The 91,278-nt window shown below is 67.9% G+C and carries 95 protein-coding genes, 2 tRNA genes and 1 pseudogene (1 of these 98 only partly in view); 47 read left to right on the forward strand and 51 right to left on the reverse strand.

From position 1 onward, the window contains the following. The 3 genes in view from AB0F51_RS08095 to AB0F51_RS08105 are tightly spaced (at most 59 nt apart) and all read right to left on the reverse strand, a layout consistent with a single transcriptional unit that may run on beyond the window. A protein-coding gene (locus AB0F51_RS08095) for a hypothetical protein (RefSeq protein WP_360275835.1) crosses the window boundary here: on the reverse strand, positions 1–164 show its 5' portion. Its footprint begins 964 nt before the window's first position; only the first 164 of its 1,128 coding nucleotides appear in the window; the start codon lies at positions 162–164; its stop codon lies beyond the left edge, outside the window. Further along, the gene (locus tag AB0F51_RS08100; RefSeq protein WP_360275838.1) at positions 161–847 is read right to left on the reverse strand and encodes a hypothetical protein; all 687 of its coding nucleotides are present in this window, start codon (positions 845–847) and stop codon (positions 161–163) included. Before AB0F51_RS08100 ends, AB0F51_RS08095 begins: the two co-directional genes overlap by 4 nt. 59 nt (positions 848–906) lie before the next feature. Continuing rightward, positions 907–1,971: a LacI family DNA-binding transcriptional regulator gene (locus tag AB0F51_RS08105; protein WP_360275840.1), complete on the reverse strand. Its 1,065-nt coding sequence runs from the start codon at positions 1,969–1,971 to the stop codon at positions 907–909. 88 nt (positions 1,972–2,059) lie between these two features. Here AB0F51_RS08105 and AB0F51_RS08110 point away from each other — a divergent pair, with 88 nt between their 5' ends. The 3 genes from AB0F51_RS08110 (at position 2,060) to AB0F51_RS08120 (ending at position 6,905) form a co-directional block, all read left to right on the forward strand. Further along, on the forward strand, positions 2,060–2,689 hold the full coding sequence (locus tag AB0F51_RS08110; RefSeq protein ID WP_360275843.1) for a DUF624 domain-containing protein: 630 nt from the start codon (positions 2,060–2,062) through the stop codon (positions 2,687–2,689). Between the two features lie 57 nt (positions 2,690–2,746). Further along, the gene (locus AB0F51_RS08115; protein WP_360275846.1) at positions 2,747–4,234 is read left to right on the forward strand and encodes a DHA2 family efflux MFS transporter permease subunit; all 1,488 of its coding nucleotides are present in this window, start codon (positions 2,747–2,749) and stop codon (positions 4,232–4,234) included. A 247-nt stretch (positions 4,235–4,481) separates the two neighbouring features. Continuing rightward, on the forward strand, positions 4,482–6,905 hold the full coding sequence (locus tag AB0F51_RS08120; protein ID WP_360275848.1) for a Tex family protein: 2,424 nt from the start codon (positions 4,482–4,484) through the stop codon (positions 6,903–6,905). A gap of 132 nt (positions 6,906–7,037) precedes the next feature. On the opposite strand, the gene AB0F51_RS08125 is transcribed toward AB0F51_RS08120, so the two are convergent. Next, positions 7,038–7,313 (reverse strand): heavy metal-associated domain-containing protein, encoded by a 276-nt coding sequence (locus AB0F51_RS08125; protein WP_360275851.1) that lies wholly within the window; start codon positions 7,311–7,313, stop codon positions 7,038–7,040. Then, positions 7,310–7,699 carry a nuclear transport factor 2 family protein gene (locus tag AB0F51_RS08130; RefSeq protein ID WP_360275854.1) on the reverse strand — a complete coding sequence of 130 codons (390 nt, stop codon included), beginning with the start codon at positions 7,697–7,699 and terminating at the stop codon, positions 7,310–7,312. The genes AB0F51_RS08125 and AB0F51_RS08130 overlap by 4 nt, the downstream gene beginning before the upstream one ends. Before the next feature lie 61 nt (positions 7,700–7,760). Here AB0F51_RS08130 and AB0F51_RS08135 point away from each other — a divergent pair, with 61 nt between their 5' ends. Both AB0F51_RS08135 and AB0F51_RS08140 read left to right on the forward strand, forming a co-directional pair. Then, a complete protein-coding gene (locus AB0F51_RS08135; RefSeq protein WP_360275857.1) occupies positions 7,761–8,330 on the forward strand; it encodes a TetR/AcrR family transcriptional regulator in 570 nt (189 codons plus the stop codon). Positions 8,331–8,438: 108 nt separating this feature from the next. After that, complete coding sequence (locus AB0F51_RS08140; protein ID WP_360275859.1) at positions 8,439–8,669, forward strand: hypothetical protein; 231 nt, start codon at positions 8,439–8,441, stop codon at positions 8,667–8,669. Positions 8,670–8,674: 5 nt separating this feature from the next. On the opposite strand, the gene AB0F51_RS08145 is transcribed toward AB0F51_RS08140, so the two are convergent. Both AB0F51_RS08145 and AB0F51_RS08150 read right to left on the reverse strand, forming a co-directional pair. Continuing rightward, positions 8,675–9,451: a GNAT family N-acetyltransferase gene (locus tag AB0F51_RS08145; protein WP_360275862.1), complete on the reverse strand. Its 777-nt coding sequence runs from the start codon at positions 9,449–9,451 to the stop codon at positions 8,675–8,677. Between the two features lie 34 nt (positions 9,452–9,485). After that, positions 9,486–9,902, reverse strand: coding sequence for a helix-turn-helix transcriptional regulator (locus tag AB0F51_RS08150; RefSeq protein ID WP_360275864.1), 417 nt, complete (start codon positions 9,900–9,902; stop codon positions 9,486–9,488). A gap of 66 nt (positions 9,903–9,968) precedes the next feature. Here AB0F51_RS08150 and AB0F51_RS08155 point away from each other — a divergent pair, with 66 nt between their 5' ends. After that, positions 9,969–11,183 carry an MFS transporter gene (locus AB0F51_RS08155; RefSeq protein ID WP_360275867.1) on the forward strand — a complete coding sequence of 405 codons (1,215 nt, stop codon included), beginning with the start codon at positions 9,969–9,971 and terminating at the stop codon, positions 11,181–11,183. Here the strand turns inward: AB0F51_RS08155 and AB0F51_RS08160 are convergent. Further along, positions 11,155–11,592, reverse strand: a complete 438-nt coding sequence (locus AB0F51_RS08160; protein ID WP_360275870.1) for a helix-turn-helix domain-containing protein — start codon at positions 11,590–11,592, stop codon at positions 11,155–11,157. The two genes, AB0F51_RS08155 and AB0F51_RS08160, sit on opposite strands and share 29 nt — an antisense overlap. Positions 11,593–11,668: 76 nt before the next feature. Between AB0F51_RS08160 and AB0F51_RS08165 the strand changes: the two genes are divergently transcribed. The 3 genes from AB0F51_RS08165 (at position 11,669) to AB0F51_RS08175 (ending at position 13,864) form a co-directional block, all read left to right on the forward strand. Then, positions 11,669–13,063, forward strand: a complete 1,395-nt coding sequence (locus AB0F51_RS08165; RefSeq protein WP_360275873.1) for an MFS transporter — start codon at positions 11,669–11,671, stop codon at positions 13,061–13,063. 289 nt (positions 13,064–13,352) lie between these two features. Continuing rightward, positions 13,353–13,553: a hypothetical protein gene (locus AB0F51_RS08170; RefSeq protein ID WP_360275876.1), complete on the forward strand. Its 201-nt coding sequence runs from the start codon at positions 13,353–13,355 to the stop codon at positions 13,551–13,553. Continuing rightward, positions 13,550–13,864, forward strand: a complete 315-nt coding sequence (locus AB0F51_RS08175; RefSeq protein WP_360275879.1) for a hypothetical protein — start codon at positions 13,550–13,552, stop codon at positions 13,862–13,864. The genes AB0F51_RS08170 and AB0F51_RS08175 overlap by 4 nt, the downstream gene beginning before the upstream one ends. Positions 13,865–14,037: 173 nt before the next feature. On the opposite strand, the gene AB0F51_RS08180 is transcribed toward AB0F51_RS08175, so the two are convergent. The 3 genes from AB0F51_RS08180 to AB0F51_RS08190 form a co-directional block, all read right to left on the reverse strand. After that, positions 14,038–14,790, reverse strand: coding sequence for a hypothetical protein (locus AB0F51_RS08180; RefSeq protein ID WP_360275882.1), 753 nt, complete (start codon positions 14,788–14,790; stop codon positions 14,038–14,040). Continuing rightward, positions 14,783–14,929, reverse strand: a complete 147-nt coding sequence (locus AB0F51_RS08185) for a hypothetical protein (protein WP_360275885.1) — start codon at positions 14,927–14,929, stop codon at positions 14,783–14,785. Before AB0F51_RS08185 ends, AB0F51_RS08180 begins: the two co-directional genes overlap by 8 nt. Positions 14,930–15,293: 364 nt before the next feature. Further along, complete coding sequence (locus AB0F51_RS08190) at positions 15,294–16,076, reverse strand: methyltransferase domain-containing protein (RefSeq protein WP_360275888.1); 783 nt, start codon at positions 16,074–16,076, stop codon at positions 15,294–15,296. Between the two features lie 97 nt (positions 16,077–16,173). On the opposite strand from AB0F51_RS08190, the gene AB0F51_RS08195 reads away from it, so the two are divergent. After that, complete coding sequence (locus AB0F51_RS08195; protein WP_360275891.1) at positions 16,174–17,046, forward strand: aminoglycoside phosphotransferase family protein; 873 nt, start codon at positions 16,174–16,176, stop codon at positions 17,044–17,046. Here AB0F51_RS08195 and AB0F51_RS08200 read toward each other — a convergent pair. Beyond that, positions 17,043–18,488, reverse strand: coding sequence for an alpha/beta hydrolase (locus AB0F51_RS08200; RefSeq protein ID WP_360275894.1), 1,446 nt, complete (start codon positions 18,486–18,488; stop codon positions 17,043–17,045). The two genes, AB0F51_RS08195 and AB0F51_RS08200, sit on opposite strands and share 4 nt — an antisense overlap. 97 nt (positions 18,489–18,585) lie before the next feature. Then, positions 18,586–18,960: a nuclear transport factor 2 family protein gene (locus AB0F51_RS08205; RefSeq protein ID WP_360275897.1), complete on the reverse strand. Its 375-nt coding sequence runs from the start codon at positions 18,958–18,960 to the stop codon at positions 18,586–18,588. 117 nt (positions 18,961–19,077) lie between these two features. On the opposite strand from AB0F51_RS08205, the gene AB0F51_RS08210 reads away from it, so the two are divergent. Together AB0F51_RS08210 and AB0F51_RS08215 are read left to right on the forward strand one after the other, a co-directional pair. Continuing rightward, positions 19,078–19,869, forward strand: a complete 792-nt coding sequence (locus AB0F51_RS08210) for a helix-turn-helix transcriptional regulator (protein ID WP_360275899.1) — start codon at positions 19,078–19,080, stop codon at positions 19,867–19,869. After that, the gene (locus AB0F51_RS08215) at positions 19,869–20,369 is read left to right on the forward strand and encodes a DinB family protein (RefSeq protein WP_360275902.1); all 501 of its coding nucleotides are present in this window, start codon (positions 19,869–19,871) and stop codon (positions 20,367–20,369) included. Before AB0F51_RS08210 ends, AB0F51_RS08215 begins: the two co-directional genes overlap by 1 nt. A gap of 40 nt (positions 20,370–20,409) precedes the next feature. On the opposite strand, the gene AB0F51_RS08220 is transcribed toward AB0F51_RS08215, so the two are convergent. Then, on the reverse strand, positions 20,410–21,456 hold the full coding sequence (locus AB0F51_RS08220) for a hypothetical protein (RefSeq protein ID WP_360275905.1): 1,047 nt from the start codon (positions 21,454–21,456) through the stop codon (positions 20,410–20,412). Continuing rightward, the gene (locus AB0F51_RS08225; RefSeq protein WP_360275908.1) at positions 21,453–21,971 is read right to left on the reverse strand and encodes a SigE family RNA polymerase sigma factor; all 519 of its coding nucleotides are present in this window, start codon (positions 21,969–21,971) and stop codon (positions 21,453–21,455) included. The genes AB0F51_RS08220 and AB0F51_RS08225 overlap by 4 nt, the downstream gene beginning before the upstream one ends. Before the next feature lie 177 nt (positions 21,972–22,148). On the opposite strand from AB0F51_RS08225, the gene AB0F51_RS08230 reads away from it, so the two are divergent. Next, positions 22,149–23,357 carry a hypothetical protein gene (locus AB0F51_RS08230; RefSeq protein WP_360275910.1) on the forward strand — a complete coding sequence of 403 codons (1,209 nt, stop codon included), beginning with the start codon at positions 22,149–22,151 and terminating at the stop codon, positions 23,355–23,357. A 69-nt stretch (positions 23,358–23,426) separates the two neighbouring features. On the opposite strand, the gene AB0F51_RS08235 is transcribed toward AB0F51_RS08230, so the two are convergent. From AB0F51_RS08235 to AB0F51_RS08260, 6 genes are all read right to left on the reverse strand, one after another. Continuing rightward, complete coding sequence (locus tag AB0F51_RS08235) at positions 23,427–24,218, reverse strand: hypothetical protein (RefSeq protein ID WP_360275913.1); 792 nt, start codon at positions 24,216–24,218, stop codon at positions 23,427–23,429. Positions 24,219–24,291: 73 nt separating this feature from the next. After that, positions 24,292–25,092 (reverse strand): hypothetical protein, encoded by an 801-nt coding sequence (locus AB0F51_RS08240; RefSeq protein WP_360275916.1) that lies wholly within the window; start codon positions 25,090–25,092, stop codon positions 24,292–24,294. Then, positions 25,089–25,637: a SigE family RNA polymerase sigma factor gene (locus AB0F51_RS08245; RefSeq protein ID WP_360275919.1), complete on the reverse strand. Its 549-nt coding sequence runs from the start codon at positions 25,635–25,637 to the stop codon at positions 25,089–25,091. Before AB0F51_RS08245 ends, AB0F51_RS08240 begins: the two co-directional genes overlap by 4 nt. A 79-nt stretch (positions 25,638–25,716) precedes the next feature. Continuing rightward, positions 25,717–27,066, reverse strand: coding sequence for a GGDEF domain-containing protein (locus tag AB0F51_RS08250; RefSeq protein ID WP_360275922.1), 1,350 nt, complete (start codon positions 27,064–27,066; stop codon positions 25,717–25,719). A gap of 166 nt (positions 27,067–27,232) precedes the next feature. Further along, the gene (locus AB0F51_RS08255) at positions 27,233–28,774 is read right to left on the reverse strand and encodes a helicase HerA-like domain-containing protein (RefSeq protein WP_360275925.1); all 1,542 of its coding nucleotides are present in this window, start codon (positions 28,772–28,774) and stop codon (positions 27,233–27,235) included. Between the two features lie 119 nt (positions 28,775–28,893). Continuing rightward, positions 28,894–29,598 (reverse strand): murein L,D-transpeptidase, encoded by a 705-nt coding sequence (locus AB0F51_RS08260; protein WP_360275928.1) that lies wholly within the window; start codon positions 29,596–29,598, stop codon positions 28,894–28,896. Between the two features lie 130 nt (positions 29,599–29,728). Here AB0F51_RS08260 and AB0F51_RS08265 point away from each other — a divergent pair, with 130 nt between their 5' ends. Then, positions 29,729–30,022 (forward strand): type II toxin-antitoxin system VapB family antitoxin, encoded by a 294-nt coding sequence (locus tag AB0F51_RS08265; RefSeq protein WP_132288237.1) that lies wholly within the window; start codon positions 29,729–29,731, stop codon positions 30,020–30,022. Positions 30,023–30,044: 22 nt separating this feature from the next. After that, a complete protein-coding gene (locus AB0F51_RS08270; protein WP_360275931.1) occupies positions 30,045–30,608 on the forward strand; it encodes a LytR C-terminal domain-containing protein in 564 nt (187 codons plus the stop codon). 3 nt (positions 30,609–30,611) lie between these two features. On the opposite strand, the gene AB0F51_RS08275 is transcribed toward AB0F51_RS08270, so the two are convergent. From AB0F51_RS08275 to AB0F51_RS08295, 5 genes are all read right to left on the reverse strand, one after another. Beyond that, positions 30,612–32,120: a potassium/proton antiporter gene (locus AB0F51_RS08275; RefSeq protein WP_360275934.1), complete on the reverse strand. Its 1,509-nt coding sequence runs from the start codon at positions 32,118–32,120 to the stop codon at positions 30,612–30,614. A 154-nt stretch (positions 32,121–32,274) separates the two neighbouring features. Further along, positions 32,275–32,365 (reverse strand) — tRNA-Ser (locus tag AB0F51_RS08280). A 13-nt stretch (positions 32,366–32,378) separates the two neighbouring features. Beyond that, a complete protein-coding gene (tadA, locus tag AB0F51_RS08285; protein ID WP_360277253.1) occupies positions 32,379–32,813 on the reverse strand; it encodes a tRNA adenosine(34) deaminase TadA in 435 nt (144 codons plus the stop codon). A 28-nt stretch (positions 32,814–32,841) separates the two neighbouring features. Next, positions 32,842–33,342: a tRNA adenosine deaminase-associated protein gene (locus tag AB0F51_RS08290; RefSeq protein ID WP_360275936.1), complete on the reverse strand. Its 501-nt coding sequence runs from the start codon at positions 33,340–33,342 to the stop codon at positions 32,842–32,844. A 69-nt stretch (positions 33,343–33,411) separates the two neighbouring features. Beyond that, positions 33,412–33,606 (reverse strand): hypothetical protein, encoded by a 195-nt coding sequence (locus AB0F51_RS08295; RefSeq protein WP_360275939.1) that lies wholly within the window; start codon positions 33,604–33,606, stop codon positions 33,412–33,414. A 134-nt stretch (positions 33,607–33,740) separates the two neighbouring features. Between AB0F51_RS08295 and upp the strand changes: the two genes are divergently transcribed. Continuing rightward, the gene (gene upp, locus AB0F51_RS08300) at positions 33,741–34,382 is read left to right on the forward strand and encodes a uracil phosphoribosyltransferase (protein WP_360275941.1); all 642 of its coding nucleotides are present in this window, start codon (positions 33,741–33,743) and stop codon (positions 34,380–34,382) included. An 18-nt stretch (positions 34,383–34,400) separates the two neighbouring features. On the opposite strand, the gene AB0F51_RS08305 is transcribed toward upp, so the two are convergent. From AB0F51_RS08305 to AB0F51_RS08315, 3 genes are all read right to left on the reverse strand, one after another. Then, complete coding sequence (locus AB0F51_RS08305) at positions 34,401–35,369, reverse strand: hypothetical protein (RefSeq protein WP_360275944.1); 969 nt, start codon at positions 35,367–35,369, stop codon at positions 34,401–34,403. Positions 35,370–35,448: 79 nt separating this feature from the next. Further along, complete coding sequence (locus AB0F51_RS08310; protein WP_360275947.1) at positions 35,449–36,363, reverse strand: 1,4-dihydroxy-2-naphthoyl-CoA synthase; 915 nt, start codon at positions 36,361–36,363, stop codon at positions 35,449–35,451. A gap of 28 nt (positions 36,364–36,391) precedes the next feature. Continuing rightward, complete coding sequence (locus AB0F51_RS08315) at positions 36,392–37,405, reverse strand: LacI family DNA-binding transcriptional regulator (protein WP_360275949.1); 1,014 nt, start codon at positions 37,403–37,405, stop codon at positions 36,392–36,394. Positions 37,406–37,551: 146 nt separating this feature from the next. Here AB0F51_RS08315 and AB0F51_RS08320 point away from each other — a divergent pair, with 146 nt between their 5' ends. Then, positions 37,552–39,630: a Xaa-Pro dipeptidyl-peptidase gene (locus AB0F51_RS08320; RefSeq protein ID WP_360275952.1), complete on the forward strand. Its 2,079-nt coding sequence runs from the start codon at positions 37,552–37,554 to the stop codon at positions 39,628–39,630. 273 nt (positions 39,631–39,903) lie between these two features. On the opposite strand, the gene AB0F51_RS08325 is transcribed toward AB0F51_RS08320, so the two are convergent. Further along, the gene (locus AB0F51_RS08325) at positions 39,904–40,815 is read right to left on the reverse strand and encodes an NADP-dependent oxidoreductase (RefSeq protein WP_360275955.1); all 912 of its coding nucleotides are present in this window, start codon (positions 40,813–40,815) and stop codon (positions 39,904–39,906) included. Positions 40,816–40,956: 141 nt separating this feature from the next. Between AB0F51_RS08325 and AB0F51_RS08330 the strand changes: the two genes are divergently transcribed. Beyond that, positions 40,957–41,796 carry a helix-turn-helix transcriptional regulator gene (locus AB0F51_RS08330; RefSeq protein WP_360275957.1) on the forward strand — a complete coding sequence of 280 codons (840 nt, stop codon included), beginning with the start codon at positions 40,957–40,959 and terminating at the stop codon, positions 41,794–41,796. Positions 41,797–41,800: 4 nt separating this feature from the next. Here the strand turns inward: AB0F51_RS08330 and AB0F51_RS08335 are convergent, their stop codons facing one another. Continuing rightward, a complete protein-coding gene (locus AB0F51_RS08335) occupies positions 41,801–42,733 on the reverse strand; it encodes a helix-turn-helix domain-containing protein (protein ID WP_360275960.1) in 933 nt (310 codons plus the stop codon). 696 nt (positions 42,734–43,429) lie between these two features. Beyond that, positions 43,430–44,206 carry an SDR family oxidoreductase gene (locus AB0F51_RS08340; protein WP_360275963.1) on the reverse strand — a complete coding sequence of 259 codons (777 nt, stop codon included), beginning with the start codon at positions 44,204–44,206 and terminating at the stop codon, positions 43,430–43,432. Between the two features lie 179 nt (positions 44,207–44,385). Between AB0F51_RS08340 and AB0F51_RS08345 the strand changes: the two genes are divergently transcribed. The 3 genes from AB0F51_RS08345 to AB0F51_RS08355 all read left to right on the forward strand — a co-directional run bounded on the left by AB0F51_RS08345 (position 44,386) and on the right by AB0F51_RS08355 (position 47,334). Then, complete coding sequence (locus AB0F51_RS08345) at positions 44,386–45,237, forward strand: helix-turn-helix transcriptional regulator (RefSeq protein WP_360275966.1); 852 nt, start codon at positions 44,386–44,388, stop codon at positions 45,235–45,237. A 508-nt stretch (positions 45,238–45,745) separates the two neighbouring features. Beyond that, positions 45,746–46,075 carry a PadR family transcriptional regulator gene (locus AB0F51_RS08350; protein WP_360275969.1) on the forward strand — a complete coding sequence of 110 codons (330 nt, stop codon included), beginning with the start codon at positions 45,746–45,748 and terminating at the stop codon, positions 46,073–46,075. Further along, positions 46,072–47,334, forward strand: coding sequence for a hypothetical protein (locus AB0F51_RS08355; protein ID WP_360275971.1), 1,263 nt, complete (start codon positions 46,072–46,074; stop codon positions 47,332–47,334). Before AB0F51_RS08350 ends, AB0F51_RS08355 begins: the two co-directional genes overlap by 4 nt. A 51-nt stretch (positions 47,335–47,385) precedes the next feature. Here AB0F51_RS08355 and AB0F51_RS08360 read toward each other — a convergent pair whose 3' ends face one another. From AB0F51_RS08360 to AB0F51_RS08380, 5 genes are all read right to left on the reverse strand, one after another. Then, positions 47,386–48,105, reverse strand: coding sequence for a GNAT family N-acetyltransferase (locus AB0F51_RS08360; protein ID WP_360275973.1), 720 nt, complete (start codon positions 48,103–48,105; stop codon positions 47,386–47,388). 21 nt (positions 48,106–48,126) lie between these two features. Next, positions 48,127–48,948, reverse strand: a complete 822-nt coding sequence (locus AB0F51_RS08365; protein ID WP_360275976.1) for an adenylate/guanylate cyclase domain-containing protein — start codon at positions 48,946–48,948, stop codon at positions 48,127–48,129. 190 nt (positions 48,949–49,138) lie between these two features. Next, positions 49,139–49,543: a cyclic nucleotide-binding domain-containing protein gene (locus tag AB0F51_RS08370; protein ID WP_360275978.1), complete on the reverse strand. Its 405-nt coding sequence runs from the start codon at positions 49,541–49,543 to the stop codon at positions 49,139–49,141. A 104-nt stretch (positions 49,544–49,647) separates the two neighbouring features. Beyond that, positions 49,648–50,355 (reverse strand): class I SAM-dependent methyltransferase, encoded by a 708-nt coding sequence (locus tag AB0F51_RS08375; protein ID WP_360275981.1) that lies wholly within the window; start codon positions 50,353–50,355, stop codon positions 49,648–49,650. Continuing rightward, positions 50,356–51,564: a riboflavin synthase gene (locus AB0F51_RS08380; RefSeq protein ID WP_360275984.1), complete on the reverse strand. Its 1,209-nt coding sequence runs from the start codon at positions 51,562–51,564 to the stop codon at positions 50,356–50,358. 443 nt (positions 51,565–52,007) lie between these two features. Between AB0F51_RS08380 and AB0F51_RS08385 the strand changes: the two genes are divergently transcribed. Together AB0F51_RS08385 and AB0F51_RS08390 are read left to right on the forward strand one after the other, a co-directional pair. After that, positions 52,008–53,255 carry a glycosyltransferase gene (locus AB0F51_RS08385; protein ID WP_360275986.1) on the forward strand — a complete coding sequence of 416 codons (1,248 nt, stop codon included), beginning with the start codon at positions 52,008–52,010 and terminating at the stop codon, positions 53,253–53,255. Positions 53,256–53,399: 144 nt separating this feature from the next. After that, positions 53,400–54,953 (forward strand): DUF4185 domain-containing protein, encoded by a 1,554-nt coding sequence (locus AB0F51_RS08390; protein ID WP_360275989.1) that lies wholly within the window; start codon positions 53,400–53,402, stop codon positions 54,951–54,953. A 7-nt stretch (positions 54,954–54,960) separates the two neighbouring features. On the opposite strand, the gene AB0F51_RS08395 is transcribed toward AB0F51_RS08390, so the two are convergent. Then, positions 54,961–56,796 (reverse strand): threonine/serine exporter family protein, encoded by a 1,836-nt coding sequence (locus tag AB0F51_RS08395; RefSeq protein WP_360275992.1) that lies wholly within the window; start codon positions 56,794–56,796, stop codon positions 54,961–54,963. 215 nt (positions 56,797–57,011) lie between these two features. On the opposite strand from AB0F51_RS08395, the gene AB0F51_RS08400 reads away from it, so the two are divergent. From AB0F51_RS08400 to AB0F51_RS08425, 6 genes are all read left to right on the forward strand, one after another. Then, positions 57,012–57,746 carry a cupin domain-containing protein gene (locus AB0F51_RS08400; RefSeq protein ID WP_360275995.1) on the forward strand — a complete coding sequence of 245 codons (735 nt, stop codon included), beginning with the start codon at positions 57,012–57,014 and terminating at the stop codon, positions 57,744–57,746. A 106-nt stretch (positions 57,747–57,852) separates the two neighbouring features. After that, the gene (locus AB0F51_RS08405) at positions 57,853–59,016 is read left to right on the forward strand and encodes a Gfo/Idh/MocA family oxidoreductase (RefSeq protein WP_360275998.1); all 1,164 of its coding nucleotides are present in this window, start codon (positions 57,853–57,855) and stop codon (positions 59,014–59,016) included. Further along, the gene (locus AB0F51_RS08410; protein ID WP_360276001.1) at positions 59,013–60,392 is read left to right on the forward strand and encodes a dihydrodipicolinate synthase family protein; all 1,380 of its coding nucleotides are present in this window, start codon (positions 59,013–59,015) and stop codon (positions 60,390–60,392) included. Before AB0F51_RS08405 ends, AB0F51_RS08410 begins: the two co-directional genes overlap by 4 nt. Further along, positions 60,389–61,204 (forward strand): sugar phosphate isomerase/epimerase family protein, encoded by an 816-nt coding sequence (locus AB0F51_RS08415; protein ID WP_360276004.1) that lies wholly within the window; start codon positions 60,389–60,391, stop codon positions 61,202–61,204. Before AB0F51_RS08410 ends, AB0F51_RS08415 begins: the two co-directional genes overlap by 4 nt. Positions 61,205–61,240: 36 nt before the next feature. Next, positions 61,241–61,777 (forward strand): sugar phosphate isomerase/epimerase, encoded by a 537-nt coding sequence (locus tag AB0F51_RS08420; protein ID WP_360276007.1) that lies wholly within the window; start codon positions 61,241–61,243, stop codon positions 61,775–61,777. A 194-nt stretch (positions 61,778–61,971) separates the two neighbouring features. After that, a complete protein-coding gene (locus AB0F51_RS08425) occupies positions 61,972–63,420 on the forward strand; it encodes a diguanylate cyclase (protein ID WP_360276010.1) in 1,449 nt (482 codons plus the stop codon). A gap of 69 nt (positions 63,421–63,489) precedes the next feature. On the opposite strand, the gene AB0F51_RS08430 is transcribed toward AB0F51_RS08425, so the two are convergent. The 3 genes from AB0F51_RS08430 to AB0F51_RS08440 all read right to left on the reverse strand — a co-directional run bounded on the left by AB0F51_RS08430 (position 63,490) and on the right by AB0F51_RS08440 (position 65,059). Continuing rightward, positions 63,490–63,894 (reverse strand): hypothetical protein, encoded by a 405-nt coding sequence (locus AB0F51_RS08430; protein WP_360276012.1) that lies wholly within the window; start codon positions 63,892–63,894, stop codon positions 63,490–63,492. 95 nt (positions 63,895–63,989) lie between these two features. Then, positions 63,990–64,580: a DUF6461 domain-containing protein gene (locus tag AB0F51_RS08435; RefSeq protein ID WP_360276015.1), complete on the reverse strand. Its 591-nt coding sequence runs from the start codon at positions 64,578–64,580 to the stop codon at positions 63,990–63,992. Then, entirely contained in the window at positions 64,577–65,059 is a 483-nt protein-coding gene (locus tag AB0F51_RS08440) for a GNAT family N-acetyltransferase (protein WP_360276017.1), read from the reverse strand. Before AB0F51_RS08440 ends, AB0F51_RS08435 begins: the two co-directional genes overlap by 4 nt. 130 nt (positions 65,060–65,189) lie before the next feature. Between AB0F51_RS08440 and AB0F51_RS08445 the strand changes: the two genes are divergently transcribed. The 3 genes from AB0F51_RS08445 to AB0F51_RS08455 all read left to right on the forward strand — a co-directional run bounded on the left by AB0F51_RS08445 (position 65,190) and on the right by AB0F51_RS08455 (position 68,130). After that, positions 65,190–66,770 (forward strand): alkaline phosphatase D family protein, encoded by a 1,581-nt coding sequence (locus tag AB0F51_RS08445; RefSeq protein ID WP_360276020.1) that lies wholly within the window; start codon positions 65,190–65,192, stop codon positions 66,768–66,770. Between the two features lie 87 nt (positions 66,771–66,857). Further along, positions 66,858–67,733 carry an aldo/keto reductase gene (locus AB0F51_RS08450; RefSeq protein ID WP_360276022.1) on the forward strand — a complete coding sequence of 292 codons (876 nt, stop codon included), beginning with the start codon at positions 66,858–66,860 and terminating at the stop codon, positions 67,731–67,733. A gap of 49 nt (positions 67,734–67,782) precedes the next feature. Then, the gene (locus AB0F51_RS08455; RefSeq protein ID WP_360276024.1) at positions 67,783–68,130 is read left to right on the forward strand and encodes a tetratricopeptide repeat protein; all 348 of its coding nucleotides are present in this window, start codon (positions 67,783–67,785) and stop codon (positions 68,128–68,130) included. On the opposite strand, the gene AB0F51_RS08460 is transcribed toward AB0F51_RS08455, so the two are convergent. Next, positions 68,121–69,473: a hypothetical protein gene (locus AB0F51_RS08460; RefSeq protein ID WP_360276027.1), complete on the reverse strand. Its 1,353-nt coding sequence runs from the start codon at positions 69,471–69,473 to the stop codon at positions 68,121–68,123. The genes AB0F51_RS08455 and AB0F51_RS08460 overlap by 10 nt on opposite strands. 567 nt (positions 69,474–70,040) lie before the next feature. Here AB0F51_RS08460 and AB0F51_RS08465 point away from each other — a divergent pair. Together AB0F51_RS08465 and AB0F51_RS08470 are read left to right on the forward strand one after the other, a co-directional pair. Further along, positions 70,041–71,171 carry an LLM class flavin-dependent oxidoreductase gene (locus AB0F51_RS08465; RefSeq protein WP_360276030.1) on the forward strand — a complete coding sequence of 377 codons (1,131 nt, stop codon included), beginning with the start codon at positions 70,041–70,043 and terminating at the stop codon, positions 71,169–71,171. Continuing rightward, complete coding sequence (locus AB0F51_RS08470; RefSeq protein WP_360276032.1) at positions 71,168–71,770, forward strand: FMN reductase; 603 nt, start codon at positions 71,168–71,170, stop codon at positions 71,768–71,770. Before AB0F51_RS08465 ends, AB0F51_RS08470 begins: the two co-directional genes overlap by 4 nt. Before the next feature lie 606 nt (positions 71,771–72,376). Here the strand turns inward: AB0F51_RS08470 and AB0F51_RS08475 are convergent. Further along, positions 72,377–72,718, reverse strand: coding sequence for a VOC family protein (locus AB0F51_RS08475; protein ID WP_360276035.1), 342 nt, complete (start codon positions 72,716–72,718; stop codon positions 72,377–72,379). A gap of 713 nt (positions 72,719–73,431) precedes the next feature. Further along, positions 73,432–74,208 carry a TetR/AcrR family transcriptional regulator gene (locus AB0F51_RS08480; RefSeq protein WP_360276037.1) on the reverse strand — a complete coding sequence of 259 codons (777 nt, stop codon included), beginning with the start codon at positions 74,206–74,208 and terminating at the stop codon, positions 73,432–73,434. 118 nt (positions 74,209–74,326) lie between these two features. On the opposite strand from AB0F51_RS08480, the gene AB0F51_RS08485 reads away from it, so the two are divergent. The 3 genes from AB0F51_RS08485 (at position 74,327) to AB0F51_RS08495 (ending at position 77,079) form a co-directional block, all read left to right on the forward strand. Next, positions 74,327–75,280, forward strand: a complete 954-nt coding sequence (locus tag AB0F51_RS08485) for an ATP-binding cassette domain-containing protein (protein ID WP_360276040.1) — start codon at positions 74,327–74,329, stop codon at positions 75,278–75,280. After that, positions 75,277–76,068 (forward strand): ABC transporter permease, encoded by a 792-nt coding sequence (locus AB0F51_RS08490; RefSeq protein ID WP_360276042.1) that lies wholly within the window; start codon positions 75,277–75,279, stop codon positions 76,066–76,068. Before AB0F51_RS08485 ends, AB0F51_RS08490 begins: the two co-directional genes overlap by 4 nt. 66 nt (positions 76,069–76,134) lie before the next feature. Next, a complete protein-coding gene (locus AB0F51_RS08495) occupies positions 76,135–77,079 on the forward strand; it encodes an FkbM family methyltransferase (protein ID WP_360276045.1) in 945 nt (314 codons plus the stop codon). 30 nt (positions 77,080–77,109) lie between these two features. On the opposite strand, the gene AB0F51_RS08500 is transcribed toward AB0F51_RS08495, so the two are convergent. After that, complete coding sequence (locus AB0F51_RS08500; RefSeq protein WP_360276048.1) at positions 77,110–77,877, reverse strand: glucose 1-dehydrogenase; 768 nt, start codon at positions 77,875–77,877, stop codon at positions 77,110–77,112. Between the two features lie 70 nt (positions 77,878–77,947). On the opposite strand from AB0F51_RS08500, the gene AB0F51_RS08505 reads away from it, so the two are divergent. Together AB0F51_RS08505 and AB0F51_RS08510 are read left to right on the forward strand one after the other, a co-directional pair. Then, positions 77,948–78,487, forward strand: a complete 540-nt coding sequence (locus AB0F51_RS08505) for a GNAT family protein (protein WP_360276051.1) — start codon at positions 77,948–77,950, stop codon at positions 78,485–78,487. Between the two features lie 64 nt (positions 78,488–78,551). Next, the gene (locus AB0F51_RS08510; protein ID WP_360276054.1) at positions 78,552–78,926 is read left to right on the forward strand and encodes a hypothetical protein; all 375 of its coding nucleotides are present in this window, start codon (positions 78,552–78,554) and stop codon (positions 78,924–78,926) included. Between the two features lie 30 nt (positions 78,927–78,956). On the opposite strand, the gene AB0F51_RS08515 is transcribed toward AB0F51_RS08510, so the two are convergent. The 3 genes from AB0F51_RS08515 to fgd form a co-directional block, all read right to left on the reverse strand. Continuing rightward, complete coding sequence (locus tag AB0F51_RS08515) at positions 78,957–79,532, reverse strand: hypothetical protein (protein ID WP_360276056.1); 576 nt, start codon at positions 79,530–79,532, stop codon at positions 78,957–78,959. Beyond that, entirely contained in the window at positions 79,529–80,356 is an 828-nt protein-coding gene (locus AB0F51_RS08520; protein WP_360276059.1) for a DUF72 domain-containing protein, read from the reverse strand. The genes AB0F51_RS08515 and AB0F51_RS08520 overlap by 4 nt, the downstream gene beginning before the upstream one ends. Before the next feature lie 180 nt (positions 80,357–80,536). Continuing rightward, complete coding sequence (gene fgd / locus AB0F51_RS08525; RefSeq protein ID WP_360276062.1) at positions 80,537–81,541, reverse strand: glucose-6-phosphate dehydrogenase (coenzyme-F420); 1,005 nt, start codon at positions 81,539–81,541, stop codon at positions 80,537–80,539. A 255-nt stretch (positions 81,542–81,796) separates the two neighbouring features. On the opposite strand from fgd, the gene AB0F51_RS08530 reads away from it, so the two are divergent. The 4 genes from AB0F51_RS08530 to AB0F51_RS08545 all read left to right on the forward strand — a co-directional run bounded on the left by AB0F51_RS08530 (position 81,797) and on the right by AB0F51_RS08545 (position 84,568). Then, positions 81,797–82,561: a phosphotransferase gene (locus AB0F51_RS08530; protein WP_360276065.1), complete on the forward strand. Its 765-nt coding sequence runs from the start codon at positions 81,797–81,799 to the stop codon at positions 82,559–82,561. Positions 82,562–82,720: 159 nt separating this feature from the next. Next, the gene (locus AB0F51_RS08535) at positions 82,721–83,302 is read left to right on the forward strand and encodes a helix-turn-helix transcriptional regulator (protein WP_360276067.1); all 582 of its coding nucleotides are present in this window, start codon (positions 82,721–82,723) and stop codon (positions 83,300–83,302) included. Then, positions 83,299–83,961: a hypothetical protein gene (locus AB0F51_RS08540; RefSeq protein WP_360276069.1), complete on the forward strand. Its 663-nt coding sequence runs from the start codon at positions 83,299–83,301 to the stop codon at positions 83,959–83,961. Before AB0F51_RS08535 ends, AB0F51_RS08540 begins: the two co-directional genes overlap by 4 nt. Before the next feature lie 22 nt (positions 83,962–83,983). Next, on the forward strand, positions 83,984–84,568 hold the full coding sequence (locus tag AB0F51_RS08545) for a hypothetical protein (protein ID WP_360276072.1): 585 nt from the start codon (positions 83,984–83,986) through the stop codon (positions 84,566–84,568). 318 nt (positions 84,569–84,886) lie between these two features. Here AB0F51_RS08545 and AB0F51_RS08550 read toward each other — a convergent pair whose 3' ends face one another. After that, the gene (locus AB0F51_RS08550; RefSeq protein ID WP_360276075.1) at positions 84,887–85,369 is read right to left on the reverse strand and encodes a DinB family protein; all 483 of its coding nucleotides are present in this window, start codon (positions 85,367–85,369) and stop codon (positions 84,887–84,889) included. A 684-nt stretch (positions 85,370–86,053) separates the two neighbouring features. Between AB0F51_RS08550 and AB0F51_RS08555 the strand changes: the two genes are divergently transcribed. Then, a complete protein-coding gene (locus AB0F51_RS08555) occupies positions 86,054–87,901 on the forward strand; it encodes a VWA domain-containing protein (protein ID WP_360276078.1) in 1,848 nt (615 codons plus the stop codon). 279 nt (positions 87,902–88,180) lie between these two features. Next, a complete protein-coding gene (locus tag AB0F51_RS08560; RefSeq protein ID WP_360276081.1) occupies positions 88,181–88,597 on the forward strand; it encodes a hypothetical protein in 417 nt (138 codons plus the stop codon). 593 nt (positions 88,598–89,190) lie between these two features. On the opposite strand, the gene AB0F51_RS08565 is transcribed toward AB0F51_RS08560, so the two are convergent. Then, positions 89,191–89,266: transfer RNA gene (locus AB0F51_RS08565), tRNA-Arg, on the reverse strand. Between the two features lie 107 nt (positions 89,267–89,373). Continuing rightward, on the reverse strand, positions 89,374–89,928 hold the full coding sequence (locus tag AB0F51_RS08570) for a hypothetical protein (protein WP_360276083.1): 555 nt from the start codon (positions 89,926–89,928) through the stop codon (positions 89,374–89,376). A gap of 130 nt (positions 89,929–90,058) precedes the next feature. On the opposite strand from AB0F51_RS08570, the gene AB0F51_RS08575 reads away from it, so the two are divergent. Together AB0F51_RS08575 and AB0F51_RS08580 are read left to right on the forward strand one after the other, a co-directional pair. Continuing rightward, positions 90,059–90,637, forward strand: coding sequence for a hypothetical protein (locus tag AB0F51_RS08575; protein ID WP_360276086.1), 579 nt, complete (start codon positions 90,059–90,061; stop codon positions 90,635–90,637). Next, positions 90,634–91,278 (forward strand): annotated as a pseudogene (locus AB0F51_RS08580) (hypothetical protein); the annotation flags it as partial. The gene AB0F51_RS08575 and the pseudogene AB0F51_RS08580, both read left to right, overlap by 4 nt.

Here is a 91,278-nt window from a genome sequence, read left to right on the forward strand (position 1 = left end):
TCGTTGTACTCGATCGTGTTGTCCCACTTGACCGCTCCCCGGATCTTGCGGTCGGGGTCGGCGACCGTCTGCCTGCGGTTCCACGAGGAGTGGTGGGCGCCAGAAATCCGGACCGCCGAGCGAGCCTGCTCGGCCATCAACTCCTTCTGGCTGGTGACCTTCACCTAGCTTCGGGTTCCAGGGAGGTGATCAGCATGTACAGGGACTCGTTCATCTCCAGGATGGACGCCTGCTCGGCCGGCTCGGCGGCTTCGGCGATCCGGGCGATCTCCGCCATCCCCGCTTCCAACTGAGCGATCCGCTCCGCCGGGGTCCCGTAGGCGGAGTCAGCCCTGGCGTGAACGCGGATCGCCTCCGCCATCGCCGGGGACAGCGGCTCGTCGTCGTACTCGAGAACACCCTCGAGGTCAGCGATGAGATTCTCCGCCTCTGTCCGCTCTCGCACATTTTCCAGGCTGGCCGCGAGGCCCTTCAGCCGCGCCACATCCGGCGCGAACTGTGCGGCCGGCTGACTCTCGACCGAAGCGAAAACCCGCTGGTACTCCGCTTCGAACTCTTCGTAGGTCATCGGACACTCTCGCTCAGTTGGAGGGACGTGATCAGCAGCGCGGGCGTGGGCGCGGATGGCGTTGGCCATTGCGGGAGAGAGGGGTGGCTCGTCGTCGTAGGCGAGGATGTCTTCGATGGTGGCGATCTGGTTTTCTGCGGTGCGGCGGTCGGTGGGAGATTCGATCGCGGCGGCCATCGCCTTCAGGCGGGCGACGGCGGGGGCGAACTCGGTGGCCGGCTGGGCTTCTATGGAGTCGAAGAGTTGCTGGTACTCGGCCTGGAACTGGTTGTAGTCCATCCGTGCCTCCTGGTGCTGATCCGTCGGCCCAAATCTAACCGTGGCGCGGCGGCTTCGGGTCAGGCGGAAGCGGGGGGTGTGCCGGAGGAGGAGCGGATTCGGAGGTCGGGGAGGAGGGAGAGGTGCTGGATGGGGGCGGGGGCGGAGTTGAGTTTGTGGAGGAGTAGTTCGCAGGCGGTTTCGCCGAGTAGGGGTTTGGGTGGGGAGACCGCCGTCAGGGGGACGACGGCCAGGGCGGCCGTCTCGTCGTTGTAGGCGACCACGGCCAAGTCATCGGGGATGCGGACCCCCGCCTCCAGTGCTCGTTCGGTCAGGCGGGCGGCGTGCTCGTCGGAGTGGATCAGGACGGCTCGGGCTCCGAACGCGTCGCACTCGGCCAGGAACGCGTCGTGCTGGGCCAGTGTCGCCGGGTCGGCCCCATGTGCGGGCAGCTCGGTCGTGGAGATGAACAGGTCGACGTCGAGCACCTCGGCCGCCTGCTCGATGCCCTGCCGGAGCCAGTACGCCGTGACGCTGGCGTCCAGGTTGATCCCGATCCGGCGATGCCCGAGCGAGACGAGATGGCGCAGCGCGAGCATCGCGCCGTACGCGTGATCCGTCCGGACGTGGTCGTACTCGCGCTCCACATGCGGAAACCCGAAGGCTCGCTCCATCAGCACGACCGGTACGTCGATCGCGTCCAGCGTCTTGCTGATCTCGGCCGCTCGATCGTCACCCAGCGCGGTGCTGAGCAGCAGGCCGGCCACCCCGATGCCGAGCACCTTCTCGATCCGCTCCTGCTCGACGGCCACGTCGTACCCGGAGACCCCGAGCACCAGGCGGGCGCCGTACCGGGCCGCCGTTTCCTCGGCGCCGCGGATCACGGAGGTGTAGTAGAAGGTCGAGCTCGGTACGACGATGCCGATGGTGAGCTGGCTCCCCTGGCTGCTGGGCGCGGCCGCCGGGCTGATGCCGACCGCGCCGCCGTGCACCCGGCGCAGGAGTCCGGCCGAGTCGAGCTCGCCGAGGTCGCGGCGTACTGTGATCGCGGACACGCCCAGCTCGGCCGCCAGATCGCCGACCCGCAACCTCCCGTGCCGGCGCAGGCTGCGCAGGATCTGCTCGTGGCGTTCCGATGCAAGCACGCGGGTCCTCCGGGGATTGTGATCCGGGCCTGAGTGTTTGTGATCATATGATCAAGCGCAGGCCGGCGCCGACTCCCAGGGAGCCTATGTGAGCGATAACAGTGGCCGGACCAACGCTGTCCTGTCGAAGCTGACGGTGATCGGCGACCTGCTCATGCTGCAGATCGTCTTCCTCGTCCTCAGCCTCGGCGTCGTCACGCTGTACCCGGCGGCCTTCGCGCTCCAGCGGGTCCTGCCGGACGCGCTCAGCCAGGACCATCCCCAGCTGCTGCGCCGGTTCTTCGGCCAGTTCAAGTGGGCCTTCCCGCGGTTCTGGCTGACCGGCCTGGCCCTGTACTTCGGCAGCCTCGCGCTCGCGTTCGGCCTGTTCTTCTGGGCGAACACGAACGGCCCGGTCCGGATCGTCGCGCTGGCGATCCTGATCCCGCTGACCGGGATGATCATCGGGCTCTACCTCAGCGCACTCGCCGTACTGCCCTCCGTAGCAGCGGACAGTACGCCGAAAAGCCTGTTCCGCGACGCCAACCTCTTCCTGCTGCGCCGGTCGCTGGCCGTCGCCGGCGGGGTGGTCGCGCTGCTCACCTGGTTCGCGCTGGTTTCCCAGCTGCCGACCCTGTTCGCGATCGGTTCCGGGCTGGTCCCGGCGCTGATCGGCTACTGGATCTCGCGGACCCGGACGAAGGCGCCAGAAAAAACTTCTCCGGACGTGTCAATCTGACTCCCGCTGGTTCGACGTAGAGGTGTAAGGCCCCACCGGACCAGAAGGAGAACTCAGATGCACGCGACGACCGACACCCTGGCGGAGACGCCGGCCACGCAGGGCGGCGGCCGGTCGCGCTGGCTCGCGCTCTACATCCTCTGCGCGGGCATGTTGATGATCGTGCTCGACGTGACGATCGTGAACGTGGCGCTGCCCGCCATCCAGGACGACCTCGGCTTCACCAGCGCCAGCCTCGCCTGGGTCGTGAACGCCTACCTGATCGCCTTCGGTGGCCTGCTCCTGCTGGCCGGCCGGCTCGGCGACCTGCTCGGCCGCCGGACCATCTTCGTCAGCGGCCTGCTCGTCTTCACCGTCGCCTCCGTCCTGTGCGGACTCGCGTCGTCGGCCGAGGTCCTGGTCGCGGCCCGCTTCCTGCAAGGCATCGGCGGCGCGCTGACCTCGGCCGTCATCCTCGGCATGATCGTGACGCTGTTCCCCGAACCGCGCGAGCAGGCCAAGGCGATCGGCGTCTACGCCTTCGTCGCTTCGGCCGGTGGCTCGATCGGTCTGCTCGCCGGTGGTGTGCTGACCCAGGCGATCAGCTGGCACTGGATCTTCTTCGTGAACCTGCCGATCGGCGTCGCCACCGTGGTCGTGGCCCTCAAGGTGATCGAGAAGGACAAGGGCATCGGCTTCGGCCGCGGTACCGACGTACCGGGTGCGGTGCTGATCACCTCGGCGCTGATGGTCGGCGTCTTCACCATCGTGAAGCCGGCCGCCGAGCTCGGCTGGACCGCGCCGCGGACGATCGCGCTCAGCCTGCTGACGCTGACCCTGCTGGCCTGCTTCATCGTCCGCGAGGCGACCGCCGCCAACCCGCTGGTCCCGCTGCGGATCTTCAAGTCCCGCACGCTGACCGGCGCCAACCTGATCCAGGCGCTGTCCGCCGCCGGAATGTTCGGCATCTTCTTCCTCGGCTCGCTCTACCTGCAGCGCGTTCTCGGGTACGACGCCCTGGAGATCGGCCTGGCCTTCCTGCCGACCACGGTCGTGATGGGGCTGCTGTCGGTCCGGTACTCCGAGAAGCTCGTGATGCGCTTCGGCGCCCGTCGGCCGCTGATCGGCGGACTGGTCCTGATCGCCATCGGGCTGGCGCTGTTCACCCAGGCGCCGGTCAACGGCAACTACTTCATCCACGTGATGCCGGTGCTGCTCCTGCTGGGCCTGGGCGGCGGCGTTTGCTTCCCCGCGCTGATGGGCCTGGGAATGGCCGATGTGAAGCCCGAGGACGCAGGTCTGGCCTCCGGCCTGATGGGCACCACGGCCGAGGTCGGCGCCGCACTCGGCCTGGCGGTCCTGGCCACGCTGGCCGCAACCCGCACCGAGTCCCTCGCCGAAGCCGGCAAGCCGACCCTCGACTCTCTGACCAGCGGCTACCACCTCTCCTTCGCCATCGCCGGCCTCCTGGTAGCAGCCGCCGTAGTCATCGCCTGCACCGTGATGCGCCCGACCCGCGCCACCGAGACCCAGGCCGACACCGAGGCAGTCCTCGAAGCCGCCTGACCAGTACTACGACCGCGACGCGCCCGGCCAAACCGCCGGGCGCGTCCGCATGCGCAGCACCGCGGTTCCTCACCTCACCACCGCCCGTCGGCATGCCGGCGGGCGGTGCGTAGTACTGGAATCGGGGTGGTTGTCCACAGGGTGGGGGCGGCGGTCGTCTTCTGTCCGGGGGATAGGGAAGGATGTGCGATGCGGCGAGCGGGGCAGAATGCTCGTCTGTCATCGGATGTAGAGGGGATGCGGGACAGTGGCATTGCAGTCGGTCGAGCAGAGGATCGCGGACGAGCTGGAAGTCGGTGTGAACCAGGTGCGGGCAGCCGTCGGGCTGCTGGACGAGGGCTCAACGGTTCCGTTCATCGCGCGGTACCGCAAGGAGGTCACCGGCGAGCTCGACGACGCTCAGCTGCGCACCCTCGAGGAGCGCCTGCGGTACCTGCGTGAGCTTGAAGAGCGGCGGCAGACCGTGCTCGAGTCGATCGAGAGCCAGGGCAAGCTGGACGACGCGCTGAAGGCGTCGATCCTCGCCGCGGAGACCAAGTCGCGGCTGGAGGACATCTACCTGCCGTTCAAGCCGAAGCGCCGGACCAAGGCGATGATCGCCCGCGAGGCCGGGCTGGAGCCGCTCGCCGACGGGCTGCTGTCCGACCCGAGCGTGCCGCCGCTGGCCGCCGCGACGTTGTTCGTGAACGACCAGGTGGCCGACCCGCAGGCCGCGCTGGACGGCGCCCGCGCGATCTTGGTCGAGCGGTTCGCCGAGGACGCCGACCTGATCGGCGAGCTGCGCGAGCGGCTGTGGACCCGCGGCCGGCTGGCGTCGAAGGTGCGCGAGGGCAAGGAGACCGAGGGCGCGAAGTTCTCGGACTACTTCGACTTCGACGAGCCGTTCACGAAGATGCCGTCGCACCGGATCCTGGCGATGTTCCGCGGCGAGAAGGAAGAGGTGCTGTCGCTGACCGTCGAGCCCGAGCCGGCCGGCGTCGAGGCACCGGAGGGTCCGACGGAGTACGAGGCAACCATCGCCCGCAAGGTCGGCGTGGAGAACAAGGGCCGTCCGGCCGACCAGTGGCTGATCGAGACGGTCCGCTGGGCCTGGCGGACGAAGATCCTGGTGCACCTGGGCATCGACCTGCGCACGCGGCTGCGGCAGTCCGCCGAGGACGAGGCGGTCCGCGTCTTCGCGGCGAACCTGCGCGACCTGCTGCTCGCGGCCCCCGCGGGCACCCGCGCCACGATGGGACTCGACCCGGGCTTCCGGACCGGTGTGAAGGTGGCCGTCGTCGACGCGACCGGCAAGGTGGTGTCGACCGGCGTGATCTACCCGCACGTCCCGCAGAACCAGTGGGACCGGTCGATCGCGACCCTGGCCGCGCTGGCCGCCGCACACAAGGTCGACTTGATTGCCATCGGCAACGGTACGGCCTCCCGCGAGACGGACAAGCTGGCCGCCGAGCTGATCGCCAAGCACCCGGAGCTGAAGCTGACCAAGGCGGTCGTGTCGGAGGCGGGCGCATCGGTGTACTCCGCGTCCGCGTTCGCCTCGGCCGAGCTGCCCGGGATGGACGTCTCGCTGCGTGGCGCCGTCTCGATCGCGCGCCGGCTGCAGGACCCGCTGGCCGAGCTGGTGAAGATCGACCCGAAGTCGATCGGCGTCGGGCAGTACCAGCACGATCTGCCGGAGAGCTCGCTGTCCAGGTCGCTGGACGCGGTCGTCGAAGACTGTGTGAACGCGGTCGGCGTCGACCTCAACACCGCCTCCGCGCCGCTGCTGACCCGCGTCTCCGGTATCACCCCCGGGCTCGCGGAGAACATCGTCATCCACCGCGACCAGAACGGCCCGTTCAAGTCGCGGACCGCCTTGAAGGAGGTGCCGCGGCTCGGCCCGAAGGCGTTCGAGCAGGCGGCCGGCTTCCTCCGCATCCCCGATGGCGCGGACCCGCTGGACTCGTCCAGCGTGCACCCGGAGGCGTACCCGGTGGTGCGGCGCATCCTCGACTCCACCAAGACCGACCTGAAGTCGCTGATCGGCTCGCCACTGCTGAAGAAGCTGAACGCAGCGGACTACGTCGACGACATGTTCGGTCTGCCGACGGTGACCGACATCCTGGCCGAGCTGGAGAAGCCCGGCCGTGACCCGCGGCCTGCCTTCAAGACCGCGACCTTCGCCGAGGGCGTCGACAAGATCGGCGACCTCAAGCCGGGGATGCGGCTGGAGGGTCAGGTCACCAACGTGGCGGCCTTCGGAGCGTTCATCGACATCGGCGTCCACCAGGACGGTCTGGCGCACGTGTCGGCCCTGTCGAAGAACTACGTGAAGGACCCCCGCGAGGTGGTCAAGCCCGGCGACATCGTCAAGGTCAAGGTCCTCGAGGTCGACATCCCCCGCCAGCGCATCTCCCTGACTCTGCGCCTCGACGACGAACCAGGCGCCCCCACCTCCGGCGGCCGCCCCGGCGAAGGCCGCTCGGCCCGCAGCGGCGCCCCTGGCGGTTCCGGCGGTTCGGGCGGCCGCGGGCCTGGTGGCGGTCGCGGTCCCGGTGGCGGAGGTCGCGGCCCCGGCGGCGGCCAAGGTCGCGGCCGACAGGGCGCCTCCACCCCACCGGCCAAGGAAGTCCCCATGGACGAAGGCTCCCTAGCCGACGCCTTCCGCAAGGCCGGCTTCACCGTCCGCTAACCCACTTCCACCCAGCACCTCCCGCCGACCCGGCTCGGTGGGTCAGAGCTTCGGGTACTACGCCGGGCCAGCGCCTCCGCTGGCCCGGCTCCACGATTCGGTGACTCTCGTACTACACCCGGCCGGTAGCCCTCAGGGTTGCCGGCCGGATCCGTTGGTCGGCTTCGCGGGGCCGGACGAGGCTCGCGTCTTGCCTTCCGGGTGATCCGCCAGTTCGTAGCCGGCTTCTTCTAATGCTGTTTGTATTTGCGGCAAGCCGAGCTCCTTTTCGCTTGTCAGCGTGACGGTTCCGGCTGACAGATCCACAGCTACTGCGGTCACCCCGGGCAGGCGCTCAAGTCCTTCGGTTACGAAGGTGACGCAGTGGCCGCAGGTCATCCCGAGCACCTGGAATTCCTGGCTCGTCATCCTGCGACTGCTTCCGGGGTGACGTCGCGGGTCAGCTGTGTGGACCGCCGGAGACGGCCGTCCGGCGTCAGCTCTCCGAACAGGTAGACCTCGGTCGAGACCATCCGCCCCTTCCGCAGTTGAGCATGGATAGTGAACCGCGCGGCCAGCTTCTCCCGCTCCAGCAACGCCTCGTGCACCTCATAGCGCCAGCTGACAAGGTTCTTCCGTACAGGCCGCAGATGAGCGATCAGCTTGTCGCGGTCGATCTCGATGCCATCGGCGACCTGCAGCACGTCGGCCGCGTAGTACCGGTCGACGACCTCAGCCGGCTCGTCCGCCGCCAGCATCTCGCTGGTGAACGAGTTGTAGAACTCCTCGACAAACCTCTCGGCTGTCCGGCTCATCACCCCTCCTCTTACCTCTTACAGTCTGTCAAAGATAACCACGTCCGCTAACCTTGACAAGGTGACAGAGATAAATCAGCCAGCCGGTCGACCCACCCGCCGACGCCGAGCGGACGCCGACCGCAGCCGGACGGCGACCCTGCAGGCCGCGATCTCCGTCCTGGCCGAAAACCCAGAGGCGAGCGTCGAGAACATCGCGACAGCCGCCGGTGTCACCCGGCAAACCGTCTACGCGCACTTCCCCTCGCGCGACGCGTTGCTGATCGCGGTCGCGGACCACCTCACGACCGAACTCCTGGCGGAGTACGAACAACTGGACCTGGAGACCGGTACGGCGATGGACGCGCTGCTGCTCCTCATCGACACCGGCCAAACCTTCTTCGAGCGACACCCGGTGCAGCTCTACCCGGCGGCCGCGAGCGGCGATCCACAACGCCACCAGCCGATCAACGACCTGCTGACCAAGACGATCCGCCGCGGCCAACGCAACGGCGAGTTCACCAAAGCCCTCCCCGCGACCTGGCTGGCCGACGCCACCATCGCCCTCTCCCACACCGCAGCCAACCTCGCACCCCGCAAGTCCACGCCCACCTTGCACACCACCCTCCGCCGTCTCCTCCTCACCGAGTAGCCCCGTCCGGCACCCCACCCAGCGCGGGATCGCAATTCGGTCGCCTGACGGGAGGCCGCGGAGTAAGTTGCGCCTGGGCCAGGCGACGTCGCCGACAGCGGAGGATCGATGATGGACGACCTGCAGATCAGGGCGATGCTCGACGAGGACCCGGCCGTCATGGGCGCCGCGTATGCGCGCCTGGGCTGGGGGAAGATCCGCCGTACGACCATGGCGCTGCGCCGCGGCTACCTGCCGGACGGCCGCGGTCTGATGTACGCCTGGCGGCCGGTGCCGCCAGGCGAAACAGTGCGCCTGGACGACAGCGCGACGCTGATGTTCACCAAGACATTGAGGTAGTGGGGCTAGCGCAGGTCGGAGAGGTGGCCGCCGGGGTCGCCGAGATGTACTGCGTTTGCTTTGGGTTCGAAGCCGATGCGGCGGTAGACGCGGTCGGCGCCGTCGTCGCCGGGGGTCAGCCAGGCGAGGGTTGCTCCGCCGAGCTCGAAGGCTTGCTGCGTCGCGTACGCCGTTGCGATTGCGCCGAGACCCTGTCGGCGGTGGGAGTGCACCGTCCCCACACCAGCCACCTCGGTCACGCCATCCGCAACTGCCGTCCACACGGCGGAAGCAACCGGTACGCCGTCCTTGCGGATCAGCACGCTGGCCCCGTCGACCGGGTCCGGCTTGAAGGGCGTCGCCATGCCTTCGATCTCATACGCGTCAGCGGCGACCGCGTCCACCAGCGCTTGCTCTTCAGGTGAGGTGACAACCGACGCGGTGACGCCCGCCGGCAGGTCGGGCACCTTGAGGTCCGCGGGTTCGACCACCAGCAGGGGCGGACGCGAGACGATCGTCATACCGTTCGCCGCCAGTACCTCGGCCAGGCCGGGGCTGGCTTCCTCGATCAGCTCCACGCTCAGCCAGCGACCCTCCGCTGCGAAGGCTTTCCGGATCGTTTCCAGCGCCCAGGGCACTTCTTCGGGGTCGAACGGCGCCCCCGGCTCGGCGGCGACGCCGCAGGACAGGTACCAGACGTCCTCGTCGTGCAGCATCCCGGCGAGCGGCCCTGCCACGACCTGTCGCCTCGTCCTGGTCAGGCCCTGCAATTGAGCGGATGCGATCCGCGCAGCAATTTCCACCCCTCGACCCTAACCGGGCCGGCCACCCAAGCGCTCAGCTTTTCCCGGCCAGCAACAGGAGATCCAGCAGCCGGTCCAGATCGGCGTCCGCCGGAGGGCCAGGAAGGAGCTCACCGAGAGCGTCGAGGGTTGCGACCAGCCGGCGTTCCACAGTTCGCTTGGTGCTGCCGCGAGCCGTGGCGACCTCTGCGACGACGCGTTTCGCCCGCGACGAGGCGGCCACCAAGTCGGCCGACGTGGACGCCTTCGGAGCTTCCTCGTCGACGATCGTGAGCTGCAGCTGCGCCCCGAGAGCGGCGGCGAGACGCTCCAGCGCCGCGAGGGTGGGGTTGCCGCGACCGTTCTCGAGGTTCGCGATATACGGCACCGACAGGCCGGCGTCGACCGCGACGGAGGCGATCGTGCGCTGGGCCGCTTTCCGGCGATCTCTCAGTTCGGCGCTCAGATCCACACCGGCAGACTATCTCCACAGAACACTGTTGCCAACAAGTGTTTCGTGAAGATAGCCTCCGTCGACGTGAGCATCCTGCGGAACGGCGACTTCCGGAGGCTCTGGATCAGCGGCGGAATCTCCGGCCTCGGATCCTGGCTGCTGGTGGTCGCCATCCCCGTCCACGTGTTCCAGCTGACCGGATCCGCTGCCGCGACCGGGCTCACGGTGGCACTGGAAGCAGTACCCGCACTGCTGGTCGGACCGTGGGCCGGCGTCCTCCTCGATCGCTGGAACCTCCCGCGCGCCATGTGGCTGGCCAACCTCGCCGGCGCGGCGTCGGTCGCCCTGATCCTGTACGCCGATTCGGCCGACCGCGTGTGGATCGTCTACATCGCCGTCCTGGCTGAGAATCTGGCGACGACAGTGTTCCGACCGGCATCAAGGGCACTGACCCCGGCAATCGTAGGCACTGGTAAAGGTCTGGCGGCAGCGAACTCACTGAATGCCTTCTCCGGCAGTGTGATCCGGCTAGCCGCGCCACCACTGGGCGCACTCCTGCTGGCGGGACCCGGGATCAAGTTCGTTCTCGCCGTCGACATCGTCAGCTACTTGGTGGCGGCCGCAATCATTGCCACGATCAAGCATCCAGTCACCGTAAAAAGTGAACCAGATAAAGGATTCTCAGCACTCAGAGAAGGTCTCCGAGGCGTTGCCCGAAGCAAGATCCTCAAAGGAATTCTGCTTGCCAACGGCATCTTTCTGACCGCCAACGCCGGCGCGACCGCGCTCCTCGTCCCCTTCACCGTCGAGCGACTCGACGCACCCGGGGAAACCATCGGCTATCTGATCTCCGGTCTGGGCGCCGGCTTTCTGCTGGGCGCCGCGATCAGCCCGAAAGCCCTGACCTGGCTGGGAACTCGCGACCTGTTGATCACCACTCAAGCAGCAACCGGCGCAGCCTTCTTCGCTTTGTTCAACGCCCCCAACGTCACCTGGGCGATCGTGGCAGCAGCCTTGATCGGCACGCCCGGGAGCATTCTGCTCATCACCGCGGAAACCACCGTCCAGCGAGTCGCCCCGACCGAACTCCTCGGCCGCATCGGTGCGCTCTTCTTCGCGATGGACTCCCTCACCGTCGTCATCGGAGCACTCGCCGCGCCGTTACTCGTGACGCTGACGGGTCTGCCGACCGCACTCAACGTGATCGCCGGCTTCGCAGTACTGGCCGCGCCGGTGACGCTGTTCGCAGTACCGGGTCATCCTGCCAAGCTCAGCCGGATGAAAGAGCCTGCTCCGTGAACTCGGTGCGATTGTCGTAGCTGGCGCGGGCAGCGGCGATCTCCTGCTGATGCTTCTCGGTCCAGGTGACCAGGGACTGGATCGTCGCGTGCAGCGTCACGCCGAGCGGGGTGAGCTCGTAGTCGACGCGGGGAGGGACGACCGGATGGACCGTACGCCGGACCAGGCCGTCGCGCTCCAGCTGCCGCAGCGTCACCGTGAGCATGCGCTGGCTGATCCCGTCGATGGTCTTCTTCAGTTCGGTGAAGCGCACCGTGCGGTTGTCGAGCAACGCGATCACCAGCAGGGACCACTTGTCGCCGATCCGGTCCAGGATCTGCCGGACCTCACAGTCCTCCCGGGTGTCCCACTGGAACGCCTCGGAGGGACAGCAGGAGTAACTCGGTTCCTTTGAAGTGCCTTCTTCCACAATTCCCCATGGTTCCCCACGATGGGATCAGTTACAAGAGATAACTGACCTCACTTCGAAGAACCGGAGCGTTCTCGTGCATTCCACTGTCACCCCGGACCGGCTGACCGGCCGCTCCTGGGCTGTTCTTCTTGTCCTCTGCGGCGCGATCTTCCTGGAAGGCATCGACGTCTCGATGATGGGCGTCGCGCTGCCCTCGATCCGGGCCGAGCTCGGGCTGTCCACCAGCGAGCTGCAGTGGGTGGTCAGCGCCTACGTCCTCAGCTACGGCGGTTTCGTCCTGCTCGGCGGCCGGGCCGCGGACCTGTTCGGGCGGCGCCGGATGTTCGTCACCTGGCTGATCGTCTTCCTGGTCTTCTCCGGTCTCGGCGGCTTCGCGACCGAAGGCTGGGTGCTGATCCTGGCCCGCTTCGTCACCGGCGTCGCCGCGGCGTTCATGACCCCGGCCGGCCTGTCGATCATCACCACCAGCTATCCCGAGGGCCCGCAAAGAAACAAAGCCCTGCTCGTGTACGCCGGTACGGCGGCCGCCGGCTTCTCGCTCGGCATGGTGGCCGGCGGTCTGCTCACGGCGATCGACTGGCGCTGGGTCTTCTTCGCACCGGTCGTGATGTCCGCGCTCATCCTGGCCGGAGCGCTCACCCTGTTGCCGCGCGAAGCTGCCCCGGACGCACGGGACCGTGGTGCCGGCCTGGCCGATGTGGATCTGGGTGGCGCGATCAGTCTGACCGCGGCGATGCTCTTGCTGGTCGCCACGGTGGTTCGCGCTCCCGACGTACCGGTGACACAGACAGTGGGTACGGCGATTGCCGGTCTGGTGCTGCTGGCCGCCTTCGTCGCGATCGAGCGAAGGGTCTCCGCGCCGCTGATCCGGCTGGGTATTCTGCGCAGCGGGTCACTCGTCCGGGCGAACCTTGGCGCGTTCCTGCTGGTCGGCTCGTTTGCCGGCTTCCAGTTCATCGGAGTGCTCTATCTGCAGGAGTTACGGTCCTGGACAGAACTCCAGACCGGCCTCGCGCTGATGGTGATCGGCATCGACTCGATCCTCGCCCCTACGCTGACCCCTTGGCTGGTCAAGCGGTTCGGCAACAGCCGGGTCGTGTTCGGCGGGTTCGCCTTCGCGGCAGCGGGTTACGCATTGTTCCTACCACTGAGCACCGACTGGAGCTACCCGGCCATGTTGCCGTCGCTGATCCTGTTGGGGCTGGCGTTCTCGCTCGCGTACGGACCACTGACCATCGCCGCCACCGACGGGATCTCCGAGCAGGAGCAGGGATTGGCGAGCGGAGTACTGACGACGTCGTTCCAGTTCGGCTCGGCATCGGGACTCGCTGTAGTCGCCGCGGTCCTCGCCGCGAGAGACGAACTGACCGTGGACGGGTTCCGGTCCGCTCTCCTGGTTCCGCTGGGAGCCGCCGCACTCGGGTTGCTCGTGAGCTGGCCCGGACGTCACCGCTCCGTGTCCGAATGAGCGCTCGGAGTTAGCAGGAAGTCCTACAATTCAGCACTTCCCGGAAAGGCTTTCCAGCTGACCGAATCGTTATTGGCAAATTACTGCAAACATTCTTGACAGGCCATAAAGCCGGGCCTCCGGCCAGACCGCTCAGGACACCTCTGACCAGCGGTTTCGTGGTCACGGCCACGCTGCGTAAGGGCTTTGTAAAGGTCCCTGCCAGTCTATTCCGGGGTCCGGCTTTTTACGGTGTTCTTTCCTTGTGCCCAGCGTCGGGCAGCCCCTCGAGAACACGAAGGAACCACCGATGACCGAGTCGATCGAGATTCCCGCCTCGCACCGCCGCGTGCGGGTCTGGTTCGGCGCCACCACGATCGCTGATCACACCGCCGACGCCGACCAGGCCGCGCAGTACGAAGAAGCCATGCGCCGCCGGTTCGCCTCGCTGCGAGTGACCAGCGAGCCCGTTCTCGCCGACGCGCTCGGCGCCCGGGACCTGTCCCGATGACCACCCGTCCGACGCTGCTCGGCTATGTCCGGGCCGACGCACTCGGTTGCGCCGAGGAACTGGCCGCGGCCACGAACTCGCTCGCGGCCTTCGCCAGCGCCGAGGGATTCACCCTCGGCACGGTGTATACCGAGCGCGACGCCGCCGAGTCCGCCGCGTTCCACGCGCTGCTGGACGAGGTGAAGCGGACGGACGTCCGGGCGGTCGTCGTACCGACCCTGCAGCACCTCGGCACCGCCGGGGCGCCGGTCGGGATGCAGAAGGACCTCGAGTTCCACCACGCCCACGTCTGGGCGGTCGACACGAGGTAACCCACAGACAAGCGGAGCTGGCGTCTTGACCCCTGCATCGGCGCCGGTTCCGCTCTCCACCTCCACAGCTGCACCGACTCACGCCGGGCGGTAGTGGACCAATCAAGGCCCCACCGGCTGCTACCGGTGGGGCCTTGTCGTTGGCTCAGGTCAGGTGGCTCAGGTCAGGTGGCTCAGGCCGTGATCGTGTAGCCGTAGCGCTTCATCACCGCGGCGATGCCCTCGTTGAAGATCCCGGTCACCGGCAATCCGAACTTCAGCTGCACCTTCCGTAGTACGCGCTGGAAGTGCAGGTGCCAGGACACCCCGGCCCGCGGGACCGTCTCGGCCTTGGTGATCGCCCCGACCTTCGGATGCGCCGCCCAGGCCACCACGCGAGCCCGATCGGCACCCCACTCACCGGTCATCACGTCATGCGTCCGCGCATACGCCATCGCGGCGAGCGAGATCGAATGATCCGGTACTGCGGGCGGAACCGGGTGCGCCTTGAGATAGAGCTCCCAGGTCATCCCGTAGAAGCCGGGCGGGCCGTCGTCCTTGCCCCGGTTGGCCAGCCCGTTGCGCTTGCGCTTGTACTCGAGGACCTGGATCGCCGCGCCACGGGACAGATCCTTGTCGCCGATCGCGATGGCGTGCACGTGGTACGGCCAGCGCCCCTGCGCCGGCGTCCGCAGCCAGGCGGCGAACCCGACCTGACGCAGCGCGAGCACGATCGCCCGGCGCTGCGCGGGACTCTGTTTCGCCACGGCGATGTCGACCGCGCCGCCACCGTCGTGCGTCCCGGCCGAGGCGGCCACGCCACCTTTGTTGTACGAGCCCTGCAGCAACTTGAACTGCGACCGGTAGATCTTCTCGGCGGCCATCAGCATCGCAACGGTCCGCCGGTTCAGCTGCGTGCCCCGCCAGACGATCCTTGCCTCAGGCATCCGCTGACCCGAGAAGCAGCTCGGCATCCTCCGCGGCCCCGAGTGCTTCCAACTCGTCCAGCTCGGCGTCGGTCAGCTCTTCCCCGTGAATCGTTTCGTCGAAGTCGGCTTCGTCGACCTGGTCGAAGACGTCCGTCATCGCGTTTCCCCTCCCCCTGTACCGCCCGCAGCCACCCCCGGCCCCGGAACCGCCTTTCAGGTTAGGGGCGCCCAGTGTCATCCGTCCATGTCCGGCCGGACGCCCGCTTGTACGAGGAACGTGAAGTTTTCCGTCATCGCGGGTGTGAGCCGCCGCCCCTGGGGTACGAGTAGAGGGTCCCGCGGTTCGGTCGGCCCCATTCGGGCATGGGTGGTGCTCACCGAGCCGCGAGTTCTCCCACTGAGGGGCGGGAGAACGACCGACGGCGGCGGGCGTATCCCACGGTACGCCCGCCCCTGGCCGTCTCACCGCCGGCAGCCACAGCACCCGGCGCCGGCGTGGGACTGTGTGCTGCTTCTATCTGTTAAAGGGCTGAGGCTACGAAGAGGTAGCGGTTGAGGCTGAAGAAGTAGCTGTTGGCGAGGTTGCGGAGGTCGGTGGCCCAGGCGGTGGCTTCTTCTTCTGTGACTTTGGCGCGGCCGGGGACGAAGGCTTCGACGATGTCGATCAGGCCGGCGCTGTAGGTGCGGGCGTCGTAGCCGACGTTGAGCATCGGGACCACCTGGCGGTGCGTGACCGTGAAGCCGGCCTTGTCGAGGGCGTCGCCGAGGGTTCGGGGGAGGTGTGGGTCTTCGAGGTGCTCTTCGAAGGCGGTCAGGACGCGGGCCATGCGGGCGTCGTCGGAGGAGCGCCAGACGATTGAGTCCCAGTCGGTGTCCAGCAGGATCACGCGCCCGGCAGGGCGTAGTACCCGGCGGATTTCGTTGAGGGCGCCCGGTACGTCGTCGAGGTACTCGAAGACCTGGGTGGACACGACAACGTCGAAGCTCTCGGCGCCGTGCGGGATCTGGCCGGCCGGCGCGACCTCCAGCTCGATCTCCGGGCCGTCCGGCACCTTGGCGCGCGTCCTCGCGATCGCCAGCATGCTGTCGCTGATGTCGATTCCGCAGACTCGCCCCTCCGGTCCGACCTCGGCGGCCATCTCGGCGGCCAGCAGTCCCGGTCCGACGCCGACGTCGAGTACTCGGTCGCCGGGCCGGAGCGCGAGCGCGGTCCGGACCACCCTGCGCTGCTCGACCACGTCCGGGGTGGTGTAGACCGATTCGATCTGCCGTGAGACCTGCGGATCGAACTGCAGATTGCTCATTCCCCGTCCCTCCACTGTCCGCCCATGGATCACATCATGGTCCGCCCGGCCGAGAACTGGGAGGCCAAACACACACCAACCCACTACGGTTGATCGAATGATCGAGCTGCCCGAGACCTTCCTGGCGATGCCGCGCTGGTGGTCGGAGGGCGCAGAGTGGCTGGCCGGCCTCCCCCAGGCCGTCGACCAGCAGTGCGACCGCTGGGGACTCGAGATCGACGGCCCGCTGGCTCACGGGTCGAACGCGATCGCAGTACAGGTCAGCCGGGCAGGGCAGCCGCTGGTACTACGAATGAGCCTGCCCGGCCCCGACGTTGCCGGGCAGGCGTATGCGCTGCGTTGGTGGGACGGCCGCGGGACGGTCCGCCTGTACGACGCCGACCTCCCGCACGGAGCTCTTCTCCTGGAGCGACTCGGTAGTTCACTGCTCAACGAGCCGGTCGACGAGGCGATGGTCGTGCTTGGCCGGCTGATGCGACGCCTGGCCGTCCCGGCTCCCTCGGATGTCCCGTCGACCGCGGCGAACGTGAGCGCCCGGGCGGCCGAGCTCGAAACCGACTGGCAGCGCCTCGGCCGTCCCTTCGAACCGAGCTGGCTGGCCGAGGCTCTCGCGATCGCTCCCCAGCTGGCCGAGACCAGTTCGAACCTGACCGCCAATGGTGACTTCCATTCCGAACAGGTACTCCGCGGCGCCCGCGAACCGTGGCTCGTGGTCGATCCCGTGTTGTACCGAGGCGATCCCGACTGCGACCTGGCCCGGATTCTCTGGACTCGCGTGGACGAGATGGCGAACGGCGCCGAGATCCGGGACCACTTCGCCACTCTCGTCAGCGAGGCGGAGCTCGAGCCGGAGCGAGCGCGGAACTGGGTGGTGTTCCGAACCGTCGACTACTGGCTCTGGGGCCTCAACGCCGGCCTCACCGAGGACCCGGAACGCTGCCGCCGGATCCTCGATGCCTTCCTGAACTAGCAGGCGGAGCGCCTCGGCGGAAGCTCCCCGTTGAGCAAGAACCTCCCGATGGCGTCCCGCGCACAAGCAGCGTTGAGGTACGCCGTATGCCCGACCGCATCGGCAACCAGCAAGCGACTCCCGCGAAGCTGACGAGCCAGACCGAAAGCGTTGCTGACCGGCGTCGACGGGTCGTGCGTGGTCGACGTGATGAGGATCGGTGGAGCGTCCTTCACCGGCGTCCGCTGCCACGGGTTGCTCGGCTTGACCGGCCAGCCGGAGCAAGCCGCGGCCATCACCCACGCCTCGACGGCCGCACCGACGCGCGGCGCCACCGCCTTGGCGCGAGCGATGCGCACCTTCGCATCGGCGTACCCCTTCAGCTCGCCAGGGAAGTCCATGCACGACACGGCCGCGTACGCCGTTTCGTAGTTGCCGACGGAACTCGTCGAGGCGAACAACGACCCGTCGCCCTTCACCGCCTGGGCAATGCCCTCGGCCAGCGCGGGCCAGGGGTCACCGACGAAGTCCGTCTTCGGCAGCAGCGTGGGCAGCGTCATCCGCATGGTGTCGCCGGTGACGGGCGCGTGATTGGGGACCTGCAGTGGAGTCTTGTCGGCCTTGGCGGTCACCTTGTCCCAGACCGCGCCGACGTCCTGCCCGTGCAGTGCGCAGTCGGCGTCCTTGTCACACCACTCGGCGAAGCGGTCGAAGGTGTCCTCCATCTCCTTCGCCTCGTCGAGCATGAACCTCTTCGAGCCCTGCGCGTGGTCGACGATCCCGTCCAGCACCATCCGGCCGACGCGTCGCGGGAAGAGCTGCGCGTACGTCGTACCGAGGTAGGAGCCGTAGGACAGGCCGATGAAGTTGAGTTTGTCCTCGCCGAGCGCTGCCCGGATGGCGTCCATGTCGCGGGCGACCGTCCGGGTGTCCAGGTTGCGCATGAGGTCGCCATGTTGCTTGAGACATTTCTCCCCGGTCGCGCGGCTGGATGCGACCATCGCGTCGTACTCCGCTTGGCTCTTCGGGAAGACCGGTACGCCGGGACGCAGGACCGGGCCGCAGTTGAGCGCAGTACTGCTGCCAGTACCGCGTGGGTCGAAGCTGACCAGGTCGTAGCGGTCGCGGTAATCCGGGAACAGCTGATCGGCCAGACCCGCGGCGAAGATCGAGGCCCCGGCGCCACCGGGACCGCCGGGGTTGAAGGTCAGCGAGCCGAGCTTGCGCGTTTGGTCCTTGGCCGGGACCCGCGCGACGTAGATCTCCGTCGTGGCACCGGTCGGCTTCGACCAGTCCAACGGGACGGTCAGCTTGCCACATTGCTCGACGCCGCCCGGCCGGCACGCGGTCCACTTGATCGACGGCGCCGGCTCAGCAGCCGACGCCGTTCCCGGTATCAGTACGCCGATGGTGCCAGCGGCAACCAGTACGGCGGAAAGCCCTTGTTTCCAACGTTTTTCCATGAGCTCGACACTAAGCTCTGGAGGTGGTGACCGGGCATCCCCCATCAGTCGGTCTGCCCGGTTCGACCAAAGTCGTAGACCGACCCTGACCCGACCCTTAGACCAGCGCGTCGTGGGCCGGGGCGAAGTCGTGGAAGCCGACCACCTCGCCGAGCTTGCCGTTGCCGTCCAGGGCGGCGACATCGGTGCCACCGGCAACCGGCTCCTGACCCTCGGCGGCCAGGTGCCAGGACCAGCGGAGCCGGTTGTGGTGCTCGTCGACCTCGCCGGTGAGCGAGAAGACGAAGCCGGGGAACATCTGGTGTGCGGTCTCGACCATCTTGGACAGGCCGTCGTGGCCGCTGACCTCGAAGCTCGGGTCGACGTAGACGCAGTCGGCGGACCAGATCCGCTCGATCAGAGTCGCCCGGGCCTCGGCGTCGGTCTCGTTCCACATCGCGATGTACTGACCGGCGAGAGTGCTGGCGTTCATGGTGTATCTCCTCGGTTTCGGTGCTGCTCGATGACCAGAAGCCTGCCGCCGGATCGCGGGCCGGTCGATGACGTCACAGGTAATGAGGGTGACCACCTCAGCGGTTACGGTCGTGACATGACCGCGATGATCGACGAGACGTTCCAGCGCCCGGTGGGCGAGCTGTTGCGGGGCTGGCGCGAACGCCGCCGGCTCAGCCAACTGGACCTGGCCAACCAGGTGGAGGTCTCCACCCGGCACGTGAGCTTCGTCGAGACGGGCCGCTCCAAGCCGAGTCGCGAGATGGTGCTGCGGCTGGCCGAGCATCTCGACGTACCGCTGCGGGACCGCAACCAGTTGCTGCTCGCGGCCGGCTATGCACCGATCTACTCCGAGGCCTCGCTGCACTCGCCCGCGATGCTGGCGATCCGGGCGGCGCTGCGGCGGTTACTCAAGGCCCACGAGCCGTACCCGGCGCTGGTCGTCGACCGCTGGTGGAACATCGTCGAGGGCAACACCGCCTTGGCGCTCTTCACCGAGGGGGTCTCCGACGAGCTGCTGAAACCGCCGCTCAACGCACTGCGGCTGACCCTGCACCCCGACGGGATGGCGACGCGGATCAGCAACCTCCCCGAGGTCCGCACCAGCGTGCTGACCACCCTCCACCGCCAGGTCGCCAGCACGGCGGACCCCGACCTCCAGGACCTGTACGACGAACTGCGCGGCTACCCCGGCGGCGAGCGCACCGAACTCGCTGCGGGGGCCGAGGTCGTCGTACCGATGAAACTGCGCCGGGACGGTCACGAGCTGTCGCTGCTGACCACGATCGCGACCTTCGGTACGCCGCTGGACGTGACGGTCTCGGAACTCATGATCGAGTCGTTCTTCCCCGCCGACGACAAGACGGCCGAGTACCTGCGAGGACTGTGATGCTGCCGGACGACCAACTGGCCGACACCCGCGAGCTCCATCTGGCCTGGCTGGACTACTACCGCGACACGGTCGAGCGGAAGCTGGCCGGTCTGAGCGAGGAGGAGCTCCTGACCAGCCGGCTCCCATCCGGCTGGTCACCACTGGAGCTGTTGAAGCACCTGGTCTTCATGGAGCGACGGTGGCTGCGGTGGGGTTTCATGGCCGAGCAGGTCGAGCGGCCGTGGGGCGACTCGGGAACCGAGGACGCGCCCTGGCGACTTGAGCCTGGGGACAACCTCGACGAGCTGCTGGCGGCGTTGCGAGCGGGTGGCGAGCGGACCAGGGAGATCGTGACGGGCGACCTGGCGGCGAAAGGCGCTGCCGGTGGACGATTCCGGACCGAAGGCGAGGCGCCGACGCTGAACTGGATTCTCTTCCACGTGTTGCAGGAGTACGCGCGGCACACCGGTCAGCTGGACATCGTCCGTGAACTGGCAGATGGGACCACCGGCGAGTAGAGGTCGAATCGCTCTACTCGCCGGTGGCCCTAGTGGCTACCTACCGGTGGGTGGAGGGGAAACCGGTGGGCAACGAGGGGGTGGGCTTGCCTGGCCAGGTCGGGGTGGCGGTGGGCCAGCTCGGCTTGGGCAGGGTGGGCTTGGTGGTCGGGACCGGCGGGAGGGTCGGCTTGCCCGGGAGGGTCGGTGTGGCCGTCGGGAGCGGGGGCAGGGTCGGCTTGCTCGGCTTACCCGGCAGGGTCGGGGTAGCAGTCGGTACCGGCGGCAGGGTCGGCTTGCCCGGCTTGCCGGGGAGTGACGGCGTCGCGGTCGGCTCCGGCAGTTGCACGCAGGGCGGCAGCTCCGGCTTGTCCGGCACGGACGGAGTCGGCACTGGCGGCAGCGTCGGCTGGCCCGGCAGGGTCGGCTTGGCAGTCGGCAGGCTCGGCTTGCCCGGCAGCGTGGGATTGGAGGTCGGCAGGCTTGGCTTGCCCGGCAGGGTGGGGATAGCGGTCGGCAGCGTGGGCTTGCCCGGCAGCGTCGGCTTCGTCGTCGGCACTGGCGGCAGCGTCGGCTTGCCCGGCAGGGTCGGCTTGGCAGTCGGCAGGCTCGGCTTGCCCGGCAGCGTGGGGTTGGCGGTCGGCAGCGTGGGCTTGCCCGGCAGGGTCGGCTTCGTGGTCGGCACCGGCGGCAGCGTCGGCTTACCTGGCAGCGTCGGCGTGGCCGTCGGCACCGGCGGGAGAGTCGGCTTGCCCGGCACCTTCGTCGAGACCTCGACCTTGACGCTCACCTTGACCTTGGCCTTGACCTTGCCCGGCACGTCCACGGTTGGCAGGCAGGTGGGGATCGGCGTGGGGGTGGCGATGGGCACCTCGATCGGTGCCGGCGGCTTGCCGTCACCGGCCAGCAGGTTGCGGACATCACCAGGTCCCCCGACCGCGGCGGACACTGTTGCGACAGTGCCGGCGAGGACAGTCACGCCCGCCGCGGCCAGTCCTCGGCGGAGCCAGGCAAACCGGCGGCCGCGACGCATCAGGTCGGCCGGGTCGGGCTGCCAGGGCTCCAGGTCGTACTCGAGCGCGCTGCGCACCCGCTGCTCGTCGGTCATGCTTTTCCTCCAACGGTGGTGTCCATCAGGTCGGGTGCCAGACGCAACTTGGCCAGCGCCCGCGATGCGGTGCTCTTGACAGTTCCGACGGCCATGCCGAGCAACTCGGCGGTCTCGGCCTCGGAGAGGTCCTGCGAGTAGCGCAGCGCGACCACGGCACGTTCGCGAACGGTCAGACCGGCCAGTGCGGCCAGCACGGCCTCCCTGGTCTGCACTTCCGCGGAGAAGTCGGCGACCTCGCGGCGATCCCAGTCGTTGTCGACCGGATCACTCGGTACTTCGTTGGACCAGTGCCGGCGGGCCGCGGAGAGGAACCGGTTGACCAGCACCCGGCGTACGTAGCGCAGCGGGTCACCGTCCAGCCGGTGCCACTTCGGATAGGACCGCATCAACGCCTGCTGGACGAGATCCTCGGCCGTGTGCCGATCCCCGCACAGCATCTCCGCGAAGCGGAGCAACTGGGTCGACTGGGCCTGCACGAACCGCTCGAAGTCGGCGTCCGCGGTCCGGGTCATCGAATCTCCTCTGCCTCTGTCACACCCGTTAAACCCGCTGGGTCACCGCCTAGGTTCTGTTCTGTCACCGATTGATCGGAAGAAATTTATTCACGAGCTATACAGAAGGGTGGTTTGTTTGTCACATTGGGTCGCACCGGGTGTGCGCCCGGTGACCTCACCGCCCCGGAGGTACTCATGCCTATCACCACCAGGATGCGAGCCGCTGCCTGTCTTGCCGCGGCCGTCACCCTCGTCCCACTCACCATTGCGGCCGGGCCCAGCTCGGCCAGTACCGTCCACCCCGTCGCCGTGGCCGCCCAGCCCGTCGACGGCTCCACCAACGTCCGCGTCGATGGCCGGCGGATCATCCTCGGCGACGCCCCTGCGTCGATGGGGTCGGCCGAGGTTCGCCAACGCTCCGGCATCGCGAACCTCGCCCCGGTCCAGTTCGCCGCGGCAACCTCAGCCGTCGTCGTCGACTACACCGCCGGTACGCCGGACCGGTCGACGGCTGAGGTCGACGTACGGGCTCTGGTCAAGGACAGGTGGTCGGAGTGGACCCCTGGGAAGGCGGGACAGCCGACCGCACTGCCGGCCGCCAGCGACCAGGTCCAGCTCAGGATCATCGTGATCGCGCCACCGCAGGGCGGCAGCCCGTGGGTCGGCGACGTCAGCGTGCGGCCCACCGACCAGGCGGACCCGAGCCGGATGGCGATCCAGGCCGCTCCGCTGAAGTCGCGGGTGTTCGCGACCCGCGAAGGCCTGGTAGGCGGTACCACGGCCAACGGGCACGTGATCGTCAGCCGGGACCACTTCGTCGCGCTGCCGTCACGCCGGGGCCTGGCGAGCAACGGCTCGGGCAACTACTCGGTCAAGGTGTGCACCGCGAGCCGCTGCGCGTTCGAGCCGGTCTGGGATGTCGGGCCGTGGAACACCAAGGACGACTACTGGAACCCGGCGGCCGTCCGGGAGATGTGGAAGGACCTGCCGCAGGGCCGGCCGGAAGCGCAGGCGGCGTACCAGAGCGGTTACAACGGCGGGAAGGACCAGTTCGGCCGGACGGTCGCGAACCCGGCCGGGATCGACCTGGCCGACGGCACCTTCTGGGATGCGCTGAAGCTGACCGACAACGCCTGGGTCGACGTGACCTATCTGTGGACCGGTGACGGCGGCCGCGGCACCGTCTCGATCTCGTCGGGCTACCTGAACATCCGCAACGCCGCGAGCTCCACCGGCTCGATCGTCGGGATGGCGGGCAAGTCGGCCCAGGTGACGGTCGAATGCCAGACCACCGGGCAGAGCGTCACCGGATCCCAGGGCACCACCAACATCTGGCTCCGCGTCCACGCCGGCATGTACGTCTCCAAAGCCTGGATCAACGCCGGCAGCTTCAGCGCCTGCTGACCTCGAAGGTCCGAAGAACCGAACCCCCGGTTCCTCGGACCCCACCGGGTGTCCGGGCTCGGACCGGTGTTAGCAACCGTGGGAGATCTGTGCGCAGGTCTGCTCGCCCCAGATCAGGTGGAACTCCTTCAGGACCGAGCCGTTTGCGCGTTGGAGGGTCACCTTGATCTTCGTGCGGTTCGCGACTGAGGATCCCGCGACGTACGGCTTTGCCGCGCGGTGCTGCATCAACCAGTAGTCGCCCTGGACGACAGCCTCGGTGGTCACGCCGTCCGGGAACCTGTAGGCGATCTTCGCGACACCGGAGGGCAGTCTGCCCGCGGCCCAGTAGTAGTCGTACTCCTTGCCCTTCACCGGGATGAGGTTGTTCGCCACGGCGAAGGTCTCCGCGGTGACGGACGGCGTCGCAGGCTTCGCCGGCTGCCGCAGTGAGCCTTGGCCGTTGTGGCGCGCGTACGCCGTACTGCAACCGGCCCAATGGTTGCCATCGGCAAGCACCAGGACAGAGCCTGGCTCGCTGTCCAGCCGGGCGGCCACCTTGACTGGGCGAAGTGGCTGGTCCTGAGCGGCCAGCAGCTCCTTGCAGGCTTTGACCGCATCCTTCGGCAGCGGCTTCTCCTGCGGCCGAGCCGGAACACCCAACGGAAGCGTCGACTTACCCTGACGCACGGTCGACGGCGCCGGCGTCGACAAGCCCGTTGTGGGCGGTGCCGGGGTGGATGGGGCCGGGCCGCCGGCTTGGGCGGTCGCGGGCGTGTTGGGTGAGCTGTTCGCCGCGGCGGCGGCCGCGACCGCGACTCCGGCAACAGCCGCCACCGCCAGCCCGGTCACCGCCAGTTGCTTGACCACGTTCTTCCTCATCTGTTGCCCTCCGCAAGTTTTTTCTGCTGTCGGGCTGAAGGACGCACAAGCGACCGGAGAAGGTTCTGCCGGTTCAGCAACCGTGGGTGATCTGCGCACAGGTCTGCTCGCCCGGCTTCAGCGCGAACTTCTTCAGGACGACACCGCTGTCTCCGAGCAGCTGAACCCTGACGCGCTCCGGACTGACCGACGCCTGCGGCCCAGGCAGTGGCACCGAGTGCTGCATCAACCAGTACTTCCCGCTCACCGTCGCATTGACGGAACTCCCGCCCGGGAAGGTGTACCTCACCGTCGTCACCCCGGTCGGCAGCAGCCCCGCGGCCCAGTAGTAGTTGAAGGTCTTGCCCGCCCTGGTCAGTTCGTTGTGCGCCACGGCGAAGGCATCGGTGTCCGAGATCGCCGGCCGCTTGACGGTGCCCGGCTCCCGCACGGCCATGTCGGGACGGTCACCACTGTCACAGGCCGCCCAATGCTTGCTATCGGCAATTACTATCACGGCGCCTCGTGGCGTTGACAACAACGCCTGCTTGGCCGCCGCCGGCCCCAGAACCAGCGTCTGGTCCCGCTTGAGCGCTGACTTGCACAGGGCCACCAGAGCGGGCACGTTCGGTTGCGATTTCGGTGTCGCAGCACGCGACGGCTTCGCAGTGGCGACTGAAGGTTTCGGCTGCTCCACCACCGGGTTTCCGGTCGGCCGCGTCCCACCGAACACACTCGCGGCAACAACCACCGCCAGTACTGCGACCGCTGACGCGCCACCGGTCGCCAGATTCCGTTTGCGGCGCCGACGCGCGCCGGCGATCACCGTCGCCGGGTCCAGTGGTTCGATGCCGGCTGGTGGCCGCAGCGCCTCGCGCAGGTCTTCGTCGTTCATGCCTGTTCTCCCACGTAGCGGCCACTCAGCGAGGGGGCGGCACGCAGCTTCTGCAAGGCCCGGGCATTCGTACTCTTCACCGTTCCGAGCGCGACTCCGAGCGTGGCCGCGGTCTGCGCCTCGGTCAGGTCTTCGACGTACCGCAGAACCACCACTGCCCGCTCCCTTCTGCTCAGCGTCGCCAACGCGCCGGCGATCGCGACGCGGTGCTCAACCCGTGCGAGCGGGTCGGCAACGATCCGGCCGGGCGACGGCGAACCGAACTCGTCGTCGAGTTCGGCCGTCCCGCCGCTCGGTCGCTCGCGCCACAGCCGGCGCCGGATCCACGACAGATGCTGGTTGACGACAGCCTGCCGGACGTACGCGAAGGGGTCGCCGAGCTCGATCCGGTCCCAGCGCAGGTAGGCCTTCTCCAGCGCCGTCTGCACCAGATCCTCCGCCAGCCCGGCGTCGCCGCACAGCATCCGCGCGAAGTGCACCAAGCGCGCGGATCTGGCCAGCACGAAGGCCGTGAAGTCCACATCGCGGCTCTCTGACCGCTGCATCCGTTCTCCCGTCGTTCCAGCCACTCACAGCACAAGACGCGGGCTGTCGGGAAAAGGTTCTGCCGGTCCCGGGAGAGATCTAGCGGTGCTGGAGGTTGGCCGGGGTGGGACGCGGCAGCGCCGGCGTACCGGGTGAATGGTTGAGGCCGAAGCCGACCTTGGGGTCGGCGAGCATGTCGGCGGCCAGACGGACCCGGTCGCGGCCGGCCGCCTTGGCGGCGTACATGGCTCGGTCCGCGCGCAGCAGCAGGTCGTCGAGGGTGCTGCCGTCGGCGGGGTAGACCGCGACACCGATCGAAACGGTCAGCCGGAACGTGTCCGGATCAAGGTCGGGATCATCCAGTACTCCGGCGCACATCGCCGCGAGCGGACTCGAGGCGACCGCGGAGCGGAGCCGGTCGGCCGTCACGGTGGCGTCGTCGAGACCGGTGTCGGGCAGCGCGATGACGAACTCCTCGCCACCGAACCGGCCGATCACGTCCTTGGTCCGGATCGCCGAGCGCAGGATGGTGGCCACCGCCCGGAGCGCCTCGTCACCGACCAGGTGCCCGTGCCGGTCGTTGACCTGCTTGAAGTGGTCGATGTCGATGAGCAGCACGGCCATCGGCTCGCGCTGGGTCCGCGACGTGCGCAGCATCTCCTCGGTCCGCCGGCGCCACCAGTCGACCCGGCCGAGGCTGGTCTTCGGATCGGTCTGCGCCTCGGTCTCCAACTGGCCGAGCAGCAGAGCGCGCTGAGCGGTCAGCGTGATCGGGATCGCCACGAACGCGAACCACGGGCTGACCAGCGTCGCCGCCGCGAGCAGGCAGCCGAGCGTGCCGGCGGTCGCGTCGACGCACAGATCGTCCTTGCCGCCGACCGTGTCCTGCCGGTTGCTGCCCGGCACGATCAACGAGATCGCCAGCCCGCAGAGCAGGGTGTCGGCCGCGGCGTACGCGACGGCTCCACCGGCCATCGCGATGACCAGGCCGAGGTCACTGCTGCCGGCGAGATCGCGGGCGGACAGGTAGACGGCGTGTGCGGCGCCGATCGCGAGCACGTGGACCGAGGTGGAGAACGCCCAGCGGTACGGGATGCACTTCCCGGCCCGGACCCGCCACCAGATCCGCAGCAGCAGGGCGACCAGGATGGCCAGGGCTGGGTGCAGGACCAGCGCGGCCGCGATCATCCAGGCAGGCGCGAGGTCCTTGTGCAGTGCGCCGCCCCGGCGGCGACGGCTCTCCACCCGGCGCGCGCCCTCGACCGAGATCAGCGCCGAAACGGTCAGCGCGAAGACGATGTCGAGCCCGCCCCACGACGGCAGCTCGGAGAACGCCTCGACGCCGTACGCGATCGCGCCCAGGTCGACGAGCAGGACCACTCCGAGCGCCGGGAGCGACAGCGTCCACAGCGCCCAGGACCGTACCGCTCGCCTACTGTGCGCAACCATTACCTCTCACGGTACGACGAGTGAGGGCCCGGTCCCAATCCGCGACGGCGCGGTGACGATAACCAGTTGGAAACGAAATAGGTCGTTCAGAATTCACTCGTTTGATCAAGAATCAATGATCGCCGTACGGACGGTGACTGGTCCATCACCGTCGAATACCGCGGCCTCAGCGCTTGCGGCGGGCGGCGCCGAACAGGCCGCGGATGATCTCCCGGCCGGCCGAGCGGGCGAACTGCTTGAAGGCCGACGAGCCGACCACTTGCTCGACCATCGACTTCTCCTGCTTCTGCGCCCGGGGAGCCGGAGCCGCCTTCGGTTGCGGAGCGTTCTTCGCCTCGGCCTCGGCTTGTTCGGCACCGGCCTGCACCCGCGCCGCCAGCTTCTCGTACGCCGACTCGCGATCGACCACCGCCGTGTACTTCGAGTTGCCTGCCGACCCCTGCACCGAGGCCGCCAGTTGCTCGGCCGTGGCCGGTGCCATCAACGACTGGGGTGCCCGCAGGCGTGTCCACGCGACCGGAGTCGGTGCGCCCTTCTCGTTCATCACCGTCACGACCGCCTCGCCGATGCCGAGCTGGGTCAGCACCTCGGCGAGGTCGTACGACGAGTTCGGGAAGGTCGACACGGTCGCCTTCAGCGCCTTCGCGTCGTTCGGGGTGTGCGCGCGCAACTGGTGCTGCACCCGCGACCCGAGCTGCGCCAGGACGGCGTCCGGCACGTCCTTCGGTGTCTGGGTGACGAAGAAGACGCCGACGCCCTTCGACCGGATCAGCCGGACGGTCTGCGCGATCGAGTCCAGGAACGCCTTGGAGGCGTCCGCGAACAGCAGGTGCGCCTCGTCGAAGAAGAACACCAGCTTCGGCTTGTCCACATCGCCCACCTCGGGCAGGTCGTGGAACAGGTCGGCCAGCAGCCACATCAGGAAGGTCGAGAACAGCGCCGGCCGGTCCTGCAGGTTCGGCAGTTCGAGCAGCGAGACGACCCCCTTGCCGTCACGCTGCTGCAGCAGGTCGGCCGTGTCGAACTCCGGCTCGCCGAAGAACGCTTCGGCGCCCTGGTCCGCGAACCCGATCAGCGACCGCAGGATCACCCCGGCGGTCGCCGCGGACAGCCCGCCGAGCTCCTTCAGGTCGCCCTTGCCCTCGTCGCTGGTCAGGTGCGTGATGACCGCGCGCAGATCCTTGAGATCCAGCAGCGTCAGGCCGTTCTTGTCCGCGTAGTGGAAGATCAGCCCGAGCGAGGACTCCTGGACGTCGTTCAGCCCGAGCACCTTGGACAGCAGGACCGGGCCGAACGAGGTGATGGTGGCCCGGATCGGTACGCCGGTGCCCTGCCCGCCGAGCGCGTAGAACTCGGTCGGGAAGCCGGTCGCCGACCACTCCTGACCGATCGTCTTGGTCCGGGCCAGCAGCTTCTCGCTCTCCTGACCGGGCTGCGAGATGCCCGAGAGGTCGCCCTTGATGTCGGCCGCGAACACCGCGACACCCGCCGCCGAGAGCTGCTCGGCCATCAGCTGCAGCGTCTTGGTCTTGCCGGTACCGGTGGCACCCGCGACCAGCCCGTGCCGGTTCACCATCGAGAGCGGGATCCGGACCGCCGCCGCGGGGTTCGGCGTACCGTCCACCAGCAGCGCGCCGAGCTCGATCGCCGGCCCCTCGAACGCGTACCCCTGCTTGACGGTCTCCACGACATCGGCTGTCTCGGCCATCTCAGCGTGCCTCTCGAACGAACGAAGAAACTCTGTCCCCTGCGCTCGGCATGCTAGTGCCCCGGACCTGAGGTTGGGTGAACCTCACGCCCGGGGCACGGTCGCAGTGCTGCGGAACGTCAGCGGATGACTACCACCCGGGTCGCCGTCGCGGCGAAGGTCCAGATGGTGGCCGACATCGAGGCCGACACCCGGATGCAGCCGTGCGACGCCCGGTAGTTGGTCCCGAGCAGCCAGTCGGGGTGGATCTGCGCGCCGTTGCTCTTGTACGTCGGGATCTGGTGGAAGCCGATCCCGCACGGCGCGAACCGGACGAAGTTGTTCAGGTACAGCCGCGCACCGTCGGTGTTCTTCCGGATCCGGGCCGCCCGGCCACACTTCGGGCCGCTCGTGTAGGTGCCCGGCTTCAGATACGTCGGGTTGTCGATCATGCCGCCCTGGCGAACGATCCGGTTGTACCCGTCGACCAGCCAGACCCAGTTCTGTCCCTGGCTGATCACGATCCGGCGGCCGCTCCCGGTGCGGGTGGGCACCGCGCGGACGTCGCAGCGCTTGGCCGTGGAGGCCAGCAACCGCGAGTACGTCGTACTGTTCAGCGAACCGGTCTGGCTCAGCAGGTTCGCCGACTGGAACCGGACGGTGGCCGCCTGGGTCATCGCGCCGATCTTGCCGTCGACGGGGCCCGCCGTACAGCCGAGTTTGTTCAGCCGGGTCTGGGCCGTCTTGGCCTGGGTCACGGTGAGCGCTTCGGCCGGAATCGTCGTACCGGCCACGGCCACCACGAGGGTGGCCAGACCAGCGCCCCAACGGGTCAGAGTTCTCATTTTTCTCCCCCTACTAGTGCTTATCCTGATCAGACGCCCGGCAACCCCCAAAGGTTGAGCTGCCGGGCCAACTTTCCCGGTGACATTCCTGACCTCTCGCCGACCCTCACACCCCGCTAGACTTCCGTGGGTGATCTTCAAGCGCGTCGGCGAGGAACGGCCTTACCCGGACCACGGGTACAAGCCGAAGGACTGGTCCGTGCTGCCACCGAGGCAGGTGCGGCTCGACCAGCTCGTCACGACCAAGGGCACTCTCGACCTGAACGCGCTGCTCGACGAGGACTCCACCTTCTACGGCGACCTGTTCGCGCACGTGGTCGAGTTCAAGGGTGAGATGTATCTGGAGGACGGGCTGCACCGCGCCCTGCGTGCGGCCCTGCAGCAGCGTTTGGTTCTGCACGCCCGGGTACTGGTCGTGGAGTAGAGATGAGTCGGGGGACTTTCAGATGAGCGCACTCCAGCCGCAGCCGCGACCGCACTCGCGGATCCACTGGCGGACGCCCATCACGATGGTGGTGCTGCTGGGGTTACTGGTCGGCGGGGCCTGGTGGGGCTGGAACTCGCTGACCCAGAGCAGCGCCGAGCAGAACTGCGTCGACACGCTGATGCCGAACGACCGGCTCACCTCGAAGCAGGTCGTGGTGAACGTCTACAACGGCGGCGCCAAGGCCGGTACGGCGCGGGCGGTGGCCGCGGTGCTGACCAAGCGTGGTTTCCACGTGAACAAGATCGCGAACGAGCCCAAGGGTGACAAGGTCACCGGCGTCGTGCTGCGCGGCACGACCGCGAACGCGCCGGAGATGAACCTGATCGCCGGTCAGGTGAACGGCAAGGTGAAGGCGATCGCCGACGCCCGCCCCGACCACACCGTCGACCTGATCGTCGGCGAGGGCTACCCGGGACTCCGTGCCAAGCCGATCCCCTCGATCGCCCTGCCGAAGAACACCACCCTCTGCCTGCCCAGCATCCGCCCGACCCAGCCGGTCCCGTCCGGCCAGAACCCGGGCTGAGTCCTACTGCTGCTCGCGGCCGCGTTCGCCGAACCAGCCGGCCAGGCGACCGGCCCGGCTGACGGCGCGGAGGCGGCGGATCGTCTGCTCCCGTACTGCGCTGGGGGCGACCACCAGGACCGCGTCGCCGGCCCGTAGTACGGATCGGCTCTCGGGGACGAAGGCTCGCTTCTCGCGGATCACCAGCGACACCGACACCCCCGGCGGAAGCCTCAGCTCGCCGATCTCGACGCCCGACAGCCGGGACTCGCTCGGGATCATCACCTGGAGCATGTCGGCGCCCAGCGACTCCAGCGGCGCCACGTCGATGTCGACCTCGTGCGCCGCGTTGTCGTCGAGCACCCCCAGCCGCTTCGCCAGCCACGGCAGCGAGGGACCCTGGAGCAGCGTGAAGACCAGTACGAGCACGAAAACCACGTCGAACACCCGGTCGGCCTGCGGCACGTTCTCCGCCAGCGGGATCGTCGCGAGCACAATCGGTACTGCGCCGCGCAGCCCGGCCCAGCCGATGAACGTCTGCTCCCGCCACGGCACCCGGAACCAGGACACCGACAACGTCACCGCCGCGAACCGCCCGACCACAGTGACCGCGATTCCGATCACCAGGGCGAGCAGTACGTCGTTCAGCCGGATCCGCCCCGGCGAGGCGAGCAGGCCGAGCATCACGAACAGCCCGATCTGGGCCAGCCAGGCGATCCCGTCGACGAACGACCTGGTCGCCAGCCGATGCGGCAACTCCGCGCGGCCGAGGACCAGGCTGGTCACGTAGACGGCGGCGAACCCCGAAACGTGCAGCAGGACCGTGCCACCGGCGTACGAGAGGAAGCAGAGCGCGACGATCGCGAGCGGGTACAGACCGGCGGAGCCGAGCGCGACCCTGCGGATCAGGCCGATGGCCGCCCAGCCGACCAGCAGGCCGAACACAGCACCGATCACGAGCTCGTAGACGACCAGGCCCGCGAAGTACGGCAGGCCGTGCTCCTTGAAGCCGCCGGTGCTCACCAGAGTCACCAGGAGGACCGTCGGGGCGTCGTTGAGCCCGGACTCGGCCTCGAGCATCCCTCGGATGCGGGGACGGATCGGGACGCGGCGCAGTACGGAGAAGACGGCGGCGGCGTCCGTCGGGGAGGTGACGGCACCCAGCAGGATCGAGATCTGCCAGTCGAAGCCGAGCACGAAGTGCGCGAAACAGGCGACCACTCCCACGCTGACGGCGACTCCGACGGTCGCCAGCACGATGCCGATCGGCATCACCGGGCGGACCTCGTTCCACCGGGTGGTCAGACCGCCCTCGATCAGGATGATCACCAGCGCGGCGAACCCGAGCGCGTGCGCGATCTCCGCGTCCTCGAACTGGATCCCCACCCCGGACTCGCCCAGCATCAGACCCATCGCGAGGTAGATCAGCAGCGACGGCAGGCCGAGCCGGCCGGACAACCGGACGGCGATGATCGCCACCAGCAGCACCGCGGCGCCGGTCAGCAGGATCCGGTCGAGTTGGGATACGTCCACAGCGGCCCTCTCGGGTCGGGGGCTGCAGTTTAGTGGAGTGTCGCCTCCGGCAACGAATCATCGGCGCGGAGCCGGACCCGGCGGGAAAAGAACGGAGACCCTGACGCATCACACAGCATCAGGGTCTCCGGCGTAACTACCACCCGAAGGTGGTTGGCGGTGGCGGAGGGATTTGAACCCTCGGAAGGGGGTTGCCCTTCACGCGCTTTCGAGGCGCGCTCCTTCGGCCGCTCGGACACGCCACCGCCGCAGAGGCTATCAAGACCTATGGCCTGTGAAGAAATCGCGTAGCCGCGCACCCGCTTCGTCGGCCATCACACCACCGATGACTTCGGGCCGATGGTTGAGCCGGCGGTCCCGGACGACGTCCCACAACGAGCCCACCGCACCCGCCTTCTCGTCGTACGCCGCGAACACCAGCCGGTCCAGCCGGGACAGCACGATCGCGCCCGCGCACATCGTGCAGGGCTCCAGCGTGACGACCAGCGTGCAGCCGCTGAGCCGCCACTCGCCGACCTGTTCGGCCGCCCGGCGGATCGCCAGCACCTCGGCATGAGCCGTCGGATCCCCGGTCGCCTCCCGCTCGTTGTGCCCACGACCGATCACCCGGCCCTCGGCGTCCACGACGACAGCACCGATCGGTACGTCGGCGCTGCCGCGCGCCAGCTCGGCCTCTTCCAGGGCCAGACCCATCAGCTGGGCCCAGGCCCGGTGTGCGGGGTTAGCCAAGAGCTTCGATCGCCTCGTGGAACTGGTTGCCGAACCCGAGCACGTCGGCGATCTCCTCGAGCATCTCCTCGGGGTACAGGTCGACGTCGTCGATCAGCGCGCCCAGATCCATCGCGCTCATCCCCAGGTCGGAGATGATGCCGAGATCGCCGGCCGGGACCTGCTCGTCGTCGTCATCGGCCAGCGGGATGCCGAGTTCGTCGACGACCTCCTTGGCCAGCGGCCACTCGGTCGCGGCGGTGACGTCGGACAGCAGCAGCCGGGCCCGGCCGCCGACCACCCGGAGCAGCACGAAGAAGTCCTCCTCCACCGAAATCATCCCGATCACGCCGGAATCCCCCGGATACCGGCGCAGCGCCGAGACGAGCGCGGACAGATCGGGTTCGCCCCGCAGTACCAGCGGTGCGACCTGCCAGTCCCCGTCCTCGGTGTAGGCAGCAACCGCGAAGTCGAGTTCGGTGGTGGTCATCGGCCCAGCCGTGGGATCGGACACCTTTGCATGGTCGCAGACTCCTGACCCAGTTTTCGCTTTTTTACCGCTTTTTCCCTTTCTGTTACCCACTCAGTGGTGGTAGGTGGCGCGGCGCATGGCGGCGCGCAGCTGGCGGACCCGGGCCCGGCGCGGGGCGATCCGGTCCCGGAGGGCGCGGGCTTCTTCCAGTTCGCGGAGGAAGGCGGCGCGGCGGCGGAGGCGGTCGAGCTGCTCGGGGGACTTGCCGGTCTTCTCGGGCACAGTTTCGGGCGCTGTCTCGGGCACGGCGGCACCGTCCTCAATCGGTTCGGGAGAGGCGCCCCTGGGGCGGGGGCCGGCTGACCTAAATCGACTGCGCTTTCCACGCTAACAGCGGGCTTGCTTCCCGGCAGCGAATCGCCGACGGTAGCGTTCGCGGCATGCAGATCCTCGTGGTGGACCACCCGCTCGTCGCCCACAAGCTCACCGCGCTGCGGGACGAGCGGACGGATTCGCCGACTTTCCGGCGGCTGACCGAGGAGCTCGTCACGCTGCTCGCGTACGAGGCGACCCGGGACGTCCGCACCGGCCCGGTCACGGTCACCACGCCGGTCGCCGAGGCCGAGGGCATCAAGCTGGCGTCACCCAAGCCACTCGTCGTACCGATCCTGCGCGCCGGTCTGGGCATGCTCGAGGGGATGACGCGGCTGCTGCCGACGGCCGAGGTCGGTTTCCTCGGGATGATCCGCAACGAGGAGACGCTGAGCGCCTCGACGTACGCCGAACGGCTGCCCGAGGACCTGCACGGCCGGCAGTGCTACGTGCTCGACCCGATGCTGGCCACCGGTGGCACGCTGGCCGCCGCGATCCAGTTCCTGGTGGACCGCGGCGCCGACCACATCACCGCGATCTGCATCCTCGCGGCCCCCGAAGGCGTCGAGCGGATCGAACGCGAGCTCGCCGACCTGGACGTCCCCTGCACGCTCGTCATCGCCGGGATGGACTCCCACCTGAACGAGAAGGGCTACATCGTGCCGGGCCTCGGCGACGCCGGTGATCGCCTGTACGGCGTCGCCCAGTAGCCGCTGGACCAGCAGCCGCTAGACCAGCTCGTTGCGGTAGAAGAGGTTGGCTCGGCGGTCGCCGGTGACGCCCGACGCGAAGCCGAAGTACAGGCGGGCGGTCGCGTCGGTCGAGCCGTAGACCGCCATCCCCTCGGCCTCGCGGTAGGTCAGGCTGTTGCCGGCCAGGGTCAGGAACGAGTCGACGATCTGCCCGGCGTTGATGTCGTAGCACCACAGCTTCGAGTTCGCCGCGTCCGGATCAGGCTCACCGGGGTACGCCGTGCCCTCCCAGAAGTAGCAGTACGAGCCGTAGAGGGCCCACCCCTGGAAGGCGACGTCAGGGGTCAACGCCGGCTGCTTGAAGGACGCGAGGACGGTCGAGTAGTCCCCAGCAGAAGCCGCGGCGAGGCTGTAGACGTTGATGCGCATGCCGTCCGGCGACGAGTGCCGTACGCCGAGCCGCCCGTACCGCTGGTCGACCGCCGGCGTCAGGACGCCACCCGTGACCGGCTTCCACTTCGTCACCGAGGACGAGCTCAAGGTGGCGCCGTTCTTCCACGGGAACCGGCAGATCTGCCGGCCTCGCCCGTTCGCGGTGTCCACATCGGTCTCGGTCCAGATGTACGACGTCGTACCGACGGCCTGCGCGCCGATCGAGACGGCATGGCCGAAGCCGTTGAGGTACATGTGGCCGAGCACGGTCCCGGAGAAGCTCAACTGGCTCAGGGTGAGGTCGCCGCTGTTGGCCGGCGTACCGGATCTCAGCTGGCCGGTGAACAGCCGGTTGTTGGGGGTGTCGAACGCGAACGACTGCATCACGGTCGGACCCCACAGCGGCTTGCTGCGGAAGATTTCACCCCCGGCGCCACCCATCTTGAACCGCTTGGTGGTGGGCAGGGCGGTGGCGCGGACAGTGCGGGCGGAGGCGATGGGGAGACCGAGGGAACCGGCGGCGACCAGCGCACCGGCTCCCGCGAGCAGACCACGGCGGGAAAGGTTGTCCATACCGCTCGACGGTAAGTGACTAACCGTGAACTGTCAGTAGCTCGAACAATAATTTCTGTGAACTACTCACGGATGATCGTTAAAACGCGTAAGGATATCCCGACCAGTCCGCCGGCCGCTTCTCCAGGAAGGAGTCGCGCCCCTCGGCCGCCTCGTCCGTGCCGTAGGCCAGCCGGGTCGCCTCACCGGCGAAGATCTGCTGGCCGACCAGTCCGTCGTCGATCAGGTTGAACGAGTACTTCAGCATCCGCTGCGCCGTCGGTGACTTCGCGCAGATCTTCTTGCCCCACTCGAGCGCGACCGCCTCCAGTTCGGCGTGCGGCACGACCTTGTTCACCATGCCCATCCGGTAGGCGTCCTCGGCGGAGTACTCGTCGCCCAGGAAGAAGATCTCGCGAGCGAACTTCTGCCCGACCTGCCTAGCTAAGTACGCCGAGCCGAAACCCCCGTCGAACGACGCCACATCCGCATCGGTCTGCTTGAACCGGGCATGCTCGGCCGACGCCAGCGTGAGATCGCAGACGACATGCAGACTGTGCCCGCCACCGGCCGCCCAGCCCGGTACGACGCAGATGACCACCTTCGACATGAACCGGATCAGCCGCTGCACCTCGAGAATGTGCAGCCGGCCCGCCTTGGCCGGGTCGATCGTGTCGGCGGTGGTGCCCTCGGCGTACTTGTAGCCGTCCTTGCCACGGATCCGCTGGTCGCCACCCGAGCAGAACGCCCAGCCGCCGTCGCGCGGGGACGGGCCGTTGCCGGTGATCAGCACGCAGCCGACGTCGGTCGACATCCGGGCGTGGTCGAGCACCCGGTACAGCTCGTCGACGGTCTGCGGCCGGAACGCGTTACGCACCTCGGGCCGGTTGAAGGCGATCCGGACCACGCCGGCGTCGACCGCCCGGTGATAGGTGATGTCGGTCAGGTCGAACCCGTCCACCTGCTTCCAGGCCGACGGGTCGAAGATCTCGGACACCTGCGCGGAATCAGTCACTCCGCGAGCATATTCACCGATTCCCGGCTCAGCGCCGCTGGGTGCTCTCCCGCAGGACGACCTCGGCCGGGAACGTCTCGGTCCGCGGCTCGCCACCCTCGACCGCCAGCTCCAGCGCCCGGCGACCCATCTGCTCCAGCGGCAGCCGCACGGTCGTCAGCCCCGGCCAGACGTCCCGCAGCGTCGCGATGTCATCGAACCCGGCCACGCCGAGCTGCCCCGGTACGTCGATGCCCTCGGCCCGCAGCGCCGACATCGCACCGACCGCCATCACGTCGTTGACGGCGAACAAGCAGTCGAGATCCGCCTTGCCGGCGATGATCTCCAGCGCGGCCGCATGACCACCGTCCCGCGTGAAGTCCCCAGCCTGTACTGCGACCGGCTCCAGCCCTGACTCAGCCAGCCCTTCGACGAACCCGTCCCGCCGGTCCCGCGCCGTCGCCAGCCCGTCCGGCCCACCCAGTACGCCGAACTTGCGGAACCCCTGACCCACCAGCGACCGGGCCAGTTCGGCCGCGCCCGCCCGGTTGTCGGGCTCGATCGTGTGGGCCGGCATACCGGACTGGCTGACCAGGGCGAGCCCCGCACCGGAGTTCAGGAACGTCTCGATCTCGGTCGCCGTCCGGGCCAGTCCCTCGGCGTCGGTCCGGCGCGAGCCGATCATCACCGCCGCCCGGGCGCGCTGGGCACGCAACGAGGACAGGTAAGCAATCTCACGGTCGGAGTCACGGAACGTGCTCGCCATCATCACCAGCAGGTTGCGCTCGTCGGCGGCCCGCATCACCCCGTTCGCGATCGCCGCGAAGTACGGGTCCTCGATGTCGTGGACCAGGATGCCGACCACGTTGGTGGACGACTTCGCCAGCGCCTGCGCCTGCGCGTTCGGCGTGTAGCCGAGCTCCGCGGCGGCGTCCCGGACGCGTTCCTGCAGCTCCGGGCGTGGCACCCGGTCGCCGCCGTTCAGTACTCGTGAGGCGGTCGCTACGGACACGCCCGCCCGCTGCGCCACGTCGAGCAGTGTGACCGGTGCTCGCAGGTTCATCGCCGTACCCACCTTCTGTGCTCTCCCCCTGGGTGGCGGTCACACTATCGGAAGTGGCCCGATCATCACCGTGCGTGGCAGTGATGTAGGCAGCAAAGTCTCCAGAACCTGGCTTTGCGGCGCTGGAATGACTAGCCTTCCCAGCCATGACGACCGTCCGCGCCAGGAGCCTTCTCCTGGCATCGTCCGCCGCGCTGATATGCCTGGGTACCGTCGCCGGTACCGCGGCAGCCGCGCCTGCGCCGGACGATGCCAGCGGAGTGTTCCCGGCCCGGCAGGGATCCGCGCTGGAGAGCTCCGCGCCGGGCAATCAGACGCCTCCGACGCACGGTTCGGGCCAGGGCGCGGCCCAGGATTCAGGTCAGGCGAGCAGCCAGGCCACTGGCCCCGGCGAGCGCACTCAGGAGCGCACGGCGGCCGCAGTACCGTCGAACGTGGACCAGCGCACGCGCAGTACGCAGCCTGTCTACGACTACGCCAACGCGATCCGCGAGTCCGTCTACGTCGACACCACGATGGACACCGACTCCGACGGCACCAACGACGTGATCGCGGTCGACATCGTCCGGCCCCGCGAGACCGCCGCCGCCGGCCGCAAGATCCCGGTCATCATGGACGCCTCGCCGTACTTCTCCTGCTGCGGCCGCGGCAACGAGGGCGAGAAGAAGACCTACGACGAGAACGGCGTCATCCAGAAGATGCCGCTGTACTACGACAACTACTTCGTCCCGCGCGGGTACGCCGTGGTCGGCGTCGACGTGGTCGGGACCAGCCGCTCCACCGGCTGCGGTGACGTCGGCGGCAAGGACGAGATCGCCTCGGTGGTCGCGGTGATCGACTGGCTGAACGGCCGCAACACCGCCCACACCGGCGACGGCGACCCGGTCACCGCCGGCTGGACCACCGGCTCGGTCGGCATGATCGGCAAGTCGTACGACGGCACGCTGGCCAACGGGGTCGCCGCGACCGGGGTCGAAGGACTGAAGACGATCGTGCCGATCTCGGCGATCTCCTCGTGGTACGACTACTCCCGCTCCGGCGGCGTCCCGTACTCCGTCGACTACATGCCCTGGCTCGGCGACTACGTCGGCCACAAGACGCCGGCCTGCGCGGCCGTCCGCGCCGACCTGGGTGAGCAGGACGACGACGAGACCGGCGACTACACCGCTTTCTGGGCCGAGCGCGACTACCTGAAGGACGCGGGCAAGGTGAAGGCGTCGGTCTTCGTGACGCATGGCCTGAGCGACTACAACGTCCAGACCAACCACTTCGCCCAGTGGTGGAACGCGCTCGGCAAGAACAAGGTGCCGCGCAAGATCTGGCTCGGCCTGGAAGACCACGTCGACCCGTTCGAGTTCCGCCGCAAGGAGTGGGTCGGCGAACTGCACAAGTGGTTCGACTACTGGCTGCAAGGCCTGCAGAACAACGTGATGCGCGAGCCGATCGCGACCGTCGAGACCGCGCCGGACGTGTGGGCGAACTACAAGACCTGGCCGGCCACCCAGAAGACCGTGCCGGTCCCGCTGTCGGCCGGCAAGCTCGGCGTGTTCGGCAAGGGCTCCGTCACCATCACCGACGAGCCGTCGCTGACCGAGGACGACATCGTCGCCACCCCGTCGGAGCAGATCGCCGGACGGCAGATGTTCCTGTCCGCACCGCTACCGGCAGCGATTCGGGTCAGCGGCACCCCGACGGTGACGCTTCGGATCAAGGCCGACGCCTCGACCACGCCGGTGACCGCACGCCTGGTCGAGTACGGCGAGGCCCAGCGGTACTCCGGCATCAGCCGGACCACCAACTCCACCTGCGAGGGTGCGAGCGTGGACTACGACGACGCCTGCTACTTCACCGTCGAGAAGCAGACCGCGAAGACCGACCACGGCATGGTCAGCCGAGGCTGGATCGACGCCGCGCACAGCAACTCAACTGCCAAGCCGGAGCCGCTCACGCCCGGCAAGTGGTCAACCGTCACCGTGCCGCTCCGAGCCCAGGACGAGATCATCCCGAAGGGCCGCGTACTCGGCCTCGCGGTGACCTTGAGCGACACCGAATGGACCACCCCGAACGACACCGGCGCCACGATCGACATCGACCTGGCCAACAGCAAACTGAACCTCCCGATCACGGTCGGCAAGATCACCCCGCCCACCGCCAACGCCGCCCCCCTCGAAGTCACCATCAACACCCCCACCGAACGCCCCAACCTCCGCGACCCGAAGAACTGACGGCCGGACAAGCACCCACGCAGCCTCCGACGCCCGCTCCTCCGTCGCGTGCTCGTTCGACCGCTCCCACCCACCCGGTGCTTTGCGCTCCTTCGTCGCGCGGGTTCGACCACAGGGCGGGCTCGCCGGTCTCGCTGACTTGCGCGGCCTGAGTAGCACCCCTGAGCTGACCCCTCCGTCGCGTTGCGACCGCCCTGCGAGCACCCTGTGAGCACCCGAGCCTGCTAGCCGGCGCCGGTTGGGTTGCCCAAGCAGCTGCGGCCCACTCGCCGACTATGGCCGGAGGATGATCTTGCCGAGGGTGTGGCGTTGCTCGAGTTGAGCGAACGCCTCGTGGACCTGGTCCAGCGAGTACGTCGCGGCGATCGGCACCTCGAGTTCTCCCTTGTCCAGCAGCGCTGCCAGCTCGGTCAGCACCTGCGGGGCATCGACCGCCAGGCAGCCGTCGGCTCGGGTGCCGTGCTTCGCGGCGGCCTCGAAGTCGATCACGGTGTTGATCCGCTCCGGCGGCACCCCGAGATCGATCGCCAAGTCGACATAGCCGTTGCCGAAGGCATCGATGAGGGCGTCCGGAGCACCCAGCGCCTTCCGGAGGTCATTGCCATAAGCAACCGGAGTGACGCCGTGCGCCGACAGCCAGGCATGCTTGTCCGGTCCGGCGATCCCGATCACCTTCGCCCCAGTACGCCGAGCCAGTTGCACAGCGACCGATCCAACACCACCAGCCGCTCCGGCGACAACCACCGTCTCACCCGGCGTCGGCCTCACCGCTCGTACCGCCGCGTAGGCCGCAGCACCGGCTGTGTACAACCCACCTGCCATCTCCCACGAAACGCCGGCCGGCTTGGCGACAACTTGGTTGATCGAAGCAACGACATACTCCGCCTGCGCGGCTCCCGGCGCCGGCAGGAACCCCAGCACCTCATCGCCCACCTCGAACGTCACCACGTCCGGCCCGACCTCGTCGATCACGCCGGCGAAATCCTGGCCCTGTCCACTCGGGTACGCCGCAACCGGGTAGACGCTCTGCATCACCCCCTCGCGGATCGCCGAGTCCAGCGGGTTGATCCCGGCCGCGCGCACCGCCACCACGATCTCGCCCGGACCGGCCTGCGGCTGGGCCACGTCGGCCACTTCCAGTACGCCGACTCCACCGTGCCGGCTGAACCTGATTGCCTTCGACATCTTCGTGCTCCCGTCGTTTCGAGCTGACTTCGACGAAGGTGCCAGCCGGCCGGCGACCTGAGGAGCGGACCGGATTCCCTAGGATCGACAACCCTAGGCTGACGGTTGGTCGCCGCCCGGGCGCCCGTCATGATGGAACGCATGGACCGCCGCCAGCTCGCCGACTTCCTGCGCCGCTCCCGCGAACGGATCAGCCCGCAAGAGGCCGGCCTGCCCACCGGCCCCCGCCGCCGTACGCCGGGCCTGCGGCGCGAGGAGGTCTCGCAACTGGCCGGCATGTCCGCCGACTACTACATGCGGCTGGAGCAGGCCCGCAGCCCACAACCTTCGACCCAGATCCTGGCGTCGCTGGCCAGGGCCTTGCGGCTGACCGACGAGGAGCGCGACCACCTCTACCTGCTGGCCGGCCATCGCCCGCCGGCCGCCCGGCCAGGTGACGACCACATCAGCCCGGGCCTGCTCCGGGTGCTCGACGAACTGACGGAGACACCGACCCAGATCCTCAACGACCTCGGCGACGTCCTCGCCCAGAACGCGATCGCCGACGCTCTGCTCGGCACGATCTGCTCGATCCGCGAAGGCGAGCGGAACTACGTCTGGCGCTGGTTCACCGAGCCCTCGATGCGCGCGCCGTACCCGGCCGAAGAACTGGACGAGCTGGACCACTACCAGGTCGCCAGCCTCCGCTCAGCCGCCACCCGCCGCGGTAACGACGCCGCCTCCACCGAGCTCATCCAGAGGCTGCTGCGAACCAGTCCCCTCTTCGCCGACCTCTGGCAACTGCACGAAGTTGTCGCTTGCCGCCACTCCCAACTCCGCGTCGACCACCCGATCATCGGCCCGATCACCCTGCAGATCGAAACCCTCCTGACCCCCACCGAGAACCAGCGCCTCCTGATCTACACCCCCGCCCCAGGCTCAGAAGACGTCACCCGCCTCTCCATGCTCCGGGTCCTCGGAACCTCCCAGTTCGCCAGCTAGCACCTCAGCTGGGTGCGCCGTCGGCGACGAAGTGCATGGGATCGCCGAAGCCGAGGTCGTCGATTCCCGCGCTGGCGAACGCGCCGACCAGTAGTGATCTGCGGTGGGCGGCGAAGGTCAGCACGTGCGCGACCATTCCGCCGTAGCTGAACACGCGCGGCGGCTCGCAGGTCGTGTCGACGAAGCTGTCGTCGAAGCGGCCCTCCTCGTTCAACTGGTTCACCAGCGCCACGAAGCGCGAACCCGCATCCGCATGCCGACTGCGCAATTCGGCGATCGGCGTGGTCACCTCACGCCCGCACTCCGGCACTTGGAACGGCCGGTCTTCCACCGACGCCAGCCACATCTCTTCCTGCCAGACCAACCGATCCAGCAGGTACCGGATCGACACGTCGTCGTCGATCCCTTCCACCGACATCTCGATCGGCTTGTCCAGCTCCGGGGCCGGCAACCGGCCGCCTCGCTCGATCAGCTCGCCGGTGAGCCACACGTGGTGCTCGACCATCCTGACCAGTACGTCCATCCCTCTCGTCTCCTTCTGCGCAGGCAGGCGAAGACCTGCCGGTGGTTGGAAATGAACTCCACTGGGCGCCGCCAGAAAGAACCGCCGCGACGACTCCCGCCGCCACTCCCGCGGCGACATCCCGAACGCCCGCACGAACGCCCGAGTGAACGCCTCATGCGACCCGTACCCGGCCTCGATCGCCAACTCGAGCACCCCGGCACCCCCGGCCAGCAACCGGTACGCCGCCCGCTCCAGCAACAACCGCCGTCTGAAAGCAGAGGGCGACTCGCCGGCCGCGGCCGCAATCACCCGATCACAATGCGACCGCGACAAATGCACCCGCCCCGCCAGGTCCCCACCACTAGCCTTCGGCTCATCCAGACTCTCCGCCACCGCGGCGACGAACCCGGCAAACACATCCGTGGAGTTCATACCTCCACTCTGCCGCCAACCCACCCCCCAAACTTGATCGTTTTCACCCAACCCGCCCGCCGCCTCGCCAGCCGGCAGCTGACGCGGTCACCCACCGCAGCCTCCGACGCCCGCTCCTACGTCGCGCGCTCGTCCACCACTCCCACCCACCCGGCGCTTTGCGCTCCTCCGTCGCGCGGGGATCGACCACGGTGGTGAGGAGCCGCATCGGTGGGCGGCGGCAGTTCCGCGGCTGAGCGATGTCCGGATCGGTCGAACGTGCGGTGACTGTGTGCCGAACGACAGGAGATACTCCGCATGCAGACGGACCGGCACGCTCACGGACCGGATCGCCGGCCAGAATTCGGGCACCACCTCCTGTCCATCGGCACACAACTGACCCGGACCGCAGGCTCAGAACACCAGCCAGCTTGGCCAATCGGTGGATTGCCCGACCGTCCGTCCATCCCGACGTAGCCACAGCACAGCGCCGACGGAGAAGGCGGCATCGCACGGTTGCGCGGACAGAGCCCACCAGGTTCCGCCCTCCGAACGGGCTCACCCGCCACCGTGGTCAGTTCCGCGCGACGCAGGAGCGCAAAGCGCAGGGCGGGTGGGAGCGGTCGAACGTGCACGCGACGCAGGAGCGGGCGTCGGAGGGCGCGTGGGGAACACCCCACCACCGCCGCTCGGCGTAGTAGGCCGTTCGGTTGGTGGTCAGCTGGTTTGGCCCGTTGGCATGATTGTGAGCTGCTGGAGGTTGACCCGCGGGGGCAAGGTGGCGATGAAGCCGACCGCTTGGGCGACGTCGTCCGGGGTCAGCCACTCCATCGTCTGCTTGGACCCGTCCAGCCACTCCAGCGCGCCCTCATCGGTGACGTGGCTCTGCAGCTCGGTGCCGACAATGCCGGGCTCGAGGGCGGAGACCCGGACCTTCTTCGGCCCCAGCTCAGCGCGGAGGTGACGGGACAGGTGGCTGACGTAGGCCTTGGTGCCGGAGTACACGGCGAAGGTCGGGAAGATGTTCTGTGCCGCGATCGACGAGGTGTTGATCAGGTCCGCCACACCGCGCTCGGCCGCGGCCGCGACGAGCTGTGGCGTGAACGCGCCGATCGCGTTCATCAGACCGCTGATGTTGAGGTCGATCTGCCGCTGCCACTGCTCGGTGGCGCGCTCCTCGATCGGCGCGGGCAGCATGACGCCGGCGTTGTTGAAGAGAAGATCCGCGCCGCCCAGCTCATCAGCGATCCGATCGGCCGCGGCCTGCACAGCCGCGGCGTCGGTAACGTCGACCGCCAGCGCCAGGGCCGTCCCGCCGTCCTTCTCGATCCGAGTCACCAGGTCACCCAAACGATCCGCCCGGCGAGCCAGGGCGACGACGGTCGCTCCCAGCGCTGCCAGGTGTTCGGCGGCGGCCTCGCCGATACCGCTCGAGGCACCGGTGATCACGGCGACGCGACCGGCGAGGGGCTTGGCGAGTTCGTGCATGGACATGTGAGTTCTACCTTTCAGCTTCAGATGGTCCGGCGACTGCCGGCACGTCCAGAACACCAGTTCCTGAAGGCGTTTTGAGCGCTCGAGCAGGCCCTGCCCAGGCAGGCATCGGCGAGGCTGGTACTGCCAGGGCTACCCAGCCGCGTGGATCGAGTACGACGCTCGATCACACTGGAGGCATGGAACGTAGTACCGAGATCGCCGACTTCCTGCGCTCGCGACGAGCCGCCATCTCGCCCGACCAGGCCGGCTTACCCGAGGATGGGCGTACCCGACGCGTGCCCGGCCTGCGTCGCGACGAGGTTGCCCGGTTGGCGGGAGTCAGTACGGAGTACTACACCCGGCTCGAGCAGGGACGGGCCGGCAACCCGTCGGCGGAGGTGCTCGACGCTCTCGCCCGCGCACTGCAGCTGGACGCGGTCGAGCGCGAGCACCTGAGTGATCTGCTCGCCCGGCCAACACCTGCCCGTCGTACGCCGGCCAGTCCGCAGCGCGTCCGGCCCGGTCTCTATCTGATGCTGCAGACGCTCGACCACGTGCCGGCGTTCATTCTGGGGCGGCGTACCGACGTACTGGCGACCAACCGGCTCGCCCGGGAGGTGCTCACCGACTTCGACGCGATGCCGGCGACCCGCCGCAATCTCGCCCGGTACTACCTCCTCGATCCCGAGGCCCGCGAGCGAGTCGGCGAGTGGGAGCGGATCGCGGCCGAGACAGTCGCAATGCTCCGCCTCGAAGCCGGCCGCCACCCGAACGACCGGCAACTCGCCGATCTCGTCGGCGAACTCACCCTGCAGTCACCTGAGTTCACCCGCTGGTGGAACGACCACCGCGTCCTGCGCCGGACTCACGGCGCGAAGACCTACCACCACCCGGTCGCCGGCGAACTGCACTTCGCCTACGAGTCGTTCCAGGTCCCGGGCGACGCCGAACAGACCCTCTGCGTCTACCAGGTCGAGCCCGGCTCCCCCACCGCCGACAGCCTCCGTTTACTCACCAGCTGGATCACCCCACAACCCGCAACAGACTGACCCATCCCCCTGCCACCGGTGCCCAGGCTCTAGCCCGCACACCGCACCACGCATCCCGGCGCGGGGCACCCCAACCCACCACCAGCCGCGTGGCACACCAGGCCAGCCACCACCGCGGTTGAACCGCGCGACGCAGGAGCGCAAACACCGGGTGGGTGGGAGCGCTCGAACGAGCACGCGACGCAGGAGCGGGCGTCGGAGAGCGCGTGGGGCCACCCAACCACCAGCCGCTTGGCACACACACCAGGCCGGCCACCACCGTGGTCAATCCGCGCGACGCAGGAGCGCAAAACACCGGGCGGGTGGGAGCGCTCGAACGAGCACGCGACGCAGGAGCGGGCGTCGGAGGCCGCGCGGGGGAACCGCCAACCGACCGGTCCGTCACGCACCGCGGTCAAACAGCATTGCGTAGTACTCCACAGTGTGTAGTAGTGTGGTCGGCAGAGCACCGCAGGGCCGGTCTGAGGGGTCCGGTCTTGCGGTGCACCTAGCGGAGGTGGTGGAGGCGATGGACCCGAGTCAGCTGCTCAAGGGCGTGCTCGATCTGGCTGTCCTGGCGGTGCTGCGCAACGCGGACGGGTACGGCTACGACGTACTGCGCCGGTTGCGGGCGGCCGGGTTGGAGGATGTCGCGGATGCTTCGGTGTACGGGACGTTGCGGCGGCTGTTCGCGGCCGGTGCGTTGACCTCGTACGTGCAGCCCAGCGAGGAAGGCCCGCATCGCAAGTACTACGGGCTGAACAAGACCGGCCTGGATCTGCTCGCCGAGTCCACCAAGACGTGGAACCACTTCGCCGACACGATGTCGGTGTTGCTGCTCGAGGAGGAGGCGGCGTGAACAGCACTCTGACCGGACCGGTCGCAACCTACCTGGCACAGGTCAGGGCCGAGCTGAGCGACCTGCCGCCGGGTGAGCTGGCCGACGTCCTCGAAGACGTCACGGGTCACCTGACCGAGGTAGCCGCCGAGTTCGAGGAGGAGCCGACGGCCGCCGCGCTGCAGGAGCGCCTCGGCACTCCCCGCCAGTACGCCGACGAGCTGCGCACCGCCGCCGGATACCCACCCCGCACGGCGCCGCCGAAGGTCAAGACCGGCGCCGAGACCGCGTTGACCTGGGGCATCGTGGCCGCGGTCGTCGGACCGTTCTTCCTGCTCATCGGCCTGCTCAACGGCACCGGGGAGACGGTGTTCTTCGGGTTCATCGGCCTGGTCCTGCTGGGCGGCGCGGCGTACCTGGGTGTGCGAGCGCTGCACGGCGCCGATCCGGGCATTGTGTTGCAGACCTCCAGGGGCAGCAAGGCCGCCGAGTCCATCCGCAGCATGGTCGACCAGATCCCGCCGAACGTGCGGCACGAGCTCGTCACGATCGGTCAGCCGGTCTGGTGGGTCGCCCGCGGCCTGGTTGGCGGCGGCGTGCTGTTCGGCATGTCCGGTGCGTCCGCCGTCGCTGTGGTCGGCGCGCTGGCCGGGGCCGCCGTGTCAGTCTGGATCGGCCGCAGGACACAGCAGGACCGCCGCTGGCTCTGGTACGTCGTACCGCTGAACCTGGTCGCCGCCATCATCGTCCCGGCCTGGCTGGCCTTCGGGTTCACCGGCTACTGGCACGACGGCTCGCCGTACAGCAACGACTACCGGGACACGAACGGCAACAGCTACGCCAGCCCGACCGGTCTGACGCTGGACGGGAAGCCGATCGAAAACATCTACCCGTTCGACGATCAGGGCAAGCCGCTGAAGGCACGCCTGTACGACCAAGAGGGCAACCCGGTCAACCTGCGGCTGCTGAACTGCGCGACGACCTACGGCGAGAACGGCACCCGGGACACGGTCAGCAACGCGTTCCCGCTGACCACGGTGGTGGAAAACTCCGACGGCTACACCGACGCGGAGAACTGCAAGGAGACCGACAAGGCGCCGTTCGCACCGCCACCGGCCCCCGCCACCGTCCCGCCGTCGGGCACACCGTCCGGTACGCCGTCCGGCGCTCCTTCCGCCGGCCCGACGAGCACGACTCCCAGCGAGACCCCGACCCCCAGCGGGAAGCCAACGACGCCGGGCAAGCCCGGCGCGACCCTGACGATCACACCCACGCGCTGATCGGCCTCCCGGCACAAGGGTCACGGCGACCCGTACTGACCGAAATCTGGGCTACACGCTGGCCGCGGCAACCTCGCGGTACGTGTAGCCCAGCTTGCGATACACAGCGATCGCGGGCTCGTTGTCGTGGTGGACCATCAACCCCACCTGCCCGTGCCGCTTCATGAGTTCGGCCGTCACGAAGGTGCAGACCTGTCGCGACAACCCCTGCCCCCGCGCACTCGGCCTGGTCGCCACCCCGGCCATGAACCCGATCTCGGGAGCACTCCAAGCGTCAGCCGCGATGCTCAGCAACTCGCCGGCTTCACCAAGGACAGCCGCCCACCGCAGTACGCCGGGAGTGCTCGGCCACGCGAACGAATCCGGCGAAGCCTCGTCCAGCAGCTCCTGTACTCCGCTGTCGCCGTCCAGCCAAGTGGCAGTGGTGGTCCGGGCCGGCATGACCCTGGTCTCCATCCACCCGAAGGCCGCGACGAACGACAGCTCGGGGATCCGCTCGACCAGCTCGCGGATCAGCGGCTCCTCACCGAACAGCCGGAAACCCGGTCCCACCTCGACAAGTGCGCTCCTGACGAGCGGCGCCAAGCCATCGACCGGCCCGCGGACCGTCAGGCGATTGAACTTCGACAACTCGGGAGTGGCCACCGCGACCGCGTCACCGGAGTACCAGGCTCTGACTCGGCCACCCACCTCACCCTGCCCGGCCCACACGATCAGTGGATCCCCGTCGGCTATGGACGCCAGCTCCCCAGCTGTTGAAATCTCATGCACCCGACCATTGTCCCTGAGGCGTCAGTCATGGCTTGAGGCGCGTTGGAGAGCGTACGGCGTGAGGTGGTGGTACCCCCGAACGGAAACGCGCCGAAGCCGACGCAGCCGGTACGCCGGATGGCCGTCCAGCGCGGCAGCCAACTCACGGTCGACCAGCACGCGACCGGGCTTGGCCTCGGATGTCAGCCGGGACGCCAGGTTGACGACCTCGCCGTACACGTCGCCGAGGCGGATCAGGATGGTGCCGTACGCCAGACCGATCCTGAGCTCGGGCAGGTCGCCTGCCGCGGCGACCTCGTCCTGCAGGGCCAGTGCGAGTGCAGCGGCCTGCGCTGGGGTGTCGGTGACGAAGAGGACCTCGTCGCCGATCGACTTGATGATGCGGCCACCGTTCAGCGCGACCACGTCGGCGGCCAGGCCTTCGAAGCGTTCGATCAAGTTGCCCAGTTCAACGACGGACAGCCGCCTAGTCAGCCTGGTGTAGCTGACGATATCGGCGAACCCGACCACCCGGATGCCACGGGACAACTCGTCGGACCCAGCCATCGCACGCCCGGCCGCGGCAGCCAGGTGCCGTCGCCAGACGTAGGTCTGCAGACGTTCCATTGCCGGTAGCAACAAAGAGGCGAGCTCGACCGCTTCGTCACCGGGCAGCTCGGATCCGGCCAGCAATTCAAGAAACATCGCCGACTGCCAGGAGGCCAGCCGGGACTGAGTCTGCCCAAGCTTCCGCGCCAGCGACGACTCGACCGCGGGATCGATGAACCCGTCATCCTCCAACGCCGCAACCAGCCGAAGCGCCTCGACATCGCCGTCGGTAAAGGCGATCTCGTCATCCGGCACGGTCGCAAACCCCAGCGCATGCCACATCCGCTCGGCCCGCGCCCGCGAAACCCCAGCCCGCTCAGAGACCTCGATCCGAGTGAACTTCCGCTCCCCACCCAACAACGCCCGCTCAAAAGCCTGCTGAATCTCCAGGAAATCTGGCTGGTCCGGAGTTTTTCCGTCCGGCGGCCGCGCGGGCGGCGCGGGATCAGGTGGGTTGGGGGCCACGGCGCTCGGCGATGGTGGCGTCTATGGCGTTGCGGAAGTTGGGCAGGCGGTTGGTCAGGTCGTCGAACTTCTCCCGGGTGAAGTGCAGCAACTGCAGCCGGGACTTCGCCGTGACGGTTGCTGTGCGCAACCGGTTCTGCCGGACCGCGACCTCACCGGCGATGTCACCCGGGCCGAGCTCGGCGATCTCCTCACCCTTGACCCGGACCGCCGCCGTCCCGCTCAGGATCAGGTACGCCGCGTCGGGTGGCGTCTGCTCCAGGATCAGCGACCAGCCGGCCGGAACCGAGACCTCTTCGCCGGCCCGGAAGATGTCCTTGATCTCCCGGCCGGACAGATCCGCGAACAGCGGCAGGTCCCGCGGGGACGTCCTACCCAGTGCCACGTCGATCCTCCGAGCCCGCCGGGCCATGACCCAGCGATAGCAGGCCGATGTTTCTCGCCAGTAACTCTAACGTCTCACCGCCCGAAGAGTCACCGAAGGGTGCTTCAGTTCGCGGCGAGCCGGGCCGAGACGAGGAGCAGAGGTGGCCGGCGTCTATGGATGGCGAGGTGGGGATGGGCTGCCACCTGAGCCTCGGTCGGCAGTGGTTCCTGCACAGCCTGTAGCGAGAATCCGTGCCGCTGCAGCGTCGCCAGCGTCGTCGCGAGCGTCCGGTGATACTTCACCACCGGGCGACCGAACCAGGTTCGTTGCCGCGGCCCCTCATCCGCGTAGTCGTCCAGCGTCCCCTCCACCAGCGGCGCGGTCACTACCGGATGCTCGACCGAGAACACGAACCACCCGCTGGGCACCAACCAAGCCGCCACCCGTCCAACCAGCTCCTCGAAATCCTCGACGTAGTGCAACGCCAGGCTGCTCACCACCAGATCCACAGAAGCGGCAGGCAGCTCGAAGTCCGCAAGATCCGCCCGCTGATACCGCACCCGCGGATGCGCCACCGCTCGCGCCAGCATCGCCGCCGACGCATCAACCCCCAGCACCTCAGCAGCACCGCCCGCTTCAGCCTCTGCAAGCCGTACTGCGAGGCCGCCCTCACCACAGCCGAGGTCGATCACCCGCAACCCATCCACCGCCGGCAGAAGCCCCGCCATCGCCGGGATCTCCAGCTCGTCGTTCAACCCACGCTTCTCCCGCCTCAGCTCCCGATACCCGGTCAGGAACGCAGGATCGTCGTACAGGTCAACGCCTCGCATTCACAGCCACCGGGTCAGGTCGTGGACGTCGATCATCGGCAGCTCCCACCGCAACGCGAACTGCTCCAACGTGACCGCATCCGCCATCACCCCGTCCGGCCGCATCACCTCACAACAAACGCCCACCGGCGCCAGCCCGGCTGCAAGACACAGCGCAACCGTCGCCTCCGTATGCCCGCCACGCTCACCCAGCAACCCCGCCCGCGCCGCCAGCGGAAAGACATGCCCAGGTCGCAGAAAGTCCTCCGGTACTGCGTCCGGCGACGCCAGCCGCCGAATCGTCGCAGCCCGATCGGCCGCACTCACACCGGTCCCCGGCAACGACGCCAAGTCGACCGGAACATGCATCCGCGTCCCCTGCCGATCGCCCTCACCCGGCATCCGCGGAATCTCCAACCGCTCCAGCACCTCCGGCGCACAAGGGATCGTCGTGTGCCCACAAGCCTGGGTGAGCAGGAACGTCATCGACTCCGGCCGGAACCGCTCGGCCGCGAAAACCACATCGCCCTCACCCTCCAGCGTCGGATCCCACACCACGACCCCACCGCCGGCGGCCAACTGAGCAACGACTTTCTGTACTCCGACCGGCCCGCTGAGGTGGCCCGCCCAAGGCAACCGCGCCACCGCGTCGAGCAGCGCGGGCCCATGCCCTTCCCGCCCCATCCGCGCGAGGAGGTCACTCTCAATATTGACTCGGTCGCCCACGACGAGCGCGTCGAGATTGGTCTTCTGCAAGGTGGTCGGCACGAGCACCACCGAGAAGCGATCCTTCAGTACTTCGGCCACTGTCACGCTCACTCCGTTCAGCGCGACGGAGGACTTCGCCACCAGACGGGCCAGCAACCGCTCGGCCGGCTTGATCCAGACGCGCCGGCCACTCGGTTCGCCGTCGATACGCAGTACCTTGCCGACGCCGTCGACGTGTCCCTGGACCAGGTGGCCGTCGATCCGGTCACCGGCCGCCAGGGGCAGCTCGAAGTGGACCGGAGTACCGGGGGTGGCGCGGTCGAGAGTGGTACGCCGGCGCGTTTCGTCGGTGACGGTGGCAACCAGCTCGCCCGGTTGGGCCGACTGCATCGTGAGCCGGACGCCGTCCAGGCAAACGGCGCCGCCGGCAACGAGCGGGACGGCGGGGTCGACGGTGACCCGCAGGGACTCCTCGCGGACCTCGGCAATGGTCGCGGTGGTCTCGATACGCCCTGTGAACATACGTTCCTACCTCTGGGTGAAGGAGGGTGCCGACCAGGCACCAGATCAACCAGGGACCCGGTTGGATCCGAGCAGGAGCGGGGTATCACCGCTTGGCCCCGGTGACACCCGGGTCACTCCGCACCACGCGAAGCCGGCGGACCAGGGATCCCTCCCCACCGCCACACCTTGGAATCGCACCACCCGCAGTAAATCACAGCCCTGGGTTACCACCCCCGAAGATCCAACACCCACGAACGCCCCCCAGCACAATCGGGCACAACGCACCGCCGGGCAGCGCAGGCACGACTGAGTGCGACGCACTTCTGTGTCCGGCCCGCACAACCGAGTCCGGCCAGCATGACCGGGTGGTGGGCAGGGCGGCGACGGGGGGACCTTGGGCGGCTTAGCATCGGGGGTTCGTAGGCCGGTTGGTGGCGTACCAGGGCTCAGGGGTGGGCGCGATGCGAGTTGTCATGCTGGGGATGGGTAGCCGTGGGGACGCGTTACCGATGGCTGTGTTCGGGGCGGAGCTTGCCGCGCGCGGCTATGACGTCACACTCGGGCTGTGTTCCGACCTGGTCTGGATCGGGCAGGCGCTCGGTCTTCGCACGGTCGACCTGCGGGTCAGCGCCCGGGACTTCCTGGAGTCGGAGGAAGGGCAGCAGTGGCTGGCCGCCGGTGACTTCCATTCCTACGTGCACTGGTTGATCGACCACAAGCACCGCACCGCCGACCAGTTGCACGCCGACCTGATCGACCTGGCCGCAGGCGCCGACGTACTCATCTCCGGTACTGCGACCGAACTCGAGGCCATCGTGGTCGCGGAGGCCGCCGGCATCCCTTACGCGTCGGTGTACCACGCGCCGATCCGCCGCAACAGCGCGTTCCCGCACCTGCTCGTCTCGACCGAGATCTTCTCGCCCGCGGTCAACCTGTCCACCTACGCCCAAGTGGAGAAGGCCAACTGGCCGGTCTTCGAACCTCTCGTCAACAAACTCCGGGCCCGCCTCGGTCTTTCGCCAACCTCCGAGCCGACCGGCGTACGGCTGGAGAAGACCGGCGCGCTGGAAATCCAGGCGTACAGCCGGCACGTAGTACCGGAGTTGATGGAGTGGGACGACCGTCGGCCGCTGACCGGTTTCCTGTCGCCTTCACCAGAGCAGCGCATCTTGCTGAGTGAGCCCGTCGATCCGGAGCTCGATGCCTGGCTCGACGCCGGAGAACCGCCTGTGTACTTCGGTTTCGGCAGCATGCCTGTCCTGGAGCCGGATGCCGCGCTGGCGATGATCGAGAAAGTCGCCGGCCTGCTCGGCGTTCGCGCCCTCGTCACCCTGAAGGCCGGTACTGCGAACGACAGCATGGTTCGCGTCGTGGGCAACCTCGACCACGACGCCGTACTGCCGCGATGCCGCGCAGCCGTCCACCACGGCGGCGCCGGTACGTCGGCAGCCTCGTTGCGGGCCGGTCTCCCGACGGTGGTCTGCGCCGTCTTCGCCGACCAGCCGTTCTGGGGAGCTCAACTCCAGCGAATGGGTGTCGGCAGCGCCCTCCGCTTCACCGAACTGAGCGAGCCAACCCTGCTCGCCGCCCTGGAACCCATGCTCGCCAACGGCCCCCGCCAGCGAGCCGCCGACATGGCCGCCCTACTCCAAGAAGAAGACGCCGCCACCCAAACGGCAGACGCGTTCGAACAATCCCTCCGCACCTAAGAGCGACCGACCCAGCCCGGCGATGCCTCGGCGGCCCGCTCGGACCTGCTGAGTGTCGAGCTGTTGACCCTTGGTGCTGGGCTGGCTAGCGTAAGCCCGAGAAATCGATTTCCCACGCGCTAGGTGACTGTCGAGGAGTTGCGCATGCCGAAGCGATTGGTTCTGATCCTGCCGTTGCTGCTCGCCGCCGCAGTGTTGCCGGGCGACCCGGCACCACCCGCCCAGGCATCGGTATTGGGCCGGGCGGCGGCCGCTCAGGTTGCGCCTTCGCTGGCCGAGCGGGTTGCCAAGCTCACCGGGCCGGGTTCGATCAACGACACCGAGGCGAGGTTTCAGCTCAAGGCAACGGATCTCGGCATCCTCTGGGACAACGGGTCGGGGGAGATCCTGACTGCGTTCGGCGACAGCTACGGCAGCGGGTGGACCGGGCCGGGTGGCGGTGCGGGTGATCCGGCGACGCTCGACTGGCGGTGCAACCTGCTGTTCCGCAGCAAGGATCGCAACCTCGCGGACGGTATGACTTTGGACAGCGCGGCCGAAGACCGCCCCGGCCATGCCAAGCAGTTCCTCGACTGCAAGAAGATCGACCGCGACGAGCACACTGTCATCCCGACCGCGGGAATCGCCGTCGGCCGCCGGCAGTACGTGCACTACATGTCGGTCAACCACTGGGGGCCGGCCGGCAGTTGGTACACAAACCACGCCGGCTTCGCGTACTCCGACGACAACGGCGAAACATGGACCAAGGACCCGAAAGCGATCTGGAAGAACACCGCCGCCTGGAACAGCAACTTCCAGATGAGCGCACTGGTCCGATCGGCCGGCTACGTCTACATGATCGGTACGCCGAACGGCCGATTCGGCAACGCGCACCTGGCCCGCGTACCGGAGAAGCTTGTGATGTCGAAGAGCTCCTGGCGTTACTGGGACGGCAGGACCTGGTCGAACCGCGAAGACGCCGCAGTACCGATCACGATAGGCCCGGTCAGCGAGGTGTCCGTGCAATGGAACGCACATCTCGGCAAGTGGCTGATGATGTACCTCGACGAGCATCGCGCTTCCGTAGTACTGCGCTCTGCCGCGTCTCTCACCGGCCCCTGGTCGGGTCAGCAGGTAGTTGCCCGGAGCACCGAATTTCCCGGCCTCTACGGCACGTACATGCATCCTTGGTCGTCCGGGGAGGATCTCTACTTCACGATGTCGCAGTGGGATCCGTACAACGTGTACCTGATGCGCACCAAGCTGACCGATGACGGTTTGAAGACCAACCTGGTCAGCGATCCCGGCTTCGAAGGACAGACCGGAGCGACGGTTTCACCACCGTGGCAACTCAACGGCACCGGAGGCGTCGACAAGACCGACCTCGCCCACACCGGCAAGAACAACGCCTATCTCCGCGGCTCCATCGGCTCCCACCAGCTCCAGCAGAACGTTGCCGTACGCCCCCATCACCGCTACCGCCTGTCCGCCTGGATCCGCACCGCCGACAACAACACCGAAACCTCTCTCGGCATCCGCACCCTCCGCGGCAAACCCCTTGCCCAGAAGACCGGCGGCGCGCATCCGCAGTACACGCAGGTAAGCCTCGAGTTCACCAGCGGCCCCGAGTCCCTCCTCCAACTCCACACAGGCTTCTTCGCCTACAACCAAGACACCTGGCTACAACTGGACGACGTAATCCTCGAAGAACTCCGCTAGCCAGCGCCTAGGTCGATCGGTTGCGGCGGGTGCGGTGGGAGCGGGAGCGTTCTTTGCGTTGGCGGATGGGGCGGCGGGGGCCTACTAGGCGTGGGCCGGCTAGGCGGTCTTCCAGGCGACGGGCTTCGCGGCGGATGGGTTGGGCGACGTACTCGCCGAGGATGACGCCTGAGGCGAGGGCTACTCCGATCGCGACTGCTGTGGCCAGGGAGACGATGCCGATCAGGTTGCCGAGGCTCATCAGCTCGAGCAGGCCCTTGTAGATCGTCAGACCTGGCAACAGTGGGACCGTGCCGGAGACGACGACCACGAGTGGCGGTACGCCGGAGCGACGGCCGAGGGAGTAGCCACCGAGGCCGACCACGAACGCGGCGGCCGCGGTCGACCACGCCGGGCCGAACTCCGCTCGCGACATCAACGTGAAGACCAGCGAGCCCACTCCACCCACCACCGCGACCGGCAGGAGTCCCCGCAGCGGCGCGTACGACGCGTAGGCGAACGCGACGGCCATCAGCGCTCCCGAGCCGACCATGATCGGCAGGTTCGCGAGCTGGATGGTTTGCGCCTCGATCGCGACCGGGAGACCGAGTTTGATGCCGAGACTGATGCCCAGGCTGACCCCGGCGATGATGCCGCCGGTGAGGAGCATCGCTTCGAGACTGCGGGCGGCAGCGGTCACGTAGTACCCGGTGATCGCATCCTGGACCGCACCGGTGAGGGCGATGCCGGCCAGCAACATGATGATGCCGGCGGCAACTACCAACGACGGTTTCACCGGCGCGTGGACGGCGTACAGGATGAGGGCGACGGCGGTGGCGACGAATGCGCCGGCCACCTGTTGGTAGAACGCGGGGAGGCGTTGGCGGTTGAACCAGCGGTTGCTGAGTTCGATCACGATCGCGGTCAGTACGGCGACGAGGGTGATCAGCCAGCCACCACCCAGCAACAGGGTGGCGCCGCCGGCCATCACGCCCCAGGCGAGGACTGAGCTCCAGCGTGGGAACGGCGGTCCTGCCGACACGATCCGGGCGAGCTCGCGGCTGGCCTCCTCGCGGGTCAGTTCGGCTCGCGCGAACCGGCGGACCAGCTGGTCGACGGCGGTCAGGCGGGAGAAGTCCTGACCGCGGTACCGGACGACGCGCATGTGCGTCTCCGGCGCGACGTCGGGCGCTTCCTGGTACGAGATCGCGATCGAGGTGAAGGTGATGTCGACTTCGCAGCCGCGCAGTCCGGCGGCGGCCGTCACACCGAGGATCGTTGCCGTCGCGTCCGCAGTACCGGCGCCGCTGGACAGCACCACCTCGCCGATCCGGAGCGCCAGATCAAGAGTCCGGTAAAGCTCCCGCTGCGCATCCCGAGCCTGCTCCTCAGCCGCCCGCAACTCAGCCGACAACTCGTCGACGGACTGCTCCCCCGTCACCAACTCCTCCTGCGCCACCTCCCCCAACCGCCGATCCACCCCACCCCGCCGCTCCCCCCGCCGCCGATCCCCCGCACTCCCCCCACGCCGCTCCCCCCGCCGCCGCTCCACCCCAACACCAGCAGCCCGCGATCCGGCCGCGTCGCCCACCTCCGCGCCATCCTCCGAAGCACCAGTCGGCTCCGTGTCGTCGGCTACTCGTGCGCCGCCGCCTAGCCCGAGTTCGTCGACGGCCTCGACGACGCTCCGCAATCCGGCGTCCTCGGGGGCGTCTCCGTTGCGGGTCTCCTGCGCGACTCGCCGCCCATTCCCACCCTCCGGCGACCCCGGATTCCGACGCTCCTGCGCGCCCGCGTCCTCGGGTGCCGACGCGTCGGCGGGATCCTGGGTCGTGCGGTACACGGGCTTGCCGCGCTTGGCCACCGTGCTCCTTTCGTCGTCTGTCAACGACGCTAACGCCGATCGCCTCGCCGTACCCCATCGGCCAGTTCGCACGCACTCCACGGCGTGCTGTCCGGAATCGGCCTGCAATCGCTTTCCGGTCGACTTCCCCACAGGTTGACTCGCCGTGACGGCCCACCTAAGGTTGCGCTCACAAGCCTTGGAAAGCCCTTTCCCAGGCGACCGAGGAGGCGAGTATGTGCGAGTACGGCCCGGCAGCGGCCCTACCCGGCGGTATCGGCATCTCGCGACTGTCGGTGTACGACATCGAGGCGCCCGACGGACTCGTCGGCGGCACCCCGCACGTCCACCTCGCCTGCTCCGAGGGGTACTACGTGATCGCCGGCTCCGGCGCGGTCCAGACGCTCAACCCGAAGGGCTTCACCGAGACGCCATTGCAGCCCGGCACGGTCGTCTGGTTCGACCCCGGCACGATCCACCGGCTGATCAACGGCGGGGATCTGCAGATCCTCACCCTGATGTCGAACTCCGGCCTCCCCGAGGCGGGCGACGCCGTCCTCACCCTCCCGCCTGAGCACCTCACCGACCGCGAGACGTACCTGAAGGCGACCACGCTCACCGGCGAAGGCGAGGCCCGTACGCCGTCCGCGGTGGCTCGCCGCGACCTCGCGCTCGAGGGTTTCGCCGTACTGCGGGACGCCTACTCCGCCGATGGCCCGTCGGCCCTCGATGCGTTCTACGAGGCCGCGATCCGGATCGTCCAGCCGCAACTCGCCGACTGGCGACGCCGCTGGGAGCAAGGCGCCCGCCGCCTGGCCGATGAGACCGGCGCCGCGCTGGAAGCCCTCGAGGCCGGCAGAGCGCCACATCTGCAGACGGCCGAGTTGCACCAACTCCCCGCCCCGACCGAGTACGGCCGCCACGGCATGTGCGGCCGGCTCGACATCTACGACGTGGGTGAGCGGCCATGACGCCGCCGCGCGCGCACCGGCGTACCGACGATGCCTCGCCGGTTCCGACTGCACCGACCCCCGCCCCACACCCCGCGCAGCCGCTGCGCCGAAGAGAGGTAGCACAGTGAACGATCGACGCGTCGGCATCGTGATGAACGGCGTCACCGGCCGGATGGGCCTGCGCCAGCACCTGGAGCGTTCCATCGTGGCCATCCGCGAGCAGGGTGGTATCCCCGCCGCGGACGGGTCGATGATCATCCCCGAGCCGATCCTGGTCGGCCGCAACGAGCTCAAGCTGAAGAACATCGCCGACAAGTACGGCCTGAGCCGCTGGACCACGGACCTCGCCGAGGCGCTGGCCGAGCCGGATGTGGAAATCTACTTCGACTCGCAGCTCACCCAGCTGCGCGAGAAGGGCGTCCGCGCCGCGGTCGAGGCCGGCAAGGCGATCTACTGCGAGAAGCCGATCGCGGAGGGTCTGGATGCGGCCGTCGACCTGGCCCGGCTGGTTCGCGACTCGGGTCTGAAGAACGGTGTGGTCCAGGACAAGCTCTCGCTGCCCGGCCTCCGCAAACTGAAGCGGCTCGTCGACGGCGGGTTCTTCGGCCAGATCCTGTCGGTGCGCGGCGAGTTCGGCTACTGGGTGTTCGAGGGCGACTGGCAGGAGGCGCAGCGCCCGGCCTGGAACTACAAGGCCGAGGAGGGCGGCGGCATCGTCGTCGACATGTTCTGCCACTGGCGGTACGTGCTCGACCAGATCTTCGCGCCGGTCAAGTCGGTCTACTGCCAGGGCGCCACGCACATCCCGACCCGGTACGACGAGCAGGGTCAGCCCTACACCGCGACAGCCGAGGACGCGGCGTACGGCGTCTTCGAGCTGGAGGGCGGCATCATCGCGCAGCTCAACTCGTCCTGGACGACGCGGGTGTTCCGGGACGAGCTGGTCGAGTTCCAGGTCGACGGGACCGAGGGCAGCGCGGTCGCAGGGTTGCGCAACTGCCGGGCTCAGCACCGTTCCGCGACGCCGAAGCCGGTCTGGAACCCCGACATCCCCGCGGAGTACTCGTTCCGCGACCAGTGGTCCGAGGTGCCGGACAACGAGGTGTTCGACAACGGCTTCAAGGTGCAGTGGGAGATGTTCCTGCGCCACGTCGTCGACGACGCACCGTTCACCTGGGACTTCGTCGAGGGCGCCAAGGGCGTGCAGCTCGCGGAGCTCGGTCTGCAGTCCTGGCGCGAAGGCCGCAAACTGGAGGTCCCGGCACTCGACATCGAGGCGAAGGCATGAGTCTGTCCTTGCGGCTGCCGACCGGTGACGGCGGACTGGAGAGCTACCAGCTCACCGGTACGCCGGTTGCCCACGGCACCTATGAGCCGGCCACCAGCCGACTCGCCTTCGCGGCAGCCCACGTCGTCTCCAACCCACTCGCCGACAACTCCCCAGGCGCCCCCGCAGCCATCGACTGGGACCACACCCTCGGCTTCCGCCACCACCTCTGGTCCCTGGGCTTGTCAGTAGCAGAAGCCATGGACACAGCCCAACGAGGCATGGGCCTCGACTGGCCCGCCACCCAAGAGTTGATCCGCCGCTCAGCCGCCGAGGCGCCGCTCCGCGGCGCCGGCGCGGGCGGTGCGGGAGAAGCGGGCGGCGGCGGGCACGGCGAGGCGACCGGTGGCGCCCCCGCCTCCTCGCGCCCTTCGGGCGCCGCGGGCGCACCTGATGTCCTCGGCTCTGCTGGCGCTGGCGTTCCCGGCGCCCCTGCCGCCTTTGGCGTTGCCGACGGTGTCGCCTCCGATGCCCTCGGCGCTTCAGGCGCGCCCTCCGCTTCGGAGAAGCGGATCGCCGTGGGAGTCGGCACCGACCAGCTGCCGGCCGGGGTGCATCCCTTGGATGCCGTGATTGCTGCCTACGAGGAGCAGTTGGCGCTGGCGGAGGAAGTCGGGGCCCAGCCGATTCTGATGGCTAGTCGGGCGTTGTGTGCTGCTGCTGGCTCGCCGGATGACTATCGGAAGGTTTATGACCGGCTGCTCGGGCAGTCGTCTCGGCCGGTGATTTTGCATTGGCTCGGGTCGATGTTCGATCCGGCGTTGGAAGGTTATTGGGGTGCTGGGTCGCTCGATGCCGCGGCTGATGTGGTGGTTGAGCTGATCAACGACAACACCAGCAAGGTCGACGGCATCAAGGTTTCGTTGCTGGATGCAAATAAAGAAGTTGCTTTGCGCAAGCGGCTTCCGGAGGGTGTCCGGCTCTACACCGGGGACGACTTCAACTATCCGGAGTTGATTCGTGGCGACGGCGAGCGATACAGCGACGCGCTGCTGGGCATCTTCGCGGCGATCGCACCCGCCGCGGCCGCCGCGCTCAAGGCGCTCGACGACGGTGAGTTGACGAAGTACGAGGAGATCTTCGCGCCGACCGTGCCGTTGGCTCGGCAGATCTTCTCGGCACCGACCTACTACTACAAGACCGGAATCGCCTTCCTGGCTTGGCTTAACGGCCACCAGCCCGGCTTCGGGATGGTCGGCGGACTCCAGACCGGCCGGTCGTTGCCGCACCTCGCCGACACGTTCCGCCTCGCCGACGCGGCCGGCGTACTGACCTCGCCCGAGCTGGCAGTCGACCGTTTCCGCAAGCTGCTCATCGTGGGCGGAGTCGACGCGTGAACCGCTACAGCTTGAACCAGGCAACAACGAAGTACTGGCCCCTGGAAGATGTAGTTGCCGCCAGCACCAAAGCCGAGCTGCAGTGGATCGGCCTATGGCGCGAGCCGATCCAGGAGTACGGCGTCGAGCGCGCGGCGAAGCTCGTCGCCGACGCCGGGCTGCGCGTTTCCTCCTTGTGCAGAAGCGGATTCTTCACCGCGACTGACGCCGCCGAGCGGCAGGCGAAGATCGAGGACAACCGCCGCGCGATCGACGAGGCGGCCACCGTCGGCACCGACGTACTGATCCTCGTCAGCGGCGGCCTGCCACCCGGTTCACGCGACATCGACGGCGCCCGCGGGATGATCCGCGACGGCATCGCCGAGCTCGCCCCGTACGCCGCCGAGCGCGGAGTCCGGCTCGCGATCGAGCCGCTGCATCCGATGTTCTGTTCCGACCGCTGCGTCGTCTCGTCGCTCAGCGGCGCACTCGACCTGGCCGAGCAGTTCCCGGTCGAGCAGGTCGGCGTGGTCGTGGACGCGTACCACCTGTGGTGGGACGCCGACGTGTACCGGCAGATCGAGCGGGCCGGCGACCGGATCTGCTCCTACCAGGTGAGTGACTGGGTGACGCCGCTGCCGGCCGACAACCTGCTCGGCCGCGGCATGATGGGCGACGGCTCGATCGAGCTGCGCCGGTTGCGCGAGGCGTGCGACGCCGCCGGGTACGACGGTCCGGTCGAGGTCGAGATCTTCAACCAGGACCTGTGGGACGCGCCCGGCCAGCAGGTCTTCGACCTCGCCCTGACGCGCTACCGGGAACACGTCGCCTGACCCAGCTCGAAGGACACAGCTCGAAGGAGACCCTCCATGAGCGACCGGACCATCCCGGCCGACGGCATCGGCATGCACCTCTATACGATGCGCGAGGCACTCGCCGCCGACTACCCAGGCACGCTGCAGCGACTGGCCGAGATCGGCTACCGCACTGTCGGGGTGAGCGGACGGTTCGGCCACTCAGCGGAGGAGATCCGCTCGTACGCCGATAACCACGGCCACGACTTCGCCGAGGTGGATGGGCAGGTGCTGTTCGACATCCTGCTCGACGAGGTCGAGCCTGACCTGCTCGGGTTCGAGCTCGATCTGTACTGGGTGGTCGACGGCGGCAAGAACCCGGCGGACTACTTCCGCCGCCACCCCGGCCGGTTTCCCGCCCTGCACGTCAAGGACATGGCCGAGGACGGTTCGTTCGCCGACGTCGGTACCGGCACGCTCGACTTCGCGGCCATCTTCGCCGAGGCCGAGTCGGGCGGGGTCGAGCAGTGGCTGGTCGAGCACGACGCTCCCGTCGACGAGTGGGAGTCGGCGCGTACGTCGTACCGGTCGCTGGTGGATCTCCGGTACTGAAAAATCACCCTCCGTATCGGCAAGCGTATTCTCGTCACTGACAGCAGGTGAGCGGCTCCCGTCCGGCACAATAGGGTCGTCCAGGCACACCGGAGAAGGGTTCTTCGGGGCGGCTGGTCTGTCACTCTGTCAGGGGACCCTCACCACGGCGGGGTCTCGTGAGGCCGCCACTGCCGTGACTCCGGAGATCGCGCGTGCACAACGAGCCCACCGTACGGATGACGGCCGTACGCCGTCTCTACGAGGTGAGCGCCCGGATGGGCGCCGGGCGAAGCCTGGCCGAAACTCTGCAGGCCGTGGTCGACGGGGTCGTGGACGGCCTCGGCTTCGGCATCGCCGTGCTGAACCTGCGCCAGCCCGACGGCAAGTTCGAGGTGATCGCGGTCGCCGGCTCGCCGGAGGCCCGGGAGGCGCTGCTCGGCACGATCAGCGCGGCCGACATCTTCGACGCCGAGTTCGCGATCGCGGACAAGTGGGGCGGGCTGCGGTTCGTGCCGCACGAGCGGCTGCCTGAGGGTGAGATCGTCGGCTGGGTGCCGGAGATCCCGGTCTCGACGGCGCCGGACGCGTGGCATCCGCTGGACGCGCTGTTCGCGCCGCTGCACTCACCCGACGGCGAACTGGTCGGGATGCTCTCGGTCGACCTGCCCGAGGACCAGCGTCGGCCCGGCCCGATCCATCGCGAACTGCTGGAGATCTTCGCCACCCAAGCGGGCCTGGCGATCGACAAGGCGCGGCTGACCGATCAGCTGCGGGCCGAGAAGGCGCGGCTGGAGGCGAGCGAGACGACCTTCCGGATGGTCTTCGAGGGCGCCGGCAACGGGATGGCGACGATCGCCTTCGACGGCCCGGACGCAGGCCGCGTACTGCGCGTCAACGACGCCTTCTGCCACATCACCGGTTACACCCCGGCCCAGTTGGTCGGCTCCACCTTCGTCGACTACCTGCGGGACGAGAACGCGGGCCAGACGCAGCGCGAGATCGAGCAACTCGCCACCGGCCGGGGTCCGTACCGGTTCGAGCGGACGTTCCGCCGTACCGACGGCAACGACATCTGGCTGGGCGGGACGGCCGCGATGGTTGACCAAGGCAAGGATCTGCCGCGGATCATCCTGATCCAGATCGACGACGTGACGGCGCGCAAGGACGCGGAACGCGAGCTGCAGCACCACGCGGCGCACGACGCGCTCACCGGCCTGGCGAACCGGCGGCTGCTCCAGCATCACTTCAACGCGGCATTGACGCGGTCGCGGCAGAGCGGGCGGCGCGGGGCGCTGCTGTTCTGCGACCTGAACCACTTCAAGCAGGTGAACGACAAGTACGGCCACGAGGCCGGCGACCAGGCGCTGCGCGAGATCGCCGACCGGCTACTGACCGAGGTCCGGCACGGCGACACGGTCGCGCGGCTCGGTGGCGACGAGTTCGCGATCCTGGCCGAGGACATCGACGGCGACGACCTCGAGGCGCTGATCGGCCGGATCGACGAAGCGATCAGCCGCCCCCTCGAAGGCATCGACGTCCCGGTCACGGCCGCCATCGGCACCGCCGTCGTCGGCCCGTACGCCGCCGCGCTCGAGGAACTCCTCCGCACCGCCGACAACGCCATGTACGAAGCCAAACGCGCCCACCGCGCCACCCATTGAGCCGCTCGCAATCGGGGTGCGCGACGCAGTACCGGCTTTTGCGTACTCCGTTGCCGCCGGCCGGGGCGGCTAGCTAGCCGGCTTCGGAGCCGGCTTCCGCTGACGCCGCTTCTTCTTCGGTGGCTCCGGCTTGCTGTCGTCCAGCCAGTCCTTGAGGATCGAGATGGCCGCCTCGTTGTGCCGCTCGACCAGCGGCAGCACCCGGCCCAGATTGGCGAACGCGAAGATCGGCGTCCAGCGCGCCTTCCCGGCCTCGCTCTTCCACCGGACGGCCGGGAAGTTCGTGATCGCGAGGATCTCGTCCTTGGCGATCCGCCGGCTCCGCAACAACCCGTGAACCTCGATCGCGTCCGCATCACAGACCACCCCGAGCCGCCACCCGAGGAACGCCAGGTAGACCGCGGCCGCCAGACAAACCAGCGCCCCACCGACCACCGCCACCACCGGCAGGTCATCGCGCAACGCGATCACCACAACCCCCACCAGAATCGGCCAAACAGAAGCATTACAGAGCCGCGTGATCAACAGGGGTTTCAGTTCCACCCACCCATTGTCTCGCAGCACCCGAATCAGCCCTTCAGAGGCGCCAAAGCACACAGGTAGTCGGCGGACTCCAGCAGCTCCGCGGTCAACCGCACACCTGTCAGATGCTCGGCCAACGCAAAGGCTGCCTCGGTGTGCAGGGTGTAGTCGCGGTCCTCGCCCGCACGGAGGTCGAAGCCGACTGCTTCCATCACCTCGACCTGACCGTCCGGGTCACTCCCGGCGCGATCGTAGGCGAACAGCGGCTCGAAGGTCAGCCGCATATCGCCGTCCACCATCCAGGAGAAGCGGTCCACCGCGTTGACGTTCTTGTAGTGGGACACCACCTGAGTGCCGGCCGACAGTGGAGCGATCACCTCTTCGGTCACGCCGAGAAATCCGTTGTCCTCGACGAGCAGCGTCCAGCCACCCAGCTCGGTAGCGCCCAGGTACCACCGGCGTCCGCCGTGCTCGTCGGGAAGTGACTCGGTGAACTCGCGCAGACCGGTGACCCGGCCGACCTGCTCACCATCTATCCGGCTGAGCGCCTCCACTGCGCTCAGCCCTCGAACGAAGGTCAGGCAGTAGGCCTCGCTGATGCGGCTTTTCTTGAACCAGACGTAGTCGGTGGCGTTCACGTGCCGAGGGTGGTGAGGGCTTGGTCGGTGAGGCGGTAGGTGGGCCATTCGGTTTGGGGGGTGGCGCCGAGGGACTTGTAGAAGTCGATGGCGGGGGTGTTCCAGTCGAGGACGGACCACTCGAGGCGTTGGTAGTTGTTGCGGACGCATTCCTGGGCGAGGGCGGTGAGCAGTGCCTTGCCGAGGCCGGAGCCGCGGAGTTCGGGGCGAACGAAGAGGTCTTCGAGGTAGATGCCGTGGACACCACGCCAGGTGGAGAAGCTGAGGAACCAGATCGCGTAGCCGACCACCTCGTCGTCGACCGACGCGACATGGCAGAACACGGCGGGCGTAGTACCGAAGAGGGCTGTTCGGAGTTGTTCGGCGGTCAGGTGGCATTGCTCAGGGGCGCGCTCGTACTCCGCCAGCGCGTGCACCAGCTCCACGATCGCCGGTACGTCGGCCGGCCGGGCCCGGCGGATCCGCTCGTCAGTCTGCATGCGGACCATCCTCTCCTGTCATCAACTGCCCGAGATTCACCCGCCGGAGGAACTCGTTTACCGCGCTGTTCACCTGGCGCTTGAAGGCTGAGGGCGCTTCCCCTGCCGATCTGCTCACCGGAGGACCCCCATGGCTGTTTCACGTCGTCGTTTTATCGGGCTTGGAGGCGCGGGCAGCGCCGCGATCCTGCTCGGGACCGGGGCCTGGGACGCCTCGACCACCTACGCCGCCCCGGCCGGCGCCGGCAACCCGTTCACTCTGGGCGTCGCGTCCGGCGACCCGCGGTACAACAGCGTCGTCCTGTGGACCCGGCTGGCTCTCGACCCGTTCGCGGTCGACGGCCGTGGTGGCATGCCCGCCAAGGCGGTCCGGGTGGAGTACGAGGTCGCCCGCGATGCGAACTTCCGGCACGTCGTACGCCGGTCCAGCGTGGTCGCGACGCCCGAGCTCGGCCACTCGGTCCACCCGGAGGTCAACGGGCTGCTTCCGGATCACGAGTACTACTACCGCTTCCGCACCGGCGGGGAGATCTCGACGGTCGGGCGCACCCGTACTACGCCGCATCCGCTCAGCTCGCCGCGTGAGGTGCGGTTCGCGTTCGCCTCGTGCAACGCGTGGCAGGACGGGTTCTTCACGGCGTACCAGCACATGGCGGACGAGGACCTCGACCTGGTCGTGCACCTGGGCGACTACCTCTACGAGTCCGGAGTGAAGACGAACAAGCGCGGTGTCGTGACCGATCCGCGGTTCCACACCGAGACGTTCGACCTGGCCCGGTACCGGCTGCAGTACTCGCTCTACAAGTCCGAGGCGCCGCTGCAGGCCGCGCACGCCGCGCACCCGTGGATCCACACGTTCGACGACCACGAGGTGGAGAACAACTGGGCCGGCGACCTGTCGCAGGCCGACACCGAACCGGACCAGGACCCAGTGATCTTCCGGGCGCGCCGGGCACAGGCGTTCCAGGCGATGTACGAGAACCTGCCGCTGCGGCACGAGCAGATGCCGAAGGGACCCGACGGGCGGTTCCACCGGCGGCTCCCGTACGGACGGCTCGCCGACTTCACCATCCTGGACACCCGCCAGTACCGGTCGGACCAGCCGTGCGGCGACGGCGCCTCGTCCACCTGTGACGACCGGTTCAACCCCGACAACACGATGCTCGGCGGCAAGCAGCGCCAGTGGCTGCTCGACGGGTTCCGGCAGTCCCGGGCGCGCTGGCAGGTGCTCGGCAACCAGGCGCCGATGGGCCAGACCGACTGGACGCCCGGCCCGGAGACCCACGTCTGGCTCGACCCGTGGGACGGTTATGTTGCCGAGCGCAACAAGGTGCTGGCGGCGGCGCAGGACAGCGGCGTACGGAACCTGGTGGTGATCACCGGCGACCGGCACCAGAACTACGCGCTCGAGCTCAAGCGCGACTTCGCCAACCCGGACTCGCGTACGGTCGGGACGGAGTTCGTCGGTACGTCGATCACCAGTGGAGGCGACGGCGCCGACACCACTCCGCAGGGCGTGCAGTTCCTCGAGGCGAACCCGCACCTCAAGTTCTTCAACTCCCAGCGCGGCTACGTCCGGGTCACCGCCGACCGGTACCGCTGGCGCTCCGACTTCCGCGTCGTCCCCTACGTCACCCAACCCGGCGCCCCGATCACCACCCGCGCCAGCTACGTCGTCGAAGACCGCAACCCGCACGTCCACGTCGCCTGAAGGATTGCCTGATTCAGCAGGGCGCCTTCTGGCTCTCAGTGGTTTTTCCTGTTGGAAAACTGAGTCGAGCTGCGGGAGGTTGGGAGTATGGCTTCTGAAACTTCAACTACCCGCAGCATCGGCGACGTCCAGGTCAGCGCGATCGGGCTCGGCGCGATGCCGATGTCGATCGAGGGCCGGCCCGACGAGAGCCGCTCGATCGCGACGATCCACGCCGCCCTGGACACCGGCATCACGCTGATCGACACCGCCGACGCGTACCACCTGGACTCCTCCGACATCGGCCACAACGAGACGCTGATCGCGAAGGCGCTCAACTCGTACGGCGGCGACACGTCCGGCGTGCTCGTCGCGACCAAGGGCGGCCATCTCCGTCCCGGTGGCGGCGCGTGGACGCAAGACGGCTCCCCGAAGCACCTGAAGCAGGCAGCCGAGGACTCGCTCAAGCGACTCGGCGTCGACGCGATCGGCCTCTACCAGTTCCACCGGCCGGACCCGAAGACGCCGTACGAGGAGTCGATCGGCGCGATCCGCGACCTGCTCGACGCGGGCAAGATCCGGCAGGCCGGCATCTCCAACGCGAACCCGGAGCAGATCCGCCAGGCCAACGAGATCCTCGGCGGCCGGCTCGTCTCGGTCCAGAACCAGTTCTCGCCGGCGTTCCGCTCCAGCGAGCCCGAACTCGACCTCTGCGACGAGCTCGGCATCGCCTTCCTGCCCTGGTCCCCCCTCGGCGGCATCTCCGGCGCCTCGGACCTCGGCAAGAAGCACCCTGCCTTCCACACCCTCGCCTCCGAACTGGGCGTCAGCCCCCAGAAGCTCACCCTCGCCTGGATGCTCGCCAAGTCCCCGGTAGTCATCCCCATCCCAGGCGCCAGCCGCCCCGAAACCATCCGCGACTCGTACTCCGCAGTCGACCTCGCCCTCACCCCCGACCAGGTAGCAACCCTCGACGCCGCCTGACCTCGGAATACCGCCTGTACTGCGTGGCGTTGCGTCCTGCGTGGAAGACATGCGCGCGTTGAGCTATGGGCTTGGGCAGCAGTACTTCGACGAGCGGGACTACCGGAACGCGATTCGTTCTCTGCTCCCGGTCGTTGAGGAGACACCGGATGACGTAGGCACTCGACTATTGCTGGCGCGTGCCTATTTCCACAGCGCTTTGCTGAAGCCCGCCGAGGAACATCTGCGCGAGATTCTCGACCGCGCGCCGACCGAGTCGTACGCCCATCTGATGATGGCGCGCACGCTCGAGCGTCAGAGCCGGCATGAGGAGGCCAGCAAGCACCGTCGAATCGCCGCCGCCCTCACCGGCGACGATTCGCTGCTGGCCTCCCACAGTCTCCGCGCTCAGTCCTGACGCGCCCGCTGGGCGGCGTACAGGTCGGTGATCGAGGGGCGCGTGGCCAGTTGGTAGGTGCCGTTTTCGAGGTCTCCCGGGAAGTCGCGCGGTAAGCCACTCCCCGCGGAGGCCAGGCCCTGTACGCCGACAGTGATGCTGCGCGGAGCCACGTCGGCCAGGTCGATCGCGTACGGCGCACCACTCGTGACGCGGACGTTCCAGTGCGCGATGCGTGCGCCGAAGAGCGGTCCCGACGCGGCCGATCCGCCGACCCGGCCGTTGTTGGTGAGCGTGATGTCGGTCCGCGCGTTCTCGAACGGCATCGCGCGATGGGTGTCGAAGGTGCCCTCCGCCATCCGCCCGCGGCGCCACACGTTCCCGGCCGAGAGTCCTTCCAGGTTGAGCCCGTGATGCAGCGCGCCGGCCGGCAGCGGTACGGAGAACTGCTCGATCTCGAACCCGTCCACCAGGTTGTCATGTGATTGCATCCGGCAAGCAAAACTGTGGTGCGCCGAACGGCCACCGACCACGACATCGGTCAGCGTGACGGCCTTCGTGGTGGTTAACCCGAACCCGAGATCGCAGTTCTCCACCCGTACGTCGTCGGCCCAGCAGTCGTGAACCGCCTGAAAACAAAGGCCGTTCGAGCCTGGATGCCGATTGTGGATCGTCATCGTCCGGGGCGCGTTCCGAATCGTCAGCGACTCCACACCGACGTCGTGCACCGTCGGCCCGAGCGCCCGGAATCGTGACGGCCAACTCGGCCGCAGGTCGTACCGCAACGGCTGGGCCAACCTCACCAGGCGATCACCCAACACGGCTTCGATCCGGACCGGCCACTGCAACGTGGCGTACTGCACGTACTGCGCACCCGACCCCGTCGTGAGCTGCGGCGCCTTGACCGGCCAGTCGTACTCGCGAGTCCCGGCAACATCACCGGCCACGTGCCGTAGTACGCCGGCATCCGCTGGATTGTCCGTCTCCAGTACTACGAGGTCGCCCGCCGCGAGGCGACTCGTGTCGGACACCAGCAGCGTGCGTTGGCCGCGTGACGCGGAACCGATCTCGGCCAAGGTATCGCCGAGCAACCAGCCTTCCGAAGCGGCGAAGTTCTCGGCTTCGGACTTGGCCTTGCGCTCGGGCGCGATCACCCAGATCTGCCCACCGGTCCAGGACCAGCGACTCTGCAGGCTCGGCTGAAGATTCGGCCGGTACGACTCCTCGAGCGGCCGGGTGAAGTGCAGGATGGTCCGGTCGCGACCCGATCCCTTCAGCACGACATCCGACCAGTGCATCCACAGCGGGGAGTCGAGACGATACGTCCCCCGGCGGTACGACGATCGTGCCGCCGCCGTGCTCACCGGCGTACCGGACGGCGGCGTTGAACGCCGCTGCGGAGTCGGTGGTGAGGTCGGGGCGGGCACCGAAGTCGGTGACGCGGGCGATGACGCGCGGCCGGCGCGGGCGCTCGCCGCCGCGGTACCCGGCGTGCGAGATGTCCGGGATCAGCGGATGCGTCCCCCGAGCCTCGGCCCACTGATGGAGCAGTTCGGCCGAGATGTCCTTCGGCTTGCTGGTTCCGCTGGATGGGACAGGTGCCGCTGCGGCGGGAAGAGCGGCCACTACAGGGAGTGCAGCGGCGCCACCTAGAAGGTGGCGACGGCTGAGTTTCGGGCGGTGCGGCATGGACGGTACTCCTCGGGGCGGTGAGGGTTTCGCATGGCGGCACCTAGTTTCACTGGACGGGACGGCACTGGCAAGAGCCTGTCCACCAGCCGCCGACTCAGAGCCGGAGTCTCGGGCGGCTTCCGCGAGGATGGTCGCTGACAGGCTCGCTCGGTCCGGTTGCGGGAATGCCGACTCCTAGGTTGGCGTTGACCCGGACAAATAGTTTAATCTTGAATGGTTACTCAGACCAAGGAGTCGAGATGCAGTTCGGTGTGTTCACCGTCGGCGATGTGACCCAGGACCCGGTCAGCGGCCGGACCCTCACCGAGGCCGAGCGGATCCAGCAGATGGTGACGGTCGCCCTCAAGGCCGAGGAGGTCGGCCTGGACGTGTTCGCGACCGGCGAGCACCACAACCCGCCGTTCGTCCCGTCGTCGCCGACCACGCTGCTCGGTTACATCGCGGCGAAGACCTCGAAGATCCTGCTCTCGACCTCGACCACGCTGATCACCACCAACGACCCGGTGAAGATCGCCGAGGACTACGCGATGCTGCAGCACCTGGCCGACGGCCGGGTCGACCTGATGATGGGCCGCGGCAACACCGGCCCGGTCTACCCGTGGTTCGGGCAGGACATCCGCAACGGCATCCACCTCGCGATCGAGAACTACGCCCTGCTGCGCCGGCTCTGGCGCGAGGACGTGGTCAGCTGGGAAGGCAAGTTCCGCACCCCACTGGAAGGCTTCACCTCGACGCCGCGGCCGCTGGACGGCGTACCGCCGTTCGTCTGGCACGGCTCGATCCGCAGCCCCGAGATCGCCGAACAGGCCGCGTACTACGGTGACGGCTTCTTCCACAACAACATCTTCTGGCCGGCCAGCCACACCGCGAAGCTGATCAACCACTACCGCACCCGCTTCGAGCACTACGGCCACGGCGCCGCGGACCAGGCGATCGTCGGACTCGGCGGCCAGGTCTTCATGCGCAAGAACTCGCAGGCGGCGAAGGCGGAGTACCGGCCGTACTTCGACCACTCGCCGATCTACGGCGGCGGTCCGTCGATGGAAGAAACCATGGAGCAGACCCCGCTCGCGGTCGGCAGCCCGCAGGAGATCATCGACCGGACGATGACGTTCCGGGAGAAGTTCGGCGACTACCAGCGGCAGTTGTTCATCGCTGACCATGCTGGGTTGCCGGTGACGACTGTGCTGGAGCAGATGGACATCCTCGGCGAGGAAGTGATTCCCGTACTGCGCAAGGAGTTTGACGCGTTGCGACCGGCGCACGTGCCGGAGGCGCCGACTCACGAGTCGCTGAAGGCAGCGGCCGACCGGGCCGCAGCGCTCGAGACGGTCAGCCCTGAGGTTGTCGGGCTGGAGGGAACGCGATGACGGCGCGAACGATCGCCGTGGTGACGGCTGGGTTGACGACGCCATCATCTACTCGGCTGCTTGCTGATCGGTTGGCGGCTGCTGTCCGCGATCAGCTGGATGGGCGCGGGACGGAGTACCGGGTTGAGGTTTTTGAGCTGCGCGAACTGGCGCACGACCTCACCAACAACTTGCTGACCGGGTTTCCGTCTCCTGAGCTGAGCAGGGTGCTGGATACGGTTGTCGAGGCGGACGGGCTGATCGCGGTCACGCCGACTTTCAGTGCGTCGTACAACGGGCTGTTCAAGATGTTCTTCGACGTACTGGATGACCAGGCCCTGGCCGGCAAACCGGTCCTGATCGCCGCAACCGGCGGCACCGAACGCCATTCTTTGGTCCTCGACTTCGCCCTCCGGCCGCTTTTCTCTTATTTGAAGGCGATTGTGCTGCCGACCGGCGTGTATGCGGCGTCGTCGGACTGGGGAGCTGGGGCAACGAAGCTGCACGCGCGCATCGAACGCGCGGCGACGGAACTAGTCGATGCCATGAGCAACGACCGCCGCCCGACGGTCGACCCGTACGCCAATCCCGTCTCCTTCGAGGACCTGCTCAACAGCTGAGGTATCCCCACGCGGCCTCCGACGCGCGCTCCTACGTCGCCCGCTCGTTCGACCGCTCCCGCCCGCCCCTGTGTTTGGGCGCTCCTGCGTCGCGCGGATTTGACCACGTTGGTGATTGAGCCCGTTTGGCGTGCGCGGGGGCGGTTGGGTTATCCCCGCGCAGCCTCCGATGCCCGCTCCTGCGTCGCGTGCTCGTTCGACAGCTCCCACCCACCCAGCGATTTGCGCTCCTCCGTCGCGCGGTTCAACCACGGCGATGGCTGGCCTGGTGAGCCACGCGGCTGGTGGTTGGGTTGCCCCGCGCGGCCTCCGATGCCCACTCCTACGTCGCGGGCTAGTTCAACCGCTCCCACCCACCCGACGCTTTGCGCTCCTATGTCGCGCGGTTTGACACTGTTCGGTGACGCGGCCACTTTGCGAGGAACCCAAGGCGCAGTTCAGCCTGCTCGCTCCGCGGGCCGACAAGCTACGCACGTCTCCAGTCGAGCAGCTGCCTTGTCGGTCTGCTGCTTTCACAGCCTTGTGGCTCCATCAATCCTGCGTTTTGCGGTTGCGTGAACTGGCAGTAGACGCGGCAGCTCTACCGCCAGCATGCCTGTTCAGCGGTCAGGAGAACGTGCCGGTAAACACGACCCGATTGCCGTCCGGATCCACTACGGACAGGATCCGCGACGAGGTCGCGTCCTGCGGACCGTCGTGGGTGATGCCTGCCTCGGTCAGGCGCAGCGCGAGGGAGTCGAGGTCGGACTCGTCGAGCACCATCGACGAGTGGCCGGCTCGGTCAGGTTCGGCCCAGACCTGAACGCCGAACGTGTCAGCCAGGTGCCATTCGAGCAACCCTGGCATGGGGCGAGCGTCCGGCGAGCGACCGAGAAGCCGCGTGTACCAGTCCTCAGCCATCGCGAGATCGGTCACCGTGGATTGAGCAAGCACCCGTGTGATCGTCATACCGTTCCTTCCACCGTGGCAGGCATGCGGACTTTCCTCTCGGGCAGCAAGAGGGTGACTTTGCCAAGGTAAGGGCTCTGGTGTCGGCCCGGTGGGAGCGGTCGAACGAGCACCCGACGCAGGAGCGGGCACAGGAGGCCGCGCGGGATCAACCCACGCCCTCGAAGCGGGATGGTTATGTGCCCAAGGACAGGAGGTAGTCCGCAGTCGGCCTGGTCCGCACGCTCCGGTGAGCAGGCCGCTGGCCGCAAATTGGGCACTACCTCCTGTTCTTCGGGACAGATCTAGCCGAAGGCCGGGCGCGGAACGCCGGACCGACCAGCCGTTGGCGTCTCACGCAGCGTTCGGACGAACTGCAGGAGGCTGGAACTGCACAGAGGCTGCCGACTCGCACAGCGACCAGGCCGAACCGAACTGCGTTTCGGGTTGCTCGCAAAGTGGCCGGTTCACCGAACAGTGGTCAAACCGCGCGACGCAGGAGCGCCAGACACCGGGCGGGCGGGAGCGGTCGAACGAGCACGCGACGCAGGAGCGGGCATCGGAAGCCGCGCGGGAACAACCCCACCACCGACCGCCCACCCAACGGGCTCCATCACCACCGTGGTCAAACCGCGCGACGCAGGAGCGCCAAACACCGGGCGGGCGGGAGCGGTCGAACGAGCACGCGACGCAGGAGCGGGCATCGAAGGCCGCGCGGGAACAACCCCACGCGCCTACGTCTTACTGCGTTCGGCGATCAGCAGCGCGGTGCCGTCGAGGATCCGAGTGAGGCCGAACTCGAGCGCGTGGGCTGGGTCCATCGTTGCGTTGTAGTGCTCACCCGCCGAAGTCCCCACGCGCCCCGCCAGCGGGAATCGATCCGCCACCCCAGCCATGTACCTCTCCAGCACCGGACTAGTGGTCAGCCACCATTCCTCATCCGACATCCCGGATTCCTGCTGGTTGCGGAGCTGCTCAGCCCCCGCTCGCGAAGTACCCAAGACGTGAGTAAGGACCAGGGTGAGCGTCGAGTCCATTTCGACGTCGGTGAGGCCGATGCCGTCGAGGGGGCGGAGTTCGGCTTCGTACTTCAGAGTGATGTTGGGCCCTAGGGCGTTACGGCCGCCGGGGACCTCGTGGATCCATGGGTGTTGGGTCAGCAGATCAAAGTTGCGATGGGCGATGAACTCCAGCGCCCCCCGCCATCCACCCGGCTGCCGCAACGGCTCGTCCGCGTCGGCGTACAGATCGCCGTACACGGTGTCGAACATCAAATCGGTCAGCTCGCCTTTGCCCGGCACGTGCGTGTAGAGCGACATCGTCCCGACCTTCAGCTGCTCGGCGACCAGCCGCATCGAGACGGCCTCCAGTCCGCTCGCGTCCGCCAGCTCGATCGCCGCTCGGACGATCGCGCGGACCGTCAGACCGGAGCGTCCCGGCTTGGTGTGACTGCCCCAGAGCAGGGCCAGGCTGCGCGCCGGGTCGGGCGGCGCGGTCTTTTTTGCAGGCACGGGAACAAACTCCAGCCGGTCGTCGTTGACTCGATCGTACCCGAGTCGTACGGTGTACGGTACAGTCTACGGTTCGCGGTGGAGAACCGTGGAATGGACGGCGGACGAGAGGTGGGAAGTGACGACGGAGCGTGTGATCGAGGCGTTCGACGTACGGAAGAACTACGCCGGAGGCACCGAGGGGGCGGGTCTGAACGGTTTCGACCTGGAAGTGAACGCCGGCACGGTGACCGGCCTGCTGGGGCCGAACGGCGCCGGCAAGACCACAGCGGTACGGATCCTGGCCACGCTGCTCAGGATGGATTCCGGCGAGGCGAGGATCGCCGGGTACGACGTGAGCCGGCAGGGCGCGGAGGTCAGGCGCAGGATCGGCCTGGTCGGGCAGTACGCGGCTGTCGACGAGATCCTCACCGGCAAGCAGAACCTGGTGATGTTCGGCCGGCTCAACCATCTCGGCCATGCCAAGGCGGTACGCCGGGCCGACGAGCTGCTCGAGCGGTTCAGTCTGACCGAGTCGGCCGCGTTGCCGGCTTCGAAGTACTCGGGCGGGATGCGCCGCAGGCTCGACCTGGCCGCAAGCCTGATCGTGGCGCCGGCGGTGTTGTTCGTCGACGAGCCGACCACCGGGCTCGACCCGGCCGGCCGGGCGGAGGTCTGGTCCGCGGTGCGGGAACTGGTGAAGGGCGGTACGACGGTCCTGCTGACCACGCAGTACCTGGACGAAGCCGATCAGCTGGCCGACCGGATTTCGATGCTCAAGGCAGGCAAAGTCGTTGCCGAGGGCACGCCTGACGCACTGAAAGCCCAACTGGGCGCGGACTGGCTCGATCTGGTGCTGGCAGCAACTACAGAGGTCCAGCAAGTCCTTCAACTGGTCGATCGGCTCGCGGACGGCGAGGTCAGGACCGACGAACTGAAGGTCAGCATTCCGGTCAAGGATCGCACCAAGGCACTCATCGAGATCGCAACGTTGTTGCAGGAGGCAAAGATCGAACCAGCGGACGTCACTTTGCGCAGACCGACGTTGGACGAGGTCTTCCTGCACCTGACCGGAACGGGGGTGCCGGCATGACGGCGCTGGGCTGGACCTTGGCAGACGCTTGGACGATCACCCGGCGGACGTTGCTGCACTGGCGGATGCAGCCCGGGCCGATCATCTTCGGCTGGCTCTTCCCGGTTCTGATGATGCTGATGTTCGGCGCGCTGCTGGGCGGCGCGATCGAGATGCCGTCCGGCGACTCGTACTACGAACTGCTGGTGCCCGGCATCTTCGCACTGGCGATGCTGTTCGGGCTCGAGGCAACGATGACCGCGGTTACCACCGACGTCTCCAAGGGCGTCACCGACCGGTTCCGCTCGTTGCCGATGAGTTCGGCGGCGGTCGTGCTCGGCCGGTGCATCGCGGATCTGCTCGACTCGGTCGTCTCGCTGATCGTGCTGAGCGCGGCCGGTCTCGCGCTCGGCTGGCGGTGGCACGGCGGCGTACTGGATGCGCTGGCGGCGTTCGGGCTGCTGCTGTGGTTGCGATTCGCCGTGCTGTGGATCGGGATCTTCATCGGGCTGACCGTGCGGAACGCGCAGAGCATCACGGCGGTGCAAGTCCTGGTCTGGCCGGTCGGTTTCCTGTCCAGCGCGTTCGTCGCCACCTCGACGATGCCCGACTGGCTGGGCACGATCGCCCAGTGGAACCCGCTGTCGGCGACGGCCACCGCGGCCCGGTCACTGTTCGGCAACCCGGACCCGTCGGCGGCTTCGTGGATCGGCGATCACGCTCTCGAAGCGGCGATCATCGGGCCGTTGCTGCTGACCGCGATCTTCCTGCCGTTGTCGGCGGCCCGCTTCCGCCGGCTGTCACGCTGAGAGGTTTGCCGTGATTCTTACGCGTCGAAAAGCATGATTCTGCCCGTTAACGGGTAACGATGGGGGATGGAGTATCGCGATGGAGTCGTCCGCCGGGTGGTGTGGGAGGTTCCCCACACCGCCGGGCGGGCGCTCGGCGTCGATGCGGCACGGCGGCTCGCGCGGGTGGTGGGCTCCGCCGAAGGGCTGACCGAGGCCGGCGTCACGCGGGTCGCGCATCGCATTTCACCTCGGCTCGCGGACCAGAATCCGCAGCTGGTGAAGATCCCGCCGCAGTGGGCAACGACCGACATCGCAGTACGGCGGCAAGGCCTTCAGTGGCGACTCGACCTGCGGGACAACCTGCAAGCAGTCCTGTACTACGCGGGTCGCTACGAACCCGCAGTGTCGCGCTTCCTGCGATCCGAGCTCAGGCCGGGCGACGTAGTACTCGATGTCGGCGCCAACATCGGGCTGCACAGTCTTGGTGCGGCCAAGCAACTGAAAGACCTTGGTGGCGGACGGGTGATCGCGTTCGAGCCGGCTGAAGACTCCCTGGACAAGCTGCGAGCCGCTGCCGAGCGCAACGACCTGGCAGACCTCATCACGCTGGTGCCTGCGGCTCTGGGCGAGCGCAAGCACCAGGCTGCTCTGCATGCCGACCCGCGGTACGACCCGGCCGACTCGGGTGTCCGCTCGCTGCAGGCCGACGGTGAGGTCGTGCAGGACGTACCGGTGATCCGCCTCGACGACTGGGTTCGTGAGCACTCGCTGGAGCGGCTCGACGTGATCAAGCTCGACGTCGAGGGCTCAGAGACCGCTGCGCTCGGCGGAGCGACCAGGACGTTGGTCCGCCTGCAGCCGCGCGCAGTACTGGTCGAGGACAAGCGTCCCGACCTGCGGCGGCGGCTGCACGAAGTACTGGATGAGCTGGGCTACCGCTCGACCGGCAGCACCTTCGACCACAACACCCTGTTCCGCCCCGACCGCCGCGGCGACACCAACGTCACCCGCCGCCACTCCCTGCGCTGACTCCTGCCCGCGTCGCTCGAGCAGCGGCCGTCACGGCATCAGCTGGCCGCCGTTGACCTCGATGATCTGGCCGGTGACGTAGCTGCTCATGGCGTCCGAGGCCAGGTAGAGGATGGTGCCGACGCATTCGCGCGGCGCGCCGGTGCGGCCCATCGGGATGGTGGCGACCATCGCGGTCAGCTGCTCCTCTGCGGTGTGCCGGTCGTGGAATGGGGTGCGGATGACGCCGGGCGAGAGGGCGTTCACGCGGATGCCGTCGGGGGCCAGCTCCTTCGCGAGGCCGCGGGTGAACGTGCTGACCGCGCCCTTGCTGGTCGCGTAGACGACCGAGCCGCCGCCTCCGCCGTGCCGGCCGGCGATCGAGGTGACGTTGACGATCGCGCCGCCGCCCTGCGCGCGCAGTACCGGCACGATCCGCCGGCTCATCGCGAACACCGAGGTCAGGTTCACATCCATGATCCGGCGGAACTCGTCGTCCGGCAGATCAACCACAGGACCGCGTTTGACCAGGTCACCGGCGTTGTTGACCAGTACGTCGATCCGCCCGTGCCGCGCGAGCACCTCGTCGACCAGCGCACCCGCGGACTCGGGTACCGAGAGATCCGCCTGGTGAACGGAGGCCGTGCCGCCCGCGGTGCCCACCGCGCTCGCCGTGTGCCGCACACCCTCCTCGTTCTGGTGGTAGTGCAACGCGACCGTAGCGCCCGCCTCGGCGAACCCGACGGCAGCAGCCGCCCCGATCCCACTGCTCGCCCCGGTGATCAGAACAACCTGCCCCTGAAAATCAAGAAAAGCCATGCCCCCACCCTAGGGTGAGTACACGCCGGGAACGGGTTTGGGCGGCGTCAGGCGGCGGTAGCCTCGATGGATGGGGTATGACCTGGTGAGTCTGGATCTGCGGCGCTGGCGTGTGGCGGACGCGTTGCGGTTGACCGATGCCCATCGTGACCCCGACATGGTCAACCAGGGCGGCATCCGGGACACCGCGAGCGCGGTCGACTGGATCGGCCGGGTGGCCGACCTCGACAACGGGCACGTGTACGCCGTTGCGGATGCGGACGACCACCCCGTCGGCTGTGTCGCCGTGACCAACATCGACCGGCACCAAGTCGGCTGGGCGTGGTACTGGACCGTCGCCGGTGTCCGTGGCCAGGGTGTAGCCCGCGACGCGCTCCGGGCCCTCGTCGACTGGGCACACCACGACGCCGGGCTGTACCGGCTGGAGCTCGGCCACCGCACCAACAACCCAGCCTCCTGCCGAGTGGCAGCCAGCGCCGGCTTCCTCTTCGAAGGCCTCGAACGCCAACGCCTCAACTACGACGGCACCCGGTACGACGTAGAACGCCACGCCCGCCTCGCCTCGGACCCGCTGGACCACCCCCAACGTCCAGTCACCATCACCACCTAGCCGATCGCGGCGGCGCGCCGGGGTTTGCTGGGGTGTGCCGGGCTGGAGGCTTTACGGTGACGGCATGGCGAAAAGCAGTAAGAGTGAGACGTTCCTGTCGGTGGTGATCGGCGGGGCGGCCGGGTTCGGGTTGGTCGTGATGACCCGGCGCGCCTGGGACGTCTGCCACGTCGTCATCAACAGCGTCGGCAACGGACCGTTCCTGCTCTTCGTCGGTGTCCCGGTCGCCTTCGTGGTCAACATCGGGCTGTTCAACATCGTCTTCCGCTTCATGCGCCGCGGTAAGGGCGGCAAGTGGTTCATGCCGATGCTGGCCGCCGCCATCGCCATCGCGATCGCCGACCTCGCCCTGTTCTCCTGGGCCGGCACGCCGGCGAGCCTGCCTGGCATCTGCCCGGCCAACGTCCCACCGTGGTGGCCGAACAGCGTCCCCACCTGACCGCCGCCGCACGTCCCCAGGCTGGCGTCGTCAGGCTTTGGCGTCGTCAGGCGGCGCGTAGCTGCGCCAGCGCTCCTCGATGACGTAGCCGAACGCAAGGTTGGCCCCAAGACTGGCATCGTTGAGCGCAGCCCCACCCGTTCCGAAGACGCGAACGCCCGCATCGAGCAAGGCCAGGATCGACGCGGCTTTGACCGCCTGCCCGATCCCCCGCCCGCGATAGCCGTCCAGGACCGACGTGAACCCGGTCTCGCCTTGCAGGGTTATGTACGTCGCGCCGACCAGTCGTTCACCGTCGAGGGCACCGAAAACGCGGCCGGTCGTCCACAACGCGGCCAGCTCTTCCACCGGCTGGACCACTCGATGAGTCGCGGGCGTGTACGGGTAGTCCTTCTCGTTCGCGGTCTCCAGCGCATGCCACGCATCGGCGTACTCGGGACCCAGTTCGCCGACGGTCACCCCCTCGGCTCGCAGTACCGCAGCCTCGAGCTTCGCCGGGTCGGGATCGCGCAATCGCGCCGCCCACGACTCCCCGACGATCCGGTAACCGGCAGCCTCCAGTACTGCGCACCGCGGGTCGTCGTCGCGCAGCACCTCGAACGTCATCCGATCCCCAGTCGCTCGGCCAGCGCCTCCGCGTCGAACGGCGCTCGCACCTTCACGTCGTTGTCGAAGTACACGTAGACGACGTCTCGCTGCCAAGACCGGATCCGCCTGGCCCAGGCGTCGAGCGATTTGTCGTCATAACCACTCACGTACAACTCCTCGGCCCCGTGCAACCGGACATAGCCGAAGTCGGTGGTGGTGGAGTCCATCATCGGCCACTTGCCCGCGGTGTCCGCGCAGACCATCGCGATGTCGTGCTCGCGCAGGAGCTCGAGGAACTCCTCGTTCTCGTACGACGGATGCCGCACCTCGAGCGCATGCCGCAACGGCTGGTCCACCGAACACTTCAGCAGACTCCGGCCTTCCATCCGCCCATCGTGGCCCTTGGCAACTTTTGCCGCGGCCTTCGTTGACCTGGGCAACAACTTGAAGAAGTTGGCCAGCCGGTCCGGGTCGTACCCCAGGGTCGGAGGTAGTTGCCACAGCACCGGACCGAGCTTGTCCGCCAGCGCGAGCACGCCCGAGGCGAAGAAGTTGGCCAGCGGAGCCTCGACGTCGGCCAGCTTCTTCATGTGGGTGACGAACCGCGGACCCTTGACCGAGAAGACGAACCCCGGCGGCGTTTCGTCGTACCAGCGCTGGTACGACGTCGGTCGCTGGAGCGAGTAGAACGACCCGTTGAGCTCGATCGAGTTCAAGCGGCGGGACGCATACTCCAGCTCGGCCCGCTGCGGAAGCCCTTCGGGATAGAACACCTTGCGCCACGGCACGTAGCGCCAGCCGGAGATCCCGACCCGGTACTGCGAATCCGGCCAGCGCTCCATCCCGGTACCCCCTAGTGTCCCGCAAGCGAGATAGCTTGAACGATGGAGGTGTCCAGGTGCGTGCATCGCAAGGCGGAGAAGCGTCCGCGATGCTCTAGCATCGTGGACGTTTCTCCAACGCCGCGAGGTGCGTGCCTGGACACCTCCAGCGTCAAGCTATCTCGCTTGCGGGACACTCGGTCAGCCCAGCTTGCGGAGCAGCGGGAGGACGTCGGCGCTGAACTGGGTCAGGAAGCGTTCCTGGTCGTGGCCCGGTCCGTGCATCACCAGATGGTTGAAGCCGGCATCGAGGTACGGCTGCAGTTGCTCCATCACCTCTTCGGGCTTGGAGGCAACGATCCAGCGCTTGGCGACCTGCTCGATCGGCAGCTCGTCGGCCAGCCGCTCCATCTCGGTCGCGCTGTCGACGCTGTGCTTCTGCTCCGGCGTGAGCGACAGCGGGGCCCAGAACCGGGTGTTCTCCAGCGCCAGCTCCGGGTCGCGGTCGTAGGAGATCTTCACCTCCAGCATCCGGTCGATGTCGTCGAAGGACCGCTCGGCCTTCTCCGCGCCTTCCTTGACGGCCGGGATGAGCTTCTCGTTGTAGAGCTCCATGCCCTTGCCCGAGGTCGCGATGAACCCGTCGCCGACCCGGCCGGCGTACCGCGCGACGACCGGCCCGCCGGCGGCGACGTACACCTTCACCGGCGTCTCCGGACGGTCGTAGATCGACGCGTCGACGGTCTTGTAGAACGGTCCGTCCGAGCTGACGCCCTCCTGGGTCCACAGGTTGCGGATCAGCTCGACCGCCTCCCGCAGCCGCGCGAACCGCTCCTTGAACTCCGGCCACTCACGTCCGGAGACGGCGATCTCGTTCAGCGCCTCACCACTGCCGACGCCGAGCATGATCCGGTCCGGGTAGAGCAGACCCATCGTGGCGAACGCCTGCGCGATCACGGCGGGGTTGTACCGGAAGGTCGGCGTGAGCACCGACGTACCGATCAGTACCCGGTTCGTCCGCTCGCCGACGGCCGCCATCCAGGCGAGCGCGAACGGCGCGTGTCCACCCTCGTGCCGCCACGGCAGGAAGTGGTCCGACACCGTGACGCTGTCGAGCCCGAGCTCCTCGGCCCGCACCGCGTACTCCACCAGATCCCGCGGCCCGAACTGCTCGGCGGACGCCTTGTACCCCACCCGAATGCTCACCCTTGTGCTCCCAACTCGTCAGCTGCTGACACCTACTCTGCCACCAACCCGGCCTGACCCAAGGATGTTCCTGCTACCGGCAGACAAAAGCCGGCCTCCCGCGCGCGCTCGTTTTGCGTTGTGCAGCAGATCGGGGCATCGTGTTGAGCACGCAGGGCACCAAGGCTTCCATGGATTCGTCGCCTCGGTGTCCTGCTTCTCTGTCCCGGCCGATAATCCTGTTGCCTGAGGCAAACTGGCAGGCATGATTCACCTGTGGAATCCGAAGAGGTCTTGACCGGTGGGAACGTCGCCGCGCAGGTGGTCCGGGTGGGTGCGACGGTGCGGAAGCCGGCGACCGCCCAGACACCCCTCGTCGAGGCTGTGCTGACACACCTTGCCGAGAGCGGCTTCACGGGCGCTCCGCGTTCGCTGGGGCGAGATGAGCAGGGCCGGCACGTCCTCGAGTACGTGCCGGGTGCTCTTGCCGGTGCCGATCCTGGCTTCACTCTCAGTGAGTTGACCCAGGTCGGGCGGCTGATTCGCGAACTGCATGACGTGATGGAGATCTTCGTACCCCCGCCCGACGCCGCCTGGGAGATGCTCATCCCCGACCCGTCGAACGGCAACCTGATCTGCCACAACGACCTCGCCCCCTGGAACCTGATCCGCAACGACGATCGCTGGGTCTTCATCGACTGGGACAACGCCGGACCGTCATCGCGCCTGTGGGACCTGGGCTACGCCGCCCACGGCTTCGTGCCGTTCATGCCCTGGGGCGATGCGACGGTCGACGGACCACGCCTACGCGCCCTCGCAGACGGCTACGGCCTAGACGAAGACCAGCGCCGCGCCTTCCCAGCCCAAATCGCCGGCCACACCCGAGGCATGTACGACCTACTACTCCAAGGCCACCGCACCGGCCAACAACCCTGGGCCCGCCTTTATTCGGAGGGCCACGCCAACCACTGGGGCCCAGCCGCCGACTACATCGAAAACCACCACGACACCTGGGTCTCAGCCCTCCTCACAACCAGCTAGCTGTCCACCAATCGCATCGCTCGATCGGGCACGCAGCAGCAACCGCAGGAATCAATCCGTCGGGCCTCCAATGCCGCCGCAGCCGCGATCATCACCTGCGTTGGCTTGGCGTGCTCTCCGCTCTATTATCTAATTAGATAACCGATGAGGAGCGCCGAGATGGACAAGGACAGCCGAGCAGTCAGCCAACTGCTGAACGACGCCCTCATCGAGAGCGGGTTGTCCCAGGCCGCGTTCGCCACTGCCCTCGGCACTTCCGCTTCGCGCTTCTCCACCTACCGTTCTGGCAAGACGAAGCCCACAGCGCAGTTCTTCCTGCGAGCCCGGCGACTGGCTCACGCCCTGCAAGCCGCGCGCGAGTACCGCATCATGAGCGCCCCGGCCACCGCCACAGCCATCCGCGAGGCAACCGACGACGACTGGGCCTGGCGAATGCTGCTCCAGGGCCGCGACCACCTACGCCTCCTGCTAAACCGCCACGACGGCTCCGAAGCCGCCTGGGAAGCAGCCCCCACCCCAACCGGCCACGCAGGCTTCGACACCCTCCTCGCCGTCCTAACCGCCCACGAATTCGAAACAGCAGGCGAAGCCCCACCCGACTGGACCAAACACAAACCCCTCCCAGCCCCCTGGATCCCCCCGCACCCCTTCCTGAACCGAGACGAGATCATCACCCAAACCCCGCCCTACCTGGCCCAAGCCAACATCTTCGTCCCCAACCGTGACTTGATGACCGCATGAACAACCCACGCCACGAGTTCACGGCAGCCGAAATCATCGACCTCCTCTCGGAGCTCGACAAGCGGCTGAAAAGCCGTGGCATCTCCGCAGCGGTCTTTGTCGTCGGCGGCGCTGCGATTGCCGTCACCTCGCAGGAGAATCCTCGCCGTACTGAGGACATCGACGCCATCACGCGCGACGAGGCCGTCGTCGAGGAAGCTCTTGCCATGGCGAGCCAACGCAAGCTTCCCGAGGACTGGCTGAACACCCGAGCCAGTTCATGGATGCCGCCCCTGCCGGAGGGAGCACTCAAAGGCGGTGGTGCACCAGGTCTGCACATCACCTACGCCACCGACGAGTTCCTTCTGGCGACCAAGTTGGTTGCCCAGCGCCGCAAAGACGCCGCCGACATCGTCACGCTCGCCTCGCGTCTCGGAATGGAGAATGCATCGGCCGACGATCTCGAACGGGTGATCTCCCGCTACTACACAGATGAGGACTCACTGGAGTTTATTGTCGACGGCAAGGACGTCCATCGCGAGATACAGCTCCTGGCAGCCAGGGCCGCGCGCCTACTGGCAAACAATCAGTCTGAGCCGAGTCGCACGACGCCGAATGCCAGCACGAAGGCTCCATCCACACACCGCCGCGCCCGCGGAACCTCCCGAGAACGGGACTAGAGCCGTGGTTAGCCTTTGTTCCGTGGATGACACCAGCGAAGACGCCCAGTGGTCGGACGCGGCGCGCGAGCGTTACGTACGCCGTACCGAGGAACTGATCGCCGCGCTCAAGGCGCACTCCGCAATGACGCTCGAGCGCAAAGGTCGCCAACGCGAACTCGGGCCGTACTTCGACTCGAGCGCGGCCCTGGAGAAGGCCGCCGCAGAATTCAACGAGGCCGAGCTCGACTGGTGCGGTTCCTCCCCGTTGAGCCTCATTGATGGGGACCTCGATGAGTTCGACGACGAGGACGAGGACGACGAACCTGCGGGTCCCGTTCTGTCCGGCTTGTTGCGTTGGGACTTCACGGTTACCGACGAGGAAGCCGTGATCGAGGCCGGCAGGGATGCCTATCGGCAGGCGTGGCCCTCAGATACGGACGAAGACGCCACCCTGGCCGTCCCGGACATCGAGCGAGCCGCCGCGGAGATCGTTCATGCCAACGACGCTGCAGGCCTCGAGAACACCCCCGGCTTGGAACGCCGCGCAGAGTGGTGGACTTTCATCTCCCACAACGGCCAGTCCGACGACCCGGACGACGAGAACCCCTTCGCCATCGCGCGGTAACCGACTCGTCGGTCGTCATACGTAGACGGGCAGTCGTAGGAGAGCCTGTGCCGGTGGGGAGCGTGGTGATTGCCGACCCGAAACACCCCGCCAAGCAACACACCCTAAGCGTCTGAAGACTCTCGGGCGTTGAGCCCGCTCCGTTCTTCGCAGCCGGGGAGTTCTCGAATGGCGTCTGGGGCTTCTACGAACCCACCCAAGCAATGCGCAAGTTCTTACTGACCCGCGTCAGTTGAGCGCTCGGCGACCTGCTCCCACTGCGCGACGACAGCAGCAGCGCGGAGATAGACCAAAGCAGCCAGTTCTGTTGACCTGGCTTCAATCGCCTGTTGTGCCGTCGATCGCCTCTCGGATGATGTCGGCGTGACCGTTGTGCCGCGCGGTTTCCTGGACCATATGGACCAGGATCGCCCGCAAGTTGACCTCCGCACCCCACGGCGTCGTCACCACATCGTCGAGCCCGCCCGCGGCCACGACAGCCCGAGCCCGCTCGCAGGTCCGAAGGTACTCCCCGACCAAACCGTCGGCCGTCTCATCAGCACCGACGCGAAACTCCGCATCTGAGTCACCGTCGGTCGAGAACAGATCCGGCTCGGCCAACCCTGCGTAGATCTTGAGGAACCAGCCATGCTCGGTCTCGGCCAGGTGCTTCACCAACCCCAGCAAGCTAAGCCCAGACGCCGTCATCGGGCGCCGCAACTGCTCCCCATCGAGCCCTTCCAGCTTGCCAAGCAAGGTCGCGCGGTGAAAGTCGAGCTGCTGCGTCAGCGCCTCCCGCTCATCACCCAAACGACCCGGCACAACCCGCTCCACGGGCGACGTAAACACCATGCCCCGACAATACGATCGCTGTACGACAAGGTAGGACTACGAGCTTGTGCCGGACCATCTCGCACCTTGATCCGCAATCACCTTGATCGCGGGCGGTGGACTCGGCCGTCGCCAATTGCTTCACCCGCACTGGCACCGCCCGAGCCGCCGAACCTCGCCGCGACGGGACCTACAGCGACCTTCGCCAGTTCGACCTCCTCGCTGCAGAGCACCGAATCCCAAGCAGGGCTCTGCCGACGGCGCACTGCCGAATGCCGAGTCCGCCGGCTCACTACCCAAAGCCCTGTCGCCGACAAGCATCGACGCGATTGCAGCAGGCAGTCAACGGGTGAGGCAGGGAACGCGGCCAGTTCCTTGGTGAACACGTTGAGTTATTGACGCGGCCTTTGCGGTCGCGCATCATCACTCCGGGGAATAACGCGGAGGTCACGCGGAAGGCGCTGGTCCCGCGGGGGGATTCCGAGGGGGAATCAAATGTTTGCAATAACCCTACCTGGGCGTAAGCATGCCCACAGAAACCGTTTTGCTGTTGCCGCCACGGCCTTTGCCGTCGCGCTGACCGGGCTTGTCGCCGGAGCTCCGACAGCGTCGGCCGCGCCCGCACCGGGGGCGTCGGCCAGTCCTACGAGCGTCAACAGGTTCGGTGTCTCGACGGTGACGCTCACCCTCGACGGTGAGAGCAGCACACAGTCGACGCCCACCGATCTGGTGCTCGTGCTGGACGAGTCCGGCAGCATCGACAGCGGCGAGTTCAGCCAGCTCAGAAACTTCGCCGACGACGTGGTCGAGGCGGTCGCCGACGACGGCCTGTTCGCCAACGGCGGCCGGGCCGCGGTGGTCGGGTTCTCGACCGGCGCGCACACCGTGATCGGCCTGAGTACCGACGAGACCGCGGTACGAAACGCCATCACCAGCAACCCGCAGGCGACCGGAACGACCTGCATCTCCTGCGGCCTCAACCAGGCGAACACCGTGCTGGGACCGGACGACCCGGCCCGGAACCAAGTGGTCATCGTGATCACCGACGGCAACGCGAATTCTGGCGACCCGACGGGGTCCGCTGCGGCGTCGCTGCAGGGCAAGGCGACGGTGTTCGCGGTCGGTGTCGGCGACGGTGTCAGTCAGTCGACCCTGGAGACCATCGCCAGCGGTCCGGGAGCCGACAACACGTTCTCGGTGGGCGGATTCGGCGACCTCGCGGCCTTGCTGCAGACCCTCGTCGCCGCCGTTTCGGTGCCTGGGGCAACGAATCCGACGATCGCCGTGACGCTCGCGGCCGGCTGGAACCTGGTACCGGGCTCGATCGCCGCGAACCTCGCCGGATCGACGATCGGCGCCATCACACCAGACGGCTTCACCTGGTCGCGCGGCAACCTGGCTGACGAGGATCTCGTCATCACCTACCAGATCAAGCACGAGGGCGCGCCCTGCGGGCCACTGCCGGTGAACTCGTCGGTGGCCTACCACGATGACGAGAACGCCGTCGTGAACTTCCCGCCGGTCAGCGTCGACGTCATCTGCCTGCCGCCCGTCGCCGTCGCCGGCCCGGACAAGACGGTCGCGGAGGGATCCTCGGTGCCGTTGGACGGCTCCGGCAGCCACGACCCGGACGGCATCGTCACGAACTACGCGTGGAGCGGCGCCGACGCGGGAGTCGGAACGCTGTCGAACCCGAGCAGCGCTGTTGCCACCTACAACGGTCTCGACGACGGCGCCGACGCGGTCACCCTGACTGTGACGGATGACAACGGCCTCACCGATGACGACAGCACCACGGTGACCGTACAAAACGTGGCGCCGGTTCTGACGCTCAGCACCTGCCCGATCCAGCCGAACGCGGTGAACACGGACGTGTCCTTCGCCGGCACCTTCACCGACGCGGGCACGCTGGACACGCACTCGATGTCGGTCAACTGGGGCGACGGTTCCACCACACCGGTACCCGCGGTGAGTTCTCCGGTCGGTGCGACGCACCAGTACACAGCGGCCGGGATCTACGACATCGCGGTGACCGTCACCGATGACGACGGCGGCTCCGACACCGAGTCCTGCGGCTTCGTCGTGGTGTACGACCCCGACGGCGGGTTCGTCACCGGCGGCGGCTGGATCGATTCGCCGGCCGGTGCCTATCCGGCCGACCCGACAGCCACCGGCCGCGCCAACTTCGGTTTCGTGTCGAAGTACAAGAACGGCGCTTCCGTACCGACCGGCAGCACGGAGTTCCAGTTCAAGGCCGGCAACCTGAACTTCCACTCCGGTGACTACCAGTGGCTGGTAGTGGCCGGCAGCAAGGCGATCTACAAGGGCACCGGCACCATCAACGGCGCCAGCGGCTACAGCTTCATGCTGACCGCGACAGACGCGAGCCCGGACCGCTTCCGGATCCGCATCTGGCAGACCGCGACCAGCACCGTCGTCTACGACAACCAACTCGGCGCAGCGGACGCCGCTGACCCGACAACCGCCCTCGCCGGCGGAGCGATAGTGATCCACAAGAACTGATCACCTCAAATGGGCCGGTGCGTGGGATTCTCCCAGGCACCGGCCCACTTGAACCCGCAGCTCAGCGGAAGGGCGGTCTGGCTGTAGCGAGGAGGTTAGCGAGACGCTCGGCTGAGGTTCCCAGTCGAGCGTTTTGCGACCACGACGGCGGCGAGGTGGTCGGGGTGTGGACCGACAGGTCGGTGCCTTTGGGGATCACACGGCCGAGAGCCGGATGTCTTCATTTTTGCTGACGAGCGACAGCCGATCGCCGTTGTCTGCTCCCGTAAGGTTCGCTTCGTGACTGAGGATGGCGCTACCCGCTCAGATCTGTGGGGCCGGGAGTGGGACTTCCTTGCGGTCGATAGCGCCGGACACGTCGCGGTGCTGTCGTCTGCTGGCTACGGCCCCATACCCGAACCAGTCCTCGCCGCACGCGAGGTCGTTGAACGCGCCGATGATGCGATTGCAGCATTGCCGACCATCACGCGAGCTGTTCCGGAGAGCCCGCGGCGAGAAGGCAACCTCTCCGATTGGTACTCGTTGAGCGAACGCGGTCTCTTCGCCTACGACTGGAGGATCTGGCACGGCCCATACGAACGCATCGCGTCCCCAGCTGAGCCACTCGTTGTCGATTCTCTGCCGGATCCCGTCCAGGCGGCCGCACGCCTATTGCAGATCCCGTACTTGTTTGCGGGCGTCGCTGAACTCCATTAGCACATGAAGTGACAGATTCGTGACGGATCAGACGAGCGAGAGCCGGGCGAACATGACGAGACCCGGCCGGCGAGCGTTTGGGGGCGGGATCTTGTAGAGGGTGAGTGCCCGCTCCCCGTCGTTGCTTGAGCTTGCTCGGACGACTTTGGGATTACGGCTTGTTGCCTGTCACCGTGTTGCGGCATGTTGCGCGGATCCCGGATCGAGATCCAGCGTGGGTGTGCCGCGCCTGCGGAGGATCCGGTTGAAGGACTCCTCGCCAAGTAGGAGCCACGGAATTACAGGGCACTCATCAAGCGGGCGCAGCACGCGCACACCTTGGGTGGGTGGGAGCACTCCGCGTAGCGGGCGACGGAGGAGCACGCGTAGCCGAGCGCGCGGGGACAGCCGATTCGCGGGTTGTTCACGGTCATGGGGCTGGCGCGACCAGAGTGCTCTCGATAAGCCGGGCGCAGCCCGCGCACCAGGGTGGGGTGGGAGCGGCATGCGGAGCGGGCGACGGAGGAGGTCGCGTAGCCGGGCCGCGTGGGGTAGACCACAGTCGCCGGAATGACAAAACCCCGGGTCATCCACCTGGTGACCTGGGGTTTTGCTGGCGCGCTCGGAGGGATTCGAACCCCCAACCTTCTGATCCGTAGTCAGATGCTCTATCCGTTGAGCTACGAGCGCCGGGCAACGTTGGGTAACGATACACGCGGGAGGGGGGTGGGTGCCAAATCGGGTGGGGGGGTGGCCTGGGTTCCTGTCCGGCTGGTCGGGGCTGAGCTGGCGAGCCGTCAGTTGAGGAGGGTTTTGACGGAGCCGCCGGACTCGGTGAGTTTGGTGCCCAGGCCGGCCAGGGCCTCGCCGACCGAGGCGAGGATTCCGGAGAGGTCCTGGAGGTTGCCGGCCAGGCTTTCGATCTCGGTGGCGACGCCGCCGATGCTGCCGCTGCCGTCGTTCAGGCGCTTGGCTGCCGCGTCGCCGATACCCGGGATCTTGTCCAGTTCGCCGGCCAGGCCGGCCAGCATGCCGGCCGCGTCGTGGAGTTTGTCCTTGGCCGAGGTCATCGTGGCGGCGCTGCCGGTCAGGGCCTTGCGGGCGCCGCCCTCGCCGTCTTCGCCGACCAGGGCGCCGGCTGCTTTCACGGCCTGTTCGCCGGCCTCGGCCAGGCCGGTACCGATGGTTTTCATCAGGTCGGGCAGCCGGCCGATGAAGCCGAGCGCGTCGTCCGGCAATTCGCGGACGAGTTTGAGTAGCTTTTCGAAGTCGTCGGAGTTCTCCATCACGAAGCCGACGGCCTTTTTCACGTCGCCGATGTCACGCCCGCCCAGCAAGTCCCCAAGGTCCATGCCCGGATGCTATTCCTCCGGGGCAGGATTCGCGGGAACCGCGAGCGTGGTGGTGGCGTCCAACGCGGGCTGGTTGTGGACGGTGTGCTGATCGACAAGGGAGAACCTCTGCGTGGCTAGGGTCGCGGGCATGGCTGGTCGAATGGTCCGGGGTACTGCGATCGCCTGTGGCGTCGCCGCGGTCGCCGGGCTGGGGATCGGGTTCGCCGTCGGACAACCTGTCCAGTCTGAGGATGTGCAGCCCGCCCGGGCGCTCCCGGCGGATCTGTGTTCGCGGATCGGGGACGTCTCCGTGTTGTTGCCGAAGGCCACCAACGCGAAGTTGACGCAGACCGGTGCCGCCGAGATCACCTGTGCGGTCAGGGTGAGCGAGCGGACGCAGCCGACGTTCTCGGGCGCCGAGCTCACGATCAGGATCACCCCGTACTCCGGTCGCCGAGCGGGGGCGGGCGAGTCGTCGTTCACCCCGGACGAAATGGCCAAGGCGGCGTTCGACCGCCAGCCGTGGCCGGTCGTCAACGATCGGCCGTACCCGACCAAGGTCGAGAAGATCGCCCGGGCCGGTGGGATGGACTCGCGGGTCTCGGTACTCGTGCACCGGGCCGACCTGGTGGTGCAGGTGGACTACGCCGCCCATCCGATCGACCTGGCGACAGCGCAACAGGCAGCCCAGGTGTTGGCTGACCGGGCCATCTGGGAGAGCAAGTGAACAGCACGCCGCAGCTGCCGGGGTACGAGCTGGACCAGCGACTGCTGGAGCATCCGCTGGCCGAGATCTGGCGCGGTCGCTCCTTCACGGGCATGGAGGTAGTCGCGCTGGTGCTGAGTGAGAGCGCGGCTGCTGACGGGGAGGTCCGCGAGCGGCTCAGCCGAGCCAGCCGCACGGCTGCACTCGAGCCGGGACAGCAGCAGACGCCGTTGTGGGCTGCCAACCTCACGGCTGCTCGTCCGTACGCCGTGACGCAGTTGGTGCGGGGGCAGTCTGGCGCGGAGCGGCTCCTGGATCCGCTGGACGGTCTGGTGGGGAATGACGAGGAGTCCCTGGGGTCGGTGCGCAGCCAGCTGGCGCAGTACGGGGCTCTGCCGATCCCGGAACTCCCGGGGCAGACGCCGCTGGGCGCACAGGGTGCCGGCGGCTCGCAGGCGGGCGGTGCGCTGCATGCTCGAGGTGCGGCGGGGGCGCAGAGCGCGGGCGACGTTGCGGGGACGCCAGGTGTCGGAGGTGCCCTAGATGCGGGAGGGGCACGGAGTACTGCGGGAGGCGCGCAGGGTGCGGGTAGTGCGCTGGGTCTGGGTGCCACCGGGGCGGGAGGCGCGCAGGGTGCGGGTAGTGCGCTGGGTCTGGGTGCA

The organism is Kribbella sp. NPDC023855 (assembly GCF_040639475.1).
Lineage (GTDB): Bacteria > Actinomycetota > Actinomycetes > Propionibacteriales > Kribbellaceae > Kribbella.

What these genes read in the sequence shown, in the direction of transcription:
- AB0F51_RS08235 (WP_360275913.1), bottom strand. Translation starts at nt 24,218, where the DNA reads ATGAGGAAGAACGTGGTCAAGCAACTGGCGGTGACCGGGCTGGCGGTG.
- AB0F51_RS08195 (WP_360275891.1), top strand. Translation starts at nt 16,174, where the DNA reads ATGATCGAGCTGCCCGAGACCTTCCTGGCGATGCCGCGCTGGTGGTCG.
- tadA (WP_360277253.1), bottom strand. Translation starts at nt 32,813, where the DNA reads ATGGGTCTGGCCCTGGAAGAGGCCGAGCTGGCGCGCGGCAGCGCCGAC.
- AB0F51_RS08270 (WP_360275931.1), top strand. Translation starts at nt 30,045, where the DNA reads ATGAGCGCACTCCAGCCGCAGCCGCGACCGCACTCGCGGATCCACTGG.
- AB0F51_RS08305 (WP_360275944.1), bottom strand. Translation starts at nt 35,369, where the DNA reads ATGGACAACCTTTCCCGCCGTGGTCTGCTCGCGGGAGCCGGTGCGCTG.
- AB0F51_RS08245 (WP_360275919.1), bottom strand. Translation starts at nt 25,637, where the DNA reads ATGCAGCGGTCAGAGAGCCGCGATGTGGACTTCACGGCCTTCGTGCTG.
- AB0F51_RS08470 (WP_360276032.1), top strand. Translation starts at nt 71,168, where the DNA reads ATGACGGCGCGAACGATCGCCGTGGTGACGGCTGGGTTGACGACGCCA.
- AB0F51_RS08320 (WP_360275952.1), top strand. Translation starts at nt 37,552, where the DNA reads ATGACGACCGTCCGCGCCAGGAGCCTTCTCCTGGCATCGTCCGCCGCG.
- AB0F51_RS08240 (WP_360275916.1), bottom strand. Translation starts at nt 25,092, where the DNA reads ATGAACGACGAAGACCTGCGCGAGGCGCTGCGGCCACCAGCCGGCATC.
- AB0F51_RS08315 (WP_360275949.1), bottom strand. Translation starts at nt 37,405, where the DNA reads ATGAACCTGCGAGCACCGGTCACACTGCTCGACGTGGCGCAGCGGGCG.
- AB0F51_RS08345 (WP_360275966.1), top strand. Translation starts at nt 44,386, where the DNA reads ATGGAACGTAGTACCGAGATCGCCGACTTCCTGCGCTCGCGACGAGCC.
- AB0F51_RS08420 (WP_360276007.1), top strand. Translation starts at nt 61,241, where the DNA reads ATGAGCGACCGGACCATCCCGGCCGACGGCATCGGCATGCACCTCTAT.
- AB0F51_RS08340 (WP_360275963.1), bottom strand. Translation starts at nt 44,206, where the DNA reads ATGTCCATGCACGAACTCGCCAAGCCCCTCGCCGGTCGCGTCGCCGTG.
- AB0F51_RS08125 (WP_360275851.1), bottom strand. Translation starts at nt 7,313, where the DNA reads ATGACGAGCCAGGAATTCCAGGTGCTCGGGATGACCTGCGGCCACTGC.
- AB0F51_RS08220 (WP_360275905.1), bottom strand. Translation starts at nt 21,456, where the DNA reads ATGACCGACGAGCAGCGGGTGCGCAGCGCGCTCGAGTACGACCTGGAG.
- AB0F51_RS08210 (WP_360275899.1), top strand. Translation starts at nt 19,078, where the DNA reads ATGACCGCGATGATCGACGAGACGTTCCAGCGCCCGGTGGGCGAGCTG.
- AB0F51_RS08570 (WP_360276083.1), bottom strand. Translation starts at nt 89,928, where the DNA reads ATGGACCTTGGGGACTTGCTGGGCGGGCGTGACATCGGCGACGTGAAA.
- AB0F51_RS08260 (WP_360275928.1), bottom strand. Translation starts at nt 29,598, where the DNA reads ATGAGAACTCTGACCCGTTGGGGCGCTGGTCTGGCCACCCTCGTGGTG.
- AB0F51_RS08205 (WP_360275897.1), bottom strand. Translation starts at nt 18,960, where the DNA reads ATGAACGCCAGCACTCTCGCCGGTCAGTACATCGCGATGTGGAACGAG.
- AB0F51_RS08180 (WP_360275882.1), bottom strand. Translation starts at nt 14,790, where the DNA reads ATGCCTGAGGCAAGGATCGTCTGGCGGGGCACGCAGCTGAACCGGCGG.
- AB0F51_RS08255 (WP_360275925.1), bottom strand. Translation starts at nt 28,774, where the DNA reads ATGGCCGAGACAGCCGATGTCGTGGAGACCGTCAAGCAGGGGTACGCG.
- AB0F51_RS08385 (WP_360275986.1), top strand. Translation starts at nt 52,008, where the DNA reads ATGCGAGTTGTCATGCTGGGGATGGGTAGCCGTGGGGACGCGTTACCG.
- AB0F51_RS08535 (WP_360276067.1), top strand. Translation starts at nt 82,721, where the DNA reads ATGGACAAGGACAGCCGAGCAGTCAGCCAACTGCTGAACGACGCCCTC.
- AB0F51_RS08520 (WP_360276059.1), bottom strand. Translation starts at nt 80,356, where the DNA reads ATGGAGCGCTGGCCGGATTCGCAGTACCGGGTCGGGATCTCCGGCTGG.
- AB0F51_RS08250 (WP_360275922.1), bottom strand. Translation starts at nt 27,066, where the DNA reads ATGGTTGCGCACAGTAGGCGAGCGGTACGGTCCTGGGCGCTGTGGACG.
- AB0F51_RS08445 (WP_360276020.1), top strand. Translation starts at nt 65,190, where the DNA reads ATGGCTGTTTCACGTCGTCGTTTTATCGGGCTTGGAGGCGCGGGCAGC.
- AB0F51_RS08350 (WP_360275969.1), top strand. Translation starts at nt 45,746, where the DNA reads ATGGACCCGAGTCAGCTGCTCAAGGGCGTGCTCGATCTGGCTGTCCTG.
- AB0F51_RS08400 (WP_360275995.1), top strand. Translation starts at nt 57,012, where the DNA reads ATGTGCGAGTACGGCCCGGCAGCGGCCCTACCCGGCGGTATCGGCATC.
- AB0F51_RS08410 (WP_360276001.1), top strand. Translation starts at nt 59,013, where the DNA reads ATGAGTCTGTCCTTGCGGCTGCCGACCGGTGACGGCGGACTGGAGAGC.
- AB0F51_RS08325 (WP_360275955.1), bottom strand. Translation starts at nt 40,815, where the DNA reads ATGTCGAAGGCAATCAGGTTCAGCCGGCACGGTGGAGTCGGCGTACTG.
- AB0F51_RS08455 (WP_360276024.1), top strand. Translation starts at nt 67,783, where the DNA reads ATGCGCGCGTTGAGCTATGGGCTTGGGCAGCAGTACTTCGACGAGCGG.
- AB0F51_RS08185 (WP_360275885.1), bottom strand. Translation starts at nt 14,929, where the DNA reads ATGACGGACGTCTTCGACCAGGTCGACGAAGCCGACTTCGACGAAACG.
- AB0F51_RS08440 (WP_360276017.1), bottom strand. Translation starts at nt 65,059, where the DNA reads ATGCAGACTGACGAGCGGATCCGCCGGGCCCGGCCGGCCGACGTACCG.
- AB0F51_RS08380 (WP_360275984.1), bottom strand. Translation starts at nt 51,564, where the DNA reads ATGTTCACAGGGCGTATCGAGACCACCGCGACCATTGCCGAGGTCCGC.
- AB0F51_RS08335 (WP_360275960.1), bottom strand. Translation starts at nt 42,733, where the DNA reads ATGAACTCCACGGATGTGTTTGCCGGGTTCGTCGCCGCGGTGGCGGAG.
- AB0F51_RS08330 (WP_360275957.1), top strand. Translation starts at nt 40,957, where the DNA reads ATGGACCGCCGCCAGCTCGCCGACTTCCTGCGCCGCTCCCGCGAACGG.
- AB0F51_RS08230 (WP_360275910.1), top strand. Translation starts at nt 22,149, where the DNA reads ATGCCTATCACCACCAGGATGCGAGCCGCTGCCTGTCTTGCCGCGGCC.
- AB0F51_RS08575 (WP_360276086.1), top strand. Translation starts at nt 90,059, where the DNA reads ATGGCTGGTCGAATGGTCCGGGGTACTGCGATCGCCTGTGGCGTCGCC.
- AB0F51_RS08475 (WP_360276035.1), bottom strand. Translation starts at nt 72,718, where the DNA reads ATGACGATCACACGGGTGCTTGCTCAATCCACGGTGACCGATCTCGCG.
- AB0F51_RS08215 (WP_360275902.1), top strand. Translation starts at nt 19,869, where the DNA reads ATGCTGCCGGACGACCAACTGGCCGACACCCGCGAGCTCCATCTGGCC.
- AB0F51_RS08515 (WP_360276056.1), bottom strand. Translation starts at nt 79,532, where the DNA reads ATGACGTTCGAGGTGCTGCGCGACGACGACCCGCGGTGCGCAGTACTG.
- AB0F51_RS08510 (WP_360276054.1), top strand. Translation starts at nt 78,552, where the DNA reads ATGGCGAAAAGCAGTAAGAGTGAGACGTTCCTGTCGGTGGTGATCGGC.
- AB0F51_RS08175 (WP_360275879.1), top strand. Translation starts at nt 13,550, where the DNA reads ATGACCACCCGTCCGACGCTGCTCGGCTATGTCCGGGCCGACGCACTC.
- upp (WP_360275941.1), top strand. Translation starts at nt 33,741, where the DNA reads ATGCAGATCCTCGTGGTGGACCACCCGCTCGTCGCCCACAAGCTCACC.
- AB0F51_RS08450 (WP_360276022.1), top strand. Translation starts at nt 66,858, where the DNA reads ATGGCTTCTGAAACTTCAACTACCCGCAGCATCGGCGACGTCCAGGTC.
- AB0F51_RS08225 (WP_360275908.1), bottom strand. Translation starts at nt 21,971, where the DNA reads ATGACCCGGACCGCGGACGCCGACTTCGAGCGGTTCGTGCAGGCCCAG.
- AB0F51_RS08390 (WP_360275989.1), top strand. Translation starts at nt 53,400, where the DNA reads ATGCCGAAGCGATTGGTTCTGATCCTGCCGTTGCTGCTCGCCGCCGCA.
- AB0F51_RS08495 (WP_360276045.1), top strand. Translation starts at nt 76,135, where the DNA reads ATGGAGTATCGCGATGGAGTCGTCCGCCGGGTGGTGTGGGAGGTTCCC.
- AB0F51_RS08465 (WP_360276030.1), top strand. Translation starts at nt 70,041, where the DNA reads ATGCAGTTCGGTGTGTTCACCGTCGGCGATGTGACCCAGGACCCGGTC.
- AB0F51_RS08170 (WP_360275876.1), top strand. Translation starts at nt 13,353, where the DNA reads ATGACCGAGTCGATCGAGATTCCCGCCTCGCACCGCCGCGTGCGGGTC.
- AB0F51_RS08490 (WP_360276042.1), top strand. Translation starts at nt 75,277, where the DNA reads ATGACGGCGCTGGGCTGGACCTTGGCAGACGCTTGGACGATCACCCGG.
- AB0F51_RS08540 (WP_360276069.1), top strand. Translation starts at nt 83,299, where the DNA reads ATGAACAACCCACGCCACGAGTTCACGGCAGCCGAAATCATCGACCTC.
- AB0F51_RS08130 (WP_360275854.1), bottom strand. Translation starts at nt 7,699, where the DNA reads ATGAGCCGGACAGCCGAGAGGTTTGTCGAGGAGTTCTACAACTCGTTC.
- AB0F51_RS08100 (WP_360275838.1), bottom strand. Translation starts at nt 847, where the DNA reads ATGGACTACAACCAGTTCCAGGCCGAGTACCAGCAACTCTTCGACTCC.
- AB0F51_RS08505 (WP_360276051.1), top strand. Translation starts at nt 77,948, where the DNA reads ATGGGGTATGACCTGGTGAGTCTGGATCTGCGGCGCTGGCGTGTGGCG.
- AB0F51_RS08115 (WP_360275846.1), top strand. Translation starts at nt 2,747, where the DNA reads ATGCACGCGACGACCGACACCCTGGCGGAGACGCCGGCCACGCAGGGC.
- AB0F51_RS08500 (WP_360276048.1), bottom strand. Translation starts at nt 77,877, where the DNA reads ATGGCTTTTCTTGATTTTCAGGGGCAGGTTGTTCTGATCACCGGGGCG.
- AB0F51_RS08140 (WP_360275859.1), top strand. Translation starts at nt 8,439, where the DNA reads ATGATGGACGACCTGCAGATCAGGGCGATGCTCGACGAGGACCCGGCC.
- AB0F51_RS08200 (WP_360275894.1), bottom strand. Translation starts at nt 18,488, where the DNA reads ATGGAAAAACGTTGGAAACAAGGGCTTTCCGCCGTACTGGTTGCCGCT.
- AB0F51_RS08190 (WP_360275888.1), bottom strand. Translation starts at nt 16,076, where the DNA reads ATGAGCAATCTGCAGTTCGATCCGCAGGTCTCACGGCAGATCGAATCG.
- AB0F51_RS08375 (WP_360275981.1), bottom strand. Translation starts at nt 50,355, where the DNA reads ATGCGAGGCGTTGACCTGTACGACGATCCTGCGTTCCTGACCGGGTAT.